The sequence below is a fragment of the Tessaracoccus lacteus genome (genome assembly GCF_029917005.1).
Lineage (GTDB): Bacteria > Actinomycetota > Actinomycetes > Propionibacteriales > Propionibacteriaceae > Arachnia > Arachnia lactea.
Genome location: NZ_CP123967.1, coordinates 2,682,383 through 2,797,725 on the forward strand (window position 1 = coordinate 2,682,383; position 115,343 = coordinate 2,797,725).

Genomic DNA, 115,343 nt, shown 5'->3' on the forward strand with positions numbered 1-115,343 from the left:
CGTCATGAACACCCGGGAGATCATGGCGATCCTGACGCCGCTGTCGGCCACGGCGCGCGCGGGCCGCGCGAAGGTGGCCTGCTCTGTGGCATGGTCGCCGAACAGCTTCACGAGCAGCGCCCCCGAGACGGAGAAGCGCTCCGTCATCGTCGCCGACATCTCCGCCTGCTCCTGCATGCGGTCGCGCGACAGGTCCGCGAGCTGCGACCCGATCCGGCTTGCGGGGACCATGAACACCGGCAGTAGGACCAGCGCCGCCAGCGTCAGCGGCCACGACAGCGCGAGCATCGACGCGAGCACCAGCACCAGCGTCACCGCGTTGGACACCAGCGTGGACAGCGTCGACGTGAACGCCTGCTGGGCCCCGGTGACGTCCGACTGGAGCCGCGAGACGAGTTTGCCGGTGTGCGAGCGGGAGAAGAACGCGAGCGGCATCCGCATCACGTGGTCGTAGATCTCGACGCGCATGCGGAAGATCAGGTCTTCGCCGATCCGGGCCGAGCACCAGCGCTCGAGGATGCTGACGGCCGCGGACAGCAGCGCCATCACCGCTACCACCACGGACAGGGTGACGACGAGGCCGCGGTCGCCGGCCAGCACGCCGTCGTCGATGATCCGCTGGAAGAGCAGCAGCGGGACCACGGACAGCGTGCTCCCCGCGACGGTGGCGACGAGGAACACCACGATCATGCCCGTGAACGGTGCACCGTAGGCGATGACCCTCCGTGCCGTGCCGCGGTCGATCTTCGCGTGCGCGATCTCAGGATCGGCCGCCAGGCGGCCGAGCACCCGTCCGCCGCCCCTGAATCCCCCGCCGTGCCCGACACTCATCCGCGCTCCTCCCTCCGACGCCGACGGCGTCCACTCTCCCCCATCTTCGCGCGCGCCGCGCCCGCGCCGGTAATGTTGCGGTCATGCTGCTGAGCGACCGCGACATCCGCGCCGAGGTTTCCGACGGAGGCATCACCCTGGATCCCTGGGATCCCGAGATGGTGCAGCCGTCGAGTGTCGACGTGCGTCTCGACAAGTACTTCCGCGTGTTCGAGAACCACCGCTACCCGTCGATCGACCCGGCCGCAGAGCAGCCGGAGCTCACGCGCCTGATCGAGGTCTCAGACGGCGAGGCCTTCGTGCTGCACCCCGGCGAGTTCGCGCTGGCCTCGACGTACGAGACGATCACGCTGGGCCCCGCCGTGGCGGCCAGGCTGGAGGGTAAGTCATCGCTCGGGCGCCTCGGGCTGCTGACCCACTCGACGGCGGGTTTCATCGATCCCGGCTTCTCCGGCCACGTGACCCTGGAGCTGTCGAACATGGCGACGCTGCCCGTCAAGCTGTGGCCCGGCATGAAGATCGGCCAGTTCTGCTTCTTCCGTCTGAGCTCACCGGCGGAGCACCCCTACGGCTCCGCGCAGTACGGGTCGCGGTACCAGGGCCAGCGCGGCCCGACGCCGTCGCGCTCGTTCCTGAACTTCCACCGCACCCAGGTCTGAGCGTCAGCGCTCCGGCCGCCTCAGCACGGTGAACCACCGGTTGCCGTAGGAGACCTGCTGGCTCTCCTTCACACGCACCTGCGTGTCGGCGGGGCACGGTTCCAGCTCGCCGCCGGCCGTCACCAGCGCGGTGCCGTTGGTCGATCCTCTGTCGACGACGAAGACGCCGCGCAGGTCGGTGCCGATCAGCACGTGCGTGCGGGAGATCATCCGGCCGTCGCCGGAGGCGGGAACCAGGTGCACATCGCGGGGGTCGTCGGCCGACTTCTGCGGGTTACGTCCCAGCAGCACGGTCACCGTCAGGTCGACTTCGCGGCCGTCGTCGAGGCGCACGAACCAGCCTGCATCACCGGGCCTGCCTCCTGACGTGGGCAGCTGCGCGATTCTGGTCCCGTCGGCCTCTTCCACCTCCCCGAACTCGCGCTGACGCACGCGCGGCCGCCCCGACGACGGTTCCAGCACGGACGACGGTGTAGGCAGCGGGATCCACTGTGGGGTGGGCCGGGGTCCGGGCGCGAGCGGCGTCTCTGCGGTCGGGGGCAGCGACGCGCCGAAAGGGGACGGCTGCGGGGACGGCCCGGTCTGGGGCGTCCAGCGGGGCGAGGGCGGCGGGGTCCACGCCGTCTGCTGTCCCGCGGGCACTCCGCCGTCGAGGGGCTCGGACTGCACCCCGGGGAGCCAGTCGGGGGCACTCGGATCGGGCGCGAAGGCGGCGTAGTTGTTCGACGTGCCGGGTTGCGGGCTGAACGTGCTGGCCAGATGCGGGGGAAGACCGACGGTAGTGGGGCGTTGGGAGGCCGCCTGCGGCTGCGCCGGGGACTGAGCCGGGGCGCTACGTCGCTGCACGAGGACCGACCCGGCGGCCAGGTCGTGCCAGCCCTGGCGCCGTTCGTGGATCACCAGGAAGATCAGCAGTGCGATGCCGCCGACGACCGTGGACATCAGGGCCACGTAGACGGCCTCCCGCAGGAAGAAGCGCCACCAGCCGATCGGCTCCCCGTTGCTGAGCGACACCAGCCTTAGCCCCGTCGCGCGCGCACCGATCCCGGCACCGCGTGTCGCGTAGGCCCACCACTGGTAGAGGGCGAATCCGGCGGCGAGCACGCCGCCGAGGACCACGGCCACCAGCGTGGCGGCGGCGGCGTCGGCCACCGTGGCGATGAGGAACTGCAGCAGGTAGATCGCGACGAAGGGGGCCGTGTCGATGACCGCGGCGAGCAGGCGCCTGCCGAGGCTCGCGACCACCACGCCCCGTGGGATCATCCGACTCAACTCACTCCTCCTCGCGCCTGAACTCCAAGACTACAGCGACCTGGCCCTGCCCTCAGGTGCCGTGCCCACCGCGTCGACGACCGGCTTCGGAGCGTCGGAACGACCTGGTGGAGAGGAACGACCATACCCACCGGAACGAGGACACCGACCTGCGCATTCCGCGGCGCACCGCGCCGGTCGCTCCCCAGTAGGCCACTGCGTCCGCCTCCGTCGGTTCCTCGGGCGCGAAGACGACGCCGTCGGCCTGCTTGGCCAGCGTCACCGGGTCCCCATGGTCGGCAAGCCGCGGGAAGTCCGCCACCATCGCCTCCGCCTGCTCGCTGCGGGTGGCCGAGATGGACGGAGAACGACCGATGTCGCGGGCCCGGTCCACGAGCTCTGACCAGGCTCCGGCGACGCGGTTGGCGGTGACGGGGTCATGGCGGCGGCGGGTGCGGCGGCGTGCCTTGAGGCCGAGGATCAGCGCGATGGGCACGACGACGGTGAGCAGGGGGATGCCGGTCAGCGCGACGAGCGCCCCGATCTGCGCCCAGTCGATCTGTCCCTCGCGCTGCGGGGGTTCGCCCGGGTCGATGGGCAGCTCCTCGTCGGCGGGCGGCACGACCGGCCGCTGAGGAGGCGGTGGCGGGTTCTCGACGTAGGGCTGGGTCTCGGGCGGCTTCGGCTGGTCCTCCTCGTCCCAGACCCGGTCCGTCGACGGCGTGGGGTCGAAGGTGACCCAGCCGAGGCCGTCGAGGTACAACTCCGACCACGCCCCGACCTGGTCTCCCGTGATCGTCTGCCCAGATCCGACGCGGTAGCCGTAGATGACGCGCGCAGGGATGCCGAGCTCACGGGCCATCAGCGCCATGGCGACGGCGTACTGCTCGTGGTCGCCGATCATGCGCGACGGGTCCGTGACGAGCGTGATGAGGCGCCGCGCGGAGTGTCCGGGCAGCGACGCCGCCTCGTCGTCCTGGCCGTGGCTGAAGTACCCCTGGCGGAGGTTCCGCTCCAGCGTCAGGGCCACGTCCCCGGCGGTGGCGAGCCCGTCGCCCCACGCGTGCGCGAGGCTCACGATCTCGTCCGGCACGCCGGCCGAGTCGGGAAGCTGGTAGCTGCCCGCGGAGGCGACCGCGATCTCGTCGTCCGCGGGTCGCTGCGCGACGCGGGCGCCGAGCGTGTACGTGTCCCCGTCCGCAAGGCCGGCCGTGGCCAGCCCGGTGCCGGAGCTGTGGTTGTAGTAGAACGAATCGCCCAGCGTGACGGCCCGATCGCCGGTGAAGGCGATGCTCGTGGTGCGCCCGATCGTCGGCACCCACACGCCGCCGAGGCCACGGACCGTGACGTCGACCTCCCCGTCGACGCCCTCGCTGTCGTCGTCGATCCACTGCCCCACACGGGTGAACGTCGTGGCCTGCATCGCCTCGTCGTCGAGGCTGGAGACCCGGTAGCTCAGGCCGTCGTACTCGTCGAGGGTCGCGACGCGGATGATCTGCCCCTCGGTGGCCCCGGCGACCTCCAGCAGCGTGTCGGTCCGCTCCCGGGTGATGTTGAGCCGGTAGGCCTGCAGCGGCGACGAGTACTGCTCGGTGGAGATGGGTGGCTCCAGCTGCGCCCGCACCGTCTCGCGCTGCTGACCACCGGCCAGTGCCGGGGCGACCGCAACGGCGGCGGCCGCCGCGACGGCCAGCATCGCGACGCCGGAGAGCAACCGCCAGGGCCGCAGCCTCGCCCGCACGCCCGTGAGCCGTCCGCGGTCGACGCCGCGCCGGTAGGTGGTCCACACCAGGCACGTGACGAAGAACAGCGCGCCCGTCAGATACGGCTGGAAGGCAGCCTGCGTGCCCACCAGGACACCGACGAGGTAGGCAGCTGCCAACGGGACGAAGGCCAGCATCGGGCGCGAACTGCGCAGCGAGACCAGCATCGCCGCGAGCGCCGCCACGAGGGCGACGAGGCCGGGCACGGTCAGGAGGTTGAAGGTCTCGCCGATCGGCGGATCCAGCAGGAGCATGTCACGCCAGGCGGTGACGGGACCGAGCAGCAGCCCGTAGAGCGTCCGGCCCGTCGGGACGACGAAACCGACCGTGGACGACGGCATGGCGAGCAGGCCACCGAACACGAACCAGGCCACCACGGCGGCTCCCAGCACCGCCGCAGCCCCCCACCGACGCCAGGTCGAGAGCAGCGCGATGCCGATGCCGACCGCGCCGAAACCGAGCACGGTGACGAACAGCCAGCCGGTGCCGTAGACGGGCCAGAAGGCGAACGCGACGAGCACCAGCAGGCCGAGCACCGCGGCAGCGTCGACCGCCGCCCACCGCGCGGACCCCCCGAGCAGCTGCCCGAAGTGACTCACGCCCCGCCGCGCCCTCACGAGGCGGCCTCACGCATGGCACGGGGCAGTTCCTCGAGCGATCCGACCTGCAGCAGGGTCGTGTTCGCGACCGTCCGGGCCCGCAGCGGTGCCCCCGCCGCGACGCGGATCCCCACCACGCGCATGTCGATGTCGAACCTGGCGCACGCCTCCCGCACGGCCGTCAGCGTGCTGGACGACCCCGTGACCACCACGGCGATCGAGGCCCCCGGCTCGCGGAGCACCGTCGAGCCGACAAGATCGCCGACGCCGCCGCGGGTGGTCTGCTCGACCAACGACAGGGAGTCGAGGGCACGGCCGGGGGTCACAGCCGTCAGCTCGTCACGCGTCGTGAGCAGCGCCAGCGGCGACTCGGCGTAGATGCTCTGCAGAGCCAGCGACCCGGCGCACGAGACGGCGAGTTCGAACTCCTCGGCGTCGAGGTACGACGATCGGCCGGTGTCGAGCGCCACGACGATGCGCGACATGCGCGACTCCTCGTACTGGCGCACCATCAGGCGCCCGGCCCGCGCCGTGGAGCGCCAGTGCACGTGGCGGCGGTCGTCGCCGGCGACGTAGGGGCGCAGCGCGTGGAAGTTCATGTCGGACGACGACAGGTGCACGCTCGCGTGGCCCTCCAGGTCGTGCACAAAACCCGTCTGGCGACCGGGCAGCGGCACGGTCCGGGGGTGGACGTACAGCTCCAGCTCCTCAGTCCAGCGCCGCTCGCGGCCGGCGAGGCCGAACGGGTCGCCGAGCACGGAGTTCGCGGGACCGACCAGAACGAGCCCACGCCTGGCCGTGGGGATCCGGAACCGCTCCGTGATCCCCTCCCCCGGGCGGATGGAGCGCAGCTGGAAGCTGGCGACGGTGTCGCCGACAGGCAGGTCGAGCCGGGACCCCCAGTGACGCCGCCCCGATGCGTTGCGCACCTCCAGCGTGCCGGCGGCCGGTTCCCCCACGACGACGGACCTGCGCGTCAGGTCCACGCTCACGCTCAGGTCGGCCCTGCCGATGGTGAAGAGCAGCGCGAGCAGCACCGTCACGGAGGCGAGCACGCCGACGACGACGAACTCGGCCCACCCGAACGCCACGCCCAGCGCGAGGCAGGAGACGGAGACGGTCAGGGTCAGCCACCCCGCGGTCCGCATCCCCGTGACCTCGCACACGCGGCGGTAGGCCGTGGCGAGCCCCTCGGCGCTCGGCCGCTCGACCTCCTCGGGGACCTCCCAGCGCGCGGCAGCCGTCATCAGGCCGGCTGGCGCTCGGTCGGCGGGGGCACGGCGCCCAGGATCTGGGCCATCACGTCGACGCTCTGCACCCCGTTGAACTCGGCCTCCGGGTCGAGGATGAGGCGGTGCGCGAGGCAGGCGATGGCCAGCATCTTGACGTCGTCGGGGACGACGAAGTGGCGGCCCTGGGAGGCGGCCCAGACGCGCGTGGCCCGCACCAGCGCCAGCCCGCCGCGGACCGACACCCCCAGCCGGACGTCCTCGGCGCCGCGGGTCGCCTCGGTGAGCCGGACGATGTAGTCCAGCACGGACGACTCGATGTGCACGGACGCGGCGAGCTGGCTCATCTCCGTGACCTGCGACGACGTGACCACGGACGGCAGCGCGGCGGAGCGTGGCCTGCTGCCACCGCTGGCGAGGATCCGCATGGTGGCCTGGCGGTCGGGATAGCCGAGGGTGGTCTTCATCAGGAAGCGGTCCAGCTGCGCCTCCGGGAGACGGTAGGTGCCGGCCTGCTCGATGGGGTTCTGCGTCGCGATGACCATGAACGGCTGCCCGACGGGGTAGGACTGCCCGTCGACGGTGACACGGGCCTCCTCCATGACCTCCAGCAGTGCGGACTGAGTCTTTGGCGAGGCGCGGTTGATCTCGTCGGCCAGCACGATCGAAGCGAAGATCGGGCCCTGGTGGAACTCGAACTCGCCCACCTTCTGGTCGAAGATCGTGACGCCGGTGACGTCGGAGGGCAGCAGGTCGGGTGTGAACTGGATCCGCGAGCTGGTGCCCTGCACCGACTGCGCGATGGCCCGTGCCAGCGTCGTCTTGCCCGTGCCGGGGTAGTCCTCCAGCAACAGGTGTCCCTCTGCAAGCATGCACGTGACCGCGAGCCGGATGGCCTCGGTCTTGCCGACGATGGCGCGCTCGACGTTGTTCACGATCGCCGCGAAGTTCTCGCCGAACCAGCGTGCCTGTTCAGGATTCATGAGTCTCGTCCTTCATCGTCGGGCCCGATGGCGAGGTTAGCGCCATACCGTGCCGAAGCGCTTGCTGGCTCCATTCGCGGTACAGGTGACCTGCGCCGTGGTGGCCGTGACCTTGACGTCCTCGTCACCCTCGGAGATGGTGTAGGTGGGGGTCCCGCTGTAGTACAGCTCCCCGCCGGAGATGTCGACGGTGAAGGAGTCCGCTCCGCCGTCGAGCGTGACGGTGCAGCTGCCGGTCTGCACGTAGGGGAATCGGAAACCGAGCGTGTCGCCGTCGTAGTCCGGCTCCTCGACGGGGTAGCCGGTCAGGTCGACGGAGATGCTGGACGTGCTGAAGCCGTCGTATTTCCAGCGCAGCGTGCCCCACTCGCCCGGCTCGAACTTGCGCACGCGGCCGGGGTCGGTCGGGTCGCAGTCGCTGCTGCGGCTGCAGAAGCTGTAGCCGGACGGATCCCAGCCTCCCGTGCTCTCCCACGTCATCGCGTTGACGTCGATCTGGATCTCCTCGAAGTCGCGCAGCACCCGCTCCGTGCTGAGCGTGGGCGGGTTCGGCCGGTCGGAGCGCGGCCGGACGGGGTCGGCGGTCCGCGCGGCCGACGTCATGTCCTCCACCAGCGCTCGGACAGAGACCGTGTACTGCTGGCCGTTGACGAGGCCGCCTATGGTCCCGCCCGAGGGCAGCGCGGCCCAGGTAGAGCCGTCGAGGCTGTACTCGAACGTGGCGGCGTCGCCCTTGATGTTGGTGGACGGCTTCACCTGCAGCGCCCCGTCCGCCGGGGTGACCTTGACGGCGGTGACCTCGGGCGGCGGGTAGGAGATGGTGTAGGCCGACGTGCCGCCGACCTTCGCCTCGCCGGAGCGGTTGGCCGCCGTGATGGAGAACTTCGTCGGGGTCTGGCCCATGCCGTGGATCTCGGCCGTGACCCTGCCGGTGGCGGCGCCCATCTCGACGCGCTCGGCGTTGGCGGTGCTCTCGCCGTCGGCCGTGACGGGGGTGACGACGAAGTAGTCGATCGCGTCGCCGTTGGTGTTGACGTCGCCACGCTCGAAGGTCACCGAGAAGCCGCCGCCGATGCCGTCGCGGATGGCGGTGACCTCCGGGGTGACGTTGCCGCTCGGCTTGCCGTTGGGGTGCTCGGGCGTGGATGTGGCCGACGGCGGGGACGTCAGGGCCTTCTGCGGGTTGGAGTTCCTCGCCTCGACGGTGAACAGGTACGTGGTGCCGTTCGTGAGGCCCTTCCAGGTGTAGGTCTTCGTGGGCGCCTTGACCTCGACGGGGCTGCCGATCTCCCGGCCGCCCGAGTCCAGGAGCCGCACGATGTAGGTCGCGATGGCGCTGCCGCCCTGCTTGGAGGAGTACTGCGGGTCGTGGGTCCAGCTGACGGTGAGCTCGCCGTCGCCGAACTCCACCGACGGCTTCGACGGCGCAAGCGGCACTGCGTCGGGGATCACGGCGGCGGAGAGTTTCGACGGCTCGGACGGGCCGACCTCGTTGATCTCGGTGACGGAGATCTGCCAGGGCACGCCGTTCTTCAGCCCCGTGACGGTGCACACCCCCACCCCACACTCGGCCGTCCGGTCTGCCAGGCCGGGAGAGGAGGCCGTCGCCACTCTGGAGGTGATATCGGTGCCGCCGTCGCCACCGGAGAGGTACTTCACGGACACCTGCCCGTCACCCGCGACGCCCTCGAAGGGGGTCGACGGCTGGCCGGGCACGTCGAGCACCGTCACCCGGATGGTGCCGTCCACGCGACGATCCGGGTCTGCGGTGGCGTCGTTGACGGTGTAGCTGGCTGTGAAGGCGCCGTGCCAGTCGCCGGAGGGGGTGATGGTGACGGTCTGCTTCTCGGCGTCGTAGCTCAGCGTCCCCTCGCCGCTCAGGCGCGTGGCGCCGAGCAGCGTAAGCGACTGGTCCCCCAGCAGATTGGAGCGGTCGTTGGCGAGCGGGTGGATCGTGATCGGCTCGCCGGCCACGGCCTTCTCGACCACGTCGGTGGCGACGGTCACCGTCGGCCTGGTGGAGGCGGTGACCTGGATCGAGACCGTGAAGGGCGTCTCGTTGTCCATCGCGTCGACCACCACGCCGCTGACCTCCCGGTAGCTGCCGGGCTCGGCCGTGATGGGGGCGCTGGCGTAGAGCCGGTCGCCCTCGGTGCGCCAGTCGAGGTCCGCGTCGCCCTGGCCCGCGGTCAGCGCGCCGCTGACGAACATCGTGTCGCCCTCCGGGTCCCGGAACAGCGCAAGCAGGTCGAGGCGCGACTCGCCCTCGTCGGGTCCCACGCGCAGGACCGGCGTGTCGACGGCCAGGGTGGGGGGCAGGTTCAGTCGTGCGTTGTCCTCATCCTCACTCCCTTCAGGCCGGTTGGGGGCCGGGTGCACCGTCACGGGGATCGACACGAATGCCGCCTCCCCCGACGTGTCGCCCTCACGGACCTTGTCGGTGACCTCGAACACCACCGACGCCGGGCCGTCGTAGCTCTCGTCGGGGACGTAGATGACCTTGGCCTCGCCTGCCGCCATCAGGCGCCCATGCGTGGCGGACAGGTTCGACTCGGTCGTCAGGCGCACGTCGCGGCCCCGCGTGCCTGCGACGAGGTTGTTGACGTCGATCTCGAGTGGCTGGCCGGCCACGGCGTCGAGGGTCTGGTCGGGGTCCTTGAGGACAGGCACGGAATCGCCCCTGCCGGGCACGATGATCAGGGAGTTCGTGCGGTTCCCGTCGCCGTCGATCAGCACGTAGCGGATCTGCTGCATGCGGTCCAGGACCGGGATCGACACCTTGGCGCCGTCCACGAGGCGCGCGGAGGAGTCCTCGTCGGCGCCGTAGTCGGGGACCTCGATGCTCAGCTGATCGCGTGATCCGTCCGGGTCGTAGTCGTTGGCCATCACGTCGACCTCGACCCAGTCCCGGTCGATGAGGGAGGACACGGCGACGGAGTCGTCGCGCGTGACCGGAGCCAGCAGCGGCGCGTCCTTGTCCACCACGAGGCGGATGTCCCCGTACGCCAGCTCCCCGCGGGCGTCGACGATGTCGTAACGGCCGACGTAGGTGCCTTCCCTGGCCGGTGCCTGGAGCACGATCTCCCTGCCTTCGACCAGCCGGGCCAAGATGTCGTCGTCCATCTCCACCGGGTCGTCGGAGGCGTAACCGAGCGTGTCGCCGTCGGCGTCGAAGTCGTTGGCCAGCGCGGCGATCTGCACCTGCCTGCCGGGGCGCACCGTGATCTCGTCCATCACGCCGACCGGGGGCGTGTTGGTGCGGCTCGGCTGGGCGATGCCGATGCGCACCTCGCCGCGGGCATGCTCGCCGAGCGAGTCGACGACGTCGTAGGAGAACGTGTCGGTGCCCTGGGACTCCTCGTAGGCCTGGTACGTGAGGTAGCCCTCGCCGACGCCGAGGACCCGGCCGAGCGTCGGGCCGGAGCCCAGTCCGATGAGGCGCACGGCGTCGCCGTTCGGGTCGATGCCGTCGAGCGGGATGGCGATACGGGTCGTGGTGCCTGCGAGGACACGGTCGACCACCTGGCGGGGGGCCGGCGCCTCGTTCTGGGCGTCCTCGGAGACGACCGTCAGCGCGAGCCGCGCGGTCCCGGTGTTGCCTTCGGAGTCGACGGCGGTGTAGCTGATGGTCCTGGTCCCCGCGGGGGTGCCGGCGGGCACGGTCACCCGGACGGTGTCGCCGTCGATCCATGCCTGCTCTCCGAGCGGGTTCTCGGTGAGCTCTCCGATGGTCAGATCGAGTCCAATGGGCGAGGTGTCGTTGGTGAGCACGTCGACGCGGGCGGACGCACCCGCCCTGACCTCCAGCTCGTCGTCCTCGGCCCTCGGTGCCGTGCTGCCGACGGCCTGCGTCGGGATCACCACGATCGTGCCGAGCACGGAATGGCTGCCGTCGGAGACGCGGTAGGTGATGCTGGTGGGCGCGTCGGGGGTGTGGCGGGCGGAGATGGTCATGAGGTGGCGCCGGTCCATCACGACCTCGAGGGAGCCCGGCGCCGTGTATGTCTGGATCACGAGCACGTCGCCATCGGCGTCGGTGTCATTCAGCAACGGGTCCACCAGCACGGACCCACCGGGCGGCAGCAGCGCGACGTCGAGGGCCGCGATCGGGACCTGGTTCGTGCCGGTGCCACGCACGTCGATGCGGACGAGCCCCGTCCCGATCTGCCCGTTCGTGACGGTGTAGGTCACGTAGTACTCGCCGGCCTTCGGCGCGGAGAACGCGAACGTCTTGTCGCGGTAGTTGGGCTCCAGCGTGCACTCGGAGCAGTCGGTGGTGACCTCGCTGAGGGTCAGGTCCACGCCGACGTCGTTGGCGAGCGGCTCGACCGTCACGGATTGGTCGACGGTGACCGTTGCGAAGTCGCCGAATGCCACCGGTGCGACCGGGTCCTCCGACACCTCGACGACCAGCTCGCCGGTGGTGGAGTCCCGGCCGTCGGTGACGACGACCTCGATGATCTTCGTGCCGGTGGTCTTGCCGACATCGGTGTAGGTGATCTGACCGTCCGCGGTGAACCGCACGATGTCCTCGAAGCGGGGGTCCATCGTGGCGCTGAGCAGCATCAGCGGATCCCCGTCCGGATCACGCCAGTCGAGCAGCACGCGCTTGGTGATGCTCCGGCTGCCGAGCTGCACCTCGAGCGGCTGGGCCCGCTCGAACTTGTGCGGCGCGCTGTTCGCCTTCGTGATGTCGGCGTCGACGACGCGCACGGTCACCTCGGCGGAGTCGGTGTCGCCCCGCCCGTCATCGACGGTGTAGGTGAAGGTGAAGGTGCCGGACGCCTCGTTGGGGAGCGTGATCTGCAGCCCGGCGCCGTCGCGGATGGGCTCGAGCGTGGCGCCGTCGATGCTGCCGGGTGCGGAGATGCTGAGCACGTCGCCGTCGGGGTCGGTGTCGTTGTCGAGGACGGTGAGCACGGTGGAGCGCCCGGCCCGCGCGGCGAGCGTGTCGTCCTTCGCGATGGGTGCCCGGTTCTCCTGCGAACGGTCGGGCACGACGTCCGAGTCCCCGTCCTCGTAGTCGAGTTCGTCGCTCTCCTGCACGGGCGCGACCGCCTCCCAGTCGACCGGCAGGATGACCACTCCCTTGTCCAGCAGCCAGATGGTGCCGTTCGCCGCGTCGTTCAGGGTCACGGCGCCGCGGTTGACCTGCAGCGAAAGGGCGCTGCCGTCGGTGGTCAGGTCGTCGAGCCGGGTGACGGAGGCATCCTCGCCCACGCACTTCTTCACGAAGGTGACCCCGTCTGAATGGAAGGCCGCGTAGACGCAGTCGCCGACCTGGACGGGCGACACGGGCGTCTCGTCCAGCTGCCCGGACAGTGAGCGGGGTCCGTCGGATGTGAGGGCGATGAGACCGGCCTGCGTGACGTAGAGCGCGCGGGTGCCGTCCTCACCGCCGAGCGCGTCGGCTGCGGGCGCCGCCAGCCGCGCCGTCGAGGCGCCGGACACGTCGAAGGCGCGGTCCATGGACTCGACCCAGATGCGGCCCGACGTACGGTCGAGCACGACGGCCCGGTCCCCGACCGCAGAGAGCTCGACGTCGACGACGACCGGATCGAGCTCGAACGGCAGGGGCGTCTCCACCGTCGACTCGCCGTCGGCGGAGGCCCTGACGAGCACGGAACGGTTCGGGTCGAGCCCGATGACGTCGCCGTCGGTCGTTAGCGTCGCCACGCCGTTCTCGCCGACCTCAAGGTCGGCGGTCTGCTTCTGGAAATCGTAGTCGAGGACGGTCGCGACGTCGCCGTGCCAGACGCGGCCGTTGTTGGGGTTGTAGACGAGCAGCTGGTCGCCGACGAGCTGCACGTCGGCGTTGCTCGGCAGCTGCGTCAGGCTGCCCAGCGTGTTCCGGCCAGGGTTGAAGGTGGTCAGCCTGGAGGACTGCGGCAGGTGCAGCAGCACGGTGTCCTCGTACTGGAGCAGCTCGACCTGCGTGTCGCCAACGGTGGTCGCGGAGGCCAGCTGGTCGATCTGGGCGTTGACCATGCCGACCATGTCGGAGTCCCGCTTGATGCCGTAGACCGTGCCCTCGTCGAGGCGGACGTCGGCCTGCACGAGGCCGGGGCTGATGAACGCGCCGACGCCGAGCGCGACGACGACCAGAGAGACGGCGAGACCCTGCCAATGGCGCCTCAGAAACCGATCGAGAAGACGCAGAGGCCGCGGCAGGTGCCGCTCGCCCCCGCCGTGTCGTGGTCCGTTGTCCCCCTCAGGCGCACGCCGCTGCATCCGTCAGCCTCGGGGCGGCTCGATGCGGACGGAGACCCCGTCGCCCAGATCCAGAACTGTGCCGATCTCCACCTGCACCGAGGCGCCGTCGCGCAGCGCGAAGGGCGCCTCCCCGACGGGAAGCACCATCGTGCCGTTGGTGGAGTTGAGGTCAGTCACGTGCACGTTCCAGTCACGCGTGGTGACGAGGAGGTGATTGCGGGAGATGTCGCTGCTGGGGCTCTGGACCCGCAGCAGCCTCGACCCGGCGGGGCCGTGCGCCGCATCGGGCGCGCGACCGATCACGACGCCGGCGACGATGTCGGCGAAGTCGCCGCCGTTGGTGTGGACGCCGGCCAGCACCGGGCGGCGGATGACCCGCGGGTTGGACGAGTCGACCGGGGCCTGGCAGAGCCGGCAGGTGCGGGTGCCGGGGGCATTGGGGTGCCCGTTGGCGCACGGCACCGCCAGGACCTGTCCGTCCGCATCGGCCGTCGGCGGCTTGTGGGTGGCCGCCAGGCCCGTGGAGAAGATCGTGCCGCCCTCCGCCTCCGCCTCGACCGGAGCCGGGGCCGGGGCCGGGGGCACGACGGCGGGCGCAGGGATCGGCACGCCGGCGATGGCGGCCGCCGGGTCGGGGGCGCCCAGGTCGAGGTCGGTGAGGTCCTCGGCGCTGTCGACGGCCTCCGGCTTGGGTTCGAAGGCCGGTGTCGGGGCGTCCTCGACGGGCTGCTCGGGGGCCGGGACGGCGGCGACGACCGGCGCAAGAGGGTCTCCCCCCGCGACCGGGAAGACGACCCGGTCCACCGTGCTCAGCTCCAGGGAGGAGACACAGACGGCGCCGACCACGAGCGGGAGGTGCAGCACCTCGTCGCCCGCGGCGGGCTCGAGGTCGATCCTGAGGCGCCGCTCCGCGCCGAGGTCCTCCTCGCGCCAGGTGATGCTCCCGCTGCCTTCGAGCGCCACGGCGCCCGTGTCAGCGTCGAGCACGCGGACGTCGCCGCGGGTCAGGCCGTGCAGTGTCCCGCCTTCCCAGAAGAACGCGCCCAGGTGGGGCATGGCGTCCAGCCCGACCTCATGGACAAGGCTCACGAGTGCCTCGACGGAGCCCGCCGAGAGGATCGCGGTCCACAGGTCCGCGACGAGTCCGGAGGCGCGCGCCGGCGCGGGCAGCATCACCACGAGGGTGGTGGGGCCGGACAGCACGAGCCAGTTTCCCGGGGTGTACGTGACACGCCAGGCAGCCTCGGGAAGCGCCATTGTTCCTCCTCGGTTCTCTTCCTGCCCCAGCCTACGAGGTCCGCGCGATGGCACACGCGGGTCCGGGGCGATCGTGACGGTTACGAGACCGACGCAGCAAGCCGGGAGACTGCCTCGGCGATGATGTCGTGGTTGGTGGCGAGGTTCACGCGCACGAACTGCTGCGCGTACGGCGCGAAGTCCCTGCCCGCGTTTAACCGCACCCTGGCCACCTGGTGGAAGTGGTCGACGGGGCTCTCCAGCCCCAGCGGCGAGCAGTCGAGCCACGCGAGATACGTGCCGGGCAGCGGCGTGTAGCTCAGTGCCGGAAGGTGTTCGGCCAGCTGGGCCGCGAAGAACTCCTTGTTGCCCTCGATCTCGTCGGCGGCCTCGCGGACCCAGTCGCGGCCGTCGGCCAGCGCGGCGACGTGTGCGAGGACGCCGAAGTAGCTCGCGCCGTCGGAGACCATCGGCCGCAGGCGGTCGCGGACGGAGGCCGATCCGACGATCAGGCCGGCCTTGAGTGCCGCGAGGTTCCACGACTTCGACGCGGAGGTCACGATCACCGCGTCGTGTGCCCCCGGCACCGCCAGGTACGGGGTGTGGGCGGCCCCGGCCAGAGGGGCGTGGATCTCGTCGGAGATGACGACGACGCCGAACCGGTCGGCCAGCCGCGCGACCTCCGCCAGTTCCTCGGCAGTGTGGATGGTGCCGTTGGGGTTGTGCGGCGAGCAGAGCAGGTACGCCTTGGGGCGGTGCTCCTCGAAGGCCTCCGCGAGACCCTCGAGGTCCAGCCGGTCGTCCAGCATCGGCACGTCGACGATCGTGCGGTCATAGCTGACGCCGCGGAAGGGCGGGTAGATCGGGGAGTTGATCACGACGGGATCGCCCGGTTCGGTGACGGCCATCAGCGCGTCGCGCATGCCGGTGACGACGTCGGTGACCAGCGTCGCGTCCGACGGCGAGAACTCCCAGCCCCACTGCCACGCGGCGAAGTCCGCCAGCGCCTCCTGGTAGGCCGGCAGCTCGGGGTAGCCGGTGTCGCCCTCGGCGAGGGCCCGCTCGAGCCGGGCGCGGACGGCGGGGGCCAGGTGGGCGTCCATCTCGGCAACGAACATCGGCAGGACGTCGGCCTCGAAGCGGCGCCACTTGATGGTGCCGCGGGTGCGGAGCTCTGCGAGGGGGACGTCGAAGATGGCCATGGCCCCCATCTTGCACGAGTCACCCCTTGTGGTGTCTCCCGCCGTCCATCGATGGCTGAGCGAGCACCCGACGGGGTTCCGCCGGGCGCGAAACAGGCCCGGGCACCCAGCGGTGGGGCCCGGTTCCCGGGTTAGCATCGCCGCCATGACCGCTCTTCTCGCGCTGCCGTGCTCCGTCGCCGCTGCTGCCGCGATGATGTGTCGCCGCTGTCGCTGAAACCCTCCCCTGCCCCGGGCTGTCTCGGCGAGCCCCCTTCTTCAGCACACCGACCCGGAGGTCCGGGTCTTCAGCATCGAGAGCGACACCATGGGCACTCCCACCCCCTCGCATCCAACCGGCTTCGTCCTGACCGTCACCCTTACCGAGGAGGACGCGCGCCGCGCCGGCACGACCCTTCCCCGCGTGGCCCAGGCGTTGCGCCTGCAGCTGTCGGCCATGCTGCCCGCCGCCGAGACGCAGGTCGTCCCGCTGCACCCGGCACGGTCCGCCCGAAGGCCCCTGTTCGACGAGGTCTGGGGCGGCGAGCCGCCGTCCGGCGAGCGGGTCGTCGACGTGACCGTGCGCAGGCTCCGGGCCCGGCTCGGCGACTGGCACAACGTCGTCACCACCGTCCGCGGCGTCGGGTACCGCTTCGTCGGAGCCCCGGGCGTGCGGGTCGTGCAGGCCCGGGGCTCCGCGGTCGCTCAGTTACGAGGTGACTCGCCCCGGGTCTAATGGAGGGCGATGACAGCCCTGATCAGGGGTTCGCCCGAGGGGTTCCCTGCTTGAGGTAGCTCGAGATTATCCCGACAGGAGTCATCCATAGTGCGAAAAACAGCGTTCCAAACACCAGCGACCAGAGCAGTCCACCCCAAGAAGGTTGGTACAGAAGTTCGATCCTGAACGCCACAGCCACGAAAGTGCACCCGGCCTGAGCGAGTGCGAGGCTTAGGCTGGGGGGCCTGATGGCATAGATCACACCCCAGACCACGCAGAGAGCGATGACCGGCCAAGCGTACCAACCAACCGTTGGCACAGCGGAGACAATCCCCCACGCACCGATTGCTACACCTCTCAAGATACGCATTCAGGCGACACTCTTCAGAATCTGTAAATTGCCGCAGTTTACACTCAGGCAGAAGAAGTCCTTTGCTGTGGTCTTCTGGATCGTCCGAACTGAGGCATTCGCTTTCATTGCGTACCACTCATGGTTTGGGACTTGAACTCCGGACCCCTGGACCGACAGCGCTCCCGTCTTGTACATGGAGACCACTTCATGGTAGGAAATGGGCCCGGCGAGCGAGCACAGCGGATTGCCGACAGAATGCGTGATCTCAAAACGTCCGTAGGTCGAAGACGCAGAGACTCCAGTAATCTTAATGCCGCTGACACTGGCAGTCTTGCTGGCCGCACCGAAACCGCCCTCGGCCAAACGGTGTGTCGTACCCACCAGCCGGGTCATCGTGAACTTCTTCGCTGCCCAATCGATACGGGCCGTGACCTGAGTCCGGTGGGAAGCCGACAGACTTGTGGACCATGTCCTGTTGTCACCCTTGAATACACCGCAGACGACAGAGTTGGCCTTTGCGGCCGGAATGAACGTGCGGTGGTAGTAGAGGTTCCAGTCGTTCGCCGCCCTGCCGCTTGGCTGCGGCTGGTCAGAGGTGAACATGAAGCGACTTCCATCGAGCGCCGTCAGTTCTACATCAGTTGTCAGCCGAACTGGAGCAGTGGTGCAGGTGGCCCCTGTTCCCGCAGCGTCGTACACGCTCAACTCAGAGGAGTCAGGCCCGGTCACACGGACTGCCACCATCCGCGAGACTTCGGGGACAGAGACGGCAGTCAGATCGATTGACTCCTCGGCTTCACCGACGCTTGGGGCACCAGCTCCCTGCAGGGACTCTTCTGCCAAGCTCTCGAGTTCCTCGGAGGAGGGCGCCGTCATAGTCGCGTCTGCTCGCCACACTTCGACCCGATAAATGTCGCCACTATCCGAATATGTGGTATAGAACGGATCGGACGTGTCTCCAGTAATGGGCACATCACCCTGGGGCGTGCGCAGCAGGGCCAAGTCTCCATGTTGCTCGAACACTGCACCACAGGAACCTACTGAAGACTCGTCAGCTTGAGCCTCCGCGAGGGGCGTCAGCGATACTCCTACGACTACTGCAAACGCGATTCCATGCCTCAGGTACTTCACAGCCGCTCTCCATTGACGCGATTACCAATCGTCACCCTTCAACCGCCACGCTAGCCAGCCCCCTACTGCTCTGTCCAGGGCGGTCTCATCCCGGTTCACCAGGAGGAGGGACTGTACGTTTTCCGGTGTAACTCCGACGTAGGAGGTACCCGATGAGGATGCAGGTTGAACCGGTCGCTGAGGCGGTCGTGATGGAGGTCCAGGACGAGGTGACGGCGACGGGAACGGCCCCGCTGGTGGACAAGGATTTGGTGGCGCAGCTCGTGGGCGACGCGCAGCGGCTGGGGCTGTCGGTGGAGGGCGAGGGCGGGCTGCTGGCGCAGCTGACCAAGCTGGTCCTGGAGTCGGCCCTGGAGGGCGAGATGACCGCGCATCTGGGCTATGACAAGCATGAGCGGGTCGAGGGCAGCGAGAACGCCCGCAACGGGACCCGGTCGAAGACGGTGCTGACGAAGGCCGGCCCGGTCGAGATCGCTGTGCCGAGGGATCGGGCCGGGTCGTTCGAGCCGGTCGTGGTGGCGAAGCGGCAACGGCGGCTGGGGGCGATCGAGGATGTGGTGTTGTCCCTGTCGGCTCGCGGGCTGACCCACGGCGACATCGCGGCGCATCTGGCCGACGTGTATGGCTCTGAGGTGTCGAAGACCACGATCTCGACGATCACCGACAAGGTCCTGGACTCGATGGGCGAGTGGCAGAACCGGCCGCTGGACCCGGTGTATCCGGTGCTGTTCATCGACGCGATCCATGTCAAAGTCCGTGACGGGCAGGTCGCGAACCGGCCGATCTACGTCGCGTTGGCGGTCACCGTCGACGGCCACCGCGACATCCTCGGGCTGTGGGCCGGTGACGCCGGCGAGGGCGCCAAGTACTGGCAGCAGGTGCTGACCGAGATCAAGAACCGCGGCGTGACGGACGTGTTGATGCTGGTGTGCGACGGGCTGGAAGGCTTGCCCGAGTCGGTCGGGAACGTGTGGCCGCAAACGATCGTGCGCTTGTGGGAGAACGCGTGGCCGGAGTTCGTCCCGTTCCTGCAGTTCGACAAGGAGATCCGCCGGATCGTGTGCACCACCAACGCGATCGAGTCGGTCAACGCTCGGATCCGCAAAGCCGTCAAGGCCCGCGGGCACTTCCCCAACGAGCAGGCCGCGCTCAAGTGCGTCTACCTCGCTGTGATGGCGCTGGACCCCACCGGCAAGGGACGAGCACGTTGGACGCAGCGCTGGAAGGGTGCCCTGAACGCGTTCGAGATCACCTTCGACGGTCGGCTCTCCGCCGGCCGCCGATATTGAGAGTCAAACAACCCATCATCGCCAAACTCAACGAACGCTTCGGCGACACCTACGGCACCGACGTCGTCGCAGGCGCCATGTCCAACATCGTCGTCAACCTCGCCCACCACCAAGGGCTTGCGGAACAAGCCGTGGCCAACACCCCGCAGCAGTTCGCCGAATCGCCCACCCTCGGCAAGGTGTTCATGGACGTCCTCATGGACGTCCGCGAGCAGACCCCACTGCTGGTCGACGACATCTTCCACGACCCTGCGCTGCTGGCCGAGCTGTCCAAGGCCCTGCCCGCCATGCTCTACGAGCACTTCAGCGGAGCGAAGTAGCCGGAGGATTGCGGGCTCATCGCAATCGAGGTTGTGGCGGGTCTGGGTCCTCCGGTCTCGAGTGGTGATCTCGCGACCTAGTTGGAGAGGTCGCGGATGCCGGGCGGAACGGCCGGACTTTGAACGGTTTTCGGGGGCGGAAACCCTTGTCCCGGTATTCGTACGGGTGTACGATTAGGTATGGATTCGTTGAGGGACGCCGGAGCCGACGCGTGGGAGGTCGCCTCCCAGCGCGCGGGCGTCATCGCGGGTCAGGCCGCGCAACTCAACGCCGATCTGGTGGGCCTGATGGTCGAGGTACTGGAGACCAACTGCTGGTCCGGTGGCGGGATCAGATCCCCTGAGCACTGGCTGCAGCTGATGACGGCCGTCTCACCCGCGCATGCGGCCGACATCGTGGCCGTGGCACGCCGGAAGGGCGACTTCCCCGAGCTGGAGGCCCGCCTGGCGCGGGGGACCGTGAGCCTGGACCAGATGGTCGTCGTCGCCCGACATGTGCCGGCCGAGTATGCCGAATCGGTCACCGAGTTCGTGCAGGCAGCGACCGTGTCCCAGCTGCGCCGTGTGTTGCCGAAGTACCTGTTCGAGCCCGGCACCCCCGGACCGGTCGAGGATCCTCCCGACCCCGTGGCGCCGGTCGACGACGCACCCAGACTGCAGATGGGGCTGCGTGATGGCAGATTCGTGCTGCGGTTCGACGCGAACCCGTTGGACGGGGCGCTGGTGGAGCAGGCCATCCGTGAAGCCAAGGATGCCCTGTTCACCGCCGGCGACCCCGACGCGACCCTGGCTGACGGGCTCGTCGAGTGCGCCTCCCGGAGCCTGCACCAGACCCGGCCGGCGTCCCGCCGTGAGCATTACCGGGTGCTGGTGCATCTGGATGCGGACGGGAACGGGTGGTTGAACAAGCGTGGCTCGTTGCCGTCGCGGCTAATGAAGAAGCTGACCTGCGACGGCACCCTGAAACCCGTGTGGACCCGGGATGCGAAGCCCGTCTCCGTCGGCCGGAGCATGCGGATCGTGCCCGAACGCACCCGCCGGTTGATCGAGGACCGTGACGGTGGCTGCCGGTTCCCGGGCTGCAACGTGACCGGATTCCTGGAGAATCACCACCTGTACCACTGGTCCAAGGGTGGCGCCACGGACATCGACACGCTGATCTCGTTGTGTCCCAGGCATCACCGGGAACACCACCAGGGAGAGTTCAGCATCGAGGGTGATCCCGGCACCCCGACCGGGCTGCGGTTCACCAACCGCCACGGACTGCCCATCGAACGCGACATCCCCGATGAGATCCCCGCACCGGATCATCCGCCGCCCGAGAAGCAGCCGATCCGCGGCTGGATCATGGACACCACCTCCATCAACTTCCGCCCCACCGGCTGAACCACCGACGGCGACCTCTCCGATCCGCCTGATCCGCTCTCATTCAGTCGGGCTGAGCCCGGCGGCGGGCTCGGCGACGCCCGGCGTCGGTCGGCTCGCCGAGGCTCAGCATGAGGCGGTTGGCCCAGCTGACGAAGGCCCCGGAGTTGACTAGGTCGACGATCGCGAGGTCGTCGAGACCCACATCCCGCAGCCGCGCGACGTGACCGGCGTCGAAGCGCACGGGGGTGGCGGTGAGTGCGGCGTGAAATGTCTCGACATCGAAAGAAATGGTCTGTCACAGGGGAATAGACGGCGGCGGGCGGGCGTTGGGATCCGCGTCGCAGGGTTTGGGCGACGCGCCCACCACGGCGCATAATGGAGCCCGATCGCAAGGCGTTGATGAGGCCATCACCTCGGAGCTGCCGGAAGAACGGCGGAGAGATCCGCTCACTAGACCCGGCCGCGGCGGCATTGAGAGGGGCGCACCTGATGCGCCCAAGGAGGGTGGTACCGCGGGCCCCGGCTCGTCCCTTCGGACGACGTCTGGACGAAGGAACCTTGGATGACCACCTACCGAGCCGTACCCGCGCAGGTCGACTTCCCTGCCCTTGAGCACGACATCCTGAAGCTGTGGGCAGCGAACGACACGTTCGAGAAGTCCCTGGCGCAGACCGCGGGCGGCGAGCCGTGGACGTTCTACGAGGGCCCGCCCACCGCCAACGGCATGCCCGGCACGCACCACATCGAGGCGCGCGTGTTCAAGGACCTGTTCCCCCGCTACAAGACGATGCGCGGCATGCACGTCGAGCGGAAGGCCGGCTGGGACTGCCACGGCCTGCCCGTCGAGCTCGCCGTCGAGAAGGAGCTCGGCTTCTCCGGCAAGCCCGACATCGAGGCCTACGGCATCGAGGCGTTCAACGAGAAGTGCCGCGAGTCCGTGCTGCGCCACGTCGGCGCGTTCAGCGACCTGACCGAGCGCATGGGCTACTGGGTCAACATGGACGAGGCCTACGTCACCATGAGCACGCAGTACGTCGAGTCGCTGTGGTGGGCGCTCAAGCAGATCCACTCCAAGGGCCTGCTCGAGGAGGACTACCGCGTCGCCCCGTACTGCCCCCGCTGCGGCACCGCGCTGTCGGACCACGAGCTGGCGCAGGGCTACGAGGACGTCGTCGACCCGTCGATCTTCGTGCGCTTCCCGCTCACGTCCGGCCCGCACGCCGGGACCACCGACCTGCTGGTGTGGACCACCACGCCGTGGACGCTGGTGTCGAACACAGCCGTCGCGGTGCACCCCGAGGTGACGTACCGCGTCGCGACGCACCCCGACCAGAAGCCCGTCGTGATCGCCGAGCCGCTGGCCGCGAAGGTGCTGGGCGACGAGTGGACGCTCACCGAGACGTTCACGGGTGCAGAGATGGAGCGCTGGAACTACCAGCGTCCGCTCGACCTGGTCGAGTTCCCCGCGCCGGCGCACTTCGTCGTGCTCGCCGACTACGTCACCACCGAGGACGGCACGGGCCTGGTCCACCAGGCGCCGGCCTTCGGCGAGGACGACATGCAGGTGTGCCGCGCCTACGGGCTGCCGTTCGTGAACCCGGTCCGCCCCGACGGCACGTTCGAGCCCGAGCTGGATCTCGTCGGCTGCGCGTTCTTCAAGGACGCCGACCCGATCATCGTCGAGGACCTCAAGGAGCGCGGAGTCCTGTTCCGCAAGCTCGACTACGAACACTCCTACCCGCACTGCTGGCGCTGTCACACCGCGCTGCTCTACTACGCGATGCCGTCGTGGTACATCCGCACGACCAAGGTCAAGGACAAGCTGATCGCGGAGAACCAGGACACCGCCTGGCACCCCGACTCGATCAAGAACGGCCGCTACGGCGACTGGCTGAACAACAACATCGACTGGGCGCTGTCGCGGACCCGCTACTGGGGCACGCCGCTGCCGATCTGGCGATGCGAGGACGACCACCAGGTGTGCGTCGGCTCCCGCGCGGAGCTGGGTGAGCTGGCCGGGCGCGACCTGAGCGACCTGGACCCGCACCGCCCGTTCGTCGACGACGTCACCTTCGCGTGCCCGACGTGCGGCAAGGAGTCGCACCGCGTGCCCGAGGTCATCGACGCGTGGTTCGACTCCGGCTCGATGCCGTTCGCGCAGTGGGGCTACCCGCACGTCGAGGGCTCGAAGGAGCAGTTCGCCAAGCGCCACCCGGCCGACTTCATCTGCGAGGCCATCGACCAGACCCGCGGCTGGTTCTATTCGCTGATGGCCGTCGGCACGCTGGTGTTCGACGAGTCCAGCTACCGCAACGTCGTGTGCCTCGGCCACATCCTCGCCGACGACGGCCGCAAGATGAGCAAGCACCTCGGCAACGTGCTGGAGCCCATCCCGCTGATGGACCAGCACGGCGCGGACGCGGTGCGCTGGTTCATGGCGTGCTCCGGCTCGCCGTGGTCCGCCCGCCGCGTCGGCCACCAGGCCATCGGCGAGACGGTTCGCAAGGTGCTGCTGACGTACTGGAACACCGTCGCCTTCCAGTCGCTGTACGCGCGTGCCGCGAACTGGGAGCCCACCGGAACCGCCCCGGCGGTCTCCGAGCGGCACGTGCTCGACCAGTGGCTCGTCTCCGCGACGCAGCAGCTGATCCTCGACACCACCGAGTCGCTGGAGAAGTTCGACACGCAGCGCTACGGGCAGGCCCTCGCCGGCTTCGTCGACGCGCTCAGCAACTGGTACGTGCGCCGGTCGCGCCGCCGCTTCTGGACAGGCGAGGAGGGCGCGCTGTGGACGCTGCACGAGACGCTCGACGTCGTCACGCGCCTGCTGGCCCCGATCATGCCGTTCGTCACCGAGCGCGTGTGGCAGGACCTGTTCGCCGTTACCGCTCCGGAGGGCCCGCAGTCGGTACACCTGGCCTCGTGGCCGGTCCCCGACGAGTCGCTGATTATCCCCGAGCTCAGCGAGGCGATGGAGCTGACCCGCCGCACCGTCGAACTGGGTCGCGCGGCGCGCGCCGAGTCGAAGGTGAAGATCCGCCAGGCGCTCAGCCGGATGCTGATCCCGTCGGCGATCTTCGAGAAGCTCTCCCCCGAGCTGCAGGGCGAGATCCGGTCGGAGCTGAACGTCGAGTCGGTGGAGTCGTTCACCTCGGCGGGCGACGTCGTCGATTTCCTCGCGAAGGGCAACTTCCGCAACCTGGGCAAGCGGTTCGCGAAGAGGACGCCGCTGGTCGCGAAGGCGATCGGCGAGCTCGATGCGCGCTGGCTCGCCGGGCAGCTGCGCGACCTCGGCCACGCGGTGTTCAGCTTCGAGGGCGAGGACATCGACCTGACCCCCGACGACGTCATCGTCACCGAGCGGCCGCGCGAGGGCTGGTCCGTGGTCAACGAGCAGGGCGAGACCGTCGCGCTCGACCTCGAGCTGACGCCCGCGCTGATCCAGTCGGGCCTGGCCCGCGAGGTCATCCGCTTCGTGCAGGACGCGCGCAAGCACGCCGGCCTGGACGTCTCGGACCGCATCACGCTGGTGATCGAGGCCGACGGGCCGATCGGCGAGGCCGTCGACGTGCACTCGGCGCTGATCGCCGGCGAGGTGCTCGCCACGTCGCTGACGCACGGCCCCGTCGCCGAGCCGACCGCGACGGACGACGAGCTCGGCCTGAGGGTCTCGGTGGTGAAGGCATGAGGATCTCCATCGCGGCGCCCCCGACGCCGGCCTCGACGGACGACCGGCCCACCCCGACGACCACACTGGAGCAGCCATGAGAATCGCAATTATCGCCGCCCTGGCCGAAGAGCTGTCCGCCATCCTCGATGCCGCTCGCCTCGAGGGCCCCGTGCTGACGGCTCAGCTGGTCGGGGTCGAGGTGCACCACGGCACGCTCGCCGGCCGCGAGGTCCTGATCGCACAGTCCGGCGTCGGGAAGGTCGCCGCGGCGGCCACAGCCGCCGTGCTGTGCGAGCGAGCCGACGCCGTCGTGATGGTGGGCACTGCCGGCGCCCTCGGCGAGGGCGTCAAGCCCGGCGACGTGGTCGTGGCCACGGAGCTACTGCAGCACGACTTCGACGCCCGGCCCGTCTGGGACCGGTGGGTCACCCCGTCGATCGGCCTGTCTCGGGTGCCCGCCGACCAACTGCTGACGGCTGCGCTCGCCGCGTCCGCGTCGAAGGTGTGCGCCGTCCACCGGCCCGACCTCGCCGAGCTGGGGCTCCCCACACCGTCGGTCCACCGTGGGCTGATCGTGTCGGGCGACCTGTTCATCACGTCGGAGGCCGTGTCGTCGACGCTCAAGGCCGACCTGCCCGACGCGCTGGCCGTCGAGATGGAGGGCGCGGCGGTCGCGCAGATCTGCCACCAGGCGGGGGTTCCGTTCGCCGTCGCCCGGACGATCTCGGACGGGGCCGACGACCGGACGTCGCTGGACTTCCCGACGTTCCTGCAAGCGGTCGCGGCCCCCTACGCCCACGACCTCGTCGTCGGCACGCTGGAGCTCCTCGACTGACCGTCGAGTCAGCCCCGGATCGCTGAGCCGCCCGGTTCGCTGAGCCGCCCGGTTCGCTGAGCCGCCCGGTTCGCTGAGCCGCCCGATTCGCTGAGCCGCCCGATTCGCTGAGCCGCCCGGTTCGCTGAGCCTGTCGAAGCGCCCTGAGCGCAGCGAAGGGACCCACCTGACCAACCCGGTTCGCTGACCAGACCCCAGTTCGCTGACCCGACCCAGGTCGGCTGAGCCAACCCCGGTTCGCTGAGCCTGTCGAAGCGCCCTGAGCGCAGCGAAGGGACCCACCGAACCACCCCGGTCGGCTGATCCGACCCCGGTTCGCTGAACCTGTCGAAGCGCCCTGAGCGCAGCGAAGGGACCACCTCCCACGCGCCGACACGCCGCACGAGAACAGGCATCCGACGACGAGCGACCCGACGCGCGCGACGCGGCCGACGGGTCAGCTCAGTTCGACGTGCGCCTCATGGTGGTAGATGCCCGACTGCCGCAGGCAGGTCTCCAGCACGCGCATTACCTCGAGTGTGTCCTGCAGCGGCATGGTGGTCGACTCGGTGAGGCCCTCGTCGATGCAGGCTGTCACCTCGGCGATCTCGTGGCTGTAGCCACGCCCCATCGGGCGGGCCTCGATGATCCGCGGCAACACCCCGGCGCGGTGGATGGAGATCTTCGTCGGATGGTGGAACCGGGGTTCCACCTCGATCCATCCCTTCGTCCCGATGATCGACATCCTCCCGGGGCCGGGACCGTCGAAACCGCAGGTCAGCGACGAGAGGCCTCCCGCGCTGTGCGTCAGATTGATGCTGGCGGCCTTCTCGACGCCCGTGCCGTAGAGGCGGGTCATGCAGTCGATCGCCTTCACGTCGCCGAGGAAGGCCTGCGCGAAGTTCACGACGTAGACCCCGAGGTCGAGGATCGCGCCGCCGCCGAGGTCCTTCTCGAAGAGTCGATGGCCGGGCTCGAAGTCGCGCTGGGCGTAGAGGTCGCCCTGCACGGCGATCACGTCCCCGATCCTCCCCCAGGCGACGACCTCTCGGGCCGCCGCGACGACAGGCTGGAACCTCGTCCACATGGCTTCCATGCAGAACACGCCACTCGCCCTCGCTGCGTCGACGACCGCCTTCGCCCCCGCCTGCGTGGCGGTGAAGGCCTTCTCGACGAGGACGGCCTTGCCGCATCCGATGGCCGCCAGCGCGATGTCGCGGTGCATCGGATGCGGTGTGGCGATGTAGACGACGTCGATGTCGGGCGCCTCGAGTAGACCTTCGTAGCTGCCGTAGGCCCTCGGCACCGCGAACTGCGCCGCGAACCGGTCGGCCTTGTCCTGCGTGCGCGACGCGACGGCCGCAAGTTCGGCCTCGGGCACGAACTGGAAGTCACCGGCCACCGCATTCGCGATCTCACCGGTCCCAACGATTCCCCAGCGCACGGTGCTCATAGCCCGAGCCTATCCGGCCCACTCCACCTTTGACCCGGGTTTGGTCCAGACATCGCGAAGCGTCCCAGCCTCCTTACCCCTACTGCTGCGGCACTGCTGCGGGGCTAGCCGCCCAGCCCCACCCCGAAAATCGGTCAGTGGTCGATTCTCCCCGGTCCGGTGACGAGATTCGCCCACTGCCTAGTCGCGACGACCACCGAGCAAAAGCAGTAGCAGCGCCAACGCTGGCCGGGCAGGTGTTCCGACCGGCTGTCCGCCACCCCCGCCGGAGCGGAGGTCAGCCGCGACGACCGAGCAGGTACAGTCGGTCGTCGCCCTCAACAAGCACGTGGTACGCCTCGACGTCGCCCAGCCCCGCCGCCGCGAAGAACCCACGGAGCTCCGAGGCGTCGTGCTGCACCCACGGCACCTCGACCCCGCCCAGCGCCTTCGTCGGATGCGACGACGCACCTGTCTCGACGGCCACGACCAGCACCCCGCCGACCGTCAGCGGCGCCACCAGAGAAGCAAGCACGGCCGGCAGCTCACTGGACGCGAAGTGGTTCAGCAGGTCCCACGCGACGACGGCTCCCCAGCCCGCGGCCGTGGCCGGCCGGAGCAGGCGACGCAGATCACCCTCCTCGAACAGCACGTCCGGGTGGCGACGGCGGGCGAGCTGCACCTGGGCGGGGACGCGGTCGAAGCCGGTCACGTCGGCGCCGATGTCGGCCAGGTACGCCGACACCGCGCCGGCCCCGCATCCGACGTCGGCGATGGGGGCACCGTCGGCCAGTTCGACCGCGCGGGTCAGCAGCCACCACTCGAACGGGGCCCGCGCCAGCGCCAGCTCACGCTCGTCGGCGTACTCGTCCGCGAGCACCTCGAACGCCTCGTCCAAGGCCCTGTCCCGGGCCGCGGGGCCGTCGGACAGGATCTGCTCGCGGTCCACCAGTACCGGCCCCTCAGCCACCGCCGCCTGCGCGCCGCCGAGCAGGTGCGCCCAGCGCGAGTCCTGCTGCCCGGGCCGGCGGCCGAGCTCGCTCACCAGCGGCACCTCGCGCGCCGCCATCCTTGCCAGGCACTCCTCGACGGCCTCACGGTCGGCGAACCCGAACAGCCGTTCGGTGCGGGTCTTCAGTTCGCCGGGCGCCTGCGGTCCCCGCAGCAGGAGGACGGTGAGCAGTGCCCGCTCGTCGTCGGCGAGTTCCAGCTCTTGCGCGGCGGACTGCGCATACTTGAGCGTGCGCCGCCCGTAGTCCATCCACGTCACGCGACCCAGGGACTTGTCCTTGAGCCCGCGCATGGCGTCCTGGATGGTGCGCTCGTCGTAGTCGACGACGGGTGTCCGGGAGCTGGTCTGGTTGCACGCGGTGCGCAGGGCGTTGAGGGTCAGCGGGTAGCTGGCCGGGACCGTCACCTCCTTCTCCAGGAGGCAGCCGAGGACTCGTTGCTCTTCGGGGGTCAGCACAGGCAGTTCGGTCACGCCGTCGACGTTACCCGTCGGGTCGCGCGGCCGGGGCCGCCGGCCGACACTCCCGACACTCCCCGTCGCCCCCGTCGCCCACCCGATTCCCAGCCCGGGGTCCCCACTCGCGCAGACGCCAACGAAATACACGGACGCCAACGATAATCGCGTGAATAGCGTTGGCGTCCGTGCATACCGTTGGCGCTTGGGATTTTTCGTTGGCGTCGCGTGATGGGGGCCCGAGAGACTGCGGGTCTGAGAGGGCCCTGACTCTCACGGTGCGCGGCCTGAGCGGATCAGCGACGGCGACCCCGGCCGCCGCGCGGGGCGGGCTTCCGGGGCTTCCGCGACGCGGGCTGCGTCCCGCCCCCGCGGGCGTCCTGCTTCCGAGACCCGTCTCGCTGTGCCCCTTCGCCATCCCGCTTCCCCGCCCCGTCGCCCGCGACGCGGTCCGCGCGCTCCCGCGCCGACCGGGAGCTGTTGACCGATCGGCCGCGCACCACTCCGATGAACTCCTGGATCAGGTCTCTGTCGATGTCGCGGGGCCAGGCCAGCGCGACGGTGGTGGTCGGTGCATCGACGACGGGGCGGTGCACGAGGTCGCGACGGTTGTTCGACCGGGCGACGGACAAGGGCACCCGCAGCACAGCCACCTCGGCCACGACCCTGTCGATGTTGACACCGGTTACGTCCGTGAGGACCTCCTCGTCGGCCAGGTCCGCGACGCTGACCTCATCGACGGCGGCGATCGCGTGCTCCTTCGCCACCCAGACCACGGGCTGCTCCTCGTAGAGCTGGATCAGGTGCAGACCCTCGGGTTCGACGGGCAGCCGCACGAAGCACAGGTCCACGACGCCGTCGGACAGTGCGCGACGCGCGTCCGTCTCCTCGATCGCGACTGCCTCCAACGGGACGTCGGGGAACCGCTCCGCCCAGGTGCGTCGCCACTTCGTCAGGATCACGCCGGGCACGTAGCCGACCCGCAGCCCGGACCCGCCCGACCGTACGGAGCCGCTCGCCGTCCGGTCGTTGACGACGGGATGGTCGCCTCCCTCGTCGCCGGCGGAGCCGGAGCCCCCCTCGGAAACAGCGTCGTCACCGCGTTCGGCACCCTCACGAAAATCGGTCATTGGTCGATTCTCCCCGGTCCGACGACGAAAAGCGCCCACCGCCTCGCCCCTTTCGGCCAACCACCGCATACAGGCTGCCGCATGGTGCCGGGTTAGGCTTGCCCGGTGAGCCAGACCATGAAGCCGATCACGGCAGCCAACAAACTGGGCATCTACCTGCCCGCCGCCCCGGAGGAGTTCCGCAACTCGCCGATCACGCGGGAGGCGCTCGACGAGCTGCGCGCCGATCCGCCTGCCTGGCTGGTGGAGCTGAGGAAGAACGGCCCGTTCCCCCGCGACGTCGTCGCGGCCAAGCTTGGCATCTCCCGCTCCGGCCTCGCCCGCGCGGGCGTCGCCGACGCGATGACCGCCGACGAGATCGGCGGACTTCTCACCGATCCGCCGTCGTGGCTCGTCGACGAGCGCGAGACGCACCGGAAGGTCCTGTCCGAGCGCGAAAAGGGCTGACCCTATCCGGGGAGTGGGCGATAGTCGTGACCGGACCGGGGAGAATCGACCACTGACCGCTCTTCGCAGCCACCCGATTCAACATCGTCGCCAGGCACTGGGCGATAGTCGTGACCGGACCGGGGAGAATCGACCACTGACCGCTTTTCGCAGAGAGACCCCGGACACCAACGACCAGGCTGTGGGCGATTCTCGTCAGCAGACCAGGGAGAATCGACCACTGACCGCTTTTCGGGGTGAGGCTGGCACAAGAGTGAGGCTGGCACCAAGAGTGGGGCTGGCACAAGAGTGGGACCGGGCACAAGAGAGGGGCCGGCGCGACCCCGACCGACGCGTCCAAGGCGCGCTGGCATGGTCGCGGCGTCCGCACCGGGCAACTAGACTCGACGAGGTTGACCAGGAGGTGGTTGCGCATGGGTCGCATCGTTCAGAAGTTCGGCGGGTCGTCCGTCGAGGACGCCGAGTCCATCAAGCGTGTCGCACGGCGGATCGCCCGCACCCGCGGCGCAGGGAACGACGTCATCATCGTCATCTCGGCCATGGGCGACACCACGGATGAGCTGATGGATCTCGCGCTGAAGGTGTCCCCCAGACCCAAGTCGCGCGAGCTCGACATGCTCCTGACCACCGGCGAGCGGCAGTCGGCCGCGCTGCTTGCGATGGCCCTGTCCGACCTCGGCGTCGAGGCCGTGTCCTACACCGGCTCGCAGGCCGGCGTCCTGACGACCCCGACGCACGGCAACGCGCGCATCATCGACATCACCCCCGGCCGCGTCGAGAAGGCGCTCGACGAGGGCATGGTCGCGATCGTCGCAGGCTTCCAGGGAGTGTCGCAGACCACCAAGGACGTCACGACGCTGGGCCGCGGAGCCTCAGACACCACCGCCGTCGCGCTCGCCGCCTCGCTGGGCGCCGACTACTGCGAGATCTACTCCGACGTCGACGGCGTCTACACCGCCGACCCCCGCATCGTGCCGAGCGCGCGTCACATCGAGCAGATCGGCTACGACGACATGATGGAGCTGGCTGCCTCCGGCGCCAAGATCCTTCATCTGCGCTGCGTCGAGTACGCGCGCCGCGAGAACGTGCCGGTGCACGTCCGCTCCTCCTTCAGTGACAAGCCCGGCACCTGGCTGCGAAACCAGGACGAGATCGACAAGGACCCCACCATGGAAGAAGCCATCATCAGCGGCATCGCCCACGACCGCGGCGAGGCGAAGATCACCGTCGTCGGCGTGCCGGACAAGGTCGGCGAGGCCGCCCGGATCTTCAAGACCGTGGCTGACCAGGACCTGAACATCGACATGATCGTCCAGAACATCTCGCGCCTGTCGGACACTAAGACCGACATCTCCTTCACCCTGCCCTCCGGCGACGGCGCCAAGGCCATCGCCGCGCTGGACGCGGTCAAGGCCGAGATCGGCTTCGACGAGCTCCTCTACGACGACCAGATCGGCAAGGTCTCCGTCGTCGGCGTCGGGATGCGCTCCCACCCGGGCGTCTCCGCGACGTTCTTCGAGTCCCTGGCCACCGCCGGGGTGAACATCCAGATGATCTCCACCTCCGAGATCCGCATCTCCGTGATCGTCGGCCTGCACGACGTGGAGGCCGCCGTCCGATCCGCCCACACCGCCTTCGGCCTCGACGCCGACGAGACCGCCACGGTCTACGCGGGCACCGGGCGCTGACAGGGCCCGACATGGGGACGCTCAGCCGACGTCGGGTCCTGCAGGGACTCGGCGTCGGCGCTGTCGCCGCGCTCTCAGCCTGCGCCGACAACCCCATCATCCCCACCCCGGTCCCGTCTCAGGGCAGCGCGACCCCGACGGCGTTCCCGTCCCGTCCGGGCGACTCCCTGGAGGTCGAGGCGGCCGTGTTCGACGGCGCCTTCGGCACGGACTACGTCCGCGAGGCCGGCGACGCGCTGACCACGCAGTACCCCGGGATCTCGGTAACGATCACGCCCGTCACCAGCGTGTCCGGCGAGCTGGCCGACCGCTTCGCCGACGGCGGCACCCCGCCGGACCTGCTCGACAACTCCGGTCCTGGCGCCTTCCCGCTCGCCTCGATGGTCGACGACTTCGAGGACCTCACCGCGCTCCTGTTGACCGCCTCGGCCGACGGCACCGTCCTGGGCGACACCCTCACCGAGAACGCGACCGCCCCCGGCCTCATCGGCCAGAAGCAGGTGGCGATCAACTACGCGCTCAGCGTCTACGGCCTGTGGCATTCTGCCACCCGGTTCGCCGCCGAGGGGTGGACGATGCCGGCCACCTGGGATGCGATGCTCGCGCTTGCCGAAGAGGCCAGGTCGAGCGACACGTACCTGTTCGTCTACGGGGAGGACTCGGCCGACTACTACCAGGAGTTGGCGATCACGTCGGCCATCAAGGAGGGCGGCCACGAGGTCCGGATCGCCCTCGACAACCTCGCCGACGGTGCCTGGCACCACCCCGCCGTCACGGGCGTGCTCGCGCAGCTGGAGGCCTGCGTCGCCGAGGGCTATGTGCTCGACGGGGGCGAGGGCCACGTCGCCGCCCAGGCCCAGTGGTCTCAGCAGGACCGGGCGCTGCTGTACCCGGCGGGTTCCTGGATCGCCCGCGAGATGGAGGGCCGCACGGCCGCCGACTTCGAGATGACCGTCTCGCCCGTCCCGACGCTCACCTCATCACCGGCGCTGCCTCCGGCCGCCGCGCACCTCACGCCCACCGAGGCCTTAGTCGTCCCGACGAACTCCGCCAATCCCGAGGGCGGCAAGGAGCTGCTGCGGTCCCTGTTGTCGCTCCCGGTGGCCGAGAGCTTCGTGCGGGCGAACCTGACCCCCACCGTGGTGCGCAGCTCGGTGCCCGCCGACCTCACCTCGTCGGCGCTGACGTCGCAGACGCGCGTGATCGCCGACGCAGGCGACGCCATCTTCACGTGGCGATTCCCCTCCTACTACGGGCTGAACACCCAGCAGAACGCGCTGTGGAACCGCTTCTTCGCCGGCAGCCTGACCGCGGCGACCCTGGCTGAGCACCTGCAGGCACTCAGCGACAAGGCCGCCGCCGACCCAGCCTTCGAGCGCTACACCGTCTCCTGAGGGTCCTTCGGCCGATCCCTGTCCCGCAGCTGCCAGGCGCGGGTGCCCAGCCACCACAGCACGCCCGCGGCCGCCACCAGCAGCACTGTCTCCCCGAGCCACCAGGTGCGGTCGCCGGTGAACCCGAGTCCCTCGTTGAACCAGCCGAGCACGTCGATGATCCCGGCGACGGCCAGCACCGCAAGCAGGATCTGCAACGGCCGCTCCCTGCCGCGCTGCGCCTCCTCCTCCGCGTCCGCGCGGGCGTCGGCGACGCGCTCCGTGAGTGCCCGGAGCGTGCTCTGCGCCGCCTCGACCGTGGCGTCCAGCGATTGCCGCAGCTCGGCGACGCCGTTGAGGCCCATCAGGTGCTGCAGCACCTCCCGACCCTGCTGGTCCTGCGACAGCGTGTGCTCGTTCGCCCGGTCGACCAGCAGCTGGACGTGACGGATGGCCTCGCCGAGGCGCTTCGCCGCCGCACGCAGCACCTGCAGCGAGGCGCCCTGATCGGCCTCGAGGGACTCCCCCACCTCGTCGACGACGCGCCGCAGCCACTGCTGGCGGCGCCAGTAGACGCCGATCAGGCTGGAGGCGTAGTGGACATCCGCCTGCGTGGCGACGGATCTCCAGTGCGGGGCGGTCGGCACGAACAGCGCGGTCAGGTCGCCGGCGCACCAGATCACCTCCCGCTGGATGCGGCCGCCAAGGGTGCGCCGCCGACGCAGTTCGGCGTCGGCGCGGGGGTAGGCCACCCACTCGAGCGCGCTCTGTGCGAGCGAGCGCTGCGCGGTCAGCGCCGTCTGCACGCCCAGCACGCCCTCCAGGTCCGACTCGTCAAGCAGCGACCGACGCCCGCCTCCCGGCGACACCGCGTCGGCGCGCGAGACGGTCACCAGCACCTGGCAGTAGCGGGCCAGAAAACCCTCCACGACGGCGAGATCGCGATCGAGTTCCTCCTCCGGGCTCGCACCGTGCTCGTGAGCGGCGCGGGCGAGGTCCGCGACGATGCGGGTCGCGAACTCCAGGAGCGAGCCGCACGCCGCCCCGTCGGCCACTCCCGGCGTGCGGGCCCGCAGCAGGACCCCCTCGGAGCCGGCGAACTGCCCGCCACGGCGCACCGCCTGCTCCAGGTCGTGCGGACTCCACGCGACGGGGCCGCCGCCCGAGCCGAGCACCTGCGTGTCCGTCCCCAGCTTCACGCGGACGATGTGGTTGCCCATGCCGCTGAGCAGCACGTCGACATCCAGACCGGCGTAGGTGAGCCCGTCTGCAGTCGTCAGGATCAACTCGTGGTCCGGGAAGACAGCCCGGAAGGCCCGATAATCCTTCTCCTGCACCGACGAGGACGCCAGCCAGCCGTCGGAGCGGGGCGCGTCGTCGATCACGATGCGGGCCCCGGCGAGCATGTCGACCGGGTGCCACGCGTCGTCAGGTGGCCGTTCGCCCGCCACCAGCTCGGGCAGCACATCGGTGCCGGTGGCGGCGACCGGCAGCCCGAACGGATACAGGTAGGTGACCTCGGCCCCAGTCAGTTCCAGAGTCTCCACCCCCGACTCCAGCGCGGCGGCCGCAGTCTCCAGCGGGATCCGCTGCGCACGGATCTCGGTCCCGAAGACGGACCAGCTGCCCGTGGGCCCGTGCTCGAAGTCGCGGCACCGGTCGGCTGCCTGCCGGAGGGCGGCGGCGACCCCGGAGTCGGCCCGGCGACCGGGCAGGTTCGCCAGGAAGGCCGCGGAGGCCGGCGCGATGGCGTCGGAAAGGAGCTGGAAGTAGGGGCGGGTCCCGGCGATGTCGTCGGCGACCAGCGCGAGCAGCGCGTCCAGGTGTCCGGCCAGTTCGGCGTCCAGGTCCTTGTCGGCGACTATCCGGGCGCGCAGCGCGGAGACGTCGTCTCCGAGGTCCCCGAGGCCCGTGCTCGCCACCGAGGCACGAAGCCCGACTGAGTCGACCGCGCACGCGGTCATCGCCGCCTCCACCCTCAGTTCGTCCTCGAGACAGCCGAGCATGCGGGCGCAAAGCTGCACGACCTCACGGCACGCGTCGGCCACGGGCGTCGCGCCGACGATGCCCTCGCCCGCCATTCGCGCCAGCGCGCGTCGGGTCGCCGCCACCTCACTCGACACGACGGCGTACTCCCAGAACACGATGGTCTCGGCCTGCGCAAAGACGGCGAAGGTGGCGCGGCACCGCGCCCCGAGGTCCGTGCCTGCCGCCGGAAACTGCCCGGTCACCTCCGCGAATACGCCGTCGATGACCGTGTCCCAGTCGATCCGGGAACCCGCCGGGGTAGGCGGAAGGCCGAGCTCGTCGGCCAGCTGGTCGGCCTGTTCGTCGTAGACAGCCTGGCAGAACCTTGCCCAGAACCGGAGCAGGCCGCTGACGTCGACGGGTTCGCCGTCGGGCCCGATGACGTGGTCCAGCTCCCGGCCCAGCATGACCCGCAGCGCCGTGGCATCGCGGCGGCGAAGGTCGCGGCGCACCGGCGCCCAGGCCTCACAGTCCAGCGGGTCGACCGCTACTGCCTGCTCATCTGTCATGGTCCCCCCGGCCCACGCGACGACTACTTCCTTCCGGTCCCGAAGACGCCGCGGATGATCTCGCGGCCCGCGGACCTGACAAGCGACCGGAAGGTGCTCGAGCTGGTCACCTGGTCGATGAGGCTCGGGTGCTCCTTCTCGTACTTCCGCCTGGCTGCCTCGGCCGCGCGGGCCTCCTTCTCGGCGGCGGCCTGCGCTCTGGCGGCCTCCCTGGCCTCGGCGACCCGTTCCTTCTCGGCCTCCTTCGCCGCGGCGGCCTCTGCCTTGGCCCGTGCCTCCGCCGCCGCCTTCTCAGCGCCGGCGGCGAGCTTGCGGCCCAGGATCTCGTAGGCCGACTCGCGGTCGATCGCCGCGCCGTAGCGGGCGGTCAGCGGCGACGCGGCGACGATCGCCTGTAGCTGCGGCTCTGGGGTGGGCGCCATCAGCGACGTCGGCGCCCAGATGCGCGTGTGCGCGACCGGGGTCGGCGCGCCCTTCTCACTCATCACGGTGACGATCGCCTCGCCCGTGCCGAGCTGCTGCAGCAGCTGCTCCAGGTCGTAGCCGGACCTCGGATAGGTCGCCACCGTCGCCCGCAGCGCCTTCGCGTCGTTCGGCGTGTGTGCCCTCAGCTGGTGCTGCACGCGCGAGCCCAGCTGGGCCAGCACGTCGTCGGGCACGTCCTTGGGTGTCTGAGTCACGAAGAACACGCCAATGCCCTTGGAGCGGATCAGTCGCACGGTCTGCTCGATGGCGTCCAGGAAGCCCTTGGAGGCGCCGTCGAACAGGAGGTGCGCCTCGTCGAAGAAGAACACGAGCTTCGGTTTGTCGAGGTCGCCGACTTCGGGCAGCGCCTCGTACAGGTCGGCGAGCAGCCACATGAGGAACGTCGAGAACAGGGCCGGGCGGCTGGCAAGTTGAGGGAGCTCGAGCAGCGACACGATCCCCCGGCCGTCCGGCGCGACACGGAGCAGCTCCGAGGAGTCGAACTCCGGCTCCCCGAAGAACGCGTCCGCGCCCTGACTCGACAGGCCGACGAGAGCCCGGAGGATGACGCCTGCCGTCGCCGACGAGACCCCGCCGATGCCCTTGAGCTCGGCCTTGCCCTCGTCGCCGGTGAGGTACTTCAGCAGCTCGACGAGGTCTTTCAGGTCCAGCAGCGGCAGGCCGGCCTGGTCGGCGTAGTGGAAGACCAGCCCCAGCGACGACTCCTGCACCTGGTTCAGCTCCAGCACCTTCGCCAGCAGGATCGGCCCGAACGACGAGATGGTCGCCCGGACGGGGACGCCGATGCCCTCGCCGCCGAGCGCGTACAGCTCGGTCGGGAAGCCGGCGGCCGCCCACGGCTGCCCCTGCGCCTCGACACGCGCGGTCAGCTTCTCGGTGGCCTCGCCCGGCGACGCCAGGCCGGACAGGTCGCCCTTGATGTCGGCCGCGAACACCGGCACGCCGGCGGAGCTGAGCGCCTCGGCCATAACCTGCAGGGTTTTAGTCTTGCCGGTGCCCGTCGCGCCGGCGACGAGCCCATGCCGGTTGAACATCGCCAACGGGATCCGGATCGGGGCGTCGGGCACCGGCGCGTCCGCGTCGATCAGCACGCCGAGCGTCGCGGCGGGCGCGTCGAAGGTGTACCCGGCGATGATCGTGTCGCGCAGCGACGGCTGAGTATCGGTCACAGGGCGACTCTTTCACACCTCAGGGCCCCTCAACAGGTAGTCACGGCCACTTCTCGCGACCGGCCGCCCTGCGGCGACGATCAGCACACAGCTCGTCGCAGGCCCGCTGGGCGTGCCCGTGGACCGATCGGCGTCGCCCCTGGGTAGGCTAAGGGGGTGATCTTCAAGCGAGTTGGCGACTCACGCCCGTACCCCGACCACGGCTACACCCAGAAGCAGTGGATCGCGATCGCGCCCCACCAGGTGCGCCTGGATGAGCTGGTGACGACCAAGCGGACCCTCGACCTCGAGGCCCTGCTCGAGGAGGACTCCACCTTCTACGGGGACCTCTTCGCGCATGTCGTCGCCTACCGGGGTGAGCTGTACCTTGAGGATGGCCTCCACCGCGCGCTGCGCGCGGCCCTGCAGCAGCGCCAGACGATGCACGCCCGCGTGCTCGAGCTGAACTGACCCCGGTCCACCCACCAACGAAGGCGGAAACACCCCGTGAAAACGTTCCGGCTCATCGCGACCCCCGTCATCCTGCTGGCTCTTCTCGGGGTGCTCATCTGGGGCGCGACCTGGGGCTGGAAGGAACTCACGGCCCCGTTCCCCACACCGACCCCCACGCCCTGCGTCGTCAAACCCCTGACGACGCTGCAGCCGAAGAACGTCCGGGTCAACGTGATGAACGGCGGGTTCACGACAGGCCTGGCCACACGTGAGGCAACCCGCCTCAAGAACGCCGGCTTCAAGGTGCTGAAGACCACCAACACCGACGAGGCCGTCCGCGGCACCGTCATCCGCGGCAACCAGACCCAGAATCCCGAGATGCTCGCGATGGTCGCCTCCTACTACAAGGACGCCACCATCGAGAACGACGGCAGGGTTGACGGTACCATCGACATCCTCCTCGGAACCGACTTCCAGGGCGAGGGCGAGAAGCCGCAGAAGAAGGTCAAGGTCGCCAGCGGCGAGGTCTGCGTCCCCGCCCCCAGCGCCTCCCCCAGCCCGTCCCCGTCGCCGTCGGCCAGCCCGGAGGCCTGAGCTTCGCCCAGTCGACGGCGCACGGAGTCCACCTCGCTCCGCTCGGCGCCCTTCGACAAGCTCAGGGAACCGGGAAAGACACGCTCAGGGACCGGGTCGCTGAGCCACACCCGGGTCGCAGAGCCACACCCGGGTCGCTGAGCCACACCCGGGTCGCTGGGCCACACCCGAGTCGCTGAGCCACACCCGAGTCGCTGAGCCACACCCGGGTCGCTGAGCCTGTCGAAGCGCCTTGAGCGAAGCGAACGGTCTCACCCGATCCGGGTCGCTGAGCCACACCCGGATCGCTGAGCCTGTCGAAGCGCCTTGAGCGAAGCGAAAGGTCCCACCCGATCCGGGTCGCTGAGCCACACCCGGGTCGCTGAGCCTGTCGAAGCGCCTTGAGCGAAGCGAAAGGTCCCACCCGATCCGGGTCGCTGAGCCATACCCGGGTCGCTGAGCCTGTCGAAGCGCTGAGCGAAGCGAAAGGTCCAAGCCGCACCCCCATGACGAGCAACGTCGATCGCCGCAAGAACCAGTTCAGCCCGACCCATACCCGGGTCGCTGAGCCTGTCGAAGCGCCTTGAGCGAAGCGAAAGGTCCAAGCCGCACCCCCATGACGAGCAACGTCGATCGTCGCAAGAACCGGTTCAGCCCGACCCGGAGATCCGGATCGGGCTGAACTTCAGCGGTGATGGAGGGATTTGAACCCCCGGTGGGTTTGACCCCACTCTCGCTTTCGAGGCGAGCTCTTTCGGCCGCTCAGACACATCACCGCGAGCTAATTTACCGGATCAGGCAACGGATTCGCCAATCGAGGCGGGTCTAGGCACCGATGGACCGGCACCCAGGCACCGGCAGGAGGAGTTGGTCGCCACGGCCGCGAGCCGTAGGGTGAGCCGGTGCGTCAATTTGCGGATCTCCTCAAGCTCCCCGGGCTCGCGCTGGTCATCACCGCGCAGCTCCTCGCACGCTTCCCCGCAGGCATGTACTCGCTCGGCATCCTCATGCACGTCGAACACTCGCAGGGCAATTACACCTCGGCTGGCCTGGTGCTCGCGGCGTTCTCGATCGGCACCGCCGTCGCCGGCCCGATCGTCTCGCGGCAGCTGAGCCGGTTCGGCACGATGCCGGTGCTGCTCGTGACGCTGATCCTGGCTGTGTCGTCGGTCGTGATTCTCGCGGTCGTCCCCCTGTCGCTGCCGGCGATGCTGATCCTCGGCGCGCTCGGCGGCGCGGCCACGCCGCCGATCATCCCGGCCGTGCGGTCGCTGTATCCGCAGCTCGTCCCGCAGAACCAGCTGACGCGGCTTTTCTCGCTCGACGCGGCGCTGCAGGAGATCATCTGGGTCATCGGCCCCGTCGCGATCACGCTGCTGGTGACACTGCTCGGCAGCTCGACGGCGCTGCTGATCGTCGCGACGATCCAGGTCGTCGGCGGGCTGATCTTCACGTTCGCGCCGCACGTCCGCAGGCTCCGCATCCCCGCGACATCCAGCGGATTCGGCAAGGTGCTGCGGAACTCGTCGGTCGTGTTGATGTTCGTCACGTCGATGTTCCTGATCGGCGGCTTCGCCGCGGTCGAGGCGGCGATCGTCGCGTCGTTCGGCGAGGGCTCCCTCAACGCGGGGCTCGTGCTCGGCATCTGCTCGATCGGGTCGCTGCTCGGAGGACTCATCTCGGGGCAGCGTCCGCTGACCAGGTGGTCGATGGCGCTGCGCCTCGTGGTCGTGACGGCGGGCTTCGGTATCGCGGCGGCCACCTCGGGGTTCTGGGCGCTGTCGATCGCGCTGTTCATCGCGGGGCTCGGCTGCGCCCCGGCACTGGCCGCGGTGTCGTCGGTCATCGCCGGCAGCGTCGACTTCTCCGACACCGCCGAGGCGTACGGCTGGATCGGAACCGGGCAGCTGCTCGGCGCATCGGTCGGCTCGGCCCTGGCCGGTGTGGCGATCGACCACGCGGGCGGCCAGGGCGGCCTACTGGTCAGCTGCGGGATTGTCGCGGTCGCGGCGGTGATCGCGGCGCTGTTCCGCCGCGCGCAGCCCGACCTGAGTTCCCCCGTCGAGATCATCGAGGCCCACTGAGCGGCGCCCCGCAAAGAACGCGTCGAGTCGGGCTGCGCACTCGTCGGCCAGCACGCCGGAGACGACCTGCGGCCGGTGGTTGAGGCGAGGGTCGCGCACCACGTCCCACAGGGAGGCGACGGCGCCGGCCTTCTCGTCGAAGGCTCCGAAGACGAGCCGTCCGACGCGCGAGGCGACGATCGCTCCCGCGCACATGGTGCAGGGCTCGAGCGTGACGACCAGTGTGCAGCCAGTCAGGCGCCACTCGCCGACGGCCTCGGCGGCGAGGCGGATCGCGACGACCTCCGCGTGGGCGGTGGGGTCGCCGGTCAGTTCGCGCTCGTTGCCGCCCACGGCAAGGACCGCGCCGTCGGGCCCGAGGAGCACGGCACCGATGGGCACGTCGCCGTGCTGCCCGGCCCGGTCGGCCTCGGCCAGCGCGAGCCGCATCGGCGCGTGCCAGCGGGTACCCAACTCGACCTCAGTCGAAGGATTCGGCGGCGCGGTGGAACTCGTCGCCGACCTTGAGCTTGTCGGCGATGCGCGACAGCAACTCGTCGGAGTCCTCGTCGTAGTCTGTTGCGATGGCCTCCATCTCGAAGGCGTGCAGACCGCTGGCGGAGTACATCTCGAGGTCCCCGACGGGCTCGGAGTCGTCGTCCTCCTCCGGCACGTCGACGCCGAGGAAGTCGACGACGTCCCGGGCGATCGGCCACTCCAGCGCGGCCTGGGAGTCCGACAGCAGCACCTCGACGGTGCGGCCGCGGGCCCGGCAGATGACGAAGAACTCACCGCCGATCGAGACCCACCCGTCGGCGCCGGAGTCACCCGGGAGTCGGGTGAGCTGGTTGATCAGCTCGTCGAGGTCGTTGGCGAGGTCGAAGTCCAGGGGCACGGCCGTCGCCTTGCCGTCCTCTCGGTACAGCGCGACGACCAGGTCGACGTCGTCCTCGGTGGCGTCGTCGAGGTCGTAGTCATCGTCGTCGTCGAACTCGTCCTCGTCGTTCCCCTTCAGGTTGAAGGGCTCAGCATCCTCGTCGAACACGTCCACTTGCCCACTCCTCCCGACCGGTGACCCGGGAACCATCCTTGCACGTCGGCCCGTCCGGCGACACCGGCCGGGGTGTCTTCCGGCAGTCTCGCCCCCGCACGTTCGTGAAGGAGGACGGATGTGGGACAGTTGGACCGTGGAAGTACGCGTCGTGAACCATCCCCTCGTCGATCACAAGCTCACCCACCTGCGGAACAAGAACACCGACCAGCCGGTGTTCCGCAAGCTCGTGGATGAGCTCGTCACCCTTCTTGCCTACGAAGCGACGCGCGGTGTCCGGGTGAACCCCGTCGACATCGAGACGCCGGTTGCTCCCATGACCGGCACCAAGCTCGCCGATCCCGCGCCTCTCGTCGTGCCGATCCTGCGCGCCGGCCTCGGCATGCTCGAAGGCATGCTGCGCCTCGTGCCGACGGCCGAGGTGGGCTTCCTCGGAATGATCCGCGACGAGGAGACGCTGCAGCCGATGACCTACGCGGAGCGGCTGCCCGCGGACCTGTCGGGCCGACAGTGCTACGTGCTCGACCCGATGCTCGCCACCGGCGGGTCGCTGGGTGGGGCCGTACAGTACCTCGTCGACCGTGGAGCGGACGACATCACCTGCATCTGCATCCTGGCTGCCCCGGAGGGCATCGAGCGCCTGCACGACCTGCTCGCGGACCTGAAGGTGCCGTGCAACCTGGTCGTGGCTGCGGTCGACGAGAAGCTCAACGAGGTCGGCTACATTGTGCCGGGCCTGGGCGACGCCGGAGACCGCCTCTACGGCCTGGCGCAGTAAGCCCGTCGTCCCGCTGCGCTGCCCCGCTGCGCCGGCTCGTCGTCCCGCTGCGCCGGCCTCGCTCTCGCGGACGCCAACGATATTCCCCAGGCGCCAACGGTATGCACAGACGCCAACGATATTCGCGCGAATATCGTTGGCGTCCGTGCATTTCGTTGGCGTCCGCGAGAGGCCGGCCGACGGATCCGGGAGGCAGCGACGGGTCCGTGCCAGAGCGACGGGCGCGGCCGACGGGTCAGTCAAGGCGACCGGCGTCGGCCCACCAGTTCAGCACCCGCGTGGCGTAGAACGTGAGCCACTTCGACGGCTCGCCGGCATCGACGTCGACCTCGATCCACACCTCGCCAGGATGGCGGCGACCCTGGATCCAGGTGCCGTCGTCGGTGCGGTCGCCCAGCACGACATCGATGGCCTGCGTGAACCGCGGGTCTGGACCGGTCCCGGCGTGAAGCGCCGACTCCCGGAAGTAGTTCAGGGCGTTGAGCGCGCTGTAGAACCAGCGGAAGGGCCAGGCGAACTTGTCCACCCACGGCCCGACGAGTTCGCCGTCGGAGAGCCGGTAGAGCAGTCGTCGCTTCAGCAGGTACTCCTCGCCGCGTCGACGTGACGCCGCGAGCACCGGGTCCGGGCCCTCGTACTGCTCGTAGGCGAGCATCCCTTTGAGGGCGTTGAGGGTCGAGTGGAACGACGAGCGCGTCGAACCCTCGACCCACTCGCAGTTCCAGCCGCCGTCGTCGAGCTGGTGGTCGAGGAACCACTGCCGGAGCTTCGCGACATCCGTCCCCAGCCAGGCGCCGTTGGCCAGCGTCGACGCGTTGATGCAGACGTCGACCTCGCCGTCCCAATAGGGCAGGTCGTCGTACTCCCACCTCGAGTTGGCGCGCAGCTTCTCCGCCGTGCCGTCGAGGACCCGGGCGTCGAGACCGAACTCCCGCAGCATGGTGAGCGTCGGCGTCGTCGAGGTCCACGGCTGGCCGTCGGCGTTCTGGTCGAACTCCGCGGGGAAGAACGCGCCTCCCGCCCACTGACCATCGTCGCCCTGGTGGGAGAGGAGTTCCGCGCCGAACCCCTCCGTCGCGACCTTGGCCCGCGTCGCCTCCCACACCTCGGGCAGGGCTCCGGCCAGATCGCGCTCCACCTGCCAGCGCAGCGCCGGGTCGGAGTCGAGCATCCACTGCAGCGTGTCCATGGGGCGACGCTAGTCGCCGGTGAGTGCATCGACGTCGCGCGTCGGAAGTCAGCCGTCGGTCGTTACACGGGGATGACCCGCGCCCCCTCGCGGACGCCAACGGGGCGGCCACGGGCAAAGCGACCGGGAACCAGTCAACCCGGGACCAGGGTGGCCAGGGACCTGTAAGCCAGCTATCAGTCACCACCCCTTCGCCTGCTCGCGGTGGCTGCAGAAGTCCCGGCAGATGCCTGGCTGGAACCTCAGCTCCTCGTGGACCCGGGTCTGCGCCACCCTGCCCTGCTCGTCGAGCACGACGATCTGGTCGATCGCGTGGATGCCGCGGGCCGACACCGTGAGGGTCACGTGGCGACCGAGCGACGGCGCGCAGTACCGCCTGCTCTGGATGTTGGGGTCCCAGTGTCGCCGGGTGCGTCGGTGGGATTGGGAAGCAGAGTTCCCGAAGCTTGGGATGGTGCCGAGCACCTGACAGCGTCTGGACATGCCGTCCCCGGGCCAGCCCTCTCCCTCGTCTCCCGCGGCCGGCTCTCATCCAGACGTCAACGAAATACGCAGAAGGCGGCGGAGGCCGACGAACCGGGCCGGGCGCGGTCGCCCCGGGGTGCGGGAAGCGGGCCGGAGATCGTCGTATAGCGTGGCCGGGTGGCGACGTCTCCTTCCTGGGTGCCCAGACAGCACGGCGCATGGGCGATGATCCTCGTGCCGTCGATCGTCGGCCTGGCGCTGTCGGCGCGCGTGCGACCGCTCGGCTGGGCAGATCTGACGCTGTGCCTCACCTGGTTCGTCGGGTACTTCGCCTTCAGTGCCGCGGTCCTGGTCCTCAAGTCGGCCCCGAGGCGACGGGGGCGCCACTACCCCGCCCTGGCCACGTACGGGATCGGCGCAGTCGCACTCGGCGTCGCGACGCTCGTCCTCCGAGGCCCGGCCCTGCTGTGGTGGGTGCCGGTCTACGCCCTGCTGCTCGGCCCGGCGTTCCGGTGGGCGGCGACGAGGCGAGAGCGCTCGCTGTCCTCCGGCGTGGTGACGGTGCTCGCGTCGTGCGGGCTGATGGCCGTGCTGCGACTCGCGCCCTGGTCCCCACCTCCGACGACCTCCGAGTGGGCCCTCATGGCGACGGTGACGCTGTACTTCGTCGGCACGGTTCTGCACGTCAAGGCCCTGATCCGGGAGCGCAACGACCCCCGCGCCGCCCGCCGGTCCGTGGCCTACCACGCGGCCGCCGCGGCGCTCATCGTCACGGCGGTACTCCTCGGCTGGCTCAGCTGGCCGTGGATCCTGTTCGCCGTCGCCCTGCCTGCCAGGGCGTGGCAGATGCCGCGAGCGGTGAGGCGACCGATGCAGATCGGGCTGCTGGAGGTGGCGCTGTCGGTCACTCTGCTCGCGCTGACCCTATGGGCGGCCTAGTGGCGCGGCGGTAGCGCCCGAGCAAGCAGCATCCGCGGTCGCGCGCTAGTTCCCCGACGTCTTCGTCGTCGGGTTCTCGTCAGCATCGACGGTGTGGTGGTGTGACGCGGCAGCTCGTCGCTCACGTCGCCGCGCCCAGTCCGGGTCTCGCTGGGCGTACACGCCCCAGGCTGCACCGATCAGGTCGTGTCGGCTGCTGGGGCGCGCGCCGTTCAGCGCCGCCAGAGCTGCCTGCTCCTCTGGGGTGAGCCGGTCGTCGTCGACCGTGGCCCCGCACATGGCCTGCTCAATCAGCGTCGCGAACTCTGCGCGGGTCAGCTGCATTGCCACCCTCCTGGCCTCGCCGCCCGGGATTCGGCGTGGTGTGCCCAGACTACCGAAGTAGCGGTCCCAGCGGTTCCTGCGATAGTCGGGGCACGTAGGAGGCGGTGGCCGGAGGACCACGGCCTGGCGTCGTGACGAGACTTCAGCGGCGTGGTCTCGCTGAACGTCGGTTCCAACTGTCCCGGGGCAACGTCGACCGTGCAGGGCACTCAACCTGCTGGTGGCCGCGGCCACATTCCGCTGCGCCCTGGCCTTGGGGACCCGCCTCAGTAGTAGTAGGGGAACTTCGACCAGTCGGGGGATCGCTTCTCCAGGAACGAGTCGCGACCCTCGACGGCCTCGTCGGTCATGTACGCCAGACGGGTGGTCTCGCCGGCGAAGATCTGCTGGCCGACCAGTCCGTCGTCGATGGCGTTGAACGCGTACTTCAGCATCCGCTGCGCCGTCGGGGACTTGCCGCAGATCTTCGCCGCCCACTCCAGGCCGATGTCCTCGAGCTGCTCGTGTGGCACGACGCGGTTGACCATGCCCATGCGGTGGGCGTCCTCGGCGTCGTGCACGTCGCCGAGGAAGAAGATCTCGCGCGCGAACTTCTGTCCGACCTGGCGTGCGAGGTACGCCGAGCCGTAGCCCGCGTCGAAGGAGCCGACGTCAGCGTCGGTCTGCTTGAACTTCGCGTGTTCGCGGGACGCCAGCGTGAGGTCCGAGACGACATGCAGCGAGTGCCCGCCGCCCGCCGCCCAGCCGTTGACCAGCGCGATCACGACCTTCGGCATGAACCGGATCAGCCGCTGTACCTCGAGGATGTGGAGCCGGCCGAGCTTGGCCGCGTCGACGCTCTCGGACGTCTCCCCCTCCGCGTACTGGTAGCCGGCGCGGCCGCGGATGCGCTGGTCGCCGCCCGAGCAGAACGCCCAGCCGCCGTCCTTCTCGCTCGGCCCGTTGCCCGTCAGCAGCACGCAGCCGATATCCGACGACGTACGCGCGTGCTCCAGCGCCGTGTACAGCTCGTCGACGGTGTGGGGCCGGAACGCGTTGCGCACCTCAGGCCGGTCGAAGGCGATGCGGACCGCCGGCACGTCCTTGGCGCGGTGGTACGTGATGTCGGTGAACTCGAAGCCCTCGACGGGCGTCCACAGCTCCGGGCGGAAGGGGTTGCTCATGCAGCAGAGCCTATCGACAGCCCTCGCAGCTGCGGGCGTCGCACGTTTCGTCGGCGCATGGGCGCCTCCTCAACGCCCTTCGACAAGCTCAGGGACCCGGATCGTTGAGCACTTCGACAAGCTCAGGAAACCGAGGGGACAAGCTCAGGAAACCGAGGGGACAAGCTCAGGGAACCGAGGGGACAAGCTCAGGGAACCGAGGGGACAAGCTCAGGAAACCGAGGGGACAAGCTCAGGAAACCGAGGGGACAAGCTCAGGAAACAGAAATGGACAGAATCAAGACCCAGATCGTTGAGCCTGACGAAGAGTCCCAGTCCCCTCAGTACACCGGGTGGCGCAGTGCGTCGCGGACGCGATCCGGGAGATTCGAGATGATCGCGTCGACACCGAGGCCGGCAAGCCGGATGGCCTCGGCATCGTCGTCGATCGTCCAGGCGCGGACTTTGATGCCGGCTTCGTGGGCCAACCAGACGTAGTCGGGGATCCGGAGGGCGAGACGGTGCGGGTGGATGGCGCCGGCCCCGAACCATGACGCGTAGCGCCAGGGGTCGACGATGCCGTCGGTCAGGATCAGCGCCATCTGCGACGCAGCGAGGTGTCCGCGCAGGTTCGCGATCGAGTAGTGGTTCAGGGAACTGATCACGACCTGGTCGAGGAGACCGGCGTCACGGACGATCCGCACCACCTGATCCTCCATCCCCGGGTACAGCTCGATGCCGTTCTTGAGTTCGATGTTGACAGTGACGTTGGTGCCCTGGAATACGTCAAGGGCCTCACGGAGCGTCGGGATCTTCACGCCGTGGCGCCCCGGAAAGCCGTTGCTGAAGTCGCACCGGCGAAGCTCCTCCAGGGGTAGGTCGACCACGCGTCCGAAGCCGTTCGACGTGCGGTTGACCGTCTCGTCATGGATGCAGACGATGGCACCGTCGGCGCTTCGCTGGACGTCGAACTCGACGCCGGGGAGCCCGAGCCGGACCACCTCCTCGAACGCAGGTAGCGTGTTCTCCGGCGCGTAGGCGCTTGCTCCTCGGTGGGCCCAGGTTTCTGTCACACGGTATATACAACCACTGTCGAGAGCAGCCAGCGCGCCCACCATGGGCCCACGGCCCCCAGCCTGGTGCTGCGCGGCGGGTCCCGTTTTGCCCCGTCGCCCGAATCTGCGTATAGTTTCATCTTGCCCAAGCGCTCGTGGCTCAATGGATAGAGCATCTGACTACGGATCAGAAGGTTGGGGGTTCGAGTCCCTCCGAGCGCGCTAGGTGTGAAGCCGCCAGACCGGAACCGGTCGGCGGCTTCTTTGTTTCCCAGCTGCCGCGGCTGTCGAAGGGTCAGAGCGTCAGCCAGCCTGCCGCCAGCCCGACGGCGACGGCGACCGCGGCCACGACGACCACACTGAACACGGCCCACTCGAACGGCGTGAATGTGCGTCGGTGCTGCTCTCGCCGCGTCATCGCGAACAGGATGGTGGCGGGAGCGAATACCACGCACGACAGCAGCAGCTGCGTGAACCCCGCCGCGAAGACCAGGCCGACGGCGTACGCTGTTGCGATCACGGCCACCGCCAGCAGCCGGCCCTGTCGGGGCATCCGTGCGCGACGGTCCAGCAGCACCATCAGCGCATAGGCGGCGACGAGGAAGAAGGGGATGAGAGCGAGGGTCGCGGTGCCCTCGATCGCGAAGTCGAGCGTGTTCTGCGCGAACAGTGCGACCAGCAGCAGGACCTGGACGAACACGCTGGTCAGCGCCAGGCCGCGGGTCGGCACGTCACGGCGCGACACCTTCGCCAGGAACCGGGGCATGTCGCCGTCGGCCGCGGCGGCGTACAGCGTCTCAGACGCGGTCAGCACCAGGGCCAGGTAGGCGCCGAGCACCGAGACGCAGAGCGCGACGGACACGAACACACCGGCCCACGGCCCGGCGGCCGAACCCAGCACCCCCGCCATGGACGGCTGCGGCAGGGCCGCGATCTCCTCCCGGGGCAGCACCCCGTAGGACACGATGGTCACCGACGCGAACACGGCGGCGACGCCGACGAACCCGAGCACGGTCGCCCGGCCGACGTCCTCGCGTCGGCGCGCGTGCCGGGAGAAGACGCTCGCCGCCTCGACCCCCAGGAACACGAACACCGTCGACAGCATCGTGGCGCGCACCTGCTCCGGGAACGGCGCAGCGTCCCCGACAGCCAGGAGGTTCGCCCGGAAGACCTCCGGGTCGAAGGCGAACAGGACGAGTACGATGAACACGATCACCGGCAGGACCTTGGCGACGGTGACGAACCTGTTGAGGTCGGCGGCCTTGCCCACGCCCCGTCGGACGAGCAGGTCACAGAGCCACAGCCCGGCCGAGCCCAGCAGGAGCGACGGGACCGTGTCACCCTCGCCGAACGCCGGGAAGGCGAGGCCGAGCGTGGACGTGATGAGGATCCAGAACGTCACCAGCGACGCACACAGCGAGGCCCAGTAGCCGATGGCCGACAGGAAGCCGACGTAGTCGCCGAAGCCGTGCTTCGCGTAGGCGTACAGGCCGGAGTCGAGCTTCGGCCGCGCCACGGCCAGGAACTGGAACACGAGGGCAAGCATCAGCATGCCGGTGCAGGCGACGGCCCAGGCGATCACGCTGCCGACGACGCCGGTCTGCGATGCGAACCGGCCGGGCAGGCTGTACACGCCGCCGCCGATCATCGACCCGACAACGAGCGCGGTCAGCGAGAACACGCCGACCTTCGAGCTCGTCGGGACGGTCGTTCCCGTGGCTTCAGTCATGACTTCTCCTCGACCGGGCCCTGCCTGCGGCAGCCTCGGCCCGTTGTGTGACTGCACGGTTCTATCACCCTGGCCGACCGCCCGCGACAGCGGGCCCCCGCGAGTCCGATAACTTTATCGGCGGCCCCCACCGCCGATAAAGTTATCAACATGCGATCGCCGGTCACCAGCCCGTTCAGCCCCGGATCCGACACCGTCCCCCAGGTGTGGGCCGGCCGGATCGAGCACCTCTCCGACTGGCGCGACGTCGTGCGTCCGCGCCTCATCGCCGGTCTCCCCGAGCGCGGCCGGATCATTCTGGGCGAGCCAGGCCTGGGCAAGTCGTCGCTCGCCCGGCGCATCGCCCGCGACGCCGCCGCGGCCGGGGACTGGGTCACGCCGCAGCTCCGGATCCCCGCGGGGACCGACCCTCTCAAGCGGGTGGCCGAGGCGCTGCTCCAGCTGGCCGACACCGCCGGGCTCACCGCGGGCAGGGAGGCGCGCATCGGGCGGGTGCTGGCGCGCGTGGAGTCGGTGTCCGTCTCGGGCACGGGGCTGACCCTGGGCCGGGGCGACGGCCCGGAACCGTACCGCGCGCTGTTCGACCTCCTGCTCGAGATCGGCCGGGCGGCCATCGACCGGGGCAACGTCGTCCTCATCCACCTGGACGAGATGCAGAACATCTCCGACGCGAACGTCCTGTCCCAGCTGCTGGTCGCCCTGGGCGACGCCATCGTGCACGAGGTCGAGGTCGACGCCCCCGGCGGCGTCAGGATCGCGCGAACGCTCCCGATCGCCGTCTACCTCACCGGCCTGCCCGACTTCGCCGACGCGGTCGACGCCCGACGCGGCGCCACCTTCGCGCGCCGGTTCAAGGTCTCCGTGCTCGAGGCCATCAGCGACGAGGACCTCACCGCCGCGCTGTGGGAGTTCGTCGTGAACGGCTGGGAGGTCTCCGACGGCGAGGGCGGGATGTCGCGGGTCACCATGGAACCGGAGGCCGCGGCCACGATCGTCGACGCCTGCAAGGGCGAGCCGTTCCTGTTCCAGCTGGCCGGCGAACAGGCCTGGTACGCCGGGACGGGCGCCACGATCACAGCCGCCGAGGCGGCCGCAGGATGGCGGGCCGCGTCCCGCGAGGCCGCGGCCCACGTCGAGCGCATCCTGGAGCGGCTCCCCGCCCGCGAGCGCCAGTTCGTCGAAGCGATGGCAAAGCTCGACCCCGACGGCCGGACCCTGAAGCGGATCGCCCAGCGGCTGGGCCTCACCTCCGGAACGCAGGCGGGCACGACGGCGCAGCGGCTCGACACGATCCGCGGAATCATCGACCGCGGCCGCCGCTATACGTTTAGGCACCGCGCGGTCGAGGCCTACCTGACCAGCGGGTGGCCGACGCTGCCGGCCTGAGGCACCGCCGCGATTCTCCTCATGGGGCGCGGCGCAAGGACCAGAGCGAACTGCGGTCCTAGCATGTGCCCACGCCCGCATCCGTACCGCCAGACGCCAAGCTGCCCGTCCCAGGCGGACTGACCGGGCGGGAGTTCCTCCGGGCCACCAGCAACCCGTCGTCGCCGGTCTGACCGTCCTCCTCACCCCCACGGCGACGACGTCGGTCGCGCAGGTGATCGTGATCGTCGCGCTCACGTTCCTCGGGGTGCAGGACCTCGTCTACGCCGCGACCGGCCGACGGTGGATCGGGAGACGGGTCAACCGCGTCCTCGCACTGTTCCGGCCCTCGCCGGGCTGGCGGCCGCGGCGATCCTCGCCGTGCTGACCTGGGCGGCGGGCGCCGGGTCGTCCGTGAGTCTCTCGCTCGTTGTCGGGGTGCTGGGCGCCTACGTCGTGGCCCGCGGGCTGATGGCGGCGGTCATGTCCATCGTCAAACACCGCGGCGACCTGGCCTTCCGGCTGGCGGCCGAGGCCGTCCTCATCGCGTTCGGCGCGCTGGCCTTCACCATGCCCGACTCCTTCAGCCACGCCGCGATCGGGTCGGGGCGGTGGCGCTGGTGCTCATCGGGATCCTCTTGATCGCCTGAGGGCTGGCCCGGGAGCTACCCGGCTCGGACCTCGACCCGCAGACCGCCAGCGTGTCCGCCGTGTTGTGGGACTGGCTCCGAATCGTCGACGTCGGACGGCAGCGGCGCGAGGAGCTGGCGGAGACGCTGTACTTCGAGCGCCCGTCGCTGATGACGAAGGTCGCCTCCTGGGCGGTGAGGGATCCCCGCCGGACCCGGCGGCACTCCAGTCGGAGCTGGCCGAGCAGCTGGGACGCGGGGTGGGCGTGACGCTGCGGGTCTCGCCCGTCGAGGTCACGACGCTGCCACCCAGATAGTCGCCTCGCTCCGCTCGGCGCCCTTCGACACCGCTGGGACCGGGTCGTTGAGCACTTCGACAAGCTCAGCACAGGCCTGTCGAAACGCCTCGAAGCGAAGCGAGAGGACACAGCCACCGGAACCGTTCACCGCCTCGCTACGCTCGGCGCCCTTCGACAACCTCAGGGAACCGGACGTCGCCTCATGCGCCACGGCGACTCTGTGAGAATCCTGTCGCCGCTGTGAGAACATTTCCAACCCCCGCCGGCACGAGACGTGCCCATTCCGACATCTAGCGTCATCGCAATGGGCTCATTCCGAGCTCGCGACGGGGGACGCGGGCCCCCACGACGATGTGGGAGGAATCCTCATGGGATCACGAGCGCGAAAAACGGCGGCCGCGGCCGTCGGACTCGCCCTGCTGGCACTGGGCGCCGTCGCCCAACCGGCATGGGCGCACAAGGGTCACCAACCCCACCACAACCTGCGGGGCCAGGTGCTCACGACCGCGGTCGCCGCCCCGTTCGGGCTGGCGGTCAGCGGAAAGAAGGTCTACGTGGCTGACGGTATGGCCGGCACGGTGACGACGACGTCGGGGAAGACGGTCGTGTCGAAGCCGGGCTATGACGTCGCGGGCGTCGACGTGTCCGCCAGGAAGAAGTCGCTGGCCTACACGTTCACCAACGGCGACCACACCGAGGCGGGGCTGATCATCACCGCACGCGGCAAGGCGGACGTGGTCGCCGACATCGCCGGCTACGAGGCGGCGAACAACCCCGACGGCGCATCCACCTACGGCATCGTGGGCGGGAGCAACGCGTGTGCCGAGGAGATTCTCGGCGGCCTGACGGGCGGCCAAGCGACCTACCCGGGCATCGTCGACGCCCACCCGTACGCGGTGGCGAACGTCGGGAGCAGCTGGCTCGTCGCCGATGCGGGGGCCAACGCGATCTTCTTGGTGAGCCGGACCGGCAAGGTCTCCACCTATGCCGTGCTGCCGCCGCAGGTGATCACGATCACCGACGACATGGCCGCCGGGTTGGAGGAGTCCTTCGGGGCGCCGGCAGGGTCATTCTCCTGCCTGGCTGGCGTCTCCTACGCCTTCGAACCTGTGCCGACCGACGTCGAGGTGGACCGGAAGGGCGCCGCCTACGTGACCGTGCTCCCTGGTGGCCCTGAGGACGACTCGCTCGGTGCGCGCGGCGCGGTGTACCGGATCGGCCGGTCGGGGCAGGCCACCAAGGTGGCGTCCGGCTTCCTGGGCGCGACGGACCTGGCGCTTGGCTCCGACGGCACTATCTACGTCACCGAGCTGTACAACGGTCGGGTCGCCGCGGTCCGCGGCAAGAAGGTCAGCACGGCCGTGAAGATCGACAGCCCTCTGGCCGTCGAGGCCAGCGGCCGCAAGCTCTACGTGAGCACCATGGGCGAGATCGACTTCAGCACCGGTGAGGTCCTCTCCCCCGGCAGCGTGGTGAAGTTCACGCTGCGACGCTGAGCCGCACGGCCGAAGCGACGCCGCCCCGCAGCAGCGTGGGGCGGCGCCGTCGCGTCCACGGCTGGCGTGGTCCGTAAGGTTGAGCCATGGAGTTCCTCGTGGCGATCGCCGCCATCCTGCTGGCCCTCGCGGGGCTCGTGGGCATCGTCTTCCCCGTGCTGCCCGGCAGCCTCCTCGTCGGCGCGGGCGCCCTCGTGTGGGCCGTGTGGGGTGCGTCCGGCTGGGGCTGGATCGCCTTCGCGTTCGCCGTGACCCTGCTCGCCGTCGGGGCGGGCAGCAGCTGGCTGCTGACCGGGCGCTCGCTGCGCGAGCGGGAGGTGCCGGGCTGGCCGGTCACCGTCGGCATCGTCGTCGGCATCGTCGGGGTCTTCGTGCTGCCCGGTTTCGGGCTGCCGATCGGCTTCGCCGTCGGCCTGCTACTCGCCGAATGGTGGCGGCTGCGCGGCCTGCGGCAGGCCGCGTCGACGAGCTGGGCCACCATCAAGGCGCTGGGAGTCGGGATCCTGGTCGAGCTGGGCTGCGCCATGCTCGCGACCTCCGTCCTGGCCGTGAGCATCATCACCAGCTGACCGACCCGGCTGGCCGTCGGCGGTCGCTACACCTCCGTGAGCCGGAACCCGTCGATGGGGAGGCGCTCCCACTCGTCGAAGGGATCCTCGGCGACAGCTGCGCGGGCGACCGGGGCGAGCCGCTCGAAGTCGTCGCGCGAGGCGAACACGGCGAGGCCGACGAGCCGGTCGCATCCTTCGTCCTCCAGCGTGTGGATTGCGACCAGACCCTCACCTCCCCGGATCGACGCTCCGTAGCGGTGCATCGACTCGATGAGCGCGGCGCAATGCTCCGGCCGGGGATGGTGCACGGACATGAGGATGAACATGCGCCCACGCTAGGTGCGACCGCCGGGCAACCGGGCACCCGAGCGACGCCCTCCCGCGGTTCAGAGTTGGAGGTGGACCCTCAGCGCGTCATCGAGCTGCCTCATCAGCTGCACGTCAGCCGGATCTCACCGCGGAGCATCAGCCAGCCCGTCCGCCGAGTCAGACTCCCAGGCCTCGGCGTCGCCTGAGTCTTCCCACTCCTGCCAGGCCGCGGCGTATGCGTCCTCAAGGTCGGCGTCGCCGAGTCGCCTGATGGCCTCCTGGATCGCCGCAGACCGCGACTTCAGTCCGGCCGCCTTCGCGTACCGGTCCAGAGCGGCGACGTCGTCCTCGGAAAGGCTCACGCTCAGCTTCACCTGACTCATGACCCGATGGTACGACGGAGGAGCATTCGAGTAGCAGAGCCCTGCCACCGCATTGCGAGGGTGGGGGGAACACACCACGGCGCGGCCGGGGCCGGGCGCCCCTGGCGTGCTACTCGCCTGTCATGAGCTTGCCGCTGCGCGACAGCTCCGGGTCGGTGCAGGAGGACAGGTCGAAGCAGCACGGGCGACGCTTGCCGTTGTCCAGCTTGGAGATACTCACCGCGACGCGCTTCTCCCGGGTCGCAGGGTTCCGGGTGGCGCCCACCCACCGCACCCACTCCCACCGGGCCATCGGGGTGATGTCCTGCCAGACCGCCTGCACGTCGGCGGGGGCACCATCGAGCGCGGCGGCGAGGTCGTCGGGAACCTCCGGCTCAGGCCAGTCGCTGCGCACCGCGAGCGTCACGGCCACCCTGTCACCGACCGCCGCGCCCCCGAGGAGATCCGGCGTGAGGCGCAGCCAGTGCCCGCGGCGCCCGTCCGGCTCCACGACGGTGTCGAGCTCGCAGCCGTCCACGGTCGCGGTCACGGCGACCTGACCGCGCGAGGGGAGTTCCGCGCTCGCGTCGGCGGGCAGTCGGACAAGCTCGGTGTCCTGGATCCTGTCGACCGCAGCGTCGAATGTGATGACCGCCATGGCCTGAGCACCTCCACCGTGGACCGGACGGCCCACTCGTTGGCCCGAGCGTAACGCGGTCCCGGCCACGGGTCACCGCCCCGTTCTCGCCCGGCGAACCTTCTTCGGAGGGCCCGCGCGACGGTGGCAGGCTGGCGACATGACGGATTCCTCGTACCTCACCTCCCACGACGGGCTCACGCTCCCTGCGGTTGGCTTCGGCACCTACCAACTTAAGGGCGAGGCGGGCGTCGGCTCCATCCTCGACGCCATCGACGTCGGCTACCGCCTGCTCGACTCCGCGTTCAACTACGAGAACGAGGGGACCGTGGGCGAGGCGGTGCGGCGCACTGGGGTGCCGCGCGAGGAGCTGATCGTGACCTCCAAGCTGCCGGGCCGCCACCACGCCTACGAGCTGGCTACGCAGTCCATCGCCGAGAGCGTCTTCCGCACCGGGCTCGGCTACCTCGACCTGCACCTCATCCACTGGCCCAACCCGAAGGTCGGGAAGTACATGGAGGCCTGGCGCGCGATGATCGACGCCCGCGAGGCCGGGCTCGTCAGGCACATCGGAGTGTGCAACTTCGAGCCCGAGCACCTCGAGACCCTGATGGCCGAGACGGGTGTTCTGCCGTCGGTCAACCAGATCGAGGTCCACCCGTACTTCCCCAACCTTGAGGCCATAGCCTGGAACCGCGACCACGGCATCATCACCGAGGGCTGGTCGCCGCTCGGGCGCGGCACCCAGCTGCTGCAGGAGCCGGTGATCGTCGGCATCGCGGAGCGGCTCGGGAGCGACCCCGCCGCCGTCGTCCTGGCGTGGCACCGGGCCCACGGCGTGCTTCCGCTGCCGAAGTCCGGTAACCGAGAACGCCAGCTGGCCAACCTCGCGACGTCGCTGGTGCTGAGCGACGACGACCTGACCCAGATCGCGACCCTCGCTCGCCCCGACGGTCGCACCACCGGTCAGGACCCGCTGACCTGGGAGGAGTTCTGAGCCTCAGTCGTAGAAGCCGAGCGCGGAGAGCACCTTCCGCATCCGCGACCTCGGCTTCTTCAGCCGGCTGAGCGCGCTCATCGCGTCGCCCAGGCGGTCGGCGGGCACCAGCAGGTGGTCGTGGTGGAAGCCCGCCAGCACGTTGCAGGAGACGCCGGCCTCGGCCAGCGCCGTCGCCACCTCGGCCGTCAGCCCGACGGCCTCGAGCGACGAGTTGACCTCCAGCGTGACCCAGGCCCACTGGCCGTCGTACTCGAGGCCCGCCTCGTCGGCGTCGGGCTTCGCCATGACCAGCGTCGCACCCTCGCGCTCGACGATGCGGGCGTGCGCGGGCAGGTCGCGGTCCGAGACGACGAACACGAAGGTCCCCTCACGGACGCTGGGATCGAGGTCACGGAGCAGGATGCTGAGGTCGGTCTCTGCCATGCCTGGAGCCTATTCTCCGACGAGCCGGCGCGGCGCCAGCGCACAGTCCCCGACCCGCCATCGACTGCGAGCCCCGGCCACGCTAACGTGACACCCAGCTGGCCTCAGCGTCGAGGCCAGTCCACCACACAGGGGAGCCCATGGACGTCTCGATCACCTCAGGTCCCGCCTTCGCGATGGGCACCATCACGATTCCTCCCGGCGGGGCGCTCCGCGTCGAGGCCGGCGCCATGGCCATGACCCGCGGCGACATCGGCATGGAGACCTCGACGCGTGGCGGCTTCATGAGCGGGCTCAAGCGCTCGCTGGGCGGGGAGAGCTTCTTCGTCAACGACTTCCACTCCGGCACCGGCGGCCAGGTCGGCGTGGCAGCCGCCCTGCCCGGCGACATGGTGGAGGTGACCCTCGACGGGCGGCAGGCGCTGATGGTGCAGTCAGGTTCGTGGATCGCCTCCGACACGACGATCCAGGTCGACTCCAAGTGGGGCGGCGGCCGCGGGTTCTTCTCCGGGGCCGGACTGATCCTCCTCCGCTGCACGGGGGTCGGCGAGGTGCTGCTCGCCTCCTACGGAGCGATCCATGGGTTCAGCCTCGCGCCGGGCGAGACCATGACCATCGACACCGGGCACATCGTCGCATTCGACGAAACCGTCAGATACTCCGTCCGGAAGGCCGGGAACTGGAAGTCCACCATCCTGGGCGGTGAGGGGCTGGTCACCGACTTCGTCGGGCCCGGACGCGTGTGGCTCCAGACCCGATCCACCAACGACCTGATCAGCTTCATCCGAGAGGTCAACCCGCAGCGCAGCAGCTGAGGCAACCCCAAGCCGCACTACCACCGCAGAACTAGGCTTCCACCACACGAGAGAGGATGCGGAGCCATGCATCATGAGATCGGACACGACAAGCACCACGGGCATCTCCCGAAGTCGCGGGCGGGCAGGTTCGCGCTGACCGCGCTGGCGGGAGCCGACGTGGCCCTGCGCGCCGTCGCCCTGGCGGACCTGGTGAACAGGCCCCAGAAGGAGGTCAAGGGCAGCAAGGCCGGCTGGGCCGTCGCCCTCACCGTCGTGAACTCGGTGGGCATCCTCCCGCTCGCCTACCTGATCCTCGGGCGCGACGCGGACTGACGCTCCACTGGCATCGGCGGCTGCCAACGTGCCGCAAGGACCCCACCCCGCAATACCCTGAGTGGACTGACTGGGACTCGAGGGGGAGCCTGGACATGAACGCTGTCGGGGGCGGGGAGTTGGAGCTCCTCGAAGGCGGTGGCGCGGACGCGACCGGCGCGCTTCTCGGCCGCTACGCGTCGGCCACGGACTCCTGGGACCTCCCTATGGAGGGCGCGTTCTGGGAGGCTGTGCGTTCGGCGCACAGCCTCGGGCGCAGGGGCGCCGGTCGGGTCATCGCCATCATCGACGGAGGATTCGACGCGACCCGCCCCGCCATCGCGCGGCACCCGCTGGCCTGGGACCAGGACCCGTCCGCAGGGACGACCCACGGCACCGTCGTCGCGCTGCTAGCTCACCAGGTCGCACCGGATGCCCAGTTGCTCCTGTACCCGGTGTCGGCCGATGGGCGCCTCAGCCTCGACCGCGTCCTCGCGGCGCTGCAGGACTGCCTCGAGCGTCGGGTCGACGTCGTGAACCTGAGCCTGGGCCTGGGAATCCCCATGGCGGACGCCTCCCCCGTGCTGGCCGGCGACGGCGCGACTCCCCCAGCCGCCGGCCCCGAGGTCGCCGGCCCCACCGAGGACCTCGACGTCGACGGCTGGCGCACGATCATCGACGTTCCCCACTCACCGCTGTGGCTGGCCGCCCATGCTGCGGCGGCCGGCGGGGTCTCGGTGATCTGTTCGACGGGCAACAGCGACACGGCTGTCTACGTCCCGGCGGTGGTTCCCGGCGTCATGGCGGTCGGCTTCCAGCTCGTGGCAAGGACGGTCAACTCGGGTATGGAGGAGGCCGTGTCGCAGCAACCGACCTTCGTCCAGTCCCACTTCGCCGACCTGCTGATCGTTCAGCCGCAGGGAGTGCTCGGCTCGAGCTTCGCCTCCCCCCTGCTCGCCGGTTTCGCCGCGCTCATGACCGACCGCACGGAGCTTCCCGACTTCGCCCGGTGCGCCCGCCGCGCGGCGAACGCCTCCGGCGCCATGCTGCTGCTCGAACAGGGCGACGAGGACAGCGAGTTCCTCAACCTCGTCGACTCCCTCTTCAAGGACGCGCTGCACAGCAGCCCTCATCCGCACTACGACGGGGACGTCTACGCGGTGCCGGAGTGCCCCGAGTGCGCGCTCTTCGCGGCCCCCGCGTACAACGACTTCGGGCTGTTCGCCATGTCCACCGGCCGCCTCGACATCGCGGTCAGGCTGTTCGCCACGCTGCGACAGATCGCGCCGACGAACATCGCGGCGGCGGCCAACCTCGGGGTCGCGTACTCCGAGCAGGCCCGCCAGGCCGCCGAGAGAGGCAACCACGCAGAGGCGGCCGGGCTCTACGAGCTCGCCGTCGGGCACATGGGCAACGCCGTCGCGCTCCGCCCCGAACACCAGCCGTACGCACAACGCCTGACGGAGTTCAGGCTGGCACTCGCCACACACCAGTCCGCAGTGCCGCGGACATCACACGAAGGGACGCCATCATGACCGATATCCGACTCTCGATCCGGATCGATGACGAGGAGGACCTGGCCGCCGCCCTCGCGGCCAGCGAGAAGACGGGCGTGCCCGTCCAGGCCGAGACGCCGCCACCGAGCGGCGGCCTTCAGGAGGCCTTCGAGCCGGTCACCGCCATCCTCATCGGTGCCGGCGTGGTCGCCGCCGCGAAGATGATCCTCGACTGGTGGGAGCGCCGGAAGGGCGGGCTGGTCATCGACCTGCGCAAGGACGTCACGGACCCGCTCTACCGCGACCGGGACGTCCCCTTCGGGTTCATCGTCACGTTTCCGGCAGACGGCGGCAAGGTGACCGTCGACGTGAAGGACCTGCCCGACTCGGCGGAGAAGTGGATCTCGGAGGTCATCACCGCGGGCTTCAAGACCGTCAAGGACACGGTGGATGCGGCCACGAAGGCCCTGGGCGGGGACAAGGTGACCGCCGAGGAACCTGCCGCAGGCTGAGCACTCCACCCGACGGAGGTCCGCACATGACTCGAGCCCCGGCCGATAGCCGGGGCTCGTCTCAACTGGCGGCCACACTGAGGGATGGTTGGAACGAACGAGCGTGGAAGCGCATCGCCGAGCTACTGCACGACCCCACCACCCAGAGTTCGACATCACCACCAGGGATGGAATGATCGCTACACCCAGATCGGCACCAACGCTGGCGAGGGCGCGCGATGACTCAGATGGCGCCACGAACGGATAGCCATCGCCTCAGCTACGTCGGCGACCCAGTCGGCCGGACGAACGCACTGAGCGACTCGTAGACCTGCGCGTTCGTCTGCTTCCACCGATCGATGTCTGCCCGCTCCGCGTCGAAGCGCTGGACAATCTGATCGCTGACCAATCGGGTGGTCTCGATCACGTACATGCAGTACTCCATGAGCATCTTGTCGTCCCGTCGAAGACGGTTCGCCTCGAAGTCGTAGAAGTTCGCCGTTGCCCACGGCTGCGCGTGGGCGGCCGCAGACAAGCCCGAGTAGACCACCTTGGCCTCTGCGCACGTTGAAGCGCCGTCCGTCCTTCCGCCGCTGCAGGAATCCAGCGACGGTGTCGACATCGTTCGGGCGCATCCCAAGCTCGCGACACTTGGCGCGGACCTGCTTGACGGTGATCGGCACCCACCGCTCGGGTCGGTTCATCATGTCTGCCTTGAGCTTGTCCTCCTCGTTCCACTTCAGGCCGGACGAGTAGCCCGCTGCCATGCCAGCGACGTACTCGAGGATCCCGTCCACGCCGTTCGGAAGTGGATCTGGCGCTTCGGCTGTGTCGTCGGTGGGAGGCGTCTGAATCGCGTGTCCGTCCAGGAGTTGCGCGGCTTGGCATCATCAATCCACTCCGTTGTCTCCACCTCGTTCCACTCGATCACGACGAGAGCGTCAGCGCCGGAGCCCCAGAGATCGTTCAGGTGCTGACGGTCAGGCCAGGCGTAGAGCACGCGGCGCCCGTGAAGCGAACCGCCGTGGAAGCCACGCTAGGTCAGGTGAGTGACACCAGGCTGCGCGACGAGACGCTTCAAGCTGTCACCAGAGAACTGCCGCTGCGGCGTGACCACGACAACCGAGCCTCCAGGCTGGTCAAGGAGCCACTTGATGGCTCGCAGGTTCTGCGGCTCGCGGGATCTCTCGCCCTCGGTGAGTCGAGAGACGGCGACGAGGCTCGGATAGGTCGGAGGTCGCGGATACCGCCACCCCGGGCGGAAGACGCCATCAGCACGACCGGTCACGTGGACGGGCATTGAACGTGCCCCGCGCAATCGCTGGTGGTGGGCCGTGGTGATCTACCTCACGTTCCTCGGAGTCGCCGTGGCGCTCAGCTACCACCAGTGGATGCTCGCCGTGCTCATCACGGTGATGGTGACCGCGCTGCTGGTTGCCTACGGTTCGAAGCCCCGGACCAGGCAGTACAAGCTCACGGGCACGACGCTCACCGTCGACGAGACGAGCTACGATCTGACCCGCTTCGATCGCTCCGTGCGTGAAGACCCGTGGATGAACGACAGCAGTATTGGTTCCGGCGCGACACTCTTGCTCCTGCCGAAAGCACGCTTCGGTGTCCGCTCAGCGTGTTCCTCCCCGACGACGACACCGAGAACGAAGCCGTCTCCGCTGCGCTCAGCAAACAGGCTCTTCACAATCCAGGGTGTAGTTGGGGTCTGAATCCGCCGGTTTCGAGCAGGCTGCGGGCGATGTAGTTGGTGAGGTTCCGGAAGCCGAGGGCGCTGCCGCGGAGGTGTTCGAGGCGGCCGTTGATCGCTTCGGTAGGGCCGTTGCTGGTGCCGGGCCGCTCGAAGTAGGACAGCACGTCGGCGGCCCGCTGTTTCAGGGTTCGGCCGAGCGATCGGAGCTCGATGAGCGCGGCGGGCACGCCGCTGCTGAGGCTGGCGATCAGCTTGGTCATGAGGTCATGCCGCGGGTGGGGTCGGGGTCGCGGTAGGCGGTGATCATTCGCTGGTAGGCGGCCCAGGTGACCTCGACAGCGGCGTGGTCGTCGTCGGCGAACAGCTGCTCGAGTCGGGTCTTCTGTTTGTCGGTGAGCAAGCTCGTGCCGGTGTGCAGGGTGCGCCGGGCCGAATAGAGGGGGTCGCCGGCTCGGCCGCGGTGGCCGTGGAGGTCTTGCTGGACACGGCGGCGGCACTTGTCGAGCGCGTCGCCGGCGAGACGGACGACGTGGAAGGGGTCCATCACCGCGACCGCGTCGGGCAACTCCTCGGCGGTGGCGGTCTTGAACCCGGTGAACCCGTCCATCGCGACCACCTCGACGGCGTCTCGCCAGGCCTGGTCTCGTTCAGCCAGCCAGGTGGCGAACACGTTCTTGGAGCGGCCCTCGCCCATGTCGAGCAACCTCGCCGGCCCCTTGCCGGTGCGAGGGCCGGTGAGGTCGATGATCACGGTGACGTACTTGTCGCCGCGGCGGGTGTGGCGCCACACGTGCTCATCCACGCCGATCGTGGTGACCCCGTCGAACCGGCGGGGGTCGTTGATCAGGACCCGCTTCCCTTCGGCCAGGACCGCGTCGTTCGCTGTGTTCCACGACACGGCCAGGCCCTCGGCGACCCTGGCCACGGTGAGGTGCTGCACCACGATCCCTTCCAGCGCCCACCGCAGGCCACGCCGCGACAACTTCGCCCGCGGCTCCGCAGCCCGGCTGGTGTCCTGACGCCACACATGCCCACAACCCGTGCACCGGTACCGACGGACCGTCACCTCCAGGATCGTGGGTCGCCACCCGAGCGGCTCGTGCGCGAACCGACGCACCACGGTGTCACGCAGCAGGCCGTGCTGGCCGCATCGGTGACACCAGTCGTCAGGCTCCACAACCCGGCAAGCGATGACCGCTCGTTCTGGTTCGACTCGTTGGCCGACCGCGACGAGCCCCAGCTCGTCGAGCCGGCAAAAGGTGGTCAGGTCAGGGGCAGCGAAGGTAGCGTCGGGCACGTCGAGGTCTTCCAGATGGTTGGCGTGAGAACCTCCATCCTCGGAAGACCTCGACCCCTACCCGGTGACCGACGCGCCGACCACGATCACACCGCACCTACCCCCCGATTGTGATGAGCCAGCAAACAGATTCCGCCCGCAGACCATGGCGGCTATAAAGGCGTCCTTCGAATGCTGGATCAAATGACCCGCTGGCTGCAGCTATAGGTCAATGCGATCAGTTATCGGCAAGTCAGCTTGCCCGAAACTCTCGTCAGAAAATCGATACGAGCCAATCCTCAAAGCTGATCTCGTCTCGAGAGCCTGCAGGCCCATCTGTAGAAAGCGAAATACCGTCCCAATAGAAGCTCCTACCGCTCATGCCGTCCGCCAGACTGACAGTATCGCAGTAGATGGAAAGACGTCCTGCGGGAGCCCGGAGGTGGATTGTGTCCAGGACATCCAGGAAAGTCCTATCCGGAACCCAGTGGCCGCCAAAAGCATTTCCAGTTGCACGCTGGAATCGTCTCGGCGTTCGTTTTGCAAAAGGCTCCCTGTAGTGATTCGGCCTGTAGAAGCGGAAGCGGTGCGAAATCGCGTCGAGTCCAAGACCGGTGGTATCGCCATCAAGTATCCACGCCGCGTGGTCCACGACAAACCTTCGGCCTTTCTGCCGTCCGGTATTGATCGTTGGTCGATCCCGACTCTCGCAAGTGATCGCGATCTCTGCTCCGAGCGAATCGAGATATCCCCGTAGCGATTCGAGCAACTCCACCTCGCGACGCGCTAGAGCGCTCGCGGTTCCGTCCCGCTGTTGATCACGAGCATTGACCCTGTCCCCGAAGCCCATCTACCACTCCGTTCCGTTGCACCTAGCCGGGGCGCTACCCAATTAGGACAGCGAGTGTATACCAGCCGTTGTGAGAAGGAGCCTCGTCCCGGCAGAGAACTCGTGGTTCTCGATGCCGGGACGGGCTCCTATCGCAGAAGGCGGTGTCATGCTTCGTGTGCAGGCGCGGAAAGATCTGTGCTGCCTCGGCCTCTGGCCAGCCGTCGAGCATGCTGAAGGCGAGGACGATCGCTTCGAAGTAGTCGTTTGCGATCGCCTCGCTCCGGTACCAGTGCTTCTTGCCGGTGATCTTCAGCTTGACCAGGTGCCCGTTCCGGCCTGAGTTCCCCACAGGCCGCCGGAATTTCGGGGTTGATCCGGAGTAGATGTACTTGTCAGGGCGCGGTTGGTGGTGGTTTCTGGGGCACTAACTGGTTGTCTGTAGGGTGGTGTGGTCGCGCTGGGGTGCGAATCCGCGCCTCCGGCGGCCGCAATCGTCGAACTGGCCGACCCGCCGCATCCGCCCCGAACGCGGCCTACATGGGCCGACACGGCGCGACACGGCCCCTCCAGGCGCGGACCTCCTCACGGCCGGGCGGGGACATCAAAACCCCCGGCAACTTGCGTTTACCGGGGGTTCCAACGTGACTCAACTGGCGGAGGTGGCGGGATTTGAACCCGCGATGGGGTTGAAGCCCCAAACCCGCTTAGCAGGCGGGCGCCATAGACCGTACTAGGCGACACCTCCAGTGCCGCTCTAGCCTAGCCGAGCGCGACGGATGCCGCCAAACGAGCCCGCGGGTAGACTCATCGGCGCAGGAGGACACTGATGAGCGAAGACCACCAGCGGCCCCGCCGCGGGCTCCCCCCGGACGCACCGATTCCGGCAGAGGCGAGCGACCCGGCGACCGGACGGGCCGACGGGTCCTCCGCGCCCGCCCCGGACGCACCCACAGGGGGACCCGCAGACGACTCCTCCCCGTCCCCGGCCGACCAACCGCCCGTCCTCGACCTGGCCGACAGCTGGTTCCGCGCCGAGTCCCGGCGCCCTGGGGATCCCGCAAACGGGAGCCACACCCCGGGGAGGGCAGCCTCATCAGCCGGCCCTGATGCCCCCGACCCTGACCTGACGCCGACCCGCGGCATCCCGCTCGGACGCCACACCGCCGCCGACGCATGGGCGGCGCACGCCTCACCCGCCGACACGACGCACGACGAGCCAGACCCACCCGTCGGCCCGACAATCCCCTCCGATGTGGAGGCGGACGCCGAGGTGGCTCAGGGCGAAGCGATCGTCGAGGAGCAGGCGGAGGAGCGACCCGTCGACGTCGCCGCCCTCATCGCCGCCACGGACGCCGCCGACCTGCCGACGCCGGACACGACCTGGCTGGCGCCCGAGCACGCGGTTCCCGTCGAGGACGACGGCAGACGCAGTCTCCGGGCCTCGATCCTGCTGACCCTCGCGTCGCTCGTGCTGCCCGGATCCGGGCTGCTGGGCGCGAGGAGGACGTGGCTCAAGGTCCTCGGCGGCACCGTGGCGCTGCTGATGATCGTCGTCGCGATCGTCGGTGGCTGGTACGCACTCAACAACCAGGTCGCCCTGGCGAAGTTCGCCGCATCCAGCTCCGGCCTGACGTTCCTCAGCTTCGCGCTCGCCGCCTTCGCCGTCGTCTGGGTCGGGCTGATCGCCACGACCCACATCGTGACACGGCCCGCCGGCACCAGGGGCGGCCGCAAGATCCTCGGCGCCGTCGTCGTGACCGCGCTGGCGTTCACCGCGTCCGCTCCGTCGGCCGTCGGCGCCCGCTACGCGCGCGATGCCTATCTCCTGGTCAACCAGGTCCTCCCCGACGCGAGCGACGTGAAGGCCACGAACCGCCCGACCCTCGCCACCCAGGAGGCCGATCCGTGGGCCGGAATCGAGCGGGTCAACGTCCTGCTCCTCGGCGCCGACGGTGACGCCTCCCGCGCTGACCGGATCGACGACTACGGCATCCGCACCGACACCATCATGGTGGCCTCGATCGACACGGCCACCGGCGACACCACGCTCATCCAGATCCCCCGCAACGTGCAGTACACGCCGTTCCCCGAGGGCTCTGAGATGGCATCGGTGTTCCCCGACGGGTTCAGGGGTACGCCCGAGTCCGACTTCTGGGTAAACGGCATCTGGGAGACCGTCGAGAAGCAGTACCCGGACCTGCTCGGGGACGCGACCTACCCGGGCGCGGAGGGGCTGAAGCAGGGCGTCGAGGGCATCACCGGCCTGAAGATGGACTACTTCGTGATGCTCAATATCGACGGGCTCAAGGAGCTCATCGACGCGATGGGTGGCGTCACGGTCAACATCAACCAGGAGTTGGCGATCGGCGGCTCGCACGAGCCCTATCGCGAGCCCAGCGGCTACCTCACCCCCGGCCCGAACCAGAAGCTCGGCGGCTATAAGGCCATGTGGTACGCCCGTAGCCGCTTCAATACCGACGACTACAACCGCATGGCCCGCCAGTCCTGCCTCGTGGACGCGATCATCGCCCAGGCAAATCCGCAGACGCTGCTCACGAGCTTCGAGCCCATCGCCGCAGCCTCGGCCGACCTGCTGACGACCGACATCCCGCAGCAGGACCTGAGCGCGTTCATCGACCTGGCCTTCCGGGTCAAGGACGCCACGGTCAGCCGGCTGGTCTTCACCAACGGCAAGAACGGCTACTCCTACGCCAACCCGGACTTCGACGCCATGCAGGCGGCCGTCAAGAAGGCGATCACACCCAAGGAGACGGCGTCGGCGAAGCCCAGCGCCACCTCGTCGGCCACCGCCACCAAGAGCAAAACCTCCACCGCCACCAAGACGTCGACCAGCAACGGCGAGGGCGCGGAGACCGTAGCCGACGCCTGCGCCTACACGGGCGACGCTGAGTAGCCGGACGGGCCGACCGCCTGCCTCAGGCCTGGGGCGGGCGGCGCGACGCCTTGAGGTGAGCCTTCACGTCGGCCAGCACGGTGTCGATCTGTGGGCTGTCGCCGCGGGGGAACAGCAGGTGGGTGCGGCGCACGTTGCCGTGGTAGATCGTGACGTGCGATCCCTCGTCGGACTGCGTGACCTTGCTCACGTCGAGCCACCGACCCGTGTGCTCGACCGCGCTGCCGGTGATCCGGTACCCGTCGTCGTCGAGTTCGACGCGAACCGCCAGCCTCGAGAGGGACAGGAACGCCAGGACCGCGAGAATGACGCCCGCGGCGAGGATCACGCTGCCCACGATCACCGCGGCGAGGTGCCAGTGCCACGACAGACCGCCGACCAGCAGGAATGCCCCGAGCAGAGCGGCGACGGCGGCGATGACGAAGGCGCGGACGGGGGGACGCGGGGGGATCACGTAGACGGTTTGACCCATGACGGAAGCCTACCGGCGGCGACCCCGCCGCGGTGGAGCCCCCGCGGAGCGGCGCGCTAGGATGGCGGCGCACTGGCGAGGTCGCATAGTGGACTAGTGCAGCCGCCTTGAAAGCGGCCGAGGGGCAACTCTCCGTGGGTTCGAATCCCACCCTCGCCGCCACAGGAGGTCTTCGATGCCACCCAGATCGCCGCTGCCGCCGCGGCACGGCCTGCAGGCCGCGTGGGTCCGCACCCCGGATCGCGACCCCGTCGACCCGATGCCCTGGCCGACGATGCGCGACTGGCTCGTCGTCAAGCTCGCCCCCAGCCCCGACGACGTGGACGCGCTGCTTGCCGACGGCACGTTCGTGGACCAGCAGGGCCGCCCCATCACCGGGCGTGAGCCGTATACGCCCCACACGTTCCTCTGGTTCCACCGCCCCCTGCGAGACGAGCCTGAGGTTCCCGGCGAGCTGATCGTCCTCCACCGGGACGACCGGATCGTCGTGCTCGACAAGCCCCACTTCCTCTCGACGATCCCGCGCGGCAAACACGTCGTGCAGTCTGCGGTGGTCAGGGCGCGGCTCGCGCTCGACCTCCCGGAGTTGTCGGCGGCCCACCGCCTCGACCGCGGCACGGCAGGGGTGCTGCTCATGACGACGGAGAAGCGGTGGCGCGCCCCCTACCAGTCGGTGTTCGCCGAGCGCCGGGTCGCGAAGACCTACCGCGCCATCGCCCCGTTCGATCCCGCGCTCCGGTTCCCGAGGTGCGTCGAGTCGCACCTCACCAAACGGGTCGGGCACCTGCAGGCCGAGACCCTGGACCTGCCGCCCAACTCCTTCACCGACATCGACCTGCTCGAGGTCCACGGCGACCGCGCCCTGTACGAGGTCCGGCCGCTGACGGGCCGCACGCACCAGATCCGCGCGCACTTCAACCAGCTGGGCATCCCGCTGCTCGGCGATCCGCTCTACCCGGAGATCTCCCCCGTCGACATCGACGACTTCTCCGATCCTCTGCGGCTGCTCGCCTACCGGCTCGAGTTCGTCGACCCAGTCGACGAGACGGTACGAAAGTACACGGCAGCCCGCAATCTGGAGCTCCCGGCGGGCGCAGGCTGAGCGTTCCCTGTAGCCTGACCTGTGCCCGCGTGTGAGCTTGCCTCGACGGCGGACCGATGAAGCCCTGAGAGATCTGTGAGATGAACACCAACCCTTGCGCCGCTGCAGCACACGCAGTTGCAGAGCGAATGAGGGCAGGTGTCGCGGCGTTCCTGCAACGAGGCGACCGCGCCCGGCAGACCAGGAGGTCGTCGGAGTCGGTGTGGACGACACTCGGGAACCACACCCTCGAAGCGACTGTCCGACCCTCGTTCCGGGCCGACGAGGCCATCGCTGAGACGCTCGCCACGGCGTCGGCGGCCCTGCATGCCTCGGACGTGCCGCACGTCCAGGTGAACTCGTACCCGGAGCTACCGCAGATCCGGATTCAGCCCAGACATTGGGACGCCGCGCTGCGGGCACTCGCCGCCGACCCGTCGCATCACTGGTATGCGCGTCGGCTGGGCAGGATCCGGCCGATGACAGCGCGCCTCGTGGCCGAACCAACGGGCAAGCTGACGGTCTTTCGGACATGGGCCGACCCGACCGGACGCTTCCTCGGCGGTCCGGATGTGGGCATCGCCCTCTCGCTGGTGGGCGACAACCCCACCCCGCCCGTCGAGGCCATCGACGTCGTCTACACCTGGGTCGACGGCTCCGACCCCACCTGGCAGCGCCGACGCGACGCCCACCGGGGCGGCCCGAACGACCACCTGCACGACACCGCAGCCAACCGAGCGCGCTACACCACGATCGAGGAGCTGCGGTACTCGGTGCGGTCGCTGCTGCGTTACGCGCCCTGGGTCCGCAACATCTTCGTGGTAACCGCCTCGCAGGTGCCACAGTGGCTGGCCGACGAGCATCCCGGCCTGAAGGTCGTCGATCACGCCGAGATCTTCGACGACCCAGCCGCGCTTCCCACCTTCAACTCCCACGCCATCGAGTCCCGCCTGCACCACATCGACGGGCTCGCTGAGCACTACCTGTACCTCAACGACGACGTCTTCCTGTCGCGCTACCTGCCGCCCTCGACCTTCTTCGATCAGGACGGCAACCCCCGGGTATTCCTGAGCGGCCTCGCGGTGGGCGACTCTCCTCGGACGAAACACGACGCTCCCGTCGTAGCGGCCGCCAAGAACAACCGCGACCTCCTGCTCCGACTCACGAACAGCCCACTCGCCCACCGGCAGAAGCATGTGCCCCATCCGCAGCTGCGTTCGGTTGCCTTCGAGCTTGAGGGTCGGGCGCCAGAGGAGTTCGAGCGCACCGGCCGGGCGAAGTTCCGCTCCCCGAGGGACCTGTCCGTAGCGTCGTCGTTGCTTCCCTACTACTGCTACCTGACCGGAAGAGGCTCGCTGGGCAGCATCAACCACTTCTACGCCGACGTGGCCTCGTGGGAGCTGACGTGGCGTCTACCGCGGCTGCTGCGCGAACGTGACGCGGACATCATCTGCCTCAACGCGACCACGCATTCCCAGCAGCGCTACGCCGAGCTGATCCGAGCCTTCTACCAGGCATACTTCCCCGGCGCCAGCCGCCTAGAACGCCCGCCAACGCCCTGACGCCTCAGAGAGCCTGTGATGTCCTCAGGTTCGTTTGGCAGAATGGGCCAGTCGACACCCCGTCGGCCGCGGCACGCCCCAGCCGCCCAGAGAGGAATCGCATGCCAACCCAGTTCACGATCACGTCGATCACGTGGGAGCGGGTCAACCTCACCATCGACCTGAGTGCTACCTGGGCGCCGGACTGGGATCTGTCGGACAGACAGCCGGTACTCCCCGCTGCTCCCATCCGGAGACTCGCGGACCTTCCCACTCCGGCCGTCGCTCCCGCACGCCCCGTCAGCGGCCCGGGCCTCGCGCCCATCAGCGAACACGACGCCGACGACAGCGACCCAGACCTGGAGGCCGAGGAAGGCGGGGACGCCGACGAGGAGTCGGTCGAGGGCGCTCGTCGGACCGCAGCTTTCGACCAGGACGAAGAGTCCGTCGACTCCGGCGTCCTCCCGACGCTCGGGTGCGTCTTCATCCGCGACGTCAGCCAGGGCCACGATGTCGACTGGGTACACCTCGCCGAGGGTCATTACCGCATCCACATCAGCCTGTCTACGTTCGCGAACCGCAAGTTCCTGCCCAACGGCACCTGGAAGTTCTACGCCTGGCTCGACAACGGCACCGAGGCCGGGGCCGTCGTCGGCGCCCGGTGGCCGCTGGACAAGCTGGACGCCCTCGAGGACCACTCGCGCGTCTTCCTCTACGCCGGCAACAAGAGCGCCTACACCGTCTCCTTCGGCATCACCGAGAGCGAGAGCCCGCTGTTCGCGATGCGCGCCTACAGCTTCGGTCGCGGGGGAGGCGCCAAGAAGAAACCGTCCCCCGTCCTGCATCCGGTCAAGCGCACCAGGGCCATCATCAAGTCGTGGACCTCAACCGCGAAGAAGCGCCAACTGGCCAAGGACATCTACGAGCGGTCTCTCCAGGCCGAGCGCATCAAGCGGGCCGTCACCGACAAGCCCGGCACCGTGCGCCGACCCCGGATCCTGTTCGCCTCCGAGGCCCGGGAGGGCATCGAGGGCAACCTGCTCGCGGTGCGCGACCGGATGCTCGAGCGGGGCCTCGACAGGACCTACGACTTCCACTACTCGTTCCGCACCCGCCACTCGGCCACGAGCCTCGGCTTCGTGAAGCTGCTGCAGGAGATGGGCAAGGCCGACATCATCCTGCTCGACGACTACTTCCCCCCGCTCGGCTGGCTGAACCTGAGCCCCGCGACCAAGGTCATCCAGCTGTGGCACGCCGGCAGCGGATTCAAGAGCGTCGGCTACAGCCGCTTCGGCAAGTTCGGCTCCCCCGGCCTGACGAACGCGCACCGCAAGTACACGTACACGATCACCGGCTCGCGCCACCTCAAGCACGTCTACTCCGAGGCCTTCGGCATCGAGGAGGAGGCGGTCATCCCGACCGGCCTGCCCCGCATCGACACCTTCCTCGATCCGGCCGACCAGGCGGCCGCACGCCAGGACGCCTACGAGGCGTTCCCGCAACTCAAGGGCAAGAAGGTCATCATGTTCGCGCCGACGTTCCGCGGTCGCGGCGCGGCGGAGGCAACGTACCCGTACGACAAGATCGACTTCGAGGCGCTGTACGAGCTGTGCGGCGAGGACACGGTCGTGGCGTTCCGCATGCACCACTTCATCCCCGGCCAGGTGCCGATCCCGGAGCACATGCGCGACCGCTTCATCGACGTCGCCAGCTACCGCAACGGCAACAACCTGCTGCTCGTCACGGACCTGCTCATCACCGACTACTCGTCGATCATCTACGAGTACTCACTGCTGAAGCGCCCCATGCTGTTCTTCGCCTATGACGAGCAGGTCTACTCGTCGGTGCGCGGCTTCCACCGCCCCTACGAGGAGACCGCCCCGGGTAAGGTCTGCCACACCTTCGACGAGCTGCTGACCGCCATCCGCGACGAGGACTTCGAGACGTGGCGCGGCGATCAATTCCGCAAGGAGAACTTCGATAACATCGACACCCATTCCTCGGACCGGGTCATCGACTGGCTGATCCTCGGCGAGCCCCCGGCAGAGGCCGTGACACCCGAGCACCACGCGGACGTGGCGGCCCCCCAGGCCACCGACAACGAGGAGAAGGAACTCCGTTGAGCACCAACATCGCGGTCATCTTCGCGGGGGGCATCGGCTCCCGCATGAACAGCAAGGCGCTGCCGAAGCAGTTCCTGGAGATCCACGGCAAGCCGATCCTGATCCACACGCTGGAGAAGTTCGAGAACCACCCGGAGATCGACGCCATCGTGCTGGCCACCAACCCCGACTGGCGCGATCTCACCGAGAAGCTGCTCCGCAAGCACGAGATCACCAAGTGCCAGTGGGTCGTCAACGGCGGCGAGACCGGCCAGGAATCCCGACACAAGGCGCTCCGCACCATCGCCGCCGACGTGGAGGACCCCTCCAACGTGATCGTGCTGCTGCACGACGGCGTCCGTCCCCTCATCAACGACGCGCTGATCTCGGAGAACATCGAGATGGCGCGTACAAAGGGCAACGCCATCACGTGCACCAAGAACAACGAGACCGTCGCCGTCAGCGCCGACGAGACCATCACCGAGGTCATCCCACGCGACCACATCTACGCGGCCCAGGCCCCGCAGACCTTCCATCTCGACGAGATCCTCGCCCTGTACGACCTAGCCGTCGAGGAGGGCGAGACCAACTCCATCGACTCCTGCACCCTGATGGCCACACATGGCCGCCAGCTGTTCCGGGTCGAGGGCCCCCGCTCGAACATCAAGATCACCACCGCGGAGGACTTCTACGTCTGCCGCACCTACTTCGACGTGCTGGAGACCCAGCAGATCGTGGGCATGTGATGCAGTCCCTTCCCCCCGTCATCGGCGAGGACGTCGCCGAGATCATCGGCCGCGACCTGCCCTGGGATGAGCTCAGTGGAAAGACGGTGCTGGTCACCGGAGCCAACGGCATGCTCCCCTCCTACGTCGTCCACACGCTGCTCGGCCTCAACGACGCCCGCGATGCGGGTATCACGGTCATCGGGCTGGTCCGCAACGAGGAGAAGGCCCGCCGCATCCTCGGCCCGGTCCTCAACCGGCCCGACTTCCGGCTGCTCGCCACCGACGTGACGCAGCTGCACGACCTCGACGGCGACCTCGACGTCGTGATCCACGGCGCCAGCGCCGCGCGCCCCGCGCTGCACGCCTCCGACCCCGTCGCCACCATCAAGGCCAACCTGCTCGGCAGCTTCAACCTGCTCGACCTGTGCGTCGCCAAGGGCGCCGGCCGGTTCGTGCTGATGAGCTCGTCGGAGGTCTACGGCGCGCAACCGGAGGGCGTCCGGCTCATCCCGGAGAACTCCTACGGCGGCTTCGACATCCTGAACCCGCGCGCCAGCTACTCCGAGGGCAAGCGTGCCGCCGAGACCATCGCCTCGGTCTACGCGAACCAGTACGACCTCGACGCACGTATCGTGCGCTTCGGCCACATCTACGGCCCCGGCATGGCGCTCGACGACGGCCGTGTGCAGGCCGACTTCGCCGCCAACGTCGTGCGCGGCGAGGACATCGTCCTCAACAGCGACGGCGCCGCGATGCGCACCTACACCTACGTCGCCGACGCTGTCGCGGGCATGTTCTCCGCGCTGCTGCTCGGCACCGACCGCGCGTATAACGTGGCCGACGCGAACGGCATGGTCAGCATCCGCGACCTCGCCCTGCACTTCACGAAGGCCCGCCCCGAGAAGAACCTGCAGCGCGTGTTCTCCAACCCGGAGCACGCCGACGACCGCGCCTACAACAGCAGCGCCTTCCTCGGGCTCGACAGCTCTGCCCTGGAGGCGCTGGGCTGGAAGGCACTGGTGGACCTGGAACACGGCATCGACCGGATGCTCCGCAGCTACGAGGGCCGCTGATGCACGTGATCCGCATCCTGCTGCTGACCAACAGGGACTGGGACAACGTCGGCGACCAGCTGATCGAGGCCGGCGTCATCTCCCTGATCCGCGCCGCGATGGGCAACCTCGGCTTCACCGGGGAGCAGTTCGAGATCGACAGCCGCGACGCTGAGCTCGTCCCGACCAGGTACCGGTTCACGGAGGACCCCTCGCTCCTCGAGCCGGCCCGGGAGGCGATCTCGAAGGCAGACGTGCTCGTGTTCGGCGGTTCACCGTTGTTCAACTACGCGTACCAGGACTTCTACCTCAGGACGATCAAGACCCTCCAGATCGCCCACGAGTTCGGCGTCCCAGCGATCCTCTCCAGCATCGGGGTCGAGGCCTTCGACGGGGAGAACCCCAAGGCGATCGCGTTGAGGGAGGCGCTGGCGCTGCCCGTCGTCCGACAGATCACCACCCGCGATGACCTCGCCTCACTCGAGCAGTTCGTCGCGGGCACCGACACCCCCATCGCGTTGGTCTCGGACCCGGCCGTCTACACGGACGTGGTCGTTCCCCGGAAGCCCGCCGCCACGCGCGAGAAGAAGCGCATCGGCCTCATGGTCACGCGGGCAGGCATCTTCAAGGACAACCAGATCCCGTTCACTGCCAAGAAACAGCGCGCGTTCTGGCAGGACGTCATCGTCGAACTCACCGCCCGCGGCTACGACTACCGACTCTTCACCACGGGACACTTCGCCGACGAGGTGCTTCTCGACCTCATGGTGCGCGAGGACGGGATTCCCGCCAAGAAGGTCGCCCTGACCGTGAACTCCCCCGAGGAGCTGCGTGCCCAGCTCGCGATGTGCGACGGCGTGATCGCCTACCGCCTCCACGCGTCCGTCGCCGCATTCGCCTACGGCATCCCCGCCATCGGCCTGTCATGGAACCCCAAGGTGACCAGCTTCTTCGAGGGCATCGGGTACCCGGAGCGGGCCCTGGAGCACGAACGCTGGACCGCGACGGACGTGGTACCCGCGGTTGAGCAGGCCATGGCCGAGGGCGTGCTGAAGGACGAGGAGCAGCTGGCCTCCGTCTACACCACGCTGTTCGCGGGCCTCAAGGGTGTCCTGGCGCCGGAGAGCGATGCGGTCGGCTACGCGTCGCACGAGCTCAGGGAGCGGCTCCCCCGGTACCCGGGCACCGGCCCCACGGAGTATCGAGCGAAAGTCACGCGGAAGATGAGACGCCTCTACGACGGCTACCGCGCCCGTGCCTACAAGAGCTAACGCCTCCGAGGTCCGCTCAACTCGGGCCTGTAGGATGACCGCCGTGACCGCCGCGCAGACGACTCCCGACCAGAGCGACCAGTTCAAGATCCTCCTTCTGACAAACCGCGACTCGGACAACGTCGGGGACCAGCTGATCGAGGCTTCCGCCATCTCGCTGATCGAGGGCGCGATGCAGAACCTCGGGATCGCGCGGAACCGATTCAGCATCCACAGCCGGGCCGCGGGGATGATCACCAAGGCCTACATGAAGACCGGTGATCCCAAGCAGATCGAGTCGGCGAAGAAGTCCATCTCGGAGTCCGACGTCGTCATCTTCGGCGGCGCGCCGCTGTTCAACTACCGCTACCAGCTGTTCTACCTCCGCACGATCCGCACCATCGAGCTCGCGCAGGAGTACGGCGTGCCCGTGCTCTTCTCCAGCATCGGCGTTGAGAAGTACGACGAGGCCAGCGAGAAGTCCATGGAGCTCAAGAAGGCGCTGGCGCTGCCCGTCGTGCGCCAGATCACCACCCGGGACGACATCGACTCGCTGCGCAAGTACGTCGCCGGCACCGACGTCTCCGTCGCCCATGTCTCCGACCCCGCGGTGTTCGCCGACATCGTGTTCAGCCCGAAGCCGAAGGCTGCACGGCCGGCACCGAAGCCCGCCCCCGCGGCACCCACCTCGCTCCGGGCCCGGGTCGTCGGCGCCCTGCCCGGCCCTGTCGAGCAGCGGCTCCGCAAGGTCCTCCACCGACCCAAGCCGACCCAGACCCCGTCGACGGTCCCCTCCCCGGCGGCGCCGACCGCGTCGGTTCCCGAGCGGAAGAAGAAGATCGGCCTCGTCGTCACCCGCGCGGGCATCTTCGCCGACAACAAGATCGACTTCACGGCCGGCAAGCAGCGCCAGCTGTGGCTCGATATCATCCGCGATCTCAAGGCTCGCGGATACGATTACCATCTCTTCACCACCGGCCACTTCGCCGACGAGGTGCTGCTCGACCAGCTGGTGAAGGACGACAAGGTCCCAGCGGGCAAGGTCACCTTCACTGTCAACTCGCCCGAGGAGCTCCACGCGGAGCTGAGCTCATGTGACGGCGTGATCGCGTACCGCCTCCACGCGTCGATCGCCTCCTTCGCCTACGGCATCCCATCCATCGGGCTCTCCTGGAACTTCAAGGTCCCCTACTTCTACGAGTCCGTCGGGCACGGCGACCGTGCGCTGCCCGTGGAGAAGTGGACCGCCGAGGACATCGTCCCTGCTCTCGAGAAGGCGATGGCCGAAGGCGTGCACAAGGACGAGGCATTCCTCATGACGGTCTACGAGACCCTCTTCGCTGGGCTCAAGGGTGTCTTCGCTCCCGGCTCGACCGCGAAGCCCTACACGTACGCCGAACTTCACACCGAGCTGCCACGTTACGCCGGCACCACCGAGAAGGACTACCGGGGCAAGGTCACCCGCAAGCTGCGGCGTACCTACGAGGCGTATCGCCGCCACGCGTACTGACCGACCTACGGCGGGGATCCGGATCTCCCACTGTAGGATGACGCGGTGACTTCAGAACAGACTGCCGCGTCCGCCATGCCCGTGAAGCAGTACGTGCCCGGAGAGCCCATCCGGATCCTTCTGCTGACCAACAGGGACTCTGACAATGTCGGTGACCAGCTGATCGAAGCGTCAGCCATCTCCCTGATCAAGGGCGCAATGAAGAACCTCGGCATCGCCCCCGACGGGTTCACGATCGAGAGCCGAGCAGCAGGCATCATCTCGAAGGCCTACCTGAAGAGCGGTGACGAGAAGCTCCTCGCCTCCGCGCGCAAGTCGATTTCCCGCTCCGATGTCGTGATCTTCGGCGGCGCACCACTGTTCAACTACTCATACCAGAACTTCTACCTGCGGACGATCCGGACGATCGAGCTGGCACAGGAGTACGGCGTCCCGGTCCTGTTCTCCAGCATAGGCGTCGAGCCCTACAGCGCGACGAACCCCAAGTCACAGCAGCTGAAGGCTGCGCTGGCCATGCCGGTCGTCCGACAGATCACCACGCGCGACGACATCGACTCCGTGCGCAAGTACGTCGAGGGCACGGACGTCGCCGTCGCCCACGTCTCCGACCCCGCGGTCTTCGCCGACGCGGTGTTCTCGGACGTCAAGGGCGCGAGGGTCCCCGCTCAGGCCGACGGCGCCAAGCGGATCGGCCTGGTCGTCACCCGCGCCGGGATCTTCAAGGACAACGGCATCAAGTTCTCCGAGAGCGCGCAGCGCAAGTTCTGGCTGGAGGTCATCAAGGACCTCACCGCCCGCGGCTACGACTACCGCCTGTTCACCACGGGGCACTTCTCCGACGAGGTCTTCCTCGACGCGCTCGTCAAGGAGAAGCGCCTCCCGATGCGCAAGGTCGCCGTCACGGTCAACTCGCCCGAGGAGCTCCACACCCAGCTCAGCGCTTGCGACGGCGTGATCGCCTACCGCCTCCACGCGTCGATCGCCGCATTCGCCTACGGCATCCCCGCTATCGGTCTGTCCTGGAACTTCAAGGTTCCCTACTTCTACGAGTCCGTCGGCCTCGGCGACCGCGCCCTGCCCGTCGAGAAATGGAAGGCCTCCGAGGTGATCCCGGCACTGGAGAAGGCCATGGCCGAAGGCGTGCACAAGGACGAGGCGTTCCTCATGACGGTGTACGAGACCCTCTTCTCGGGCCTGAAGGGGATCTTTGCCCCCACGAGCGAGGCGACCGCCTATGCGTTCGACGAGCTGCGCGAGGAGCTGCCCCGCTACGAGGGCACGTCCGTCGCCGAGTACAAGGTGAAGGTGACCCGAAAGTTCCGCCGGACTTACGAGAACTACCAGAAGCAGGCGCTTGCCGCCCAGAAGACGGCCCGGGAGTTCGAGCAGGCCCCGCCCGCCGTGCAGAAATCGATCATCAACGCGGGCCGCTTCTTCCGCCGCTTCGCGAGCAATAAGTAGTCCGGCCCTCTACCCCTCCAGTTCCCTGAGCCCCTCCGGTTCCCTGAGCCCCTCCGGTTCCCTGAGCCTGTCGAAGGGCACGGCCGACACGCTCACCGGTCCACCATGCTCAGGGAACTCGCCGACTAGGCTGAGTTCATGCGAGCTGTGATCGTGGAGACCCCCGGAGACGTCGACGCCCTGACCATCGGCGAGGTCGAGACGCCCCGCCCCGGGCCGGGCGAGGTCCTGGTGCGGACGGTCGCGTCGGGCGTGAACCGCGCCGACGTGCTGCAGCGACAGGGCCACTACCCGCCGCCGAAGGGTGTCACCGACATCATCGGTCTGGAGGCGTCCGGCGTCGTGGAGGAGGTCGGGCCCGCCGTCACGCGCTGGAAGAGGGGCGACGAGGTCGTCGCACTGCTGGCCGGCGGCGGCTACGCCGAGTTCTTCATCGCCCCCGAGGGGCAGCTGGTCGGGCCTCCGCCGGGCGTGGACCTCGTGTCTGCCGCCGGCGTCCTGGAGGTCGCCGCCACGGTGGTGTCCAACCTCGAGGTCGGCCGGCTCTCCGCAGGCGAGGTGTTCCTCGTACACGGCGGGGCCGGCGGCATCGGCACGTTCGCGACGCAGTACGCCAAGGCTCTCGGCGCCACTGCGGTCTCGACGGCGGGCAGCGCGGACAAGGTCCGACACAGCCTCGAGCATGGCGCGTCGTTCTCGTTCGACTACCACGGCGACTGGGCCGCGGAGCTCAAGGAGGCGACCGGCGGGGCTGACGTCATCCTCGATATCATCGGCGCGAAATACCTCGAGCTGAACGTCAAGGCGCTGAAGCCAGGCGGCCGACTGGTCATCATCGGCATGCAGGGCGGCGTGAAGGGAACCCTGAACATCGGGCTGCTGCTGAGCAAGCAGGCCATGGTCACCGCCACGTCGCTGCGTTTCAAGCCCCTCGGGGCCAAGGCCGCGATCTGCCGACGCGTGGAGCAGGAGGTGTGGCCGATGCTCGCCGACGGGCGCATCCGGCTGTCCCCCGAGACCCGCATCCCGTTCGGCGAGGTCCGTCGCGCCCACGAGCAGCTCGTCGGCGGCGACAACGTCGGCAAGATCGTCCTGGTGCACTGAGCACCCCTTCAGCACCCAGAAAGGCAGGCAGCCCCCAGTGACGAGGGTCATCACCTACGGAACGTTCGACCTCTTCCACGAGGGCCACCGTCGGCTCCTGGAACGGGCACGGGAGCTGGGGGACCACCTCATCGTCGGCGTCACCTCCGACGCCTACGACGACTCCCGCGGGAAGCTGAACGTGTCTCAATCGCTGGTGGAGCGCATCCGCAACGTCTCCGCGTCCGGGCTCGCCGACGAGGTCATCGTCGAGGAGTACGAGGGCCAGAAGATCCACGACATCCAGCGCTACGCGGTCGACATCTTCGCTATCGGCTCCGACTGGGTCGGCAAGTTCGACTACCTACGCGACTACTGCGACGTGGTGTACCTCGATCGCACCAAGGGCATCTCCAGCACAAAGCTGCGTGAGGTCAACGGGGGCGGGGTCATCCGGCTGGGCGTCCTCGGCTCCGGCCGGATCGCGTCGCGCTTCGTCCGGGAGTCGAAGTTCGTCTCCGGCGTCAACGTCGAGGCCGTGTGGAGCCGTCGCCATGCCCGCGCGATCGAGTTCGCCGAGGACTTCGAGCTGCAGTGGGCCAACGAGAACCTCGAGGACCTGCTCGACCACGTCGAGGCCGTCTACATCGCGACCCCGCACGGGACGCACGTCGACCTGGCCCGCAAGGCGCTGGAGGCCGGGGTGCACGTCCTCTGCGAGAAGCCGATCTCGCTGAACCGCGCCGAGTTGGAGGCTCTCTACACCCTCGCCGACGAGAAGGACCTGATCCTGCTCGAGGCCCTCAAGACGGCCTTCTCCCCCGGCTTCCAGCGCATGGTTGCCATCGCGCGCGGCGGCAGCATCGGCGCCATCCGCTCGGTCGACGCCACCTTCACGAAGCTCGTGAAGGGCGGTCGGGAGCTCAAGGGCCCCGACGGTGGGGCCATCTCCGAGCTGGCCTCCTATCCCTTGCTCGCCATCACCAAGCTGCTGGGCGACTCGCCGTCGGCCGTCACCACCCGCGTCTTCCACCCCGAGGACAGCGCCGTCGACCAGTTCGCGCGCATCGACGTCGACTATCCCGACGCCATCGCGACGGCGAAGGTCGGCCTCGGCGTCAAGGCCGAGGGAGAGCTGGTCGTCGCCGGCACCCGCGGCTACCTCTACGTCCCTGCACCCTGGTGGCTGACGGAGTACTTTGAGACGCGCTTCGAGGATCCCCGGGACAACCGGAAGTACTACTACAAGTTCGACGGTGACGGCCTGCGCTACGAGCTCGCCGAGTTCGTGTCCATGATCCGCGACGGGTCGCGGGAGTCGTTCAAGCTGCGCCGGGCCGACTGCCTGGCCATCGCCTCGCTGATCGAGCGGGCGAGGTCGGAGCAGGTTCGCTTCGGCTGATACCGGTCCAACAGAGCGCAGAACTGCCCCGAAGCGTTGCTCCGGGGCAGTTTCTCTCGTTCAGCTGGCCGTCAGTTGTAGACGACGACCTTGTCTCCGAGCCGCACCTTGTCGAACAGCGACCTGATGGCCGCGTAGTCGCGGATGTTCACGCAGCCGTGCGAAGCGCCGGCGTAGCCACGGGCAGCGAAGTCGGCCGAGTAGTGGACGGCCTGGCCGCCGGAGAAGAACATCGCGAAGGGCATCGACGACCCGTAGATCGACGAGACGTGGTCACGCGACTTGCGGAACACCGTGAAGGAGCCGTTGCGGGTCGGCGAGGAGGAGGCGCCGAAGCGGGCGTCGAGAGTCGTCACGATCTTCCCGTCGATCATCCACCGCAGCTTGCGGTCATCCTTCGAGATGCACAGGACCCGGCCGGTGAGGCAGCGGCTGTCGATGCCCTTGAGCGTGCGCGTGATCTTCATGCTGGAGGATCCGGTGCGCGACGAGCCCTGCGTGACCAGCACGCGCCACTTCACGGTGCCGGTGTGGTCCTCCTTGTACGTCAGCGGGAGCGAGTACTTCGTGCCGTTGTACTTCACGGAGATGGTCTTCTTGGTCTTGGTGACCCACTTGCCGTTCGAGCGGACCTGGGCGGCGACGGTGACCTTGCCGGTGTAGCCCTTGACGGTGCCGGTGGCATAGGTGGAGGCGCCAAGCAGCTTGACTCGGTCCTTGTTGATGCTGGCGGACTTCTTCGGGACGCGGGTGACCTTGACGGAGTCGGAACCGACGCTCGTCGAGCCCTGCGTCGCGCGCACGCGGAACTTGTTGGTGGCCAGCGTGCCGGTCTTGTACTGCGCGGAGACGGAGTAGCTCGTCGACGACGTGGTGGTCTTCGACAGCGTCTTCCAGGCCCCGTTGACCCGGACCTGCGACTCGACGGTGACCTTGCCCGGCAGGAAGCCCTTCAGCTTGCCCGTCAGCTTCACCGTCGACCCGACGGCCCGGTAGCGGGTGGTCGAGGCGGTGACGCTTGGGGTGGCGACGCGCTTGAGGGTATGGGTGTCGGTCGTCGCGGTGGTGCCGGCCGTGTCGGAGGCCGTCACCCGCCACTTCCAGGAGCCCTTGGTGTGCGTGCCGGTGGACAGCAGGAGCTTGTAGGTGCCGCCCTCGGCGACCGTGACCGGGGTGCCGCTCTTCCAGGCGCCGTCGACGTAGACCTGCGCCTTGACCGTCACCTGGCCGGTGAAGCCGCTCACCTTGCCGGTGGCGTAGGACTTCACGCCCACGTACTGGGCGGTCGGCATGCTGATCGTCACGTTCCCGACGGCCACCGCGGGCGCGGTCTGCGGGGGCGTCGGCGTCGTGGTCGTGTCGGCGGCCGCGAACGAGGCCGAGGTGGCCAGCAGTGCGCCACTGATCAGGCCGACGGTCAGCCTCTTGGCCCACCGCCCCAGGGCTCCGGGCATCTGCGCCTCCATGTGTCCCCACCTTCACTTCTCGAGGTCATGCCGGGGTCACGTTACCCTGAACGTCGCCCGTTTCCACATCGAGAGGCCCACGTTCAGGAAGCCCGAAGGGTCGACTGCACCGTCAGCCTGCTATGAGCCTGCTGCGCAGCCGGTCCTGCCAATCGGGGATGACAAGGCCCGTTCGCTCGATCTTCGCCAGGTCGAACGTGCTGTTCACGGGGCGGGGAGCCACCAGCCGGTCGGCCGGCTGGCCGCTCAGGTACTGCTCGGTGGTCACCGGGGACACCCGCTGCGCATCCTCGCCGACGAGCTCGAAGGTGGCGCGGGCCACGTCGAACCACGTGCCGGCGGGTCCGCTGTTGGAGAAGTTGTAGGTGCCGAACTGGGCGCCCACCTTCAGCAGGTGGAGGATGGCGGCGGCCAGATCGTCGGCGAAGGTCAGGCGTCCGTGCTGGTCGTCTACCACGGTGGGGTCGACGCCGTTCTTCGCCAGCCGAGCCATGGTGGCGACGAAGTTGGCGCCGTCGCCGACCACCCAGGAGGTACGGACCAGGTAGTGGCGGGGCACCATGCTGACGATCAGCTCGCCGGCGGCCTTGGAAGCGCCGTAGACGCTCATGGGCGCCAGCTGCTCATCCTCGGTGTGGTCCGCGGCCGTCCCGTCGAAGACGTAGTCGGTGGAAACGCTCACGAAGGTGAGGTCGTGACGGAGGCAGGCCAGCGCGAGGTCGCGCTGCGCGGTGGCGTTGACGGCCCAGGCTGCGCGACGGCCCTCGGGCGTCTCGGCCGCGTCGACGGCCGTGAAGGCGGCCGCGTTGATGACGGTGGCGATGGTGCGCCAGTCGTAGCCCGCGACAACGGCCGGGTCGGTCATGTCGAACTCGTCCCGGTCGACGTAACGCACGCCGGCCTCGCCCAGCTGTTCGCGGAGCGCCCGGCCCAGCTGGCCGTCGGCGCCGATCACGAGCGTCTCGCGAGCCGCGACGGGGGCCACCGCGTCGAGCATCGGGTGGCCGAGGTCCTTGTCGGAGACCACGGCCTCGGCGAGCGGAATCGGCCACGGGACGTCCGCCATCGGATCGGCGAGGTTGACGAGTGCGTAACGCGCCTCGGGCGACCAGTGGTCGTTCACGAGGTACATGTAGTTGACGTTCTCTTCGAGCGTCTGGAAGCCGTTCGCGACGCCGCGGGGGACGAAGACGGCGACGTCGGGGGCGAGTTCAAGGTGGAACGTGGTGCCGAAACCGTTTCCCTCACGCAGGTCGACCCAGGCCCCGAAGGCGCGGCCGTTCGCGACGGAGACGTACTTGTCCCACGGCTCGGCGTGCAGGCCGCGCGTGACGCCGACGGGGGCGTTGAAGGAGACGTTCTGCTGCACCGGCCCGAAGTCGGGCAGGCCGAGCGCGACCATCTTCTCGCGCTGCCAGTGCTCCTTGAACCAGCCGCGGGCGTCGCCGTGCAGCTGGAGCCGGACGACGAGCAGCCCGTCGATCGGCGTGGTCTCGATGCTGAGCGGCTGCCCGAGCGTCGTCATCGGCCCACCTTGGCGTACTTGGCCTCGGTCTCATCCTTCTGCGGGGCCCACCAGGCCTCGTTCGCGACATACCAGTCGATCGTGGCCTTCAGCCCGGCCTCGAAGTCGGTGTAGGCGGGCTCCCAGCCGAGCTCGGTGCGCAGCCGGGTGGCATCGATCGCGTAGCGCAGGTCGTGGCCGGGGCGGTCGGAGACGTGGTCGTAGGCGTCGCGGGGCTGGCCCATCAGGACGAGGATGTCCTCGATGACGTCCTTGTTGTTGCGCTCGCCGTTCGCGCCGATCAGGTAGGTCTGGCCGATCTCGCCGCGCTCGAGGATGCGCAGCACCGCCGAGCTGTGGTCGTCGGTGTGGATCCAGTCGCGCACGTTCTCCCCGGTGCCGTACAGCTTGGGTCGCACGCCGCGGATGACGTTGGTGATCTGGCGGGGGATGAACTTCTCGACGTGCTGGTAGGGGCCGTAGTTGTTCGAGCAGTTCGAGATGGTGGCCTGCACGCCGAAGGACCGGACCCAGGCGCGCACGAGCAGGTCGCTGCCGGCCTTGGTCGCCGAGTAGGGGCTCGACGGGTTGTACGGGGTGGTCTCGCTGAACTTGGCGGGATCGTCGAGCTCGAGATCGCCGTAGACCTCGTCGGTCGAGATGTGGTGCAGCCGGACGCCGTGCTTCCGGACGGCCTCGAGGATGGTGTAGGTGCCGACGATGTTGGTGTCGAGGAAGGGGCGCGGGTTGCTCAGCGAGTTGTCGTTGTGCGACTCGGCGGCGAAGTGGACGACGGCGTCGACCCCTGCCACAAGCCGGTCGACCAGTTCGGCGTCCTCTATCGCGCCGTGCACGAACTCCATCCGGTCGGCGGGGACGTCGGCGAGCGACGCCTCGTTGCCGGCGTAGGTGAGCTTGTCGAGCACGACGACGGAGGCGTCGGTGTGCGCCATCAGGTGGTGCACGAAGTTGGCGCCGATGAATCCGGCTCCGCCGGTGACCAGGATCTTCTTCACTTGTCTTTTCCTCTTGCGATGAGCTGGAGCAGGTAGTCGCCGTAGCCGGACTTGGTGAGTGGGGTCGCGATGGCGGTGAGCTCGTCGTCGGTCAGCCAGCCGTTGCGCCAGGCGACCTCCTCCGGGCAGCCGATCTTCATGCCCTGGCGGTGCTCGATCGTGCGGACGAAGTCGGAGGCGTCGAGCAGCGAGTCGAACGTGCCGGTGTCGAGCCACGCGGTGCCGCGCGGCAGGATGTGCACGCCCAGCCTGCCGCGGCTCAGGTACTCGGCGTTGACGCTGGTGATCTCGTACTCGCCGCGCGCCGAGGGCTCGAGGTCGCGGGCGATGGCGACCACGTCGTTGTCATAGAAGTAGAGGCCCGGCACCGCGTAGTTGCTCTTCGGCTCGGCCGGCTTCTCCTCGATCGAGACGGCGCGGTGGTCCGCGTCGAACTCGACGACGCCGTAGGCGGTGGGATCGGCGACCCAGTACGCGAAGACGGCGCCGCCATCGATCTCGCCGAAGCGCCGCAGCTGCGACCCGAGGCCGGGCCCGTAGAACAGGTTGTCGCCCAGCACGAGCGCGACCGAGTCGTCGCCGACGAAGTCCGCGCCGATCACGAACGCCTGGGCCAGCCCGTTCGGGACCTCCTGCACGGCGTAGCTGATCTCGATGCCGTACTGCGACCCGTCGCCGAGCAGCCGCTGGAAACCCGCCTGGTCGTGCGGCGTCGTGATGACGAGCACCTCGCGGATTCCCGCGAGCATCAGCGTGGTCAGGGGGTAGTAGATCATCGGCTTGTCGTAGACGGGCATGAGCTGCTTCGACACGCCGAGTGTCAGCGGGTGCAGGCGCGTGCCCGAGCCGCCCGCGAGGATGATTCCCTTCATCGGTTGGGTCCCTCTCTTGATCTGATCCTGGTCAGCATCGTTGCCTTCGGTTCCTGTCTACACGACCGGGGGACGCCCGTGTCGGGTCATCTCCCAGATCGTCGACCAACGCAGCTTGCGTGGCCGCGGTCCGTCTCCCCACGGCGACGACTTCCAGCCGTCGCGCCAGCCCGACCACCACGTCCGCAGGGCGTGTGGGTCGCGCTCCCGCACCAGCTGCACGAGCGTCCAGGTGCCGACGTAGGCCCACGAGAACGGCCAGTGCAGGCAGCGGCGGGCGAGCCAGACGCGGTTGCGGGCGTTCATGAAGTAGTACTCGTCGTGGCGGGTGGGGTGCACGACGGGGTGGGCGGCGCGCAGGTCGCCGTGGTACTCGGTCCGCATGCCCTGGTCCCACACCCGCCAGGCGAGCTCAATGCCCTCGTGCGCGTAGAAGAAGGTGCCGGGCCAGCCGCCGGTGGCGTCGAAGACATCGCGCCGGAGCACGACGGCGGCCTCCATGACGGAGAAGGCGGGGCCGGAGTCGGTCGCGTCGCCCTTGCGCATGCGCGGGACCCAGCGGCCGGGTTCGTCGCCGGGGTTGTCCGGGTCGACCATGCGGGGCTGGATCATGCCGAGCTTCGGGTTGGCATGGAAGCGGCGGGCGCACTCGGCGAGGTGCCCCTCGTCGAGTAGGGCGCAGTCGTCGTCGAGGAAGAACAGGAACTCGCCGGAGACGTCCTCGACGCCGGCGTTGCGTCCGGCGGGGATGCCGAGGTTGGAGCGGAGGTGATGGCCCTTCACACCCTCGGGGAGACCGACGGGGTTCCAGCCGTTGCCGACGACCACGATGTCTGTGGTGACGCCCGTCTGCATCAGCACGGAGTCGATGGCCCGCGCCAGGCCCTCGGGTCGCCGCCCCATGGTGAGCATGACGACACCGAACGTCGGCGGCCCGGCGGTCATGCGCGCAGCCTCGGGGACTTCCAGATCGCCACGAAGTGCCCGACGACGACCACCCAGATCAGGACGGTCAGGGCGACGACATAGGCGCGCCAGACGATCGATGGGTCGGCGAAGAACAGCGCGACGACGCCGACGACCAGCGAAACGAGAGTCAGCTCGATCGAGTGGAAGATGCGGTGGAACGGCACGAAACGGGCGACGCGGCGCAGCATCGCCATCGCGCCGGTGCCGGTGATCTGGCGCACGGCGTTGGTGTCGGGCAGCTTCTCCAGGCCGGAGTTCGTGCGGGCGAGGACCACCATGGCGTTGAGGGCCTTGTTGAACCAGATACCGCCCATCAGCAGGGCGCCCAGGAAAGCGAACTGCCAGTCGGTCACCGTGGCGGCGTCGCCGGCCGCGAGGATGCCGGCCGCCTTGATGCCGAGGAAGAGCCCGATGGAGCCCTCGGCGGAGTAGTGCCCGATCTGGTCGAGGAAGATCCCTTTCGGGCTCATGGTCCGGCGCCAGCGCGCGACCTCGCCGTCGGAGCAGTCGAGGAACATCTGGAACTGCGCGAGCAGCGCGGCCAGCAGCGGGCCCCAGATCCCGGGCAGCAGCAGCGCGGGGCCGGCCAGGAACCCGGCGACGATCATCAGGAACGTGACTCCGTTTGCGCTGATGGGCGTGCGGACCAGTAGCCAGGTCAGGTGCACCGAGAGGCGCCGCATGTACAGCGTCCCGGTCCAGTGCTCCGCGATCGCGCGGCTCATCACGGCTTCGGGCTGCACGACGCGGCGCAGCTCCTCAAGGGTCGGGCTTGCGGGGCGGGGCAGGTCGTCGGTCACTTCCTGGTCGCCTCGTACGCCTCGATGACCTCGTCGGTCGGGCCGTCCATCATGAGCGTGCCCTTGTTGAGCCAGATGGTGCGCTGACAGGTGTCGCGGATCGACCCCATGGAATGCGAGACGAGGAAGATCGTGCCTGCGGTCTCGGCGATCTCGCGAATCCGGGCCTCCGAACGCTTGCGGAACCGCCGATCTCCGACGGCGAGGGCCTCGTCGATGATCAGGATGTCGTGCTGACGGGCGGCCGCGATGGAGAACTTCAGTCGCGCCTGCATGCCTGACGAGTACGTGCGCATGGGCAGGTCGATGGACTCGCCCAGCTCGGCGAAGTCGACGATGCCCGGCTCGAGTTCCTTGACCTCGGACCGGGTGTACCCCAGCGCGAGGCCGCCGAGGATGATGTTGCGGGCGCCCGAGAGGTTGGGCAGCAGCGCCGCGCCGACGCCGAGGAGGTTGGGGCGCGAGCGGGCGTAGACGGCGCCCGAGGCAGGAGGCGTAAGGCCCGTGAGGGCACGCATCAGCGTCGACTTGCCGGAGCCGTTTGAGCCGATCACGCCGATGGACTCGTTCTCGTAGGCGACGAAGGAAACGCCCTTCAGCGCGTGCACCTCGCGGATGCCACGGGTCTTGGCCAGCAGGCCGCTGCGATCCTTGGCGGCCCGGCCGGTGGCGTACACGCGGTACTTCACGTGCAGGTCGTCGACCACGACGACGGGGGCGCCGCGGTCCGGCAGCTTGTCAATCGCGACCATAACGCTCCTCGGCACTCCAGAAGAACAGCACGCCCAGAATGAGGGTGGCCAGGGAGATGCCGGCGAGCATCGGCCAGTAGTGCAGGGGGTAGCTCCCACTCTCCACGAGGATGCTGCGGGAGATCTGAAGCACCTGGTAGATGGGGTGGTAGTCGTACAGCGTCAGGATCGCAGGATGGTGCTCGAGGATCGTCTTGACGTTGAACAGTACGCCGGAGGTGTAGAAGAGGATCCGACTGACGAACGGCAGCAGTTGCGACAGGTCCGCCACATGCACGGTCAGGCGCGCCGTGATGAACGCGATGCCCGTGTTGAACAGGGTGAACAGCGCCAACAGCGGGACCATCAGCAGCCACTCCCAGCGGGGGTAGTGACCAAAGATCGCCAGGATCGGCACCAGCACCACGAGCGTGATGCACAGACTCAGGAACCGCTGGACGACCGTCGCGAGAGGCAGAGTCATGCGCGGGAAGTTCAGCGACTGCACGAGGTTGCGGTTGCCGGAGATCGACTTGGACCCGTCGTTGAAGCACCCCGTGAAGAACTCGAAGATGAAGACGCCGACGACCACGTAGGCCGCGTAGCCCTCAGGCCGGCTGTTGCCCTGCAGCAGGCCGAAGATCAGGCCATAGATCAGCGCGTTGAGCAGCGGCCGCAGCACGATCCAGACGATGCCGAGGCGGTTGCCCTCGACCTCGGAGCGCATCCGGAAGCGGGCCATGGTTGCGATGAACTCGCGACGCTGCCACACCTCGCCGAGATAGCGGAAAAGCGGTGGTCGGGCACCGACCCTGGGCAGCCCAGCTTCCTGGGCGATCTGCGCCAAAGACACGTGTCGGGGCCCCTTCTTCTCGGCCAAGCGGTCATATCCGCGTGCAGTCTACCCCGCTGTCCCCTTGACGCTCGCTTTCCCCCTGGCCGGTCGGTGATGCCCTCGTCGGCACGGCGCCAGGATCAACTAGAGTGACGCGCGTGTCCAAAGTCTTGACTTCTCTTCCTGTCGGCGAGCGCGTCGGCATCGCATTCTCAGGTGGTCTGGACACCTCGGTGGCAGTCGCGTGGATGCGCGAGGCCGGCGCGGTGCCCTGCACCTACACCGCAGACATCGGCCAGTACGACGAGCCCGACATCGCGTCGGTGCCCGGCCGCGCCCTGCAGTACGGAGCTGAGCTGTCCCGCCTTGTCGACTGCCGCCCGCAGCTCGTCGAGGAGGGCCTCTCCGCCCTGGCGTGCGGCGCCTTCCACATCCGCTCGGCGGGTCGCGCCTACTTCAACACCACGCCGATCGGCCGCGCCGTGACCGGCACAATGCTGGTACGCGCCATGGCCGAGGACGACGTCTTCATCTGGGGCGACGGGTCGACGTACAAAGGCAACGACATCGAGCGGTTCTACCGCTACGGCCTGATGGCGAACCCGCAGCTGCGCATCTACAAGCCGTGGCTCGACGAGGACTTCGTCTCGCAGCTCGGCGGGCGCGACGAGATGAGCCAGTGGCTCACCGAGCGCGACCTCCCTTACCGCGACTCCAAGGAGAAGGCGTACTCGACCGACGCGAACATCTGGGGCGCGACGCACGAGGCCAAGACCCTCGAGGAGCTCAGCGTCTCGCTTGAGACCGTCGAGCCCATCATGGGTGTGAAGTACTGGGAGCCGTCGGTCAGCATCGAGACCGAGGACGTGACCATCGCCTTCGAGCTCGGCCGCCCCGTCGCCATCAACGGCAAGCGCTTCGACGACGCCGTCGCCCTGGTCATGGAGGCCAACGGCATCGGTGGACGCCATGGCCTCGGCATGAGCGACCAGATCGAGAACCGCATCATCGAGGCCAAGTCCCGCGGCATCTACGAGGCCCCCGGCATGGCGCTGCTGTGGATTGCCTACGAACGTCTGCTGTCGGCCATCCACAACGAGGACACGCTGGCGAACTACCGGTCCGAGGGCCTGCGGCTCGGCCGTCTGCTCTACGAAGGCCGCTGGCTCGACCCGCAGTCACTCATGCTGCGCGAGTCCCTGCAGCGCTGGGTCGCGTCCGCCGTCACCGGCGACGTCACGCTGCGGCTCCGGCGCGGTGACGACTACACCATCCTCGACACCCGCGGCCCCAACCTCTCCTACCAGCCCGAGAAGCTGTCCATGGAGCGCGTCGAGGACTCCGCCTTCGGCCCCGTCGACCGCATCGGCCAGCTGACCATGCGCAACCTCGACATCGCCGACTCCCGCGAGAAGCTCGAGCTCTACGCCGCCCAGGGCACCCTCGGCGGCGCCCAGGCCGAACTGTTCGGCACGATCGACAAGGGACAGTCCAAGGCGATCGCCGAGACCGTCGCCGCCTCCGACACCGAAGACATGGACGCGGCCGGGCTGCGGTCTGCCTTCGACGCGGGCACCGACTGAACTCTGAACACATGGTCGCCCGCGGCTCGGGCCGCGGGCGACTGCCATGTCAGAGGGCCAGGGATGGCGGGACGAAGGATTCGAGGAGTTCCGTCAGCCCGGCGCCATCGGTCGCAAGGTCGAAATCGTAGTCGGACTTGAAGGCGAACACCGACCACCGGCCCCTAGGATGCCGGATCTCGGCCGGCCCGTAGAAGTAGTGGATCGGATTACCGAAGAGGGCGCAGATCAGGTACTCGTTCATCGCCCCATAAGTGTCCGGGGCGACGACGATCCACTGCTGTCCCGGCCGGGCGTAGATGCCGTTGAGCATTCCGCTGCCGCCGTAGCCGGCGATGACCGACGCATTCTTGAACGTCAGGGCCTGGACGCTCACGTCGTGATCCTCGGGGTAGAAGATCTCGAAGCCGTGCTGCCGGAAGAAGGCCAGCAGCTCCTCCTCCTGGCGGCAGTTGCGCTTCACGGAGGTCCGCCGCGCGACGAAGATCCGGTCGGGGGTAGTGACGCCGTCCGGGACCTCAGCCGCCAGCGTGTCGCGCATGCGCGCCCACACGTCCAGCAGCTTCGGGTGAGCCACGAAGGGCATTGAGAACAGGGGCGTGACGCCGATGAGCCGCTCGACGCGTACGGACCCACTGAACGCGACGATGTCCTCGGCGGGGATCCCGTACGAGACGAGGGTGCGTATGAACCACGGCGGGAGTTCCTCGCGACCCTCGTAGAGGCCGACGAGAACCTTCAGGTTAGGGAACTCGCTCTTCAACTCGTCCCACGCCCACAGCCTGCTGACGACCTCCGTCACGAGGTGCCCGTAGATGTGCACGAACTCGGAGTCCAGGTTCAGGTAGGTGCCGGGCAGGTCCACCACCTCGACCCTCGGCTCCTGTAGCCGCATGAACCGGTCATTGACCCAGGTGGCCGCACGTCGCGTGTGGATCTTCGCCGACCGGTAATGCCTGAATGTCTCGGGCAGCAGGGCCACGCCCTTGGTGACCACCTGCCGTGGGGCGACGATCACGTCGTCGTAGATCCGGATCCGCCGAGCTGGCAGCGTGCCCTTCTTGCGGAAACGCTTCTCGTACTGAGGCATGTTCATCGTCGCGATCGAGGTGAACTCGTACGGCCTCGCCGGCTCCACCTCGCGCACCTCCACCCAGTCCCAGCCGAGGCGTCGGGCGAAGTCCGCCGACAGCTCGTCCTCGAGGATCGGGACGAAGTGCAGCCCGGACTTTTGGACGATCAGCAGTTTGTCGGTGGCCCGCAGCGACCCAACGGCGTGGGCGAATCCGTCGCGCGCCTCCCGCGGCAGGTTCTCCCGCTTGCTGTTCTTGAGTAGGGAGTCGAGGGGACGCTCCGCCTGCCCCTCGGCCAGCGCCGAGGTGTCCCCGACGAGCACGAAGTGGCCGCCGTCGTCGAGGTAGTAGAGGAGCTCACGCAGCAGCTCAGGCCTGTTGAAGACACCGGTCTCCGCCAGAATGGTGTCGAAGGGCCCGCGGGCCAACATGAGTCTGTGCACGGCCTTGATCCCCGAGATCTGCCGCCAGCCCTTCCGCTGGCCTTGGGCTGCCAACATCGCGGGCCGGATGCAACCTCTGTCCTTGAGCGCCTTCCTGAGGTACGGCACGGGCTCGTTCGCCAGCACCACCACACGGCCATGAAGGACATCAGGAATCTGACCCCAAGGCGAGGCCCGGAAGGACTCCTGCGCCGCCTGGAGCCCCACCCTCTTGCGTCTCTCGCGCTTACGAGCTTCAATCGCTCGGTTCAGTCGACCTCGCACGTCGCCTCCGTCTCAAGTCCTAGCGTCGTCACCCAATGCCACACGGCTACCACGCTTGGACGACTGTACTAGGCGTCGACTCTTCACCCCGCCGAGCGGTCGCTACCACGGTCAAGTCTCCCGGTTTGCCGAGGCCCAGTCGGGGACGGTTGTGCGGCATTGACGGGGCGGCCCAAGCGCCAGCATCAAACCCCGGCAGGTGACACCGCCATGAGTACAATGAACCCGGCACACACCTCACAGCCAGCATAACTCCTAGTCAGCTCGTCTACTACAGAGAGACTTGAGCACAGATACTTGGCATCTACTGAGCTTCGCTACTTATGCACATAGGTAGCAGATACCGAGAGAGAACTAGTAGTTTCCCCCACCGTTCCCACTGCCCATTCCGTTATCGATTTGAGACGCTTAACGTGCAGCCACTTCGGCGAACGAATGGGAGCAGACGATCATGACAACGACGGACACGGCCACCCCCTGCGTCACCTACTCGGACATCTACCTCCACCCCCTCCTCGACGAGAGCGCCAGCCCGTCAACCAGGGGGGACCGTCGCGAGCAGGCGATGCTCCGCTCCCAGGCCGAGAAACTCTGCTCCGGATGCCCTCTGCTTGCCCAGTGCCTCAGCGATGCGGTCAGCAAGTACGACGTCTCCGGTTTCGTGGCAGGCACCACCAAGCGACAGCGCCAGGAGATCCGGGCACGGCTCGGTGTCAACGTCACCCCCGACGACCTCGACACGTTCGCCGGCGTCAACTCCGGTCGCCAGTTCGACCGCTACGAGATCCACCGCATGAGGATGGCCAACCCCGATCAGCCCCTGAGCGTCATCGCGTCGAAGGTCGGCTGCTCGGTGTCCACCGTCAAGCGGCACCTGCGGCGCATCGAGGAGGAGAACGGCGTGGTTCGCCCCCGGACCCGCGTCACCCCCTCCCCGGCGGAGATCATGGCCGTCGCAGCCGAGGTCAAGGCAGGAATCGCCCGCAAGGTCGAGGCCGCCTGACCGCAGAAACCTGATGCCACCCGGGCAGGTTCCCCCGCCTCCTGGGTGGCATCAGCATGTCCGGCGTCAGCAGGCCTCGGCGCGGGCCTCCTCCAGGAACCAGCGGTCGAGCTCCTCGACGGTGCCGAGGTCGTGGAACGTTCCGGTGACGTGGTCGGCTGCGGCCTTCACCTCGTCTGCGGCATCGCCGATGGCGACGCCGCGGCCGGCCCACTCGAGCATCTCGATGTCGTTGCGGCCGTCACCAAGTGCGAGCACGTCGGCCCTGTCGATGCCGAGCGCGTCGCAGACGACGGCGAGGCCGTGGGCCTTGTCCACCCCGCGCGGGGCGATGTCCAGCCAGGCGGACCAACCGACGAAGTAGGCGACCTCCTGGAGGCCGAGCCGTGCGACGAGTTCCGCAAAGACCTCCTCGGAGGACTCCGGCTGGCGGATGACGACGCGTGCCACTTCGCGTGAAGCCAGCTCCTCGATCGTCTCGATGTGGACGACACCGGTCAGCTCCCCGTCGGGGAAGTGCCGGTTGACGCGCCAGTCCGCGCCGTCCTGCACTGCGATCCGCGCATCGGGCGCGAGCTCAGCGACCTGACGGACGACGTCGGAGGGGTCGAACCTGGTCTCGTGCATGATCCGGAACGGCGGGTCGGTGACGACGACGGCGCCGTTGGAGACCACGGACCAGCCCGCGGGCAGGCCCAGCTGGTCGCGGACCTCCTTCGCGCCAAGCCACGAGCGCCCCGTCGACATCACGACAGGCACTCCGGCCTCGACGACGCGCTGCACGGCCTCGTGGATGGCGGGGGGAAGGTGTCCGAACCCGTCGACGAGCGTGCCGTCGATGTCCAGCGCGACCAGCTTCGGTGTGAACGTCATGGGACCTCCTGACAAGTTACTCCCGCCAGCTTGCCATGAGCAGATGAACGAGGGGTGACCGACCCACGAGCGTTCGGGGAGTCGCTGCGGCGGCGGCACGTGGCCGGGAGATGCTCCTCCGCCGCTAGGCTGAGGGGAGGAACGGCGTTCAGGAGATCCGTGCTCATCCACCGCATCACGAACTCCCCGAGGGACTACGCGTGGGGGGTACCCGGAGGCATTTCGGCCGCCCTCGGCTGGCCCGCCACGTCCGCCGTCGAGGCCGAGCTGTGGTTCGGAACCCATCCCGGATCGCCGAGTCTCTTCGCCGAGCCGACGCTGTGGCCGGACCTGCTCGGGTGGGAGGAGGCCAGCGGTGTCCAGCTGCCCTTCCTTCTGAAGATCCTCGCCGCCGCAGAGCCGCTCTCGCTCCAGGCCCACCCGGCCAGCGCGCAGGCCGCCGCCGGGTTCGCCCGGGAGAACGCACACGGCATCCCGCTGGACGCGCCGCACCGCAACTACAAGGACCCGTTCTCCAAGCCGGAGCTGATCGTCGCCCTTGCCGACGGGTTCGAGGCGCTGTGCGGTTTCCGCCCGGTGGCCGAGTCGCTGGGCCTCGTCGACCTGCTGTTTGCCCGTTGCGACCCCGACGCGGCCGGCCCGCTCGCACGGCTGCACGAACTCCTGGCCGCCCCGGACGGGCTCTTCCACGCGGTTGCCTGGCTGCTCGCCCACGGGCCCGACGTCGACGTCCTCGTCGAGGAGGTGTCGCGCCAGGCCCTCGCGTTCGACGACCTGGAGGTCGCTCGGAGGCTGGGCGCCCGGTACCCCGGAGATCCTGGCATCGCGGTGGCGCTGCTGCTGAACCACGTCACGCTGACCGCCGGAGAGTGCCTGTGGTTGCCGGCCGGCAACGTGCACGCGTACCTGCGCGGCATCGGCGTCGAGCTGATGGGCCCGAGCGACAACGTGCTGCGCGGCGGGCTGACGCCCAAGCACGTGGACCGCGCCGAGCTGCTGCAGGTCCTCGACTTCACCGGGGCTACCGCCCCCCTGCTCGCGCCGGAGACCCTCGATGGGAAGGCCGTCGCCTACCGGCCAGAGGCCGCCGACTTCCAGCTTGTGCTGGCACACGGGGATGCGGCGGTGGAGACCGGATCGGCGTCGATCGTCGTCGTGCTGGACGGCGAGTTCGTCATCGCCTCGGGCGATCGGGAGGTCACGCTGTCCCGCGGAGAGTCGGCGCTCATCACGGAGCCCGGCCGCGTCGAACTGCGGGGCTCCGGCCGGATCGTCTTGGCCGCCGCACGCAGCTAAACACCTTGTAAAACCGGGCTAGAGGAGATATCGACAAGGCCTTTTGCCGTGCTGCCGGCCTGGAAGTAGCCGTTGCAGTAGCTCCAACGTCAGGCTCCGGGGGTCAGGACCTCACGGCCGCCGAGGTAGGGGCGCAGGGCCTCGGGGACCCGGACCGAGCCGTCGGCCTGCTGGTGGTTCTCCAGCAGCATGATGATGATGCGGGTCATGGCGCAGAGCGTGCCGTTCAGGGTCGCGACCGGGCGGACGCCGTCGGAGAAGCGGCCGCGGATGCTGAGGCGGCGAGCCTGGAACTCGGTGCAGTTCGAGGTCGAGGTGACCTCGCGGTAGCGCTCCTGCGTGGGCAGCCAGGCGTAGCAGTCGAACTTGCGGGCGGCGCTGAGGCCGAGGTCGCCGGAGGCGACGTCGAGGACCTGGAACGGCACCTCGAGGGCCTGCAGGAACTCCTTCTCGTAGCCGAGCAGTCGCTGGTGCCAGTCCTCGGCGTCGGCCGGGTCGCAGTGGACGAACATCTCGACCTTGTCGAACCAGTGCACGCGGAAGATGCCGCGGGTGTCCTTGCCGTAGGAGCCGGCCTCGCGACGGAAGCACGGCGAGTAGGCGACGTACTGGCGCGGCAGGGTGGCCTCGTCGAGGATCTCGCCGGAGTGGTAGGCGGCGAGCGCGACCTCGGAGGTGCCGACGAGGTAGAGGTCGTCGGCCTCGAGGCGGTACACGTCCTGCGCGGCCTGGCCGAGGAAGCCGGTGCCGTCCATGGCTTCGGGCTTCACGAGCGCGGGCGGGATCATGGGGGTGAAGCCCCACTCGGTGGCCTTATTCATGGCGAGGTTGAGCAGCGCGATCTCGAGCTGGGCGCCGATGCCGGTCAAGACGTAGAAGCGGGACCCGGAGATCTTGGTGCCGCGCTCCATGTCGATGGCGCCGAGGTGCTCGCCGATCTCGAGGTGGTCCTTGGGCTCGAAGCCCTCGGCCACGAAGTCGCGCGGGGTGCCGTGTGTCTCGATGATGACGCCCTCGTCCTCGCCTCCCTCGGGGACGCCGTCGATCACGAGGTTGCCGACCTGCTTCATCAGCTCGTCGAAACGCGCCTCGGCGGCGGCGGCGTCGGCCTGGCTGGCCTTCACGTCGGTGGCCAGCTGCCTGGTGCGAGCCAGAAGCTCGGCCTTCTCGTCGCCCTTGGCCTGGGCGACGAGCTTGCCGAGCGACTTCTGCTCGGCGCGCAGCGTCTCGGCGGCGAGGATGGAGGAGCGGCGGGTCTCATCGGCGGCGACCAGGTCGTCGACGAGCTCGACCGAGGCGCCGCGGAGGGCCTGGGAGCGTCGGACGCGGTCGGGATCGACGCGGAGCCACTTGGGATCAATCATGATCCCTACTCTAGCGACGCCCGCCCCGTCGGCCGCGATGAGCACGACACACTGCTCATCGGCCGAAAAGGCCCATGTGACCGTTGACAGCGACGACGACAAGTGTGTCGTGCTCATCGCGGCTCCGGGGGGCTGGGGGCGCAGGGCGTAGGGTAGGCCGGTGCGAAGTGCATCGACGAGGGTTCCGGTGGAGATCTGGATCCTGGTCGCCGCGGCGTTCCTGATCGCGCTGGGCTACGGCCTGGTCGCGCCGATCCTGCCTCAGTTCGCGCAGTCCTTCGACGTCGGCGTCATGGCCGCGTCCGCCATCGTGTCGATCTTCGCGTTCGTCCGGCTGGTTTTCGCGCCGGCCGGTGGGTCGCTGATCTCCCGCTTCGGCGAGCGTCGCATCTACCTGCTCGGCCTCACTATCGTCGCGCTCAGCAGCGCACTGTGCGGGTTCGCCGACACCTACTGGATGCTCCTGCTGTTCCGCGGCATCGGCGGCATCGGGTCGGTGATGTTCACGGTCTCGTCGATGGGCCTCCTCGTGCGGCTGTCGCCGCCTGCGCAGCGCGGCAGGACGTCGTCGCTGTACGGCACCGCGTTCCTGCTCGGCAACATCCTCGGCCCGACGCTCGGTTCCGCCCTGTCGGGGCTCGGCATGCGGCTGCCCTTCTTCATCTACGCCGTTGCCATCGCGGCCGCGGTGCTCGTCGTACTGGTGATGCTGCGCGGCGGCCCCGGCGGGCGGCCCACCGCGGACGACCCGCAGGAGCGGATGCGGCTGTCCGAGGCCATCGGGCTGCCTGCGTACCGGGCGCTGCTGGTCACGGCGTTCGCCAACGGCTGGACGAACTTCGGCGTCCGCGTCGCCCTGCTCCCCCTGCTGGCGGCGGCGGCGCCGGAGATCGGCTCCGCCGCCGCGGGCATCGCCCTGACGCTCTTCGCGCTCGGCAACGCGGTGACGCAGCAGGCGACGGGGCGGCTGGTCGACCGGCGCGGTCGCCGTCCGTTCATCATGCTCGGGCTGATGTTCGCGGCGCTCGTCACGGCGCCGATCGGCTGGTTCGACACCCTGCCGTTCTTCCTCGTCCTGTCACTGGCCGGCGGCGCCTCCGCGGCCTTCATCGCGCCGGCGTCGCAGGCGCTCCTCGCCGACCTGATCGGGTCGAACCGCAACGGCGGGCAGGCGTTATCGACGTACTCGATGGCCACCGACCTCGGCTCGATCGCCGGGACGCTGCTGGCCGGCGCGATCGCCGATGCGGTCGGCTTCGGCTGGGCCTTCGGCGTCAGCGGGATCGTGGTGGCCGCCGCCGTCGTCCCCTGGCTGTTCGTCCGCCCGCGGCCCCAGCCGCTGCCAGACTAGGCAGATGACAAGGGGCTGGGCCTGGCGCATCCTGGCGGCGGCGACGCTCGGCGCCGCGCTGACCGTCATGTCGCTCCGGATCCCGACCTGGCTCGACGGCTGGTGGCCGTGGCCCCCGCTCCCCGAGGGGTCGCTCTGGGGCCGGGCCGCGGTCGTCTTCGCCTGGACGACGAACCCCGTCGTGCCGACGCTGGCCCTGCTGGCGGTGGCCCTGTGGGCCGGCCGACGGCGCCTCCTCCGGCTGGCTGCCCGGCTGGTGGCCTCGTCGCTGCTGTCGCTGTCGATCGTGACGACGCTGAAGGTCCTCGTCGGGCGCGAGCGACCCGTCACCGGGTGGCTCGGCGTCCTGACCTCGGACGCGTCGTTCCCCTCCGGCCATGCGGCCGCGGCGACGGTCCTGGCCTGCGGGCTTCTCGCCCTGGCCCGTGAGGCGCGCTGGCCGCCCCGCCGCGCCGGGTGGTGGGCGACCGGGTGGCTCCTGTTCGTGCTTCTCGTGGGCGCCGACCGTCTACTGCTGCAGGTCCACCACGTTAGCGACGTGCTGGCCGGCGTCCTCGTCGGAGTCTTCGCGCACGCGCTCGCCTCGGCCTTCGCGTACTCGCCGGCGCGTTCCCCGATCGCCGCATCCGGACTGCGGTTCGCCGTGGTGTGCAACCCGGCGCGGGTGCGCAACGCGGGGCTGCTGCGCCGCGTTGTGGAGGCTGAGGCCGGTGGCCGGGGTTGGCGCCTGGTCGGCTGGCACACCACGACGGTGGAGGAGCCGGGCTCGGAAGCGGCCACGGCGGCGCTGTCAGCCGGGGCGGACCTCGTGCTGGTGGTCGGCGGGGACGGGACGCAGCGGGCGGCCTGCTCCGCGCTCGCCCACTCCCCCGCGACGCTCGGCCTGATCCCGCACGGCTCCGGCGACCTGCTGGCCCGCGCCCTCCGCGTGCCTCGCGACCTGCCGACGGCCGTGCGCGCAGCTCTCGACGGGACGCCGATGCCCCTTGACCTGCTGCGCGTCGAGCTCGACGGTCGCCCGGAGGTCTCCGCCGTCATGGTAGGAATCGGCGCCGACGCAGCCGTGCTCCGCGACACCAGCGAGGCCTGGAAGCGGCGGGTCGGCCCGTACGCGTACCTCGCCGCCGGGGCGCGGCACATCGCGGCCCGGCCGGTGCCGACGCGCGTGGTGGTCGACGGGGAGGAGGTCCTCGACGGGCCCGCGTCGCTCGTGGAGATCGGCAACGTCGCCGACCTGCACCAGGGCATCGCGCTGCTGCCGGGCGCGACCCCCTTCGACGGGATCGCCGACGTCCTGGTCGCCTCCCCCTCCGGCGCAGGCGACGTCGTGCGGATGATCGCCGGGGTGCTGGCCGGGCGGACGACGGACAGGCAGCTGACAAGGGGGCGGGGCTGCACCGTCGAGGTCAGAACGGCCTCGCCGGTGACGTGCCAGATCGACGGCGAGCTGATGGGCGACGTGTCGTCGCTCAGGCTCGCCGTCGATCCGGGCGCGGTGCGGGTGGCGCTCAGCTGATCTTCGCGGTGGCCTTGGAGGTCCTCGACACCGTGGTGTAGCCCGACTTCTTATAGGTCACCTTCACCTTGATGGTGCGACCCTTGTCGGCCGAGACCAGCTTGTAGGTCGACTCGGTGGCCTTCGAGATTCTGGAGCTGCCGCGGTACCACTGGTAGGTCACCTTGCCGCCCGAGGGCTTCCAAGCGCCGGCCTTGGCAGTCAGCGTCCTGCCCACCTTGGTGGTGCCAGAGATCTTCGGCGTCGGGGTCGAGGTGAGCGTGCCGGCCTTGACCTTGGCCGTTGCCTTCGACGTCTCCGAGACCGTTGTGTAGCCGGACCTGGATCCGGTCACCTTGACCGTCAGCGTCTTGTTGAGCTGCGCTGCCGTGGGGGTGAAGGTCGACTTAGTCGCCCCCGAGATCGGCTTGCCCGACGCGTACCAGCGGTAGGTGAGGGTCGTGCCACTGGTCCAGTCGCCAGCCTTGGCGGTGAGCTTGACGCCGACCTTGGCCGTGCCGGAGATGGTCGGGATAGCGGTCTTCAGCGTGCCCGTCGCGACCGGCTTCGTTGCCGCGGAGGTCTTCGTCACCGAGGTGTAGCCGGCCTTGGTGCCGGTGACCTTGACGCTCAGCGTCTTGCCGAGATCGGAGGCGGTGGGCGTATAGGTCGACGTCCTGCCGACGACGGTGGTCCCGCGCAGCCACTCGTAGGTGAACGCGGTTCCGCTCGTCCAGGAGCCTGTCGCGACCGTCAGCTTCTGACCCACCTGCGGGGTGGTGTCCGAGATGACCGGGGTCGCCGACGTCAGCGAGGGTGTAGGCGTAGCCGTGGTCGGCGTCGTCTGGGGAGCCGAGGTCTCCGGCGTCTGCGGATCAGTCGGCTCAGACGTGTTCTCCGTCGTCTCCGGGTCGGTCGGCTGGGCCGTGGCCTCCGTGGTCTCCGGGTCCGTCGGCTGGGCCGTGGTCTCCGTCGTCTCCGGATCAGTCGGCTGGGCCGTGGTCTCCGTCGTCTCCGGATCAGTCGGCTCGGGTTCGGTCGGCTCAGTCGTCGTCGGCGTCTCGGTCGGGGTCGGCACGAAGGTGGTGGTGAGCGTCAGGTCGGTCAGCGCGGTGCCGTCCTCGGGGATCACTGCGGCGAGCTCCCCGACGGGGACGTCATCGATGAGGCAGCTCACGACGTAGGACCCGGTGGGCAGGTTGACTAGGGCGAAGGTGCCGTCGTCGGCGGAGTAGGTGTAGCGGTCAACACCGTCGAGCTGCACGTACGCCCTGGCGACCGGTGCGCCCAAGGCGTCGACGACGATCCCGGAGACACTCGAGCCGGTGCTGACGATGGTGTCAAAGTCGAGGTTGCTAAGGCCGCTCGGACCGACGACTACGGAATCGGCGTCTTCCTGGGTCGCCTGGCCCGCGTGGTAGGTCTGGATGCCGGCTCCCGGCGCCATCAGCCCGAACGTGTAGGTGCCCTCGGGAATGTGGGCGCTCCAGGTCGAGACGCCCGTGCCGATGGTGATGTGCCGCTCCTCCGCGAAGTCGTTGCCTACACCGTTGATCATCACGATGGCCCTGGTCTCGGGAAGTGCACCGTCGACCTGGATCGTCCCGGACACCTTCACCGTCCCGTCCGCGGCCGAGAACGTGACCCCGGCGAACACGAGAGCTATCGCCGCGACGAGCGCAATCAGCGCCCCGAATGTGCGCCTTCCAGCGCGATGGACTTCCCCCATGGCCGCCTCCCCCGAAGCAGTGTCAGTGGGCCGACGGAACTGGCGACCCTGACGAGACGAAGCGTAGGGGAAAGGGCCCCGACTAGCACCCATTATCCGAAAACGCGTGGTGACCGGCTCCCGGAGCTTCGTCGCCTAACCCACACCAAGACCCTTCGCTTCGCTCAGGGCACCTCGACAAGCTCGGCGACCCGGTTCGTTGAGCCTGTCGAAACGCCCTGAGCGAAGCGAAGGGTCCCACCCCAGCCCCGCCTCGCTGCGCTCGGCGCCCTTCGACAGGCTCAGGGAACCGGGATCGGCTCGGGCACCTCGACAAGCCTGTGCTGAGCTTGTCGAAGTACTCGGCGACCCGGGTCGTTGAGCCTGTCGAAACGCCCTGAGCGAAGCGAAGGGTCCCACCCCGGCCCACGCCTCGCTTCGCTCGGCGCCCTTCGACAGGCCTGTGCTGAGCTTGTCGAAGTGCTCAGGGAACCGGGATCGGCTCAGGCCCTTCGACGAGGTGAGCGAGGCGAGGCGCCTCTCAATCCCTGGTGACGGTCTCGCGATCGAGGCCCTGGACCCAGGCCGAGGCCTCGTCGAACTCCGCATCGCTGAACCCGATGCCGATCGACGGGCGGACCTTGTCAGCGCGCGGGTAGGAGCCCAGGAAGTGCACCGTCGGGCAGATCCGGTGCAGCCCCTCGAGGGCCTCGGCCATGCGGCGATCGTGCGCGTGGCCCTCTGCGTCGATGGAGAAGCAGTACGAGCCGAGCGTGGTCTTGGTCGGGCGCGACTCGATCCGGCTCAGGTTCACGCCACGGACGGCGAACTGCTGCAGGATCTCGAGCAGGGCCCCGGAGTGGTCCTCGCGCATGTAGGCGACCAACGTCGTCTTGTCCGCCCCGGTGCGACCCGGCAGCGGTCCCGGCCGCCCGACGAGCACGAACCGCGTGACGGCGCCGGGGTTGTCCTCGATCTGGTAGGCCAGCTCCGTCAGGCCGTAGAGCCGGCCGGCGACGCGGGCGCTGACGGCCGCGTCGTAGTGGGAGTCCGGCCGGGAGACCTCGGCCGCGGCGCCCGCCGTCGAGCCGGCCTCGGTGATGTTCGCGTTCGGCAGGTGGGTTGCGAGCCACTCGCGACACTGGGCCGCCGCGTGGCCGTGCGTCAGCACCTGCCGGATGTCCTCGAGCCTCAGCTCCTCGCGTGCATACAGCCCAAACTCGACGGGTATGACGATCTCACCGATGATCGCGAGCGGGGAACCGGCGATGAGCTCGTCGAGGGTCGCGGACACCCCACCCTCGACCGAGTTCTCGATCGGCACGACGGCGGCCCGGACCTCACCCGTCCGCACCGCGTCGAGTGCTGCGCGGACGCTGGGGAACGCGATGGCCTCATCGTCGCTGACCGTCCGCAGCGCCTGGTGGGTGAAGGTCCCCTTGGGTCCGAAGTATCCGAGCACGCCCCCAGTCTGGCCCATCGGGCGCGCCCTCGCCCACGCCACCGCCGATCCGTCCACGACGCTCCCCCGCACCACTACCCTGGCTGCCGTGATGCGGTGGATGAGGTCGGGAGTGGTGGCGGCCGTCGCCGTGCTGCTCGCCTGCGCGCTGCCCGCAGCCCCGGCGCTGGCCGACGACGACCTCATCCCGCTCGACCAGGGGCTCTGCCGCACCGCACAGCCGACGGCTGCGGCCGACCTGGTCAACGCCTGGCAGCTGCAACGCCTCAACATGGACTCCGTGTGGGAGCTCGCGACGGGCCGGGGCGTGCGCGTCGCCGTGATCGACACCGGCGTCGCGTCCGACGACTCGGGCTACTGGTCCCGCACCCGCATCACGACCTACGACCTGCTCTCCGGGGAGGGCACCGACGACGACGGCCGCTACGACTGCGACCACGGCACCGCCGTCGCCTCCCTGCTGGCCGCCGGCCGCGCGGAGGACGGGTCAGCGGTCAACGAGGCCACCAACTTCGCGGGCATCGCGCCGGACGCGACGGTGCTCGCGTACCGGGCGCTGCGCTGGTCCACGCCGCAGGACGACCTCCCCGACGACGAGCAGGACGACCTCTCCGCGACGGTGCGCGCCGTCCGGCAGGCCATCGCAGACGGAGCCGACGTGATCAACCTGTCGCAGGTCGTCGGCGCATCCGCCCCGGGCCTCGCCGACTACCGTGCGGCGATCGCCGACGCCATCGAGGCCGGCATCGTCGTGGTCGCCGCGGCCGGCAATGCGGACCAGGCCGCGGCCATCGGCGGCGAGGCATATCCGGCGTCGCTCCCCGGCGTGATCTCCGTGGGGGCCTCGGACGCGGCCGACGCCGGTGACCAGCTGACCTACCCGAGCGACACGGTCGCGGTCGGCGCCCCGGGGCGCGCGCTGCTCGCGCTCGCGCCGTCGTCCGGCGATGACCCCTCCGACCAGGCCTTCACCGGCGACGCGACCGGCACGTCGTTCGCGACCGCGCTCGTCTCCGGTGTCGTCGCGCTGATGATCCAGTACGAGCGAGACGTGCACGGCGCGACGCTCACGCCGGCCGAGGTCCGCGCCCGGCTGATCGCCACCGCGGATCCGCCGGCCTCCAGCATGCCGGACCCGTTGATCGGCCACGGGATCGTCAACCCGCTGCGCGCTCTCACGGGGGCCACGCCCGCATCCCTCACGCCGGCCGAGCCGGGCGCGTCGGCGGAGGCCGTGATCACACCGGAACAGCGCGAGGACCGCACCCTTCCCATGGCCGCTCTGCTGGTGGCGGGCGGGGCACTGGCGCTTGTCCTGCTCGGCGTCGTGGCTGCGGTCACGATCCCCCGCGCGACCCGCCACGGCTGATCAGGCGCGCGGGGGCACCTTCGCGGTCTGGACGAGCCCCGTGAACGCCCGGGTGACGAGCGTGCCACGACCTGCGGGCATCGGCGCGCCCTTGACGTCGCCGTACAGGTTGCCCTCCTCGCGGTTGCCGCTCATCACGAGCGCCGGGTTGACCGACTCCTTCATGCGCGAGATCAGCGGGTCGCCGAACACCGCCCGTCCCGCGCCGCCGAACGAGCGGGCGAGGATGATGTGCAGTCCGATGTCGCCGGCCTGGTTGATCAGGTCTGCGAACACGGCCATCGGGTTGCCCGACGGGGCGGCGACCAGGTCGTAGTCGTCGACCACCAGGAACACCTCTGCGCCCGTCCACCAGGACCGGTCCCGCAGCTGCTGCTGCGTGACGTCGGGCCCCGGGAGGCGCGCGCGCACGGCCTCGGCCGTCTGCTGCAGCATCGGCGTCGCGGCCGCCGCGGACGGGTAGTAGCCGATCAGGTGCTCCGACTCGACCTCGCCGAGCAGCGACCGCCGGTAGTCGACGATCATGACCTTGGCCTCGCTGGCCGTGAACCGGGTGGTGATGCCCCGCAGGAACAGCCGCAGCAGGTTCGACTTGCCCGACTCGGGGCCGCCGATCGCCACCAGGTGCGGGTCGGCCATCGGGTCGAACCAGACCGGAGCGATCTCCAGCTCGTCGACGGCGAACGGGATCCGCCGGTCGGGGCCGGGAGCGATGGCCGGCAGCGCCGACAGCTCCAGGTCTTCGGGCAGCAGCCGGACCTCCGCGGCGCGTGGGCCCTTCCATGCCCCGTTGACGGCGGCGATGAAGTTGCGCTGGCCGGCGGACACGTCGTCGACCCCCGTGACGGAGTCGACCCGCGGCAGGCCGATGAGCGCGTGGAGTCCCCCGCCCGTCAGCCCGCGGCCGGGTCGCGCGACGGGCACGCCCGCTTGCGCGTGTCGGTCGATCGTCGAGTCGAACGGGTCGCCGAGCTTGAGCTCGATCCGCGACTGGAGCGCGTCGAGCGTCGCTGCGCGGATCTCGGAGGGCCTGGCCGCGGAGACGAACACGTGGATGCCGTAGCCGAGGCCGCCGTTCGCCAGCGCCTGCACCTGCGGCTCCAGGGTCTCGAACTCCGTCTTGAGGGTCGCCCATCCGTCGATCACCAGGAAGACGTCGGTCGGGAACCGGTCGGCAGGGACCGAGCCGTCGCGGCGCGCCTGGCGGTAGGTGGTCATCGAGTCGATGCCCAGGTCGGCGAACTGGCGCTCGCGGGCGGCGCGCAGCGACGTCAGCTCCGCGACAGTGCGCCGCACCCGGTCGACGTCGAGCCGGCCGGTCACCGCGCCGATGTGCGCGAGGCGCCGCATCGAGGTGAGAGCCCCGCCGCCGAAGTCGAGCACGTAGAAGCCGACCTCCTGCGGCGTGTGGGTCAGCGCGAGGCCCGCGATGGAGGCGCGCAGGGCCATCGACTTGCCCGACTGCGGCCCGCCGACCACCGCCAGGTTGCCGCCTGAACCGGAGAAATCGATCCACCACGGGTCGCGACGCTGCTGCCGCGGCCGGTCGATGATGCCGACCGGGGCGCGGAGCCTTCCCTGCCGCGAGGCGTCGGCAACCTGCAGTCCCCGTCCCTCGACGTCGGCGAGCCCGCCGAGCAGCTGGTCCATCGTCGGGGGCAGGTCCAGCGGCGGGAGCCACACCCTCCGGGCAGGACGCCCGTGCCCCCTGAGCCGGCCTACCGCGATACCCAGCAGCGTCTCCGCCTCGTCGTCCTTGGGTTCGTTGAGTTTGTCGAAACGCCCTGAGCCATCCGGGTCGTTGAGCTTGTCGAAACGCCCTGAGCTTGTCGAAGGGTCACCCCCGGCCACGTCAGACGCCTCGCTCCGCTCGGCGCCCCTCGACAAGCTCGGGGAACCGGAAGACAAGCTCGGGGAACCGGGAGACAAGCTCAACGACCCGGGGAGGTCGCTGGGAGGGGCCACGGGCGCGACATAGTCCGTGCCGAACTCGAGGACGGGCGGAATCCAGCCCCTCGCCAGGGGTGCGTCGAGGTCGTCGGCCCGCGGATCATCGCCGCGGCCGAGGGCCGACGGGTCGTGCCAGGGGCCGGAGACGTAGGCGGCCTTGAACCTCGTCAGGCCGGTGGTGTCGAACTTGAGGTAGCCGTTGCCCGGCGGGGTGGGCAGCTCGTAGGCGTCCGGGACTCCGATGACGGCGCGCGACTCCGACGGCGAGAAGGTCCGCAGCGCGATGCGGTAGGACAGGAACGTGTCGAGGCCACGCAGCCGGTTCTCCTCGAGGCGCTGCGACGCGAGCAACTGGTGGACGGCGATCGACCGGCCGACGCGCCCGATCTGCACGAAGAGGTCGATGAACTCGGGCCGGGCCGTCAGAAGCTCCGAGAACTCGTCGACGATGATGACAAGGCTCGGCATCGGCTCGAGGTCGGCGCCGGCCCTGCGGGCGGCCTCATAGTCATCGCGGTTCTTGAAGTTGCCCGCGGAGCGGAGCACCTCCATGCGCCGGTCGAGCTCGCCGCCGATCGCGTCGGACATCCGCTCGACGAGGCTCAGCTCGTCGGCCAGGTTGGTGATGACGGCGGAGACGTGCGGCAGGTCCTCCAACCCGAGGAACGTGGCGCCGCCCTTGAAGTCGACGAGGATGAAGTTGAGCTGCTCGGTGGAGTGCGTCATGGCGAGCCCGAGCACCAGCGTGCGCAGCAGCTCCGACTTGCCGGAGCCGGTGGCGCCGATGCAGATGCCGTGTGGACCCATGCCGCCCTGGGCCGACTCCTTGAGGTCGAGCTCGACGGGGCTGCCGTCATCGGCTGTGCCAATCGGGATGCGGAGCTGTTGGCGCAGCGGTCGGGGGCGCCAGGCGACGCGGGGGTCGAGCGTCAGCGGGTCGCCGGCGCCGAGCAGCGTCGGGAAGTCGCGGACGGGCTCGAGTCCGGAGTCGCCGGCCGCGACGTCGCCGTCCTGCGCGTCGGGAAGCCGGTAGGCGGCCATGGCGCGGGCCAGCATCTCGCAGTACACGGCGGGCACGCGGTCGGGTCGCCCGAACGGGGTGCGGGCGTGCGCCGCCTCCTTGGTGCTGCGGTGCAGGACGATCCCGTCGGGCGTGACCTCGAGCACCGCGGCCCCCGGCTCAAGAGTCCGCGGCACGTCCCGCTCGCCCGTGACGTCCAAGGTCACGACGTGTGTGGCCGGCGTCAGGAACTGCCGCGACGCGACGCCGGGAACCTGATCCGTGACGATCACGCGCAGTGATGGCTGCTCCTCCGCCCCCTGCGCCGAGACCGCGAGCTGCGACAGCTCGGTGGCGCCCGTGGCGAACATGCGCAGCGGGCCGAGGGCGTCGGCATCGACGGGGTGGCGGAGATGGGGCAGCCACTTGACCCACTCCCACGCGGCCTGCCGGCCGGGGGCCGCGGCGACCATCAGCGCGACGTCGCCCGGTGCATGCCAGGTGACAAGCTGCGCGACCATCGCGAACGCGACGCGCCGGCAGGCCTCCTCGTCGCCCACCAGCGAGACGGTGTGGAAGCCGCGCAGGTCGACGGCGAGCGGGACCGACGGGATCACGCGGTGGGTCCGGACAAAGCGGCGCAGGGCGCCGGTGGTGAGCGGCTCGAGGTCCTCGATGGGTTGCGCCTCCGGAGGGGTGATCCGGCGGGCGGACTGCTGGCCACCCACCGACAGCCGCACGGAGCCGAAGTCCTCGTCAGCCGGCCTTCGCTCCCACATCCGCGGGCCGCCGACGACAGTCCAGAGCGAGTCGGGCGCGGGGTGCCGGAACGCGACGCTGGCCCGCTGCTCGTCGGCCGTCTTCATGAAGGCCCGCCGGGTCTGGGCCAGGTAACGGAAGTAGTCGCGGCGGTTGGCGTCAAGCTGCGCGGACTGGTCGTCGTTCTGCCTGCCGGTCTGGGACAGCATCATCCCGATCATCGAGACGGCGTACAGGCCCCCGATCACGCCGCGCAGCGTCCCGGACCCGCCGAGCCCGCCACCCATGAACATCAGGCCCATCGCCAGGCCACCCGCCACCATGGGCAGCATCCGCAGCGCATTCCCGAAGGGCTTCGACGGGGAGGGAGGTGGGATCTCGGGCGGCGACTCCAGGAGGAGATCGCCCCGCGGCATCGGCGGCGGCGTCACCCGACCGGGTCGATGAAACGTGATGAGCCCCATCCGCACCACCCTTTCTGCTGGATGCCAAACGTATAGGAACCGGTGGCCGCCGATGCACGATGCGGATCGTGTCCACCGCACGCGCCGCCCGGGACGTTAGGGTTACCGACGTGAGTAGCACCGACGATCTGGCTCGCGTCACCATCATCTCCAGCAGCCGCCGGGTGGACCTGGCCCTGCCGGGCAGTGTGACGCTCGGTGAGCAGCTGCCCAGCATCCTGCGGTTCACCGGCATGGAGGCGAACTCGCCCACCGACGCGGTGCACACGTGGGTCCTACAGCGCCTGGGAGTCGACCCCTTCGACCTCTTCGTGCCGGTCTCCGAACTGCATCTGCGCGACGGTGAGACGCTCTACCTGCGGCACAGGGAGGACGCGATGCCGGACGCCGCGTTCGACGACGTCGTCGACGCCGTGGCCAGCGCGACCACCACCCGCCCGTCGTGGGCGGCGCGCCACTCACAGCGCCTCGCTCTCGCCGTCACGATGTGCCTCCTCATCGGACTCCCGTTGCTGGTGCTGCTGGCCCAACCCGCCGTCGACCCCGACCTGGCCCGTGTCGACCCGTCGGTGCGGATCCCGTTCATCCTGGCGGTCGCGGCAGCCGGGTTCCTGGGCTTCGCCGCCTGCATCGGTGCCGTCGCGCTGGCACGAGCGGCGCGGGCGACCCAGACCGCGACGGCACTTGCGTGGTCGAGCTGCGCGCTGGCCGGAATCGCGGGCTGGTTCGTCGCCGAGCCTTTCGCCGACGTGGTCCCACTGGCGGTGCGCGTGATCCTTGCGGCGTCGTTGATCCTGGTGGCCGCCACGGCCTGCGCCCTGGGCGCGCGGGTCAGCGTCATGGCCCTGTGCGCGGTGGCCCTGACCGCGGTCCTCGTCGTCATCACGGCCGCGGCGATGCTGCTGTGGCCCGGGCATGACGTCGCCGTCGCGGCCATCACCATGACCGCCATGGCGTTCGTGACGACCGCGCTGCCCTCGCTCAGCTACCGGGTGGCCGGCATCGCGCTGCCCAACCTGCCCGTGACGACCGAGGCGATGCTGGCCGACGAGACGCCCGTGCAGCCGGACATCGTCGGCCGGGCGATCCTGGCCGACAAGCTGTTGGCGGCACTGCTCGCCGCGGCGTCCGCGACGGCCGTGCTGGCGAGCCTGCTCGTGCTGACGCAGTCGTCGCTCTGGTCGACTCTGCTGGTGGTCTGCATCGCCGTGGCCTTCCTGCTGCGCGCGAGGGCCTTCGTCGGTTTCAGTCAGCGGCTCTCACTGCTGCTCGGCGGCGGCGTGACGCTGGCGACGGCCCTCCTCGCGGTGGGCATTGCGGCTGCGGGGTCGCTGACGGGGATGGGCGTGGTGCTGCTGCTCTGCCTGGCGTTGACCTACGGGTTCGCGCACTACTCGGCCGCCACGTACAGCCGGATCCTGTCGCCGTCGTGGGGGCGCTGGGGCGATGTGCTGGAGTGGGTCGCGATCATCGGCATCGTGCCCTGCCTGCTCGGGGTGATGAACCTCTACACGTACTTCGGGACGCTGTTCTAGCCGCCGAACAGCAGCCGGTACTCCTCGGCGGACGGGACCACGGTCACGGTCGCCACGCGCCGAAACGTTGCCATCGCGACCTCGGAGGCGCCGATGTCGGCGGCGGTTCTCACCTGCCCGGACGTCAACGCGTAGGCGCGGCGCAACTGTTCCGCCGCGCGCGACTCCAGCGGTGCGATCAGGGCACCGTCGCTGGCCCGGAGCATCGCGACGGCGGCCGAGGCTCCGGGGTCGCCGACCGCGAGCACCGACTGCCACGCCCCCAGGCGCCGGGTGGCGGGGACGGCCTCCACCTCGTCGACGATGAGGCTCGGCCGGTAGGGACGCCCGCGTCCGGGCAGGGCATCGGCGTCGTGCAGCACGTCGACGGTGCCGCCCGCCGCGCGGACCGCGTCCGCCAGCGTCAGCCACCGCCGATGGTCGGCGGCGATGACGGACAGGTGCGCACCGAGGCACACCGCACGAAACGCGATGAGCCACGTCTGGAACTCAGGCAGCGCGACGAAGATACGGGTCGGTTGCGGCCTGAACAGGCTGAGCGTCATCGGCTGACCCGTGGGGCCGACGCCCAGCAGAAGTCCCGACGGGCCGGTCGACATGCGCCGCACCGTCCCCGGCGTCACCTGGTCCGTGAACGTGATCTCAGTCATCGCAGCTCATTTCGTCCGAGCGGCACGGTGGCGACGAGACCGGGCACCTGGACCCCGCCCGGCCGCCCCGTCCGCAGACCGGTGTGAAGCCCGGCCGCCAGCGCGTCGCCAGCGCGGGCCGCCTCGTCACGGTCGGGGGCGACGAGCCGGAGCGCGCCGCGTGGGCGATCACCCGGCGTGATGGTCAGAGAGGTGACGACGGCCATGGCCGGCAGCCCGGCCGACACGTCCAGCAGTTGCTGGTAGGCGGCGCTCGGGTCGACCGTCAGCCCCTCGACCGCGCGGGACTGGTGCACGAGCCCGTCCCCCACCCAGACGTCCCAGGCCTCGCGGCTGCGCGGCGAGGCACCCGCGTCGTCGGCGAGGGTGGTGAGCGCAAGGGCCTCGGCGATGCCGTCGGTATCCAGCGGGCGCGTCGCTACGCCACCACGCTTGAGGAGCGCCTGGGCGCGGTGCAGCCCGAACCGGAGGGTCGCGAACACGCCGACCTCCCCGGAGCCTCGACGCTCGACGGCTTCGAGACAGAGCCGGGGGTCGAGCCTCAGCGCGATCCAGGTTCTCCGGACTGCGGGCGGCGTCGCGTCCGCGACGATCCCCCGGTAGGCGTCCAGCGCCGGCGAACCCGCCGGCAGCATGGCGCCCGATGGCGCGGGGACGGTGAATGTGACGACCTGGATGCCGGCGAAAAGGACATCGTCCTGGCTGGTCAGGGCCGCGAGGCCAGCGAGATCGAGCAGCGCCCCGCCGTCGGCGAAGAGAGCATCATCCGCGGTCACCTCCAACACGCCGGTCCAGGCACCGCCGTCAGCGACCACGCCGATCTCGGTGTCGTGCGCATCACGGATCTGCGTGAGCGCGAGCCGCGGGAGCCACTGGGTCAGCGGCACCAGCTCCGGTGCCTGCCCCGGGGCCACGACGACCAGTCGCTTCCGACGTCGGAAGGCGCGCCGGATACGGAGCGAGGCCGGCAGCGTACGCCCGTTGACCGGCAGGCTCAACACCAGCGCGACCAGCAGCACCGCGCCCGCCGCGACGATCGACCACCATCGTCCCTGCCCGACGAGAACCACAAGGGCCACGGCCACGACCTGCCAGGCCACGACCATCAGCCTGAGCCGTGCGGCCCCGGCCCGCCGCGGGGTTCTCGAGCGTGCGGCATGGGTGCTGAGCAGCATCCGCCCTCCGTCCTGGGGTCGGCGCCCGGCCGGCGCCACATCGGGCCCACTCTAGGAGTTCCGCGGGGCAGGCGTCGACGGTTCCGGCTGAGGCGGCACGGGCGCCCGTCCGACGGCTAGAGTGTCGCCGAACCGCACCCGAGACCAGGATGGCCATGGCGACGCGCAAGGACCTGCTGAAGGCTCAGTCCTTCACGTCGCGCCGCATGATCGCGGCGTTCGTCGACCGCGACCCCGACAACCCGACCCCTCCGCTGCGTCGCGTGGGCGTTGCGACGTTCGTCTCGGTCCTCCTCGGCGTGGTGCTGCTCGCCGGCACGGCGCTGTTCGGGATGCTCCGCGGCAGCCTGACCACCGACGACTGGACCAGCGAGGACAACGTCATCCTGTCCGACACCACCTCAGGCATGCTCTTCGTCTACCGCGACAACCTGCTGTACCCGATGGCCGACGTCGCCTCCGCCCGGCTGCTGGCCGGCGGATCCGAGGCGACCGGAACGCCGCGGGTCATCGAGGTGACGACCGAGGCGCTGCGCGGCATCGCGCAGCAGCCCGAGGTCGGCATCGAAGGCGCCCCCCGTCAGCTTCCCGCTGTCGCCGATCTCGAGTCCTACCCGGTGCGGCTGTGCTCGACGGCGCCGTCGGGCCGGGGCCGCTACCTCACGCTCGAGTTCGGCTCGGACCAGGGCGGCACCCGCGACTTCGCGTTCGTCGCGAGAGCCTCCGACAAGACCGAGTACCTCGTGGCCGGTGGCCGCACGCATGAACTGTTCAGCCGACCCGGCGAGTCGTCAGGCCTTGCGCAGAACCTGCCGGTCGTCGAGCCGGGCGACTCCTGGATCACCGCACTGCCCACGGGCCAGCCGATCAACCCGATCGAGATCAACGGCTACGGCGAGCCCGCCCACAACAGCCCCCGCGGTCTCCGCGTCGGGCAGATGGCTGTCGTCGCCGGCACCGACAGCGCACCGTCGCGCTACTACGTGCAACTCGACACCGGTCTCGCCGCCATCGCCTACCTCGACATGAAGCTCGTCCAGCAGCAGCAGGGCGACGACTCCCCGCCCGTGGAGATCAGCGACGCAGAGCTGGCCCCCTTCAAGGACCCGGACGTCGAGTCGGTGTCCTCCGACGACATCCCGATGTTCGAGTTGGAGGGCCCGACCGGCTACAACTCGCTCGAGGACGCATCCGTCTGCGCCGTCTTCTCGGGCGACGACCCGTCACGCGCCTCCTTGAGCGTCGGCCAGACAACGCCGGACATTCCGGCCACCCAGGGACGCCCCAGCGAGGCCTACGTGGATGTCGTCTCCATCCCGACGCTGGGCGGCGCGCTCATGCGCAACTCGGAGTCCCTCGGCGACGACGGCGCAGCCACCCTCTTGCTGGACGGCCGCTCGTACGGCATCCCCACGATGGCCGCCCGCCGCGCGCTCGGGTACGGCGGTGTCACGCCGACGTCGGTGCCGTCCGGCCTGCTGAAACTGCTGCCGCCGGCCCTGCCCGCGGGGGTCTCGTTGGACGTGAGCTTCGTCACGGGCGTCGGCGAGTGACACGACTCTGACCGGCTAGGTACGGCTACTTGTTTCCCTGGAACAGGGGTGGCGGGTGACCCTGAACCGTTCTAATCTCGTGCCCGAGGCGGGGCCTAGGTGCACCCGACATTCATCAGACGACCGTCGAAGGGACAGCGAGAATGGCAGACAAGTCCGTAGACCGGGCAGCGATGCAGAAGGCATCGCAGCAGATCGAGGCAAAGCACCAGCAGATCCATCAGCTGCAGACCCGCCTTCAGGGCCAGATGACCGACCTGTCCTCCCGCTGGCATGGAAACGCCTCCACGACGTTCCAGCAGGGCTACCGCCAGTTCGACACGGAGTTCGAGAAGGTCAAGCAGGGCCTGGACAAGATCCACACCTCGCTCGTCGAGACTCTCCGCGAATACGGCCAGCGCGAGGACGAGAACCAGGCCACCGCAAACCAGATCGCCGGCCTCATCGGCTGACCGGCAGACGAAAGACACGGGAGAATCATGAGCGACTCAACCATCTACTCCGTCTCCGGACTCCAGGAGGGGATCGCGAACCTGTCCGCGGCCCACAAGGAGCTCACCTCGCTGCTCGAGGAACTCAAGGGGGAGCTTTCCGTCTCCCTCGGCGCGTGGGAGGACAACGCCCGCAACGCCTACCAGGAGGTCCAGCGTTCGTGGGACGCCTCGGCCGCCAGGCAGCAGGACATCGTGCAGCGCATGCCCGTGCTGCTCGGCAACATCGCCGACGGGTACAACAGCACCGAGGCGCGCAACGCAGGCATCTGGGCCTGACCTTCCCCAGACGGGTCTGCCCGGCCAGCTGGTCTCCCCCACCCGGTTCCCCCCATCCGGGTACGACCGCCCCGCTGGACAGGCCTGACAACTGAATAGCCGGGGCCATTGCCCCGGCTCCACTTCGGAGGGTCCGGCGATCGTCGGGCCCTCCGTCGCGTCCGGGGTCAGGTCGCCGGGTCGCCGGGGCCGACGCCCTCCTTGGAGGAGCCCGACAGTGTCGTCGCGACCGAGGCCGCCAGGACCGCCACCATCGCCGGGATCTGCACGATGCTGAGGTGCTGCCCGAGCAGGAGCCAGCCGAAGATGCCCGCCACCACGGGCTCGAGGCTGAGGAGCACGCCGAACACGCGGGCCGGGAGGCGCCGCAGCGCCGCGAGCTCGAGCGAGTACGGGATCACCGACGACAGCAGAGCGACGCCGACGAGCGACAGCAACAGGACCGGCTGATCGGCGAGCCTGCCGACGCTCGGCGCGGCCAGCGGAACCATGAGGGATCCGCCCACCAGCATCGCGATCGCCAGCGGCGCCTGCCCCTTGACCTCGGCGGCGACCGACTTGCCGGCGAGGATGTAGGCGGCCCAGAACCCGGCCGAGATGAACGCGAACAGCACCCCGACGGGGTCGAGCCCGCCGTCGGACGCGCTGGTCTCCGGGCTCTTCGAGAAGCCGAGGACGGCGACGGCCGCCGCCGCGACCAGCACCCAGGCGATGTCCCGCGCCCGCCGCGACAGCACGGCGGCAAGGACGAGCGGGCCGAGGAACTCGATCGTGACGGCGATGGCGAGCGGGATCCTGTCGATCGCCGCGTAGAAGGTTCCGTTCATGCCACCCAGGGCGATGCCGTAGAGCACGACGCGGCGCCACTGGCCCCTGGACCAGGCGCGGAGGGGCGGCCGGGTCAGCACCACGAGGATCGCCGAGGCCAGCAGCAGCCGGACGGCGGTCGTGAGCCAGGAGCCGACCTCGCCCATCACGGGCACCGCGATCGCGGCTCCGATCTGCAGCGACGTGCAGGAGCCGAGCACCATGGCGACTGCCCTGCCCTGCCCTGAGTTCCGGTTCACCCCGGCATTCTGTGGCCCGCGGGTCGGCGTGTCCATCGGGCGCCGGGGTTGCCCACGCCCGTTACTTCAGGAGCTTGGACATCCGGCGGTCGGCCAGCGGCTTGCCACCGGTCTGGCAGCCGGGGCAGTACTGGAGCGACGAGTCCGCGAAGGAGACCTCTGCGATGGTCGCGCCGCACTCGTCGCACGTCTCGCCCGCGCGGCCGTGCACGCGCATCGACGCGCGTTTGGCGTCCTTGAGGTCCGTCAGCGGCAGGCCTGCGGCCGCGTCGACGGCACCGCGGAGCACGGTGCGCATGGCCTCGTAGAGGGCCGCGCCGCCCGCCTCGTCGAGACTGTCTGCGGGCTTGAAGGGGCTGAGTTTCGCTGCATGCAGAATCTCGTCGGAGTAGGCGTTGCCGATCCCGGCGAGCCGCTTCTGGTCGCGAAGCACGCCCTTGAGCTGCGAGCGGCCCGCGTCGGCCAGGACGGCGCGGAACGAGTCGAGGGTGAAGTCGTCGGCGAGCGGGTCGGGGCCGAGGGCCGCGATGCCGGGGACCTCGGCCGGGTCCGTCACGACATAGACAGCCAGGTGCTTCTGGGTGCCGGCCTCGGTCAGGGAGAAGCCGGAGTCGTCGTCGAGGACGATGCGCAGGGCAAGGCCGGACTTCCCGGGCCGCGCGGGGACCTTCGGCGCGACGTCGTGCCAGGTGACCCAGCCTGCGCGTGCGAGATGGAAGATCAGGTGCACGCCCTGAGCCTCGACGTCGATGAACTTCCCATGCCGTGTCACGCGGTCGGTCTCGAGCCCGGCGAGCGCCTCCAGCCCGATCCGGAACGTCTTCAGGGCGGAGAAGGACACCAGGTGGCCGGACGCGATGACCCGTCCGCGGAGCTTGTCGTCGAGGGCGGACGCTACGGCCGCGACCTCCGGCATCTCGGGCACGGGGCCTCCCTTCGGTGGGGTGCGTCCACTCTAGGCGAGGCGCAGGACACCGCGGCCGGCCGCGACCGCGTCGTGCTCGGCGAGCAGCTCTGCGCCGGTGAGGGGCCCGAACCTGGTCCACGGCAGGGTCGGCAGCGTCAGGGCATGCTCGAGGCGTCGCAGGTACTCGGCGCGCGGCACCTCGTAGGCGCCGAGCGTGCCGAGGTGCTCGGTGAGCCACTGCACGTCGAGGAGTTCGACCCCGACGGCCGCGAGCTCGACGACCAACCGGATGAGGGCGACCTTGGAGGCGTCGCGGCCTCGCTCGTCGTCATGGAACATCGACTCCCCCGCGAAGAGACCCGCAACGTGTACCCCGTACAGGCCGCCGA

Annotated in this window: 95 protein-coding genes, 4 tRNA genes and 3 pseudogenes (2 of these 102 running past the window's edge); 50 read left to right on the plus strand and 52 right to left on the minus strand. The window is 69.3% G+C overall.

The window, feature by feature from the left end:
• Positions 1-831, minus strand: the beginning of a protein-coding gene (locus QH948_RS12500) for an ABC transporter ATP-binding protein (RefSeq protein WP_281144686.1). Its footprint begins 1,056 nt before the window's first position; 831 of the gene's 1,887 nt are visible here — the first part of the coding sequence; it begins with the start codon at positions 829-831; its stop codon lies beyond the left edge, outside the window.
• 83 nt (positions 832-914) lie between these two features.
• Here QH948_RS12500 and dcd point away from each other — a divergent pair, with 83 nt between their 5' ends.
• Positions 915-1,490 carry a dCTP deaminase gene (gene dcd, locus QH948_RS12505; RefSeq protein ID WP_219082898.1) on the plus strand — a complete coding sequence of 192 codons (576 nt, stop codon included), beginning with the start codon at positions 915-917 and terminating at the stop codon, positions 1,488-1,490.
• Positions 1,491-1,493: 3 nt separating this feature from the next.
• Here the strand turns inward: dcd and QH948_RS12510 are convergent, their stop codons facing one another.
• The 7 genes from QH948_RS12510 to QH948_RS12540 all read right to left on the minus strand — a co-directional run bounded on the left by QH948_RS12510 (position 1,494) and on the right by QH948_RS12540 (position 15,966).
• Positions 1,494-2,753, minus strand: coding sequence for an RDD family protein (locus tag QH948_RS12510; protein WP_281146199.1), 1,260 nt, complete (start codon positions 2,751-2,753; stop codon positions 1,494-1,496).
• Positions 2,754-2,814: 61 nt separating this feature from the next.
• Positions 2,815-5,103 carry a transglutaminase-like domain-containing protein gene (locus QH948_RS12515; RefSeq protein WP_281144687.1) on the minus strand — a complete coding sequence of 763 codons (2,289 nt, stop codon included), beginning with the start codon at positions 5,101-5,103 and terminating at the stop codon, positions 2,815-2,817.
• 14 nt (positions 5,104-5,117) lie between these two features.
• On the minus strand, positions 5,118-6,350 hold the full coding sequence (locus tag QH948_RS12520; RefSeq protein ID WP_281144688.1) for a DUF58 domain-containing protein: 1,233 nt from the start codon (positions 6,348-6,350) through the stop codon (positions 5,118-5,120).
• On the minus strand, positions 6,350-7,315 hold the full coding sequence (locus QH948_RS12525; protein ID WP_219082891.1) for an AAA family ATPase: 966 nt from the start codon (positions 7,313-7,315) through the stop codon (positions 6,350-6,352). Before QH948_RS12525 ends, QH948_RS12520 begins: the two co-directional genes overlap by 1 nt.
• A gap of 36 nt (positions 7,316-7,351) precedes the next feature.
• Complete coding sequence (locus tag QH948_RS12530) at positions 7,352-13,546, minus strand: Ig-like domain-containing protein (RefSeq protein WP_281144689.1); 6,195 nt, start codon at positions 13,544-13,546, stop codon at positions 7,352-7,354.
• 3 nt (positions 13,547-13,549) lie between these two features.
• Entirely contained in the window at positions 13,550-14,785 is a 1,236-nt protein-coding gene (locus QH948_RS12535; protein WP_281144690.1) for an FHA domain-containing protein, read from the minus strand.
• An 80-nt stretch (positions 14,786-14,865) separates the two neighbouring features.
• On the minus strand, positions 14,866-15,966 hold the full coding sequence (locus QH948_RS12540) for a MalY/PatB family protein (protein ID WP_281144691.1): 1,101 nt from the start codon (positions 15,964-15,966) through the stop codon (positions 14,866-14,868).
• Positions 15,967-16,273: 307 nt separating this feature from the next.
• Here QH948_RS12540 and QH948_RS12545 point away from each other — a divergent pair, with 307 nt between their 5' ends.
• Positions 16,274-16,681 (plus strand): winged helix-turn-helix domain-containing protein, encoded by a 408-nt coding sequence (locus QH948_RS12545; protein WP_281144692.1) that lies wholly within the window; start codon positions 16,274-16,276, stop codon positions 16,679-16,681.
• Between the two features lie 352 nt (positions 16,682-17,033).
• Here QH948_RS12545 and QH948_RS12550 read toward each other — a convergent pair whose 3' ends face one another.
• Entirely contained in the window at positions 17,034-18,017 is a 984-nt protein-coding gene (locus tag QH948_RS12550) for a DUF3238 domain-containing protein (protein WP_281144693.1), read from the minus strand.
• Between the two features lie 320 nt (positions 18,018-18,337).
• Between QH948_RS12550 and QH948_RS12555 the strand changes: the two genes are divergently transcribed.
• From QH948_RS12555 to QH948_RS12565, 3 genes are all read left to right on the plus strand, one after another.
• The gene (locus tag QH948_RS12555) at positions 18,338-19,435 is read left to right on the plus strand and encodes an IS256 family transposase (protein WP_281146200.1); all 1,098 of its coding nucleotides are present in this window, start codon (positions 18,338-18,340) and stop codon (positions 19,433-19,435) included.
• Complete coding sequence (locus QH948_RS12560; RefSeq protein ID WP_281144694.1) at positions 19,432-19,755, plus strand: hypothetical protein; 324 nt, start codon at positions 19,432-19,434, stop codon at positions 19,753-19,755. The genes QH948_RS12555 and QH948_RS12560 overlap by 4 nt, the downstream gene beginning before the upstream one ends.
• A gap of 180 nt (positions 19,756-19,935) precedes the next feature.
• On the plus strand, positions 19,936-21,141 hold the full coding sequence (locus tag QH948_RS12565) for an HNH endonuclease signature motif containing protein (RefSeq protein ID WP_281144695.1): 1,206 nt from the start codon (positions 19,936-19,938) through the stop codon (positions 21,139-21,141).
• 43 nt (positions 21,142-21,184) lie between these two features.
• Here the strand turns inward: QH948_RS12565 and QH948_RS12570 are convergent, their stop codons facing one another.
• Positions 21,185-21,364 (minus strand): carboxymuconolactone decarboxylase family protein, encoded by a 180-nt coding sequence (locus QH948_RS12570; RefSeq protein ID WP_281144696.1) that lies wholly within the window; start codon positions 21,362-21,364, stop codon positions 21,185-21,187.
• Positions 21,365-21,685: 321 nt separating this feature from the next.
• Between QH948_RS12570 and ileS the strand changes: the two genes are divergently transcribed.
• Positions 21,686-24,811 carry an isoleucine--tRNA ligase gene (gene ileS, locus QH948_RS12575; RefSeq protein ID WP_281144697.1) on the plus strand — a complete coding sequence of 1,042 codons (3,126 nt, stop codon included), beginning with the start codon at positions 21,686-21,688 and terminating at the stop codon, positions 24,809-24,811.
• A gap of 76 nt (positions 24,812-24,887) precedes the next feature.
• Positions 24,888-25,628: a 5'-methylthioadenosine/adenosylhomocysteine nucleosidase gene (locus QH948_RS12580; RefSeq protein ID WP_281144698.1), complete on the plus strand. Its 741-nt coding sequence runs from the start codon at positions 24,888-24,890 to the stop codon at positions 25,626-25,628.
• 436 nt (positions 25,629-26,064) lie between these two features.
• On the opposite strand, the gene QH948_RS12585 is transcribed toward QH948_RS12580, so the two are convergent.
• The 3 genes from QH948_RS12585 to QH948_RS12595 all read right to left on the minus strand — a co-directional run bounded on the left by QH948_RS12585 (position 26,065) and on the right by QH948_RS12595 (position 29,634).
• Positions 26,065-27,060 carry a Gfo/Idh/MocA family protein gene (locus tag QH948_RS12585; RefSeq protein ID WP_281144699.1) on the minus strand — a complete coding sequence of 332 codons (996 nt, stop codon included), beginning with the start codon at positions 27,058-27,060 and terminating at the stop codon, positions 26,065-26,067.
• A gap of 277 nt (positions 27,061-27,337) precedes the next feature.
• Positions 27,338-28,522, minus strand: a complete 1,185-nt coding sequence (locus QH948_RS12590) for a DUF480 domain-containing protein (protein ID WP_281144700.1) — start codon at positions 28,520-28,522, stop codon at positions 27,338-27,340.
• Between the two features lie 278 nt (positions 28,523-28,800).
• Positions 28,801-29,634 (minus strand): LysR family transcriptional regulator substrate-binding protein, encoded by an 834-nt coding sequence (locus tag QH948_RS12595; RefSeq protein WP_281144701.1) that lies wholly within the window; start codon positions 29,632-29,634, stop codon positions 28,801-28,803.
• A gap of 105 nt (positions 29,635-29,739) precedes the next feature.
• On the opposite strand from QH948_RS12595, the gene QH948_RS12600 reads away from it, so the two are divergent.
• From QH948_RS12600 to ngcE, 3 genes are all read left to right on the plus strand, one after another.
• Positions 29,740-30,081 (plus strand): DUF5997 family protein, encoded by a 342-nt coding sequence (locus QH948_RS12600; protein ID WP_281144702.1) that lies wholly within the window; start codon positions 29,740-29,742, stop codon positions 30,079-30,081.
• Positions 30,082-30,494: 413 nt separating this feature from the next.
• Positions 30,495-31,769 (plus strand): aspartate kinase, encoded by a 1,275-nt coding sequence (locus QH948_RS12605; RefSeq protein ID WP_281144703.1) that lies wholly within the window; start codon positions 30,495-30,497, stop codon positions 31,767-31,769.
• 11 nt (positions 31,770-31,780) lie between these two features.
• Positions 31,781-33,163, plus strand: a complete 1,383-nt coding sequence (ngcE, locus tag QH948_RS12610; RefSeq protein WP_281144704.1) for an N-acetylglucosamine/diacetylchitobiose ABC transporter substrate-binding protein — start codon at positions 31,781-31,783, stop codon at positions 33,161-33,163.
• On the opposite strand, the gene QH948_RS12615 is transcribed toward ngcE, so the two are convergent.
• A complete protein-coding gene (locus tag QH948_RS12615; RefSeq protein WP_281144705.1) occupies positions 33,148-35,679 on the minus strand; it encodes a hypothetical protein in 2,532 nt (843 codons plus the stop codon). The genes ngcE and QH948_RS12615 overlap by 16 nt on opposite strands.
• Positions 35,680-35,702: 23 nt before the next feature.
• On the minus strand, positions 35,703-37,334 hold the full coding sequence (locus QH948_RS12620; RefSeq protein ID WP_281144706.1) for a helicase HerA-like domain-containing protein: 1,632 nt from the start codon (positions 37,332-37,334) through the stop codon (positions 35,703-35,705).
• 156 nt (positions 37,335-37,490) lie between these two features.
• Between QH948_RS12620 and QH948_RS12625 the strand changes: the two genes are divergently transcribed.
• Positions 37,491-37,784 (plus strand): type II toxin-antitoxin system VapB family antitoxin, encoded by a 294-nt coding sequence (locus QH948_RS12625; protein ID WP_219082847.1) that lies wholly within the window; start codon positions 37,491-37,493, stop codon positions 37,782-37,784.
• Between the two features lie 36 nt (positions 37,785-37,820).
• The gene (locus QH948_RS12630; RefSeq protein WP_219082845.1) at positions 37,821-38,360 is read left to right on the plus strand and encodes a LytR C-terminal domain-containing protein; all 540 of its coding nucleotides are present in this window, start codon (positions 37,821-37,823) and stop codon (positions 38,358-38,360) included.
• Between the two features lie 668 nt (positions 38,361-39,028).
• Here the strand turns inward: QH948_RS12630 and QH948_RS12635 are convergent.
• A tRNA-Ser gene (locus QH948_RS12635) sits at positions 39,029-39,115 on the minus strand.
• 231 nt (positions 39,116-39,346) lie between these two features.
• Here QH948_RS12635 and QH948_RS12640 point away from each other — a divergent pair.
• Positions 39,347-40,423 (plus strand): MFS transporter, encoded by a 1,077-nt coding sequence (locus QH948_RS12640; RefSeq protein WP_281146201.1) that lies wholly within the window; start codon positions 39,347-39,349, stop codon positions 40,421-40,423.
• Here the strand turns inward: QH948_RS12640 and tadA are convergent.
• Positions 40,409-40,852: pseudogene (gene tadA / locus QH948_RS12645) on the minus strand (tRNA adenosine(34) deaminase TadA); the annotation flags it as partial. The gene QH948_RS12640 and the pseudogene tadA sit on opposite strands and share 15 nt — an antisense overlap.
• Positions 40,853-40,883: 31 nt before the next feature.
• Entirely contained in the window at positions 40,884-41,453 is a 570-nt protein-coding gene (locus tag QH948_RS12650; protein ID WP_219082841.1) for a tRNA adenosine deaminase-associated protein, read from the minus strand.
• A gap of 118 nt (positions 41,454-41,571) precedes the next feature.
• Here QH948_RS12650 and upp point away from each other — a divergent pair, with 118 nt between their 5' ends.
• Complete coding sequence (upp, locus tag QH948_RS12655) at positions 41,572-42,231, plus strand: uracil phosphoribosyltransferase (protein ID WP_438874101.1); 660 nt, start codon at positions 41,572-41,574, stop codon at positions 42,229-42,231.
• A gap of 235 nt (positions 42,232-42,466) precedes the next feature.
• Here upp and QH948_RS12660 read toward each other — a convergent pair whose 3' ends face one another.
• Positions 42,467-43,420, minus strand: a complete 954-nt coding sequence (locus QH948_RS12660; RefSeq protein WP_281144707.1) for a squalene cyclase — start codon at positions 43,418-43,420, stop codon at positions 42,467-42,469.
• Positions 43,421-43,720: 300 nt separating this feature from the next.
• Positions 43,721-43,903 (minus strand): annotated as a pseudogene (gene rpmB / locus QH948_RS12665) (50S ribosomal protein L28); the annotation flags it as partial.
• Between the two features lie 180 nt (positions 43,904-44,083).
• Here rpmB and QH948_RS12670 point away from each other — a divergent pair.
• On the plus strand, positions 44,084-44,824 hold the full coding sequence (locus QH948_RS12670; protein WP_281144708.1) for a YwiC-like family protein: 741 nt from the start codon (positions 44,084-44,086) through the stop codon (positions 44,822-44,824).
• Between the two features lie 45 nt (positions 44,825-44,869).
• On the opposite strand, the gene QH948_RS12675 is transcribed toward QH948_RS12670, so the two are convergent.
• From QH948_RS12675 to QH948_RS12685, 3 genes are all read right to left on the minus strand, one after another.
• A complete protein-coding gene (locus QH948_RS12675) occupies positions 44,870-45,148 on the minus strand; it encodes a hypothetical protein (protein ID WP_281144709.1) in 279 nt (92 codons plus the stop codon).
• A 266-nt stretch (positions 45,149-45,414) separates the two neighbouring features.
• Entirely contained in the window at positions 45,415-46,311 is an 897-nt protein-coding gene (locus QH948_RS12680) for a 1,4-dihydroxy-2-naphthoyl-CoA synthase (protein WP_281144710.1), read from the minus strand.
• 320 nt (positions 46,312-46,631) lie between these two features.
• Positions 46,632-47,363: a glycerophosphodiester phosphodiesterase gene (locus QH948_RS12685; protein ID WP_281144711.1), complete on the minus strand. Its 732-nt coding sequence runs from the start codon at positions 47,361-47,363 to the stop codon at positions 46,632-46,634.
• 131 nt (positions 47,364-47,494) lie between these two features.
• On the opposite strand from QH948_RS12685, the gene QH948_RS12690 reads away from it, so the two are divergent.
• Positions 47,495-47,567, plus strand: a tRNA-Arg gene (locus QH948_RS12690).
• 73 nt (positions 47,568-47,640) lie between these two features.
• Here QH948_RS12690 and QH948_RS12695 read toward each other — a convergent pair.
• Positions 47,641-49,074 carry a basic amino acid/polyamine antiporter gene (locus tag QH948_RS12695; RefSeq protein ID WP_281144712.1) on the minus strand — a complete coding sequence of 478 codons (1,434 nt, stop codon included), beginning with the start codon at positions 49,072-49,074 and terminating at the stop codon, positions 47,641-47,643.
• 150 nt (positions 49,075-49,224) lie between these two features.
• Here QH948_RS12695 and QH948_RS12700 point away from each other — a divergent pair, with 150 nt between their 5' ends.
• From QH948_RS12700 to QH948_RS12725, 6 genes are all read left to right on the plus strand, one after another.
• Positions 49,225-50,460: an ATP-binding protein gene (locus tag QH948_RS12700; protein ID WP_281144713.1), complete on the plus strand. Its 1,236-nt coding sequence runs from the start codon at positions 49,225-49,227 to the stop codon at positions 50,458-50,460.
• Positions 50,461-50,674: 214 nt separating this feature from the next.
• Complete coding sequence (locus tag QH948_RS12705) at positions 50,675-50,827, plus strand: hypothetical protein (protein ID WP_281144714.1); 153 nt, start codon at positions 50,675-50,677, stop codon at positions 50,825-50,827.
• The gene (locus QH948_RS12710; protein ID WP_281144715.1) at positions 50,821-51,081 is read left to right on the plus strand and encodes a hypothetical protein; all 261 of its coding nucleotides are present in this window, start codon (positions 50,821-50,823) and stop codon (positions 51,079-51,081) included. The genes QH948_RS12705 and QH948_RS12710 overlap by 7 nt, the downstream gene beginning before the upstream one ends.
• 59 nt (positions 51,082-51,140) lie before the next feature.
• Positions 51,141-51,338, plus strand: coding sequence for a hypothetical protein (locus tag QH948_RS12715; RefSeq protein WP_281144716.1), 198 nt, complete (start codon positions 51,141-51,143; stop codon positions 51,336-51,338).
• Between the two features lie 397 nt (positions 51,339-51,735).
• On the plus strand, positions 51,736-52,863 hold the full coding sequence (locus QH948_RS12720) for a ScyD/ScyE family protein (RefSeq protein ID WP_281144717.1): 1,128 nt from the start codon (positions 51,736-51,738) through the stop codon (positions 52,861-52,863).
• Positions 52,864-52,949: 86 nt separating this feature from the next.
• On the plus strand, positions 52,950-53,432 hold the full coding sequence (locus tag QH948_RS12725; protein ID WP_281144718.1) for a DUF456 domain-containing protein: 483 nt from the start codon (positions 52,950-52,952) through the stop codon (positions 53,430-53,432).
• A 26-nt stretch (positions 53,433-53,458) separates the two neighbouring features.
• Here QH948_RS12725 and QH948_RS12730 read toward each other — a convergent pair whose 3' ends face one another.
• From QH948_RS12730 to QH948_RS12740, 3 genes are all read right to left on the minus strand, one after another.
• Complete coding sequence (locus tag QH948_RS12730; RefSeq protein ID WP_281144719.1) at positions 53,459-53,740, minus strand: hypothetical protein; 282 nt, start codon at positions 53,738-53,740, stop codon at positions 53,459-53,461.
• A gap of 126 nt (positions 53,741-53,866) precedes the next feature.
• Entirely contained in the window at positions 53,867-54,106 is a 240-nt protein-coding gene (locus QH948_RS12735; protein WP_281144720.1) for a ribbon-helix-helix domain-containing protein, read from the minus strand.
• A gap of 109 nt (positions 54,107-54,215) precedes the next feature.
• Positions 54,216-54,743, minus strand: a complete 528-nt coding sequence (locus tag QH948_RS12740; protein ID WP_281144721.1) for a YdeI/OmpD-associated family protein — start codon at positions 54,741-54,743, stop codon at positions 54,216-54,218.
• 139 nt (positions 54,744-54,882) lie between these two features.
• Here QH948_RS12740 and QH948_RS12745 point away from each other — a divergent pair, with 139 nt between their 5' ends.
• Entirely contained in the window at positions 54,883-55,719 is an 837-nt protein-coding gene (locus QH948_RS12745; RefSeq protein WP_281144722.1) for an aldo/keto reductase, read from the plus strand.
• A 3-nt stretch (positions 55,720-55,722) separates the two neighbouring features.
• Here the strand turns inward: QH948_RS12745 and QH948_RS12750 are convergent, their stop codons facing one another.
• Positions 55,723-56,145, minus strand: a complete 423-nt coding sequence (locus QH948_RS12750; protein ID WP_281144723.1) for an ACT domain-containing protein — start codon at positions 56,143-56,145, stop codon at positions 55,723-55,725.
• Positions 56,146-56,285: 140 nt separating this feature from the next.
• Between QH948_RS12750 and QH948_RS12755 the strand changes: the two genes are divergently transcribed.
• The 4 genes from QH948_RS12755 to QH948_RS12770 all read left to right on the plus strand — a co-directional run bounded on the left by QH948_RS12755 (position 56,286) and on the right by QH948_RS12770 (position 59,262).
• Positions 56,286-56,960, plus strand: coding sequence for a TIGR00266 family protein (locus QH948_RS12755; RefSeq protein WP_281144724.1), 675 nt, complete (start codon positions 56,286-56,288; stop codon positions 56,958-56,960).
• Between the two features lie 66 nt (positions 56,961-57,026).
• Entirely contained in the window at positions 57,027-57,275 is a 249-nt protein-coding gene (locus QH948_RS12760; protein WP_219082786.1) for a PLD nuclease N-terminal domain-containing protein, read from the plus strand.
• A 95-nt stretch (positions 57,276-57,370) separates the two neighbouring features.
• Positions 57,371-58,789, plus strand: coding sequence for a S8 family serine peptidase (locus QH948_RS12765; RefSeq protein ID WP_281144725.1), 1,419 nt, complete (start codon positions 57,371-57,373; stop codon positions 58,787-58,789).
• On the plus strand, positions 58,786-59,262 hold the full coding sequence (locus QH948_RS12770) for a hypothetical protein (protein ID WP_281144726.1): 477 nt from the start codon (positions 58,786-58,788) through the stop codon (positions 59,260-59,262). Before QH948_RS12765 ends, QH948_RS12770 begins: the two co-directional genes overlap by 4 nt.
• Positions 59,263-59,521: 259 nt before the next feature.
• Here the strand turns inward: QH948_RS12770 and QH948_RS12775 are convergent, their stop codons facing one another.
• The gene (locus QH948_RS12775) at positions 59,522-59,863 is read right to left on the minus strand and encodes a hypothetical protein (RefSeq protein WP_281144727.1); all 342 of its coding nucleotides are present in this window, start codon (positions 59,861-59,863) and stop codon (positions 59,522-59,524) included.
• Between the two features lie 712 nt (positions 59,864-60,575).
• Here QH948_RS12775 and QH948_RS12780 point away from each other — a divergent pair.
• Positions 60,576-60,962 (plus strand): hypothetical protein, encoded by a 387-nt coding sequence (locus QH948_RS12780; RefSeq protein ID WP_281144728.1) that lies wholly within the window; start codon positions 60,576-60,578, stop codon positions 60,960-60,962.
• Here QH948_RS12780 and QH948_RS12785 read toward each other — a convergent pair.
• The 3 genes and pseudogenes from QH948_RS12785 to QH948_RS12795 form a co-directional block, all read right to left on the minus strand.
• Positions 60,934-62,240, minus strand: a pseudogene (locus tag QH948_RS12785) (ISL3 family transposase). The gene QH948_RS12780 and the pseudogene QH948_RS12785 overlap by 29 nt on opposite strands.
• Before the next feature lie 253 nt (positions 62,241-62,493).
• Positions 62,494-62,994, minus strand: coding sequence for a hypothetical protein (locus QH948_RS12790; protein ID WP_281144729.1), 501 nt, complete (start codon positions 62,992-62,994; stop codon positions 62,494-62,496).
• A 708-nt stretch (positions 62,995-63,702) separates the two neighbouring features.
• A tRNA-Ser gene (locus QH948_RS12795) sits at positions 63,703-63,796 on the minus strand.
• 81 nt (positions 63,797-63,877) lie between these two features.
• Here QH948_RS12795 and QH948_RS12800 point away from each other — a divergent pair.
• Positions 63,878-65,965: an LCP family protein gene (locus QH948_RS12800; protein ID WP_281144730.1), complete on the plus strand. Its 2,088-nt coding sequence runs from the start codon at positions 63,878-63,880 to the stop codon at positions 65,963-65,965.
• Between the two features lie 22 nt (positions 65,966-65,987).
• Here the strand turns inward: QH948_RS12800 and QH948_RS12805 are convergent, their stop codons facing one another.
• Positions 65,988-66,437, minus strand: a complete 450-nt coding sequence (locus QH948_RS12805; protein WP_281144731.1) for a hypothetical protein — start codon at positions 66,435-66,437, stop codon at positions 65,988-65,990.
• A 74-nt stretch (positions 66,438-66,511) separates the two neighbouring features.
• Here QH948_RS12805 and QH948_RS12810 point away from each other — a divergent pair.
• The 11 genes from QH948_RS12810 to QH948_RS12865 all read left to right on the plus strand — a co-directional run bounded on the left by QH948_RS12810 (position 66,512) and on the right by QH948_RS12865 (position 79,647).
• A tRNA-Ser gene (locus tag QH948_RS12810) sits at positions 66,512-66,599 on the plus strand.
• Positions 66,600-66,711: 112 nt separating this feature from the next.
• The gene (locus tag QH948_RS12815; RefSeq protein WP_281146202.1) at positions 66,712-67,539 is read left to right on the plus strand and encodes a pseudouridine synthase; all 828 of its coding nucleotides are present in this window, start codon (positions 66,712-66,714) and stop codon (positions 67,537-67,539) included.
• 128 nt (positions 67,540-67,667) lie between these two features.
• The gene (locus QH948_RS12820; protein WP_281144732.1) at positions 67,668-69,080 is read left to right on the plus strand and encodes a stealth family protein; all 1,413 of its coding nucleotides are present in this window, start codon (positions 67,668-67,670) and stop codon (positions 69,078-69,080) included.
• Between the two features lie 101 nt (positions 69,081-69,181).
• On the plus strand, positions 69,182-71,182 hold the full coding sequence (locus QH948_RS12825; RefSeq protein ID WP_281144733.1) for a CDP-glycerol glycerophosphotransferase family protein: 2,001 nt from the start codon (positions 69,182-69,184) through the stop codon (positions 71,180-71,182).
• On the plus strand, positions 71,179-71,907 hold the full coding sequence (locus tag QH948_RS12830; protein ID WP_281144734.1) for an IspD/TarI family cytidylyltransferase: 729 nt from the start codon (positions 71,179-71,181) through the stop codon (positions 71,905-71,907). The genes QH948_RS12825 and QH948_RS12830 overlap by 4 nt, the downstream gene beginning before the upstream one ends.
• The gene (locus QH948_RS12835) at positions 71,907-72,962 is read left to right on the plus strand and encodes an NAD-dependent epimerase/dehydratase family protein (RefSeq protein WP_281144735.1); all 1,056 of its coding nucleotides are present in this window, start codon (positions 71,907-71,909) and stop codon (positions 72,960-72,962) included. Before QH948_RS12830 ends, QH948_RS12835 begins: the two co-directional genes overlap by 1 nt.
• Entirely contained in the window at positions 72,962-74,212 is a 1,251-nt protein-coding gene (locus QH948_RS12840) for a polysaccharide pyruvyl transferase family protein (RefSeq protein ID WP_281144736.1), read from the plus strand. The genes QH948_RS12835 and QH948_RS12840 overlap by 1 nt, the downstream gene beginning before the upstream one ends.
• Before the next feature lie 43 nt (positions 74,213-74,255).
• Complete coding sequence (locus QH948_RS12845) at positions 74,256-75,701, plus strand: polysaccharide pyruvyl transferase family protein (protein WP_281144737.1); 1,446 nt, start codon at positions 74,256-74,258, stop codon at positions 75,699-75,701.
• A 45-nt stretch (positions 75,702-75,746) separates the two neighbouring features.
• Positions 75,747-77,162: a polysaccharide pyruvyl transferase family protein gene (locus QH948_RS12850; protein WP_281144738.1), complete on the plus strand. Its 1,416-nt coding sequence runs from the start codon at positions 75,747-75,749 to the stop codon at positions 77,160-77,162.
• Positions 77,163-77,300: 138 nt separating this feature from the next.
• Entirely contained in the window at positions 77,301-78,266 is a 966-nt protein-coding gene (locus tag QH948_RS12855; protein ID WP_281144739.1) for an NAD(P)H-quinone oxidoreductase, read from the plus strand.
• 37 nt (positions 78,267-78,303) lie between these two features.
• Complete coding sequence (locus QH948_RS12865; RefSeq protein WP_348634929.1) at positions 78,304-79,647, plus strand: Gfo/Idh/MocA family oxidoreductase; 1,344 nt, start codon at positions 78,304-78,306, stop codon at positions 79,645-79,647.
• A 71-nt stretch (positions 79,648-79,718) separates the two neighbouring features.
• On the opposite strand, the gene QH948_RS12870 is transcribed toward QH948_RS12865, so the two are convergent.
• From QH948_RS12870 to QH948_RS12905, 8 genes are all read right to left on the minus strand, one after another.
• Complete coding sequence (locus QH948_RS12870) at positions 79,719-81,113, minus strand: L,D-transpeptidase (protein ID WP_281144740.1); 1,395 nt, start codon at positions 81,111-81,113, stop codon at positions 79,719-79,721.
• Between the two features lie 112 nt (positions 81,114-81,225).
• Positions 81,226-82,638: a sugar nucleotide-binding protein gene (locus tag QH948_RS12875; RefSeq protein WP_281144741.1), complete on the minus strand. Its 1,413-nt coding sequence runs from the start codon at positions 82,636-82,638 to the stop codon at positions 81,226-81,228.
• Positions 82,635-83,633 carry a dTDP-glucose 4,6-dehydratase gene (rfbB, locus tag QH948_RS12880; RefSeq protein WP_281144742.1) on the minus strand — a complete coding sequence of 333 codons (999 nt, stop codon included), beginning with the start codon at positions 83,631-83,633 and terminating at the stop codon, positions 82,635-82,637. Before rfbB ends, QH948_RS12875 begins: the two co-directional genes overlap by 4 nt.
• On the minus strand, positions 83,630-84,505 hold the full coding sequence (gene rfbA / locus QH948_RS12885; protein WP_281144743.1) for a glucose-1-phosphate thymidylyltransferase RfbA: 876 nt from the start codon (positions 84,503-84,505) through the stop codon (positions 83,630-83,632). The genes rfbB and rfbA overlap by 4 nt, the downstream gene beginning before the upstream one ends.
• A 57-nt stretch (positions 84,506-84,562) precedes the next feature.
• Positions 84,563-85,450, minus strand: a complete 888-nt coding sequence (locus QH948_RS12890) for a glycosyltransferase family 2 protein (RefSeq protein WP_281144744.1) — start codon at positions 85,448-85,450, stop codon at positions 84,563-84,565.
• Entirely contained in the window at positions 85,447-86,274 is an 828-nt protein-coding gene (locus tag QH948_RS12895; protein WP_281144745.1) for a CDP-alcohol phosphatidyltransferase family protein, read from the minus strand. The genes QH948_RS12890 and QH948_RS12895 overlap by 4 nt, the downstream gene beginning before the upstream one ends.
• Complete coding sequence (locus tag QH948_RS12900) at positions 86,271-87,026, minus strand: ABC transporter ATP-binding protein (protein WP_281144746.1); 756 nt, start codon at positions 87,024-87,026, stop codon at positions 86,271-86,273. The genes QH948_RS12895 and QH948_RS12900 overlap by 4 nt, the downstream gene beginning before the upstream one ends.
• Complete coding sequence (locus tag QH948_RS12905) at positions 87,013-87,858, minus strand: ABC transporter permease (RefSeq protein WP_281144747.1); 846 nt, start codon at positions 87,856-87,858, stop codon at positions 87,013-87,015. Before QH948_RS12905 ends, QH948_RS12900 begins: the two co-directional genes overlap by 14 nt.
• Before the next feature lie 131 nt (positions 87,859-87,989).
• Between QH948_RS12905 and argG the strand changes: the two genes are divergently transcribed.
• The gene (gene argG / locus QH948_RS12910; protein WP_281144748.1) at positions 87,990-89,423 is read left to right on the plus strand and encodes an argininosuccinate synthase; all 1,434 of its coding nucleotides are present in this window, start codon (positions 87,990-87,992) and stop codon (positions 89,421-89,423) included.
• 49 nt (positions 89,424-89,472) lie between these two features.
• Here argG and QH948_RS12915 read toward each other — a convergent pair whose 3' ends face one another.
• Positions 89,473-90,939 carry a glycosyltransferase family 61 protein gene (locus QH948_RS12915; protein ID WP_281144749.1) on the minus strand — a complete coding sequence of 489 codons (1,467 nt, stop codon included), beginning with the start codon at positions 90,937-90,939 and terminating at the stop codon, positions 89,473-89,475.
• A 715-nt stretch (positions 90,940-91,654) separates the two neighbouring features.
• Here QH948_RS12915 and QH948_RS12920 point away from each other — a divergent pair.
• Positions 91,655-92,206 (plus strand): WhiB family transcriptional regulator, encoded by a 552-nt coding sequence (locus QH948_RS12920; RefSeq protein WP_281144750.1) that lies wholly within the window; start codon positions 91,655-91,657, stop codon positions 92,204-92,206.
• A gap of 66 nt (positions 92,207-92,272) precedes the next feature.
• On the opposite strand, the gene QH948_RS12925 is transcribed toward QH948_RS12920, so the two are convergent.
• Entirely contained in the window at positions 92,273-93,061 is a 789-nt protein-coding gene (locus tag QH948_RS12925; protein ID WP_281146204.1) for an HAD family hydrolase, read from the minus strand.
• 177 nt (positions 93,062-93,238) lie between these two features.
• Between QH948_RS12925 and manA the strand changes: the two genes are divergently transcribed.
• Entirely contained in the window at positions 93,239-94,375 is a 1,137-nt protein-coding gene (gene manA / locus QH948_RS12930; RefSeq protein ID WP_281144751.1) for a mannose-6-phosphate isomerase, class I, read from the plus strand.
• A gap of 89 nt (positions 94,376-94,464) precedes the next feature.
• Here the strand turns inward: manA and serS are convergent, their stop codons facing one another.
• A complete protein-coding gene (gene serS, locus QH948_RS12935; protein ID WP_281144752.1) occupies positions 94,465-95,739 on the minus strand; it encodes a serine--tRNA ligase in 1,275 nt (424 codons plus the stop codon).
• 187 nt (positions 95,740-95,926) lie between these two features.
• Between serS and QH948_RS12940 the strand changes: the two genes are divergently transcribed.
• Entirely contained in the window at positions 95,927-97,090 is a 1,164-nt protein-coding gene (locus QH948_RS12940) for an MFS transporter (protein WP_281144753.1), read from the plus strand.
• Between the two features lie 4 nt (positions 97,091-97,094).
• Positions 97,095-98,606, plus strand: a complete 1,512-nt coding sequence (locus QH948_RS12945; RefSeq protein WP_281144754.1) for a bifunctional phosphatase PAP2/diacylglycerol kinase family protein — start codon at positions 97,095-97,097, stop codon at positions 98,604-98,606.
• On the opposite strand, the gene QH948_RS12950 is transcribed toward QH948_RS12945, so the two are convergent.
• On the minus strand, positions 98,599-100,314 hold the full coding sequence (locus QH948_RS12950) for a carboxypeptidase-like regulatory domain-containing protein (protein WP_281144755.1): 1,716 nt from the start codon (positions 100,312-100,314) through the stop codon (positions 98,599-98,601). The two genes, QH948_RS12945 and QH948_RS12950, sit on opposite strands and share 8 nt — an antisense overlap.
• Before the next feature lie 520 nt (positions 100,315-100,834).
• A complete protein-coding gene (gene pheA / locus QH948_RS12955; protein ID WP_281144756.1) occupies positions 100,835-101,755 on the minus strand; it encodes a prephenate dehydratase in 921 nt (306 codons plus the stop codon).
• A gap of 91 nt (positions 101,756-101,846) precedes the next feature.
• On the opposite strand from pheA, the gene QH948_RS12960 reads away from it, so the two are divergent.
• Positions 101,847-103,124, plus strand: a complete 1,278-nt coding sequence (locus QH948_RS12960; RefSeq protein WP_281146205.1) for a S8 family serine peptidase — start codon at positions 101,847-101,849, stop codon at positions 103,122-103,124.
• On the opposite strand, the gene eccCa is transcribed toward QH948_RS12960, so the two are convergent.
• Entirely contained in the window at positions 103,125-107,264 is a 4,140-nt protein-coding gene (eccCa, locus tag QH948_RS12965; protein ID WP_281144757.1) for a type VII secretion protein EccCa, read from the minus strand.
• A 143-nt stretch (positions 107,265-107,407) separates the two neighbouring features.
• Between eccCa and eccD the strand changes: the two genes are divergently transcribed.
• Positions 107,408-108,832, plus strand: coding sequence for a type VII secretion integral membrane protein EccD (gene eccD, locus QH948_RS12970; protein ID WP_281144758.1), 1,425 nt, complete (start codon positions 107,408-107,410; stop codon positions 108,830-108,832).
• Here the strand turns inward: eccD and QH948_RS12975 are convergent.
• Both QH948_RS12975 and eccE read right to left on the minus strand, forming a co-directional pair.
• Positions 108,829-109,482 (minus strand): hypothetical protein, encoded by a 654-nt coding sequence (locus QH948_RS12975; RefSeq protein ID WP_281144759.1) that lies wholly within the window; start codon positions 109,480-109,482, stop codon positions 108,829-108,831. The genes eccD and QH948_RS12975 overlap by 4 nt on opposite strands.
• Entirely contained in the window at positions 109,479-110,657 is a 1,179-nt protein-coding gene (eccE, locus tag QH948_RS12980; protein WP_281144760.1) for a type VII secretion protein EccE, read from the minus strand. The genes QH948_RS12975 and eccE overlap by 4 nt, the downstream gene beginning before the upstream one ends.
• 155 nt (positions 110,658-110,812) lie before the next feature.
• On the opposite strand from eccE, the gene eccB reads away from it, so the two are divergent.
• The 3 genes from eccB (at position 110,813) to QH948_RS12995 (ending at position 112,980) form a co-directional block, all read left to right on the plus strand.
• Entirely contained in the window at positions 110,813-112,210 is a 1,398-nt protein-coding gene (gene eccB, locus QH948_RS12985) for a type VII secretion protein EccB (protein WP_281144761.1), read from the plus strand.
• A gap of 143 nt (positions 112,211-112,353) precedes the next feature.
• Positions 112,354-112,662, plus strand: a complete 309-nt coding sequence (locus QH948_RS12990) for a WXG100 family type VII secretion target (RefSeq protein WP_219082721.1) — start codon at positions 112,354-112,356, stop codon at positions 112,660-112,662.
• A 27-nt stretch (positions 112,663-112,689) separates the two neighbouring features.
• Entirely contained in the window at positions 112,690-112,980 is a 291-nt protein-coding gene (locus tag QH948_RS12995; RefSeq protein WP_281144762.1) for a WXG100 family type VII secretion target, read from the plus strand.
• Positions 112,981-113,147: 167 nt separating this feature from the next.
• Here the strand turns inward: QH948_RS12995 and QH948_RS13000 are convergent, their stop codons facing one another.
• The 3 genes from QH948_RS13000 to aat all read right to left on the minus strand — a co-directional run.
• The gene (locus tag QH948_RS13000; RefSeq protein WP_281144763.1) at positions 113,148-114,047 is read right to left on the minus strand and encodes an EamA family transporter; all 900 of its coding nucleotides are present in this window, start codon (positions 114,045-114,047) and stop codon (positions 113,148-113,150) included.
• Positions 114,048-114,108: 61 nt separating this feature from the next.
• A complete protein-coding gene (locus QH948_RS13005; protein ID WP_348634959.1) occupies positions 114,109-114,963 on the minus strand; it encodes a DNA-formamidopyrimidine glycosylase family protein in 855 nt (284 codons plus the stop codon).
• A gap of 39 nt (positions 114,964-115,002) precedes the next feature.
• Positions 115,003-115,343, minus strand: partial view of a leucyl/phenylalanyl-tRNA--protein transferase gene (gene aat / locus QH948_RS13010; protein WP_281144765.1) — the 3' end only. The gene runs 391 nt beyond the window's last position; 341 of the gene's 732 nt are visible here — the last part of the coding sequence; its start codon lies off the right edge, out of view; the stop codon is at positions 115,003-115,005.

What these genes read in the sequence shown, in the direction of transcription:
- QH948_RS12870 (WP_281144740.1), bottom strand. Translation starts at nt 81,113, where the DNA reads ATGGAGGCGCAGATGCCCGGAGCCCTGGGGCGGTGGGCCAAGAGGCTG.
- QH948_RS12950 (WP_281144755.1), bottom strand. Translation starts at nt 100,314, where the DNA reads ATGGGGGAAGTCCATCGCGCTGGAAGGCGCACATTCGGGGCGCTGATT.
- dcd (WP_219082898.1), top strand. Translation starts at nt 915, where the DNA reads ATGCTGCTGAGCGACCGCGACATCCGCGCCGAGGTTTCCGACGGAGGC.
- QH948_RS12805 (WP_281144731.1), bottom strand. Translation starts at nt 66,437, where the DNA reads ATGGGTCAAACCGTCTACGTGATCCCCCCGCGTCCCCCCGTCCGCGCC.
- QH948_RS12680 (WP_281144710.1), bottom strand. Translation starts at nt 46,311, where the DNA reads ATGAGCAACCCCTTCCGCCCGGAGCTGTGGACGCCCGTCGAGGGCTTC.
- QH948_RS12605 (WP_281144703.1), top strand. Translation starts at nt 30,495, where the DNA reads ATGGGTCGCATCGTTCAGAAGTTCGGCGGGTCGTCCGTCGAGGACGCC.
- QH948_RS12735 (WP_281144720.1), bottom strand. Translation starts at nt 54,106, where the DNA reads ATGAGTCAGGTGAAGCTGAGCGTGAGCCTTTCCGAGGACGACGTCGCC.
- QH948_RS12595 (WP_281144701.1), bottom strand. Translation starts at nt 29,634, where the DNA reads ATGACCGATTTTCGTGAGGGTGCCGAACGCGGTGACGACGCTGTTTCC.
- QH948_RS12530 (WP_281144689.1), bottom strand. Translation starts at nt 13,546, where the DNA reads ATGCAGCGGCGTGCGCCTGAGGGGGACAACGGACCACGACACGGCGGG.
- QH948_RS12510 (WP_281146199.1), bottom strand. Translation starts at nt 2,753, where the DNA reads ATGATCCCACGGGGCGTGGTGGTCGCGAGCCTCGGCAGGCGCCTGCTC.
- ileS (WP_281144697.1), top strand. Translation starts at nt 21,686, where the DNA reads ATGACCACCTACCGAGCCGTACCCGCGCAGGTCGACTTCCCTGCCCTT.
- QH948_RS12765 (WP_281144725.1), top strand. Translation starts at nt 57,371, where the DNA reads ATGAACGCTGTCGGGGGCGGGGAGTTGGAGCTCCTCGAAGGCGGTGGC.
- QH948_RS12855 (WP_281144739.1), top strand. Translation starts at nt 77,301, where the DNA reads ATGCGAGCTGTGATCGTGGAGACCCCCGGAGACGTCGACGCCCTGACC.
- QH948_RS12890 (WP_281144744.1), bottom strand. Translation starts at nt 85,450, where the DNA reads ATGACCGCCGGGCCGCCGACGTTCGGTGTCGTCATGCTCACCATGGGG.
- QH948_RS12800 (WP_281144730.1), top strand. Translation starts at nt 63,878, where the DNA reads ATGAGCGAAGACCACCAGCGGCCCCGCCGCGGGCTCCCCCCGGACGCA.
- QH948_RS12640 (WP_281146201.1), top strand. Translation starts at nt 39,347, where the DNA reads ATGCACGTCGAACACTCGCAGGGCAATTACACCTCGGCTGGCCTGGTG.
- QH948_RS12720 (WP_281144717.1), top strand. Translation starts at nt 51,736, where the DNA reads ATGGGATCACGAGCGCGAAAAACGGCGGCCGCGGCCGTCGGACTCGCC.
- QH948_RS12700 (WP_281144713.1), top strand. Translation starts at nt 49,225, where the DNA reads ATGCGATCGCCGGTCACCAGCCCGTTCAGCCCCGGATCCGACACCGTC.
- QH948_RS12820 (WP_281144732.1), top strand. Translation starts at nt 67,668, where the DNA reads ATGAGGGCAGGTGTCGCGGCGTTCCTGCAACGAGGCGACCGCGCCCGG.
- QH948_RS12775 (WP_281144727.1), bottom strand. Translation starts at nt 59,863, where the DNA reads ATGTCGACACCGTCGCTGGATTCCTGCAGCGGCGGAAGGACGGACGGC.
- QH948_RS12975 (WP_281144759.1), bottom strand. Translation starts at nt 109,482, where the DNA reads ATGACTGAGATCACGTTCACGGACCAGGTGACGCCGGGGACGGTGCGG.
- QH948_RS12745 (WP_281144722.1), top strand. Translation starts at nt 54,883, where the DNA reads ATGACGGATTCCTCGTACCTCACCTCCCACGACGGGCTCACGCTCCCT.
- serS (WP_281144752.1), bottom strand. Translation starts at nt 95,739, where the DNA reads ATGATTGATCCCAAGTGGCTCCGCGTCGATCCCGACCGCGTCCGACGC.
- QH948_RS13005 (WP_348634959.1), bottom strand. Translation starts at nt 114,963, where the DNA reads ATGCCGGAGGTCGCGGCCGTAGCGTCCGCCCTCGACGACAAGCTCCGC.
- QH948_RS12730 (WP_281144719.1), bottom strand. Translation starts at nt 53,740, where the DNA reads ATGTTCATCCTCATGTCCGTGCACCATCCCCGGCCGGAGCATTGCGCC.
- QH948_RS12760 (WP_219082786.1), top strand. Translation starts at nt 57,027, where the DNA reads ATGCATCATGAGATCGGACACGACAAGCACCACGGGCATCTCCCGAAG.
- QH948_RS12835 (WP_281144735.1), top strand. Translation starts at nt 71,907, where the DNA reads ATGCAGTCCCTTCCCCCCGTCATCGGCGAGGACGTCGCCGAGATCATC.
- rfbA (WP_281144743.1), bottom strand. Translation starts at nt 84,505, where the DNA reads ATGAAGGGAATCATCCTCGCGGGCGGCTCGGGCACGCGCCTGCACCCG.
- QH948_RS12960 (WP_281146205.1), top strand. Translation starts at nt 101,847, where the DNA reads ATGCGGTGGATGAGGTCGGGAGTGGTGGCGGCCGTCGCCGTGCTGCTC.
- QH948_RS12920 (WP_281144750.1), top strand. Translation starts at nt 91,655, where the DNA reads ATGACAACGACGGACACGGCCACCCCCTGCGTCACCTACTCGGACATC.
- QH948_RS12525 (WP_219082891.1), bottom strand. Translation starts at nt 7,315, where the DNA reads ATGAATCCTGAACAGGCACGCTGGTTCGGCGAGAACTTCGCGGCGATC.
- QH948_RS12755 (WP_281144724.1), top strand. Translation starts at nt 56,286, where the DNA reads ATGGACGTCTCGATCACCTCAGGTCCCGCCTTCGCGATGGGCACCATC.
- QH948_RS12815 (WP_281146202.1), top strand. Translation starts at nt 66,712, where the DNA reads ATGCGCGACTGGCTCGTCGTCAAGCTCGCCCCCAGCCCCGACGACGTG.
- QH948_RS12825 (WP_281144733.1), top strand. Translation starts at nt 69,182, where the DNA reads ATGCCAACCCAGTTCACGATCACGTCGATCACGTGGGAGCGGGTCAAC.
- QH948_RS12990 (WP_219082721.1), top strand. Translation starts at nt 112,354, where the DNA reads ATGGCAGACAAGTCCGTAGACCGGGCAGCGATGCAGAAGGCATCGCAG.
- QH948_RS12740 (WP_281144721.1), bottom strand. Translation starts at nt 54,743, where the DNA reads ATGGCGGTCATCACATTCGACGCTGCGGTCGACAGGATCCAGGACACC.
- ngcE (WP_281144704.1), top strand. Translation starts at nt 31,781, where the DNA reads ATGGGGACGCTCAGCCGACGTCGGGTCCTGCAGGGACTCGGCGTCGGC.
- QH948_RS12585 (WP_281144699.1), bottom strand. Translation starts at nt 27,060, where the DNA reads ATGAGCACCGTGCGCTGGGGAATCGTTGGGACCGGTGAGATCGCGAAT.
- QH948_RS12555 (WP_281146200.1), top strand. Translation starts at nt 18,338, where the DNA reads ATGGAGGTCCAGGACGAGGTGACGGCGACGGGAACGGCCCCGCTGGTG.
- QH948_RS12565 (WP_281144695.1), top strand. Translation starts at nt 19,936, where the DNA reads ATGGATTCGTTGAGGGACGCCGGAGCCGACGCGTGGGAGGTCGCCTCC.
- eccB (WP_281144761.1), top strand. Translation starts at nt 110,813, where the DNA reads ATGGCGACGCGCAAGGACCTGCTGAAGGCTCAGTCCTTCACGTCGCGC.
- QH948_RS12580 (WP_281144698.1), top strand. Translation starts at nt 24,888, where the DNA reads ATGAGAATCGCAATTATCGCCGCCCTGGCCGAAGAGCTGTCCGCCATC.
- eccE (WP_281144760.1), bottom strand. Translation starts at nt 110,657, where the DNA reads ATGCTGCTCAGCACCCATGCCGCACGCTCGAGAACCCCGCGGCGGGCC.
- QH948_RS12535 (WP_281144690.1), bottom strand. Translation starts at nt 14,785, where the DNA reads ATGGCGCTTCCCGAGGCTGCCTGGCGTGTCACGTACACCCCGGGAAAC.
- QH948_RS12750 (WP_281144723.1), bottom strand. Translation starts at nt 56,145, where the DNA reads ATGGCAGAGACCGACCTCAGCATCCTGCTCCGTGACCTCGATCCCAGC.
- QH948_RS12945 (WP_281144754.1), top strand. Translation starts at nt 97,095, where the DNA reads ATGACAAGGGGCTGGGCCTGGCGCATCCTGGCGGCGGCGACGCTCGGC.
- QH948_RS12770 (WP_281144726.1), top strand. Translation starts at nt 58,786, where the DNA reads ATGACCGATATCCGACTCTCGATCCGGATCGATGACGAGGAGGACCTG.
- QH948_RS12615 (WP_281144705.1), bottom strand. Translation starts at nt 35,679, where the DNA reads ATGACAGATGAGCAGGCAGTAGCGGTCGACCCGCTGGACTGTGAGGCC.
- QH948_RS12995 (WP_281144762.1), top strand. Translation starts at nt 112,690, where the DNA reads ATGAGCGACTCAACCATCTACTCCGTCTCCGGACTCCAGGAGGGGATC.
- QH948_RS12675 (WP_281144709.1), bottom strand. Translation starts at nt 45,148, where the DNA reads ATGCAGCTGACCCGCGCAGAGTTCGCGACGCTGATTGAGCAGGCCATG.
- QH948_RS12520 (WP_281144688.1), bottom strand. Translation starts at nt 6,350, where the DNA reads ATGACGGCTGCCGCGCGCTGGGAGGTCCCCGAGGAGGTCGAGCGGCCG.
- QH948_RS12725 (WP_281144718.1), top strand. Translation starts at nt 52,950, where the DNA reads ATGGAGTTCCTCGTGGCGATCGCCGCCATCCTGCTGGCCCTCGCGGGG.
- QH948_RS12900 (WP_281144746.1), bottom strand. Translation starts at nt 87,026, where the DNA reads ATGGTCGCGATTGACAAGCTGCCGGACCGCGGCGCCCCCGTCGTCGTG.
- QH948_RS12545 (WP_281144692.1), top strand. Translation starts at nt 16,274, where the DNA reads ATGGGCACTCCCACCCCCTCGCATCCAACCGGCTTCGTCCTGACCGTC.
- QH948_RS12840 (WP_281144736.1), top strand. Translation starts at nt 72,962, where the DNA reads ATGCACGTGATCCGCATCCTGCTGCTGACCAACAGGGACTGGGACAAC.
- QH948_RS12875 (WP_281144741.1), bottom strand. Translation starts at nt 82,638, where the DNA reads ATGACGACGCTCGGGCAGCCGCTCAGCATCGAGACCACGCCGATCGAC.
- QH948_RS12695 (WP_281144712.1), bottom strand. Translation starts at nt 49,074, where the DNA reads ATGACTGAAGCCACGGGAACGACCGTCCCGACGAGCTCGAAGGTCGGC.
- QH948_RS12540 (WP_281144691.1), bottom strand. Translation starts at nt 15,966, where the DNA reads ATGGCCATCTTCGACGTCCCCCTCGCAGAGCTCCGCACCCGCGGCACC.
- QH948_RS12660 (WP_281144707.1), bottom strand. Translation starts at nt 43,420, where the DNA reads ATGGACACGCTGCAGTGGATGCTCGACTCCGACCCGGCGCTGCGCTGG.
- upp (WP_438874101.1), top strand. Translation starts at nt 41,572, where the DNA reads ATGTGGGACAGTTGGACCGTGGAAGTACGCGTCGTGAACCATCCCCTC.